Origin of the sequence: Streptomyces sp. NPDC088400, assembly GCF_044753355.1 — a bacterium.
Lineage (GTDB): Bacteria > Actinomycetota > Actinomycetes > Streptomycetales > Streptomycetaceae > Streptomyces.
Genome location: NZ_JBIVMZ010000006.1, coordinates 115,343 through 228,277, shown reverse-complemented (window position 1 = coordinate 228,277; position 112,935 = coordinate 115,343). Strand labels below are relative to the sequence as shown.

106 protein-coding genes and 7 tRNA genes (2 of these 113 only partly in view) are annotated in these 112,935 nt (G+C 70.5%); 72 read left to right on the top strand and 41 right to left on the bottom strand.

From position 1 onward, the window contains the following. Both ACIQD6_RS17510 and ACIQD6_RS17505 read left to right on the top strand, forming a co-directional pair. Window positions 1-286, top strand: partial view of a transcriptional regulator gene (locus ACIQD6_RS17510; RefSeq protein ID WP_401883389.1) — the 3' end only. The gene continues 1,055 nt to the left of window position 1, outside the view; the window shows 286 of its 1,341 coding nt (coding positions 1,056-1,341); its start codon lies beyond the left edge, outside the window; its stop codon occupies window positions 284-286. A 254-nt stretch (window positions 287-540) separates the two neighbouring features. Next, on the top strand, window positions 541-1,071 hold the full coding sequence (locus ACIQD6_RS17505) for an NUDIX hydrolase (RefSeq protein ID WP_401883386.1): 531 nt from the start codon (window positions 541-543) through the stop codon (window positions 1,069-1,071). A 224-nt stretch (window positions 1,072-1,295) separates the two neighbouring features. Here ACIQD6_RS17505 and ACIQD6_RS17500 read toward each other — a convergent pair whose 3' ends face one another. Both ACIQD6_RS17500 and ACIQD6_RS17495 read right to left on the bottom strand, forming a co-directional pair. Further along, window positions 1,296-1,553 (bottom strand): hypothetical protein, encoded by a 258-nt coding sequence (locus ACIQD6_RS17500; protein WP_401883383.1) that lies wholly within the window; start codon window positions 1,551-1,553, stop codon window positions 1,296-1,298. Between the two features lie 291 nt (window positions 1,554-1,844). Next, window positions 1,845-2,705: a 3-hydroxybutyryl-CoA dehydrogenase gene (locus tag ACIQD6_RS17495; RefSeq protein ID WP_401883793.1), complete on the bottom strand. Its 861-nt coding sequence runs from the start codon at window positions 2,703-2,705 to the stop codon at window positions 1,845-1,847. Window positions 2,706-3,073: 368 nt separating this feature from the next. On the opposite strand from ACIQD6_RS17495, the gene ACIQD6_RS17490 reads away from it, so the two are divergent. Beyond that, entirely contained in the window at window positions 3,074-4,288 is a 1,215-nt protein-coding gene (locus tag ACIQD6_RS17490; protein WP_401883792.1) for a glycoside hydrolase family 10 protein, read from the top strand. 47 nt (window positions 4,289-4,335) lie between these two features. On the opposite strand, the gene ACIQD6_RS17485 is transcribed toward ACIQD6_RS17490, so the two are convergent. Further along, a complete protein-coding gene (locus ACIQD6_RS17485; protein WP_401883380.1) occupies window positions 4,336-5,265 on the bottom strand; it encodes a DMT family transporter in 930 nt (309 codons plus the stop codon). Between ACIQD6_RS17485 and ACIQD6_RS17480 the strand changes: the two genes are divergently transcribed. Beyond that, entirely contained in the window at window positions 5,264-6,700 is a 1,437-nt protein-coding gene (locus tag ACIQD6_RS17480) for a PLP-dependent aminotransferase family protein (RefSeq protein ID WP_401883378.1), read from the top strand. The two genes, ACIQD6_RS17485 and ACIQD6_RS17480, sit on opposite strands and share 2 nt — an antisense overlap. 178 nt (window positions 6,701-6,878) lie before the next feature. Continuing rightward, window positions 6,879-7,454 carry a histidine phosphatase family protein gene (locus ACIQD6_RS17475; RefSeq protein WP_401883377.1) on the top strand — a complete coding sequence of 192 codons (576 nt, stop codon included), beginning with the start codon at window positions 6,879-6,881 and terminating at the stop codon, window positions 7,452-7,454. 63 nt (window positions 7,455-7,517) lie between these two features. Here the strand turns inward: ACIQD6_RS17475 and recQ are convergent, their stop codons facing one another. Further along, on the bottom strand, window positions 7,518-9,467 hold the full coding sequence (gene recQ / locus ACIQD6_RS17470; RefSeq protein WP_401883374.1) for a DNA helicase RecQ: 1,950 nt from the start codon (window positions 9,465-9,467) through the stop codon (window positions 7,518-7,520). 191 nt (window positions 9,468-9,658) lie between these two features. Here recQ and ACIQD6_RS17465 point away from each other — a divergent pair, with 191 nt between their 5' ends. Then, on the top strand, window positions 9,659-10,504 hold the full coding sequence (locus ACIQD6_RS17465) for a VOC family protein (RefSeq protein ID WP_401883372.1): 846 nt from the start codon (window positions 9,659-9,661) through the stop codon (window positions 10,502-10,504). A 45-nt stretch (window positions 10,505-10,549) separates the two neighbouring features. Here the strand turns inward: ACIQD6_RS17465 and ACIQD6_RS17460 are convergent, their stop codons facing one another. The 3 genes from ACIQD6_RS17460 to ACIQD6_RS17450 form a co-directional block, all read right to left on the bottom strand. Further along, window positions 10,550-10,741, bottom strand: a complete 192-nt coding sequence (locus ACIQD6_RS17460; RefSeq protein WP_401883370.1) for a DUF1059 domain-containing protein — start codon at window positions 10,739-10,741, stop codon at window positions 10,550-10,552. A gap of 137 nt (window positions 10,742-10,878) precedes the next feature. Then, on the bottom strand, window positions 10,879-12,360 hold the full coding sequence (locus ACIQD6_RS17455; RefSeq protein ID WP_401883368.1) for a hypothetical protein: 1,482 nt from the start codon (window positions 12,358-12,360) through the stop codon (window positions 10,879-10,881). Between the two features lie 109 nt (window positions 12,361-12,469). Then, window positions 12,470-14,044, bottom strand: a complete 1,575-nt coding sequence (locus tag ACIQD6_RS17450) for a TIGR03086 family metal-binding protein (protein ID WP_401883366.1) — start codon at window positions 14,042-14,044, stop codon at window positions 12,470-12,472. A gap of 139 nt (window positions 14,045-14,183) precedes the next feature. On the opposite strand from ACIQD6_RS17450, the gene ACIQD6_RS17445 reads away from it, so the two are divergent. Beyond that, window positions 14,184-14,693: a GNAT family N-acetyltransferase gene (locus ACIQD6_RS17445; RefSeq protein ID WP_401883364.1), complete on the top strand. Its 510-nt coding sequence runs from the start codon at window positions 14,184-14,186 to the stop codon at window positions 14,691-14,693. A 111-nt stretch (window positions 14,694-14,804) separates the two neighbouring features. Here the strand turns inward: ACIQD6_RS17445 and ACIQD6_RS17440 are convergent, their stop codons facing one another. After that, window positions 14,805-15,599, bottom strand: coding sequence for a GPP34 family phosphoprotein (locus tag ACIQD6_RS17440; RefSeq protein WP_401883362.1), 795 nt, complete (start codon window positions 15,597-15,599; stop codon window positions 14,805-14,807). Window positions 15,600-15,669: 70 nt separating this feature from the next. On the opposite strand from ACIQD6_RS17440, the gene ACIQD6_RS17435 reads away from it, so the two are divergent. Genes ACIQD6_RS17435 through ACIQD6_RS17420 form a run of 4 tightly spaced genes read left to right on the top strand, consistent with a single transcriptional unit; the run spans window position 15,670 to window position 19,267 of the window. Next, window positions 15,670-16,596 carry an ABC transporter ATP-binding protein gene (locus tag ACIQD6_RS17435; RefSeq protein ID WP_401883360.1) on the top strand — a complete coding sequence of 309 codons (927 nt, stop codon included), beginning with the start codon at window positions 15,670-15,672 and terminating at the stop codon, window positions 16,594-16,596. After that, entirely contained in the window at window positions 16,593-17,405 is an 813-nt protein-coding gene (locus ACIQD6_RS17430; RefSeq protein ID WP_401883359.1) for an ABC transporter permease, read from the top strand. The genes ACIQD6_RS17435 and ACIQD6_RS17430 overlap by 4 nt, the downstream gene beginning before the upstream one ends. A gap of 48 nt (window positions 17,406-17,453) precedes the next feature. Next, window positions 17,454-18,665 (top strand): sensor histidine kinase, encoded by a 1,212-nt coding sequence (locus tag ACIQD6_RS17425; RefSeq protein WP_401883357.1) that lies wholly within the window; start codon window positions 17,454-17,456, stop codon window positions 18,663-18,665. Further along, window positions 18,662-19,267 carry a DNA-binding response regulator gene (locus ACIQD6_RS17420; RefSeq protein ID WP_401883355.1) on the top strand — a complete coding sequence of 202 codons (606 nt, stop codon included), beginning with the start codon at window positions 18,662-18,664 and terminating at the stop codon, window positions 19,265-19,267. Before ACIQD6_RS17425 ends, ACIQD6_RS17420 begins: the two co-directional genes overlap by 4 nt. Window positions 19,268-19,352: 85 nt before the next feature. On the opposite strand, the gene ACIQD6_RS17415 is transcribed toward ACIQD6_RS17420, so the two are convergent. Continuing rightward, window positions 19,353-19,973, bottom strand: a complete 621-nt coding sequence (locus ACIQD6_RS17415) for a hypothetical protein (RefSeq protein ID WP_401883353.1) — start codon at window positions 19,971-19,973, stop codon at window positions 19,353-19,355. 210 nt (window positions 19,974-20,183) lie between these two features. Here ACIQD6_RS17415 and argC point away from each other — a divergent pair, with 210 nt between their 5' ends. The 5 genes from argC (at window position 20,184) to ACIQD6_RS17390 (ending at window position 25,266) form a co-directional block, all read left to right on the top strand. Continuing rightward, entirely contained in the window at window positions 20,184-21,212 is a 1,029-nt protein-coding gene (argC, locus tag ACIQD6_RS17410) for an N-acetyl-gamma-glutamyl-phosphate reductase (protein ID WP_401883351.1), read from the top strand. Window positions 21,213-21,384: 172 nt separating this feature from the next. Beyond that, the gene (gene argJ, locus ACIQD6_RS17405; RefSeq protein ID WP_401883349.1) at window positions 21,385-22,581 is read left to right on the top strand and encodes a bifunctional glutamate N-acetyltransferase/amino-acid acetyltransferase ArgJ; all 1,197 of its coding nucleotides are present in this window, start codon (window positions 21,385-21,387) and stop codon (window positions 22,579-22,581) included. Next, entirely contained in the window at window positions 22,578-23,519 is a 942-nt protein-coding gene (gene argB, locus ACIQD6_RS17400) for an acetylglutamate kinase (RefSeq protein ID WP_401883347.1), read from the top strand. Before argJ ends, argB begins: the two co-directional genes overlap by 4 nt. After that, entirely contained in the window at window positions 23,516-24,709 is a 1,194-nt protein-coding gene (locus ACIQD6_RS17395; protein WP_401883344.1) for an acetylornithine transaminase, read from the top strand. Before argB ends, ACIQD6_RS17395 begins: the two co-directional genes overlap by 4 nt. Window positions 24,710-24,723: 14 nt before the next feature. Further along, a complete protein-coding gene (locus ACIQD6_RS17390) occupies window positions 24,724-25,266 on the top strand; it encodes an arginine repressor (RefSeq protein WP_401883342.1) in 543 nt (180 codons plus the stop codon). 104 nt (window positions 25,267-25,370) lie between these two features. Here the strand turns inward: ACIQD6_RS17390 and ACIQD6_RS17385 are convergent, their stop codons facing one another. The 6 genes from ACIQD6_RS17385 to ACIQD6_RS17360 all read right to left on the bottom strand — a co-directional run bounded on the left by ACIQD6_RS17385 (window position 25,371) and on the right by ACIQD6_RS17360 (window position 31,005). Beyond that, a complete protein-coding gene (locus tag ACIQD6_RS17385; protein ID WP_401883790.1) occupies window positions 25,371-26,102 on the bottom strand; it encodes an FAD:protein FMN transferase in 732 nt (243 codons plus the stop codon). 89 nt (window positions 26,103-26,191) lie between these two features. Next, on the bottom strand, window positions 26,192-27,046 hold the full coding sequence (locus ACIQD6_RS17380; RefSeq protein WP_401883339.1) for an FMN-binding protein: 855 nt from the start codon (window positions 27,044-27,046) through the stop codon (window positions 26,192-26,194). Between the two features lie 8 nt (window positions 27,047-27,054). Beyond that, window positions 27,055-28,422: a ferric reductase-like transmembrane domain-containing protein gene (locus ACIQD6_RS17375; protein WP_401883788.1), complete on the bottom strand. Its 1,368-nt coding sequence runs from the start codon at window positions 28,420-28,422 to the stop codon at window positions 27,055-27,057. Window positions 28,423-28,515: 93 nt separating this feature from the next. Continuing rightward, the gene (locus ACIQD6_RS17370) at window positions 28,516-29,394 is read right to left on the bottom strand and encodes a L,D-transpeptidase (RefSeq protein ID WP_401883336.1); all 879 of its coding nucleotides are present in this window, start codon (window positions 29,392-29,394) and stop codon (window positions 28,516-28,518) included. A gap of 29 nt (window positions 29,395-29,423) precedes the next feature. Next, a complete protein-coding gene (locus ACIQD6_RS17365) occupies window positions 29,424-30,005 on the bottom strand; it encodes a pyridoxamine 5'-phosphate oxidase family protein (protein WP_401883333.1) in 582 nt (193 codons plus the stop codon). A gap of 91 nt (window positions 30,006-30,096) precedes the next feature. Continuing rightward, entirely contained in the window at window positions 30,097-31,005 is a 909-nt protein-coding gene (locus ACIQD6_RS17360) for a hypothetical protein (protein ID WP_401883331.1), read from the bottom strand. A gap of 207 nt (window positions 31,006-31,212) precedes the next feature. Between ACIQD6_RS17360 and ACIQD6_RS17355 the strand changes: the two genes are divergently transcribed. Further along, complete coding sequence (locus ACIQD6_RS17355) at window positions 31,213-32,406, top strand: argininosuccinate synthase (protein ID WP_401883329.1); 1,194 nt, start codon at window positions 31,213-31,215, stop codon at window positions 32,404-32,406. Window positions 32,407-32,490: 84 nt separating this feature from the next. Beyond that, window positions 32,491-33,918, top strand: coding sequence for an argininosuccinate lyase (gene argH / locus ACIQD6_RS17350; protein WP_401883326.1), 1,428 nt, complete (start codon window positions 32,491-32,493; stop codon window positions 33,916-33,918). A 135-nt stretch (window positions 33,919-34,053) separates the two neighbouring features. Here argH and ACIQD6_RS17345 read toward each other — a convergent pair whose 3' ends face one another. Further along, window positions 34,054-34,563, bottom strand: a complete 510-nt coding sequence (locus tag ACIQD6_RS17345; protein WP_401883325.1) for a hypothetical protein — start codon at window positions 34,561-34,563, stop codon at window positions 34,054-34,056. Between the two features lie 125 nt (window positions 34,564-34,688). Between ACIQD6_RS17345 and ACIQD6_RS17340 the strand changes: the two genes are divergently transcribed. Together ACIQD6_RS17340 and ACIQD6_RS17335 are read left to right on the top strand one after the other, a co-directional pair. Continuing rightward, complete coding sequence (locus tag ACIQD6_RS17340) at window positions 34,689-35,237, top strand: TetR/AcrR family transcriptional regulator (protein ID WP_401883322.1); 549 nt, start codon at window positions 34,689-34,691, stop codon at window positions 35,235-35,237. Beyond that, complete coding sequence (locus ACIQD6_RS17335; protein WP_401883320.1) at window positions 35,234-36,775, top strand: MFS transporter; 1,542 nt, start codon at window positions 35,234-35,236, stop codon at window positions 36,773-36,775. Before ACIQD6_RS17340 ends, ACIQD6_RS17335 begins: the two co-directional genes overlap by 4 nt. A gap of 101 nt (window positions 36,776-36,876) precedes the next feature. Here the strand turns inward: ACIQD6_RS17335 and ACIQD6_RS17330 are convergent, their stop codons facing one another. From ACIQD6_RS17330 to ACIQD6_RS17305, 6 genes are all read right to left on the bottom strand, one after another. Next, on the bottom strand, window positions 36,877-38,316 hold the full coding sequence (locus tag ACIQD6_RS17330; RefSeq protein WP_401883317.1) for a GntP family transporter: 1,440 nt from the start codon (window positions 38,314-38,316) through the stop codon (window positions 36,877-36,879). Next, complete coding sequence (locus ACIQD6_RS17325; RefSeq protein WP_401883315.1) at window positions 38,313-39,254, bottom strand: NAD(P)-dependent oxidoreductase; 942 nt, start codon at window positions 39,252-39,254, stop codon at window positions 38,313-38,315. The genes ACIQD6_RS17330 and ACIQD6_RS17325 overlap by 4 nt, the downstream gene beginning before the upstream one ends. Before the next feature lie 144 nt (window positions 39,255-39,398). Then, complete coding sequence (locus ACIQD6_RS17320) at window positions 39,399-40,256, bottom strand: ketose-bisphosphate aldolase (RefSeq protein WP_401883313.1); 858 nt, start codon at window positions 40,254-40,256, stop codon at window positions 39,399-39,401. Beyond that, the gene (locus ACIQD6_RS17315) at window positions 40,256-41,731 is read right to left on the bottom strand and encodes a four-carbon acid sugar kinase family protein (RefSeq protein ID WP_401883311.1); all 1,476 of its coding nucleotides are present in this window, start codon (window positions 41,729-41,731) and stop codon (window positions 40,256-40,258) included. The genes ACIQD6_RS17320 and ACIQD6_RS17315 overlap by 1 nt, the downstream gene beginning before the upstream one ends. A gap of 186 nt (window positions 41,732-41,917) precedes the next feature. Continuing rightward, window positions 41,918-42,616 (bottom strand): FadR/GntR family transcriptional regulator, encoded by a 699-nt coding sequence (locus ACIQD6_RS17310; protein WP_401883309.1) that lies wholly within the window; start codon window positions 42,614-42,616, stop codon window positions 41,918-41,920. A gap of 383 nt (window positions 42,617-42,999) precedes the next feature. Then, window positions 43,000-43,629 (bottom strand): lysophospholipid acyltransferase family protein, encoded by a 630-nt coding sequence (locus ACIQD6_RS17305; protein ID WP_401883786.1) that lies wholly within the window; start codon window positions 43,627-43,629, stop codon window positions 43,000-43,002. Window positions 43,630-44,002: 373 nt separating this feature from the next. Between ACIQD6_RS17305 and ACIQD6_RS17300 the strand changes: the two genes are divergently transcribed. The 3 genes from ACIQD6_RS17300 (at window position 44,003) to ACIQD6_RS17290 (ending at window position 46,420) form a co-directional block, all read left to right on the top strand. Further along, window positions 44,003-45,160 carry a glycerophosphodiester phosphodiesterase gene (locus ACIQD6_RS17300; protein ID WP_401883308.1) on the top strand — a complete coding sequence of 386 codons (1,158 nt, stop codon included), beginning with the start codon at window positions 44,003-44,005 and terminating at the stop codon, window positions 45,158-45,160. A 74-nt stretch (window positions 45,161-45,234) separates the two neighbouring features. Beyond that, window positions 45,235-45,879, top strand: coding sequence for a sigma-70 family RNA polymerase sigma factor (locus tag ACIQD6_RS17295; protein ID WP_401883306.1), 645 nt, complete (start codon window positions 45,235-45,237; stop codon window positions 45,877-45,879). 37 nt (window positions 45,880-45,916) lie between these two features. After that, complete coding sequence (locus ACIQD6_RS17290; protein ID WP_401883305.1) at window positions 45,917-46,420, top strand: GNAT family N-acetyltransferase; 504 nt, start codon at window positions 45,917-45,919, stop codon at window positions 46,418-46,420. 39 nt (window positions 46,421-46,459) lie between these two features. Here the strand turns inward: ACIQD6_RS17290 and ACIQD6_RS17285 are convergent, their stop codons facing one another. Together ACIQD6_RS17285 and ACIQD6_RS17280 are read right to left on the bottom strand one after the other, a co-directional pair. Beyond that, window positions 46,460-46,987 (bottom strand): hypothetical protein, encoded by a 528-nt coding sequence (locus ACIQD6_RS17285; protein WP_401883303.1) that lies wholly within the window; start codon window positions 46,985-46,987, stop codon window positions 46,460-46,462. A 2-nt stretch (window positions 46,988-46,989) separates the two neighbouring features. Beyond that, a complete protein-coding gene (locus ACIQD6_RS17280) occupies window positions 46,990-47,349 on the bottom strand; it encodes a hypothetical protein (protein WP_401883300.1) in 360 nt (119 codons plus the stop codon). 197 nt (window positions 47,350-47,546) lie between these two features. On the opposite strand from ACIQD6_RS17280, the gene ACIQD6_RS17275 reads away from it, so the two are divergent. The 9 genes from ACIQD6_RS17275 (at window position 47,547) to ACIQD6_RS17235 (ending at window position 60,457) form a co-directional block, all read left to right on the top strand. Beyond that, the gene (locus ACIQD6_RS17275; protein WP_401883297.1) at window positions 47,547-48,194 is read left to right on the top strand and encodes an HAD-IA family hydrolase; all 648 of its coding nucleotides are present in this window, start codon (window positions 47,547-47,549) and stop codon (window positions 48,192-48,194) included. 439 nt (window positions 48,195-48,633) lie between these two features. Then, window positions 48,634-49,800: a methionine ABC transporter ATP-binding protein gene (locus ACIQD6_RS17270; protein WP_401883295.1), complete on the top strand. Its 1,167-nt coding sequence runs from the start codon at window positions 48,634-48,636 to the stop codon at window positions 49,798-49,800. Further along, on the top strand, window positions 49,797-50,468 hold the full coding sequence (locus tag ACIQD6_RS17265; RefSeq protein WP_401883292.1) for a methionine ABC transporter permease: 672 nt from the start codon (window positions 49,797-49,799) through the stop codon (window positions 50,466-50,468). The genes ACIQD6_RS17270 and ACIQD6_RS17265 overlap by 4 nt, the downstream gene beginning before the upstream one ends. Before the next feature lie 85 nt (window positions 50,469-50,553). Beyond that, window positions 50,554-51,411 (top strand): MetQ/NlpA family ABC transporter substrate-binding protein, encoded by an 858-nt coding sequence (locus tag ACIQD6_RS17260; RefSeq protein ID WP_401883289.1) that lies wholly within the window; start codon window positions 50,554-50,556, stop codon window positions 51,409-51,411. A 242-nt stretch (window positions 51,412-51,653) separates the two neighbouring features. Then, window positions 51,654-52,292, top strand: coding sequence for a GNAT family N-acetyltransferase (locus ACIQD6_RS17255; RefSeq protein WP_401883286.1), 639 nt, complete (start codon window positions 51,654-51,656; stop codon window positions 52,290-52,292). A gap of 266 nt (window positions 52,293-52,558) precedes the next feature. Further along, the gene (gene cbiE, locus ACIQD6_RS17250) at window positions 52,559-53,779 is read left to right on the top strand and encodes a precorrin-6y C5,15-methyltransferase (decarboxylating) subunit CbiE (RefSeq protein WP_401883283.1); all 1,221 of its coding nucleotides are present in this window, start codon (window positions 52,559-52,561) and stop codon (window positions 53,777-53,779) included. 364 nt (window positions 53,780-54,143) lie between these two features. Next, entirely contained in the window at window positions 54,144-57,950 is a 3,807-nt protein-coding gene (cobT, locus tag ACIQD6_RS17245) for a nicotinate-nucleotide--dimethylbenzimidazole phosphoribosyltransferase (protein ID WP_401883280.1), read from the top strand. Between the two features lie 407 nt (window positions 57,951-58,357). Continuing rightward, window positions 58,358-59,581, top strand: coding sequence for a uroporphyrinogen-III C-methyltransferase (gene cobA, locus ACIQD6_RS17240; RefSeq protein ID WP_401883277.1), 1,224 nt, complete (start codon window positions 58,358-58,360; stop codon window positions 59,579-59,581). Window positions 59,582-59,638: 57 nt separating this feature from the next. Continuing rightward, window positions 59,639-60,457: a TrmH family RNA methyltransferase gene (locus ACIQD6_RS17235; protein WP_401883274.1), complete on the top strand. Its 819-nt coding sequence runs from the start codon at window positions 59,639-59,641 to the stop codon at window positions 60,455-60,457. Window positions 60,458-60,462: 5 nt separating this feature from the next. Here ACIQD6_RS17235 and ACIQD6_RS17230 read toward each other — a convergent pair whose 3' ends face one another. Further along, window positions 60,463-61,659, bottom strand: a complete 1,197-nt coding sequence (locus ACIQD6_RS17230) for a serine/threonine-protein kinase (protein WP_401883785.1) — start codon at window positions 61,657-61,659, stop codon at window positions 60,463-60,465. 206 nt (window positions 61,660-61,865) lie between these two features. Here ACIQD6_RS17230 and ACIQD6_RS17225 point away from each other — a divergent pair, with 206 nt between their 5' ends. The 4 genes from ACIQD6_RS17225 to ACIQD6_RS17210 all read left to right on the top strand — a co-directional run bounded on the left by ACIQD6_RS17225 (window position 61,866) and on the right by ACIQD6_RS17210 (window position 64,603). Further along, window positions 61,866-62,123 (top strand): hypothetical protein, encoded by a 258-nt coding sequence (locus ACIQD6_RS17225; protein WP_401883271.1) that lies wholly within the window; start codon window positions 61,866-61,868, stop codon window positions 62,121-62,123. A 188-nt stretch (window positions 62,124-62,311) separates the two neighbouring features. Continuing rightward, window positions 62,312-62,518: a hypothetical protein gene (locus ACIQD6_RS17220; protein ID WP_401883268.1), complete on the top strand. Its 207-nt coding sequence runs from the start codon at window positions 62,312-62,314 to the stop codon at window positions 62,516-62,518. A gap of 734 nt (window positions 62,519-63,252) precedes the next feature. Continuing rightward, a complete protein-coding gene (locus tag ACIQD6_RS17215; protein ID WP_401883265.1) occupies window positions 63,253-64,296 on the top strand; it encodes a phosphotransferase family protein in 1,044 nt (347 codons plus the stop codon). A gap of 7 nt (window positions 64,297-64,303) precedes the next feature. Then, a complete protein-coding gene (locus ACIQD6_RS17210; RefSeq protein WP_401883263.1) occupies window positions 64,304-64,603 on the top strand; it encodes a zf-TFIIB domain-containing protein in 300 nt (99 codons plus the stop codon). Between the two features lie 61 nt (window positions 64,604-64,664). Here the strand turns inward: ACIQD6_RS17210 and ACIQD6_RS17205 are convergent. The 5 genes from ACIQD6_RS17205 to ACIQD6_RS17185 form a co-directional block, all read right to left on the bottom strand. After that, a tRNA-Val gene (locus tag ACIQD6_RS17205) sits at window positions 64,665-64,736 on the bottom strand. Window positions 64,737-64,765: 29 nt separating this feature from the next. Then, window positions 64,766-64,837: transfer RNA gene (locus ACIQD6_RS17200), tRNA-Val, on the bottom strand. Between the two features lie 20 nt (window positions 64,838-64,857). After that, window positions 64,858-64,929 (bottom strand) — tRNA-Val (locus ACIQD6_RS17195). A gap of 1 nt (window position 64,930) precedes the next feature. Beyond that, window positions 64,931-65,004: transfer RNA gene (locus ACIQD6_RS17190), tRNA-Cys, on the bottom strand. A 36-nt stretch (window positions 65,005-65,040) separates the two neighbouring features. Beyond that, window positions 65,041-65,113: transfer RNA gene (locus ACIQD6_RS17185), tRNA-Gly, on the bottom strand. A gap of 157 nt (window positions 65,114-65,270) precedes the next feature. On the opposite strand from ACIQD6_RS17185, the gene ACIQD6_RS17180 reads away from it, so the two are divergent. From ACIQD6_RS17180 to ACIQD6_RS17170, 3 genes are all read left to right on the top strand, one after another. Beyond that, on the top strand, window positions 65,271-66,359 hold the full coding sequence (locus ACIQD6_RS17180) for a chorismate-binding protein (RefSeq protein ID WP_401883260.1): 1,089 nt from the start codon (window positions 65,271-65,273) through the stop codon (window positions 66,357-66,359). After that, the gene (locus tag ACIQD6_RS17175) at window positions 66,356-67,177 is read left to right on the top strand and encodes an aminotransferase class IV (RefSeq protein WP_401883257.1); all 822 of its coding nucleotides are present in this window, start codon (window positions 66,356-66,358) and stop codon (window positions 67,175-67,177) included. The genes ACIQD6_RS17180 and ACIQD6_RS17175 overlap by 4 nt, the downstream gene beginning before the upstream one ends. 75 nt (window positions 67,178-67,252) lie before the next feature. Then, window positions 67,253-68,092, top strand: coding sequence for a GNAT family N-acetyltransferase (locus ACIQD6_RS17170; protein ID WP_401883254.1), 840 nt, complete (start codon window positions 67,253-67,255; stop codon window positions 68,090-68,092). Window positions 68,093-68,098: 6 nt separating this feature from the next. Here ACIQD6_RS17170 and ACIQD6_RS17165 read toward each other — a convergent pair whose 3' ends face one another. Next, window positions 68,099-68,614 (bottom strand): DsbA family protein, encoded by a 516-nt coding sequence (locus ACIQD6_RS17165; protein WP_401883251.1) that lies wholly within the window; start codon window positions 68,612-68,614, stop codon window positions 68,099-68,101. A gap of 193 nt (window positions 68,615-68,807) precedes the next feature. On the opposite strand from ACIQD6_RS17165, the gene ACIQD6_RS17160 reads away from it, so the two are divergent. Both ACIQD6_RS17160 and ACIQD6_RS17155 read left to right on the top strand, forming a co-directional pair. Beyond that, entirely contained in the window at window positions 68,808-69,257 is a 450-nt protein-coding gene (locus ACIQD6_RS17160; protein ID WP_401883248.1) for a hypothetical protein, read from the top strand. Between the two features lie 160 nt (window positions 69,258-69,417). Continuing rightward, a complete protein-coding gene (locus tag ACIQD6_RS17155) occupies window positions 69,418-69,570 on the top strand; it encodes a hypothetical protein (RefSeq protein WP_401883245.1) in 153 nt (50 codons plus the stop codon). Window positions 69,571-69,573: 3 nt separating this feature from the next. On the opposite strand, the gene ACIQD6_RS17150 is transcribed toward ACIQD6_RS17155, so the two are convergent. Together ACIQD6_RS17150 and ACIQD6_RS17145 are read right to left on the bottom strand one after the other, a co-directional pair. Then, window positions 69,574-70,143 (bottom strand): CGNR zinc finger domain-containing protein, encoded by a 570-nt coding sequence (locus tag ACIQD6_RS17150; protein ID WP_401883243.1) that lies wholly within the window; start codon window positions 70,141-70,143, stop codon window positions 69,574-69,576. Window positions 70,144-70,388: 245 nt separating this feature from the next. Further along, window positions 70,389-70,802 (bottom strand): SsgA family sporulation/cell division regulator, encoded by a 414-nt coding sequence (locus ACIQD6_RS17145; protein ID WP_003959770.1) that lies wholly within the window; start codon window positions 70,800-70,802, stop codon window positions 70,389-70,391. Window positions 70,803-70,992: 190 nt separating this feature from the next. On the opposite strand from ACIQD6_RS17145, the gene ACIQD6_RS17140 reads away from it, so the two are divergent. The 3 genes from ACIQD6_RS17140 to ACIQD6_RS17130 all read left to right on the top strand — a co-directional run bounded on the left by ACIQD6_RS17140 (window position 70,993) and on the right by ACIQD6_RS17130 (window position 71,974). Next, window positions 70,993-71,472, top strand: a complete 480-nt coding sequence (locus ACIQD6_RS17140) for a TIGR02611 family protein (RefSeq protein WP_401883240.1) — start codon at window positions 70,993-70,995, stop codon at window positions 71,470-71,472. A gap of 54 nt (window positions 71,473-71,526) precedes the next feature. Next, a tRNA-Val gene (locus ACIQD6_RS17135) sits at window positions 71,527-71,598 on the top strand. Window positions 71,599-71,902: 304 nt separating this feature from the next. Then, window positions 71,903-71,974, top strand: a tRNA-Val gene (locus tag ACIQD6_RS17130). An 88-nt stretch (window positions 71,975-72,062) separates the two neighbouring features. Here the strand turns inward: ACIQD6_RS17130 and ACIQD6_RS17125 are convergent. After that, the gene (locus ACIQD6_RS17125) at window positions 72,063-72,791 is read right to left on the bottom strand and encodes a 3'-5' exonuclease (protein ID WP_401883237.1); all 729 of its coding nucleotides are present in this window, start codon (window positions 72,789-72,791) and stop codon (window positions 72,063-72,065) included. 209 nt (window positions 72,792-73,000) lie between these two features. Between ACIQD6_RS17125 and ACIQD6_RS17120 the strand changes: the two genes are divergently transcribed. The 3 genes from ACIQD6_RS17120 (at window position 73,001) to thrS (ending at window position 76,936) form a co-directional block, all read left to right on the top strand. Continuing rightward, window positions 73,001-73,567, top strand: a complete 567-nt coding sequence (locus tag ACIQD6_RS17120; protein ID WP_401883235.1) for a DUF4365 domain-containing protein — start codon at window positions 73,001-73,003, stop codon at window positions 73,565-73,567. Next, a complete protein-coding gene (locus tag ACIQD6_RS17115) occupies window positions 73,567-74,817 on the top strand; it encodes a hypothetical protein (protein WP_401883232.1) in 1,251 nt (416 codons plus the stop codon). Before ACIQD6_RS17120 ends, ACIQD6_RS17115 begins: the two co-directional genes overlap by 1 nt. A gap of 136 nt (window positions 74,818-74,953) precedes the next feature. Continuing rightward, window positions 74,954-76,936 carry a threonine--tRNA ligase gene (thrS, locus tag ACIQD6_RS17110; RefSeq protein WP_401883229.1) on the top strand — a complete coding sequence of 661 codons (1,983 nt, stop codon included), beginning with the start codon at window positions 74,954-74,956 and terminating at the stop codon, window positions 76,934-76,936. An 82-nt stretch (window positions 76,937-77,018) separates the two neighbouring features. On the opposite strand, the gene ACIQD6_RS17105 is transcribed toward thrS, so the two are convergent. Beyond that, the gene (locus ACIQD6_RS17105; protein WP_401883226.1) at window positions 77,019-77,684 is read right to left on the bottom strand and encodes a potassium channel family protein; all 666 of its coding nucleotides are present in this window, start codon (window positions 77,682-77,684) and stop codon (window positions 77,019-77,021) included. A 65-nt stretch (window positions 77,685-77,749) separates the two neighbouring features. Here ACIQD6_RS17105 and ACIQD6_RS17100 point away from each other — a divergent pair, with 65 nt between their 5' ends. Beyond that, window positions 77,750-78,313 carry an HIT family protein gene (locus ACIQD6_RS17100; RefSeq protein ID WP_401883223.1) on the top strand — a complete coding sequence of 188 codons (564 nt, stop codon included), beginning with the start codon at window positions 77,750-77,752 and terminating at the stop codon, window positions 78,311-78,313. A gap of 6 nt (window positions 78,314-78,319) precedes the next feature. Here the strand turns inward: ACIQD6_RS17100 and ACIQD6_RS17095 are convergent, their stop codons facing one another. Further along, window positions 78,320-79,975, bottom strand: coding sequence for a hypothetical protein (locus ACIQD6_RS17095; protein ID WP_401883220.1), 1,656 nt, complete (start codon window positions 79,973-79,975; stop codon window positions 78,320-78,322). A 327-nt stretch (window positions 79,976-80,302) separates the two neighbouring features. Then, entirely contained in the window at window positions 80,303-82,510 is a 2,208-nt protein-coding gene (locus ACIQD6_RS17090; protein ID WP_401883219.1) for an elongation factor G-like protein EF-G2, read from the bottom strand. A gap of 243 nt (window positions 82,511-82,753) precedes the next feature. On the opposite strand from ACIQD6_RS17090, the gene pgsA reads away from it, so the two are divergent. The 15 genes from pgsA (at window position 82,754) to ACIQD6_RS17015 (ending at window position 98,583) form a co-directional block, all read left to right on the top strand. After that, window positions 82,754-83,422 carry a phosphatidylinositol phosphate synthase gene (gene pgsA, locus ACIQD6_RS17085; protein ID WP_401883216.1) on the top strand — a complete coding sequence of 223 codons (669 nt, stop codon included), beginning with the start codon at window positions 82,754-82,756 and terminating at the stop codon, window positions 83,420-83,422. Next, on the top strand, window positions 83,419-84,342 hold the full coding sequence (locus ACIQD6_RS17080; protein ID WP_401883214.1) for a phosphatidylinositol mannoside acyltransferase: 924 nt from the start codon (window positions 83,419-83,421) through the stop codon (window positions 84,340-84,342). The genes pgsA and ACIQD6_RS17080 overlap by 4 nt, the downstream gene beginning before the upstream one ends. Next, entirely contained in the window at window positions 84,339-85,499 is a 1,161-nt protein-coding gene (locus ACIQD6_RS17075) for a glycosyltransferase family 4 protein (RefSeq protein ID WP_401883212.1), read from the top strand. The genes ACIQD6_RS17080 and ACIQD6_RS17075 overlap by 4 nt, the downstream gene beginning before the upstream one ends. Before the next feature lie 554 nt (window positions 85,500-86,053). After that, window positions 86,054-86,599, top strand: coding sequence for a hypothetical protein (locus ACIQD6_RS17070; RefSeq protein WP_401883210.1), 546 nt, complete (start codon window positions 86,054-86,056; stop codon window positions 86,597-86,599). Between the two features lie 124 nt (window positions 86,600-86,723). Next, window positions 86,724-87,647 (top strand): pyridoxal 5'-phosphate synthase lyase subunit PdxS, encoded by a 924-nt coding sequence (gene pdxS / locus ACIQD6_RS17065; protein ID WP_401883207.1) that lies wholly within the window; start codon window positions 86,724-86,726, stop codon window positions 87,645-87,647. A 6-nt stretch (window positions 87,648-87,653) separates the two neighbouring features. Beyond that, entirely contained in the window at window positions 87,654-88,244 is a 591-nt protein-coding gene (gene pdxT, locus ACIQD6_RS17060; protein ID WP_401883204.1) for a pyridoxal 5'-phosphate synthase glutaminase subunit PdxT, read from the top strand. Between the two features lie 62 nt (window positions 88,245-88,306). Then, a complete protein-coding gene (locus ACIQD6_RS17055) occupies window positions 88,307-89,059 on the top strand; it encodes a YebC/PmpR family DNA-binding transcriptional regulator (RefSeq protein ID WP_401883202.1) in 753 nt (250 codons plus the stop codon). Window positions 89,060-89,191: 132 nt separating this feature from the next. Next, on the top strand, window positions 89,192-89,749 hold the full coding sequence (gene ruvC, locus ACIQD6_RS17050) for a crossover junction endodeoxyribonuclease RuvC (protein WP_401883199.1): 558 nt from the start codon (window positions 89,192-89,194) through the stop codon (window positions 89,747-89,749). Further along, window positions 89,746-90,372 carry a Holliday junction branch migration protein RuvA gene (gene ruvA / locus ACIQD6_RS17045; RefSeq protein WP_401883196.1) on the top strand — a complete coding sequence of 209 codons (627 nt, stop codon included), beginning with the start codon at window positions 89,746-89,748 and terminating at the stop codon, window positions 90,370-90,372. The genes ruvC and ruvA overlap by 4 nt, the downstream gene beginning before the upstream one ends. A 78-nt stretch (window positions 90,373-90,450) precedes the next feature. Beyond that, window positions 90,451-91,536: a Holliday junction branch migration DNA helicase RuvB gene (gene ruvB, locus ACIQD6_RS17040; RefSeq protein WP_401883193.1), complete on the top strand. Its 1,086-nt coding sequence runs from the start codon at window positions 90,451-90,453 to the stop codon at window positions 91,534-91,536. Between the two features lie 165 nt (window positions 91,537-91,701). Further along, entirely contained in the window at window positions 91,702-92,220 is a 519-nt protein-coding gene (gene yajC, locus ACIQD6_RS17035; RefSeq protein ID WP_401883190.1) for a preprotein translocase subunit YajC, read from the top strand. 141 nt (window positions 92,221-92,361) lie between these two features. Beyond that, entirely contained in the window at window positions 92,362-94,152 is a 1,791-nt protein-coding gene (gene secD / locus ACIQD6_RS17030) for a protein translocase subunit SecD (protein ID WP_401883187.1), read from the top strand. 1 nt (window position 94,153) lies between these two features. Next, window positions 94,154-95,272, top strand: a complete 1,119-nt coding sequence (secF, locus tag ACIQD6_RS17025) for a protein translocase subunit SecF (RefSeq protein ID WP_401883184.1) — start codon at window positions 94,154-94,156, stop codon at window positions 95,270-95,272. Beyond that, window positions 95,269-95,814: an adenine phosphoribosyltransferase gene (locus tag ACIQD6_RS17020; protein WP_401883182.1), complete on the top strand. Its 546-nt coding sequence runs from the start codon at window positions 95,269-95,271 to the stop codon at window positions 95,812-95,814. The genes secF and ACIQD6_RS17020 overlap by 4 nt, the downstream gene beginning before the upstream one ends. 213 nt (window positions 95,815-96,027) lie before the next feature. Then, window positions 96,028-98,583, top strand: a complete 2,556-nt coding sequence (locus tag ACIQD6_RS17015; protein ID WP_401883179.1) for a RelA/SpoT family protein — start codon at window positions 96,028-96,030, stop codon at window positions 98,581-98,583. 69 nt (window positions 98,584-98,652) lie between these two features. Here the strand turns inward: ACIQD6_RS17015 and ACIQD6_RS17010 are convergent, their stop codons facing one another. Together ACIQD6_RS17010 and ACIQD6_RS17005 are read right to left on the bottom strand one after the other, a co-directional pair. Next, window positions 98,653-99,882 carry a DUF349 domain-containing protein gene (locus ACIQD6_RS17010; protein WP_401883176.1) on the bottom strand — a complete coding sequence of 410 codons (1,230 nt, stop codon included), beginning with the start codon at window positions 99,880-99,882 and terminating at the stop codon, window positions 98,653-98,655. A 150-nt stretch (window positions 99,883-100,032) separates the two neighbouring features. Continuing rightward, window positions 100,033-100,821 (bottom strand): peptidylprolyl isomerase, encoded by a 789-nt coding sequence (locus ACIQD6_RS17005; RefSeq protein ID WP_401883173.1) that lies wholly within the window; start codon window positions 100,819-100,821, stop codon window positions 100,033-100,035. Window positions 100,822-101,047: 226 nt separating this feature from the next. Between ACIQD6_RS17005 and ACIQD6_RS17000 the strand changes: the two genes are divergently transcribed. The 4 genes from ACIQD6_RS17000 to ACIQD6_RS16985 all read left to right on the top strand — a co-directional run bounded on the left by ACIQD6_RS17000 (window position 101,048) and on the right by ACIQD6_RS16985 (window position 105,311). Then, entirely contained in the window at window positions 101,048-101,806 is a 759-nt protein-coding gene (locus ACIQD6_RS17000) for an MBL fold metallo-hydrolase (protein ID WP_401883171.1), read from the top strand. 13 nt (window positions 101,807-101,819) lie between these two features. Continuing rightward, window positions 101,820-103,082, top strand: coding sequence for a histidine--tRNA ligase (gene hisS / locus ACIQD6_RS16995; RefSeq protein WP_401883169.1), 1,263 nt, complete (start codon window positions 101,820-101,822; stop codon window positions 103,080-103,082). 141 nt (window positions 103,083-103,223) lie between these two features. Then, a complete protein-coding gene (locus ACIQD6_RS16990; protein ID WP_401883166.1) occupies window positions 103,224-103,862 on the top strand; it encodes a vitamin K epoxide reductase family protein in 639 nt (212 codons plus the stop codon). 93 nt (window positions 103,863-103,955) lie between these two features. After that, window positions 103,956-105,311 (top strand): replication-associated recombination protein A, encoded by a 1,356-nt coding sequence (locus ACIQD6_RS16985; protein ID WP_401883163.1) that lies wholly within the window; start codon window positions 103,956-103,958, stop codon window positions 105,309-105,311. Window positions 105,312-105,454: 143 nt separating this feature from the next. Here ACIQD6_RS16985 and ACIQD6_RS16980 read toward each other — a convergent pair whose 3' ends face one another. Beyond that, complete coding sequence (locus tag ACIQD6_RS16980; RefSeq protein WP_401883161.1) at window positions 105,455-106,147, bottom strand: DUF2470 domain-containing protein; 693 nt, start codon at window positions 106,145-106,147, stop codon at window positions 105,455-105,457. Between the two features lie 177 nt (window positions 106,148-106,324). Here ACIQD6_RS16980 and rpsD point away from each other — a divergent pair, with 177 nt between their 5' ends. Then, the gene (gene rpsD / locus ACIQD6_RS16975) at window positions 106,325-106,939 is read left to right on the top strand and encodes a 30S ribosomal protein S4 (protein ID WP_401883159.1); all 615 of its coding nucleotides are present in this window, start codon (window positions 106,325-106,327) and stop codon (window positions 106,937-106,939) included. A gap of 26 nt (window positions 106,940-106,965) precedes the next feature. On the opposite strand, the gene ACIQD6_RS16970 is transcribed toward rpsD, so the two are convergent. Then, entirely contained in the window at window positions 106,966-109,167 is a 2,202-nt protein-coding gene (locus ACIQD6_RS16970) for an ATP-binding protein (protein WP_401883157.1), read from the bottom strand. A gap of 169 nt (window positions 109,168-109,336) precedes the next feature. Between ACIQD6_RS16970 and ACIQD6_RS16965 the strand changes: the two genes are divergently transcribed. The 4 genes in view from ACIQD6_RS16965 to ruvX are tightly spaced (at most 7 nt apart) and all read left to right on the top strand, a layout consistent with a single transcriptional unit that may run on beyond the window. Further along, entirely contained in the window at window positions 109,337-109,783 is a 447-nt protein-coding gene (locus tag ACIQD6_RS16965; RefSeq protein ID WP_401883154.1) for a DUF948 domain-containing protein, read from the top strand. 7 nt (window positions 109,784-109,790) lie between these two features. Next, window positions 109,791-110,150 (top strand): hypothetical protein, encoded by a 360-nt coding sequence (locus ACIQD6_RS16960; RefSeq protein ID WP_401883152.1) that lies wholly within the window; start codon window positions 109,791-109,793, stop codon window positions 110,148-110,150. Continuing rightward, window positions 110,150-112,819, top strand: coding sequence for an alanine--tRNA ligase (alaS, locus tag ACIQD6_RS16955; protein ID WP_401883151.1), 2,670 nt, complete (start codon window positions 110,150-110,152; stop codon window positions 112,817-112,819). Before ACIQD6_RS16960 ends, alaS begins: the two co-directional genes overlap by 1 nt. A gap of 6 nt (window positions 112,820-112,825) precedes the next feature. Beyond that, on the top strand, window positions 112,826-112,935 hold the 5' portion of the coding sequence (gene ruvX / locus ACIQD6_RS16950; RefSeq protein ID WP_401883150.1) for a Holliday junction resolvase RuvX. Its footprint extends 343 nt past the window's final position; 110 of the gene's 453 nt are visible here — the first part of the coding sequence; its start codon is at window positions 112,826-112,828; the stop codon falls past the right edge of the window.

The window sequence follows — 112,935 nt, the reverse complement described above, 5'->3', positions numbered from 1 at the left end:
TCTGACGGCCGCTCGGGTGCACGCGGCCGCTGCCGTGGACACACCGGCGCACGACCGCGGGCGCGTGCACCGGCTCGCGATGCTCAGCCATATCGAATTGCGGCAGGGTGAACCCGACCGCGCCGCGAGGACGGCGGCGGAGATGGCCGAACGGGCCAGGGGAATGGAGTCCCAGCGACTGCGGGACCGGCTGCGCGCGGTACGCGAACAGCTGGTCGCCAGCGGTTCCGCCGACGCGGAGGAAACGGCCGAACTGATCGACGGGGCGCTCAGTCTCCCTCTGTGACCCCGCCGTGGGGCCCGTGATCGTCCCCGGGACCGGCGCCCACCGTAGTCCCATGTAGTCCCCGCGGGGGCATCGCATAGCCCCTGCGGGGTACCCGCACAGTCTCCGTGCAGTCCCTGTGGAGACCTTTCGTAGTCCCTACGGAGGCCTCGCGGAGGCCCTGCACCGGTCCCTCCGTGAGCCCCCTACGCGTTCCCGTGGAGGTGAGCTGCTGCTGCGATATTGCCATCAACTTGTCGGAAGGTGGCAGAAACGTGCAGTGGACGAAACTAACCGAACAGACTGTGTACGAGAATCGCTGGTTCCAGGTCAACCTGGCGGACGTCAAACTCCCTGACGGCCGGCACCTGGACCACTTCCTCATCCGGCTGCGTCCGGTCGCCGTGGCGACCGTGGTCAACGAGGCGAACGAGGTGCTCATGCTCTGGAGGCACCGCTTCATCACCGACAGCTGGGGCTGGGAGCTGGCCGCAGGCGTCGTCGAGGACGGCGAGGACATCGAGACCGCGGCGGCACGGGAGATGGAGGAGGAGACCGGGTGGCGCCCCGGACCGCTCCGGCATCTCCTGACGGTCGAGCCGTCCAACGGCCTGACCGACGCCCGCCATCACCTCTACTGGGCCGAGGAGGCCACGTTCATCGGCTATCCCGAGGACGATTTCGAGTCCTCGCGCCGGGAGTGGGTGCCGCTCAAGCTGGTGCCCGACATGATCGCCAGGGGCGAGGTCCCGGCCGCCAATATGGCGGCCGGGCTGCTGATGCTCCATCACTTAAGGCTGGGCTAGATCCAGTTCGGGGTTGTTCCGCGAGCGCCCCAGCTAGTGGCTCGGCGCTGGTGAGTGTTAGTGCCGCGATCGGCAATGTTTGCCCGTCAAGGAGCGGCGGTCGGTGCGTGTGATCGCAAGGCGGCCGGAAGCCCTTGTAGCGGAGCTACTTGGGCTTTTGGCCAACGCGGCGAGCGCGCGTGCCGGGCGTCGCGACGGGGCAAACGTTGCCGGGAGGAGGGGCACTAGTGACCGATGCCCTGCCAGACCGTCACCGCGAGTGCTCCGACTGAGCAGAGAGCGGCCACGGCGGGCAGCGGCCACCTGGCGTTCTCCAGGGCCGCGACGCGCGCGGCCAGATCGTCCACATCCTTGTCGGTCTGGTCGTTGCGCTGGGCCAGCAGCGCCAGTCTGCCGTCGGTCCTTGCGAGACCGACGTCGAGGCCGCGGCGTAACTCCGCGTGGCTCTCGACGGCCACGGAATAATCGGGGTCGGTGGGCACGAGTCCGCTCCTGTTCGGGAATGTTGTACGACAGTTCTATGAGTGGGTGGAACTGAGTCAACTACGCCTGGACGGAGGGCATCAGGGTGCGTGGATGGCATATGCGAGCGCCCTTCGCACACTCCGTGCGAATCACGAGCGTGGGGGGTACTCGGAAGTACGGACGGCGGCGTTCCGGAGCAGACACGCCCGCACTCCGGAGCGCGAGCGGGAGTGCTCGGTAGTGCTCCGGAGTGCGGGCGGGGCGCGCGAAGGTACGGGCAGGGCGCGCGGAAGTACGTGTGGGCGTGCTCAGGGGTACGAGTAGAAGCCCGCGTTCGTCTTGCGGCCGAGCCGGCCCGCGTCCACCATCCGCTGAAGCAGCGGGGGAGCGGCGTACAGCGGCTCCTTGAACTCCGCGTACATCGAGTCGGCGACCGAGGCCACCGTGTCCAGGCCGATCAGGTCGGCGAGCTTGAGCGGCCCCATCGGGTGGGCGCAGCCGAGCTCCATGCCGTTGTCGATGTCCTCGCGGCTCGCTATGCCCGACTCGAACATCCGGATCGCGGAGAGCAGATACGGAATGAGGAGCGCGTTCACCACAAAGCCCGAGCGGTCCTGCGCCCGGATCGGGTGCTTGCCCAGCAGCTCCCGGACGACGGTGTCGGCCCGCTTGATCGTTTCCTCGGACGTCGTCAGCGCGGGGATCAGCTCGACCAGCTTCTGCACGGGCGCCGGGTTGAAGAAGTGGATGCCGATGACCTGGTCGGGACGGGAGGTCGCGACGGCGAGCTTGACCAGCGGTATGGAGGAGGTGTTGGAGGCCAGGATGGCGTCGGGGCGGGTCACGACCTGGTCGAGCACCTGGAAGATCTCGGTCTTGACCTGCTCGTTCTCCACGACCGCCTCGATGACGAGGTCGCGGTCGGCGAACTCCCCGAGGTCGGTGGTGAAGCTGAGCCTGCCGAGTGCGGCCTCGCTCTCCTCCTCGGTGATCTTGCCCCGTTCCGCTGCCTTCGAGAGGGAGTTCAGAAGCCGGGTGCGGCCGATTTCCAGGGCTTCCCCGGTGGTCTCGGCGACCATGACCTCCAGGCCGCTGCGGGCGGCGACCTCCGCGATGCCTGCGCCCATCTGGCCGCAGCCCACCACTCCGACGCGGGCGATATCGGTCAGGGTGTCGGTCACATCGTGCCTTTCGCTGGTCCGTGTCCCGGCAGGTCGTCCCGGTGTTTCGGCACCTGCCTCCGGACAGGACGTTACTCCGCCCGGGTGTGTGGACGACGTGCCGGGGCGGGCATGCTCAGCGGGCACGGCGGTCCGTGCGCAGGAGATGGCGGTCCGTGCGCACCGGGTCCGGCCGGTGCGGACGCCCCCGGTGGGAAGGAAGGCGCATGGAACAGAGCGACAGGGAGCGGCACATGGGGCAGGGCCAGGGGCGCGGCGGCGGGCTCGCCGGGAGACCGGGCGAGGGGCGGGGCGCCGGACGGATCGGCCGGCGGGAGCTCGGGGTGGCCGCTGCGGGGGTGGCGGCCTCGCTGCTGATGGCCGGGGACGCGGCCGCGGTGGTACGTGATCGAGGGCGCCGGGGGCATGGCGGGGGCGGGGGACACCAGGCTTCGCGCGGCGAATTGCGCGGTATGTGGATCGCGACCGTCACCAACCGTGACTGGCCCTCGAAACCGGGGCTGACGGCCGCGCGGCAGAAGGCCGAACTGATCAAGCACCTGGACACGGCGGTGGCCCGCAGGCTGAACGCCGTCGTGCTCCAGGTCCGGCCCACGGCGGACGCCCTGTGGCCCTCACCGTACGAACCCTGGGCGCAGTGCCTCACCGGCACGCAGGGCAAGGCCCCGGGCTGGGACCCGCTGGGCACGGCGGTGCGCGAGGCGCACGCGCGAGGGCTGGAGCTGCACGCCTGGTTCAATCCGTACCGCGTCGCCACCCACACCGATCCGTCACGGCTGTCCGCGAAACACCCCGCGCGTGTGCACCCGGGCTGGGTCCTGCCTTACGGCGGGAAGCTGTACTACAACCCGGGCCTGCCCGAGGTCAGGAAATTCGTCCAGGACGCGATGCTGGACGCCGTCAAGCGTTACGACGTCGACGCGGTGCACTGGGACGACTACTTTTACCCGTATCCGGTCGCCGGGCAGACCTTCAAGGACGACGCGGCGTACCAACGCTACGGGGGCGCCTTCGCGAACAAGGCGGCGTGGCGGCGGGACAACACCGACCGGCTGGTTCGGGAGATGTCGGGCCGGATCAAGAAGATCAAGAAGGACGTGCGGTTCGGGATCAGCCCGTTCGGGGTGTGGCGCAACATCGCCACCGATCCCGCCGGCTCCGACACGCGGGCGGGCGTGCAGACGTACGACGATCTGCACGCCGACACCCGCAAGTGGGTCCAGAAGGGCTGGATCGACTACATCGCCCCGCAGTTGTACTGGAACATCGGCTTCGCCGCGGCCGACTACGCGAAGCTGCTGCGCTGGTGGGACGGGGTGGTACGGGGGACGGGCGTCGATCTCTACATCGGCGAGGCCCTCTACAAGGCGGGGGACCCGGCGCAGCCGGCCGCCTGGCAGGACCCGGCCGAGCTGTCCCGGCATCTCACCCTCGCCAAGAAGTATCCCGGGGTGCACGGGCACTGCTACTTCTCGGGGAAGGAAGTCGGTACGGATCCGATCGGGGCGATGACGCGGGTGGTGAGGGACCACTACGGAAAGCGGGCGCCGCTGCTGGGCGGCGCGGGCTGAGGCGGTGCGCGACGGGTTGAGCCGGGACGGGCGGGGGCCGGTCCCCGTCAGCCGCGCGCCCGCTGGGTGACCGCGATGCAGACCAGTACCGCCACGGCCGCCACCGGCGCGGCGGGCGTGAGCTGTTCGCCGAGCAGGAACACCGACCAGACCAGGGTCAGCACCGGCTGGGCGAGCTGAAGCTGGCTCGCCCTGGCGATGCCGATCGACGCCATGCCGCGGTACCAGACGTACAGCCCGAAGAAGGTCGAGACCGCGGCCACCCAGGCGAGTCCGATCACCCCGTGGCCCGTCAGGTGCACCGGTTCGAAGGCCAGGGCCACCGCCACGCCCGTCACCGAGAGCGGCAGACACGCGATCAGCGCCCAGCCGATCACCTGCCAGCCCGGCATCACCCGGGCCAGCCTGCCGCCCTCCGTGTATCCCGCCGCGCACACCAGCAGCGCGCCGAAGAGGTAGACATCGCCGGTGGAGAGGGCCCCGCCGCTCTGCTGGACCGCGAAGGTGATCACCACGGCGGCGCCGACGAGGGCGGCGATCCAGAACGTACGGGCGGGGCGGCGGCCCGTACGGACGGCGGCGAACGCGGCCGTGGTCAGCGGCAGCAGACCGACCACCACGGCCGCGTGCGAGGTGGTGGAAGTCTCCAGCGCCAGCGTTGTCAGGAGCGGGAAGCCGACCACGACCCCGCCGGCGACCACCGCGAGCCCGCCCCAGTGCCGCCGCTCGGGGACCGGGACGCGGAGCGCCAGCAGAAAGCCTCCGGCGATGAGCGCGGCGAGTGCGCTGCGCGCGGCCACGAACGACCAGGGGCCGAAGCTCTCCAGCCCCCACACGGTGGACGGGAAGGTGAGGGAGAAGGCCACCACGCCCAGCACGGCGAGGAGCGTGCCGCTGCGGGCGGTCTCGTCCGTACCGCCCGTACCGTCGTTGACCGCTATCGTTGCGTTCGGAGTAGCGCTATCCTGTGCTGTCATGCAAGAGCGTAGCAGCGTGGCCGAACTGGCGGATTCCCTGAGGCGGGAATTGAACCGCTACTCCCCAGGTGGAAAGCTGCCGTCGAGCAGGGCGCTGGTCGACCAGTACCGGGTCTCCCCGGTGACCGTCTCCCGCGCACTCGCCCGGCTCGTGTCCGAAGGGCTGGTCGTGACCCGCCCCGGCGCCGGGGTCTTCCGCGCGCCCGCCCGGACCGGGACGCCGGCGCCCGGTGACACCTGCTGGCAGGAGGTCACCCTCAGTGCCGACGCCGCCACCGAACTCGTACCGCGTGCCGTCGACGCCTCCGGTGTCCTGATCACCCTGGACGCGCCGCCGCCCGGCGTCATCGAGTTCACCGGCGGCTATCTGCACACCTCGCTCCAGCCCGAACAGGCGATGGCCGCGGCCCTGGCGCGGGCGGGCAGGCGGCCCGGCGTCTGGAGCAGGCCGCCCGCCGACGGACTGCACGAGCTGCGGGCCTGGTTCGCCCGGTGGATCGGAGGCAGCCGCACGGAGGCGGAAGTCCTGGTCACGGGGGGCGGCCAGAGCGCGCTGACCACCGCGCTGCGGGCGCTTGCCCCGCCCGGTGCGCCCGTCCTGGTCGAGTCGCCCACGTACCCGGGGACGCTGGCGATCGCCCGCGCCGCAGGGCTGCGGCCGGTGCCGGTGCCGGTGGACCGCGACGGCGTACGGCCCGACCTCCTCGCCGCCGCCTTCCGGGCCTCCGGCGCCCGGGTCTTCGTGTGCCAGCCGCTCTTCCAGAACCCCACCGGCGCCGTGCTCTCCCCGGAGCGCAGGCCCGAAGTGCTGCGCATCGCCCGGGAGTTCGGGGCCTTCGTGATCGAGGACGACTTCGCGCGGCTGATGGTGCACACGGACGCGGGCCCGCTGCCCGAGACACTCGCCGCACACGACCCCGACGGTGTCGTCGTCCATGTCTGCTCACTCACCAAGGCGACCTCCCCGAGCCTGCGGGTGGGCGCGCTCGCGGCCCGGGGTCCGGTCCTGGAGCGGCTGCGCGCCATCCATGTGGTCGACACCTTCTTCGTCCCGCGCCCGTTCCAGGAAGCCACTCTGGAACTGGTGGGATCGGCCGCCTGGAACCGTCATCTGCGGACCGTGTCCGCCGAGTTGCAGACCCGCAGGAACACCCTGGCCGCCGCGCTGCGCACCGAACTGCCCGAACTGGACCTCCCGTACGTCCCGTCCGGCGGCTACCACCTCTGGCTCCGCCTCCCGGACGGCGCCTGCGAGCGGGAGATCGTCTCGGCCGCTCTGCGCGCGGGTGTCGCGGTGGCCCCGGGGCGCCCGTACTTCAGCGCCGAACCACCGGCCGCACACCTGCGGTTGAGCTTCGCGGCGGTGGCGGGCGCCGCCGAGATCGCCGAGGGGGTGCGGCGGCTGCGTACGGCGTGTGACGAGGTGCTCGGGTGAGCGGAGGCATCGGCTCGCCTGGTTGACGGTGCGACTGAACACCCGTCCGCAACCAGAAGAGTTCCAGAAGAGTCCAGAAGGGTTGATCCCAAGTCGCGCTCATACAAGCCGAGTTGACTCGATTGTGCCGGTCGGATTCCTCTTGACCCGCTGGGTTTTCGGATCCACGATCGCGGCCATGAGTGTTCGGGTCACGTTGATCGCCGCCGCGCGGAGCTCGGACCTGTTCGACGAGCGCTTCGACGACGACCGTCCGCTCGACCAGGTCGGCTGGCACCAGATGCAGCTCGTCGCCCATGCCCTGGTCCCGCTGGCCGCCGCCGATCTCCGGTACTGCTCGCCGACCTTGCGCAGCCGCGCCACCGGTGACGCTCTGGGCTTCGCACCCCTGGCCCAACCGGCCCTGCGCGACTGCGACATGGGCCGCTGGCGCGGATTCACCCTCGGTGAGGTGATGGCCCGCGAACCGGCGGCCGTGGACGCCTGGATCGCCGACCCGCGCTCCGCCCCGCACGGCGGCGAGCCCCTGCTGGCCTTCATCTCCCGGATAGGCGGCTGGCTGGACACTCGCCCGGCCGAGGACGTCGCCGCCATCGTCGCGGTCGCCGAACCCGCCGTCGTACGGGCGGCCCTGGTGTACGCGCTGAAGGCGCCGCCCCGGACGTACTGGTACGTGGACGTCCGCCCGCTGTCGACGATCACCCTGACGGGCGGCCCCGGCCGTTGGAACCTGTGTCTCGACGCGGGTGCCTGAGACGAGAGTGCTTGAGACGCGGGTGCCTGAACAAATTCGGATGGAGCCGGGGCGGCGGGTGGATCACGACGTACCGAGCGTCTCCAGGATCTGCTCCCCGTACTTCGCCAGCTTGTTCTCGCCGACCCCGGTCACCGTGCCGAGTTCCGACAGGCTCGACGGGCTCAGCATCGCGATCTCGCGCAGCGTCGCGTCATGGAAGACGACATACGCGGGCACGCCCTGCTCCTTCGCCGTAGCGGCCCGCCACGCCCGCAGCGTCTCGAAGACCGGCAGGGCCTCCTCCGGCAGATCGACGGGCGCGGCACGGTTCCTGGCCGACTTCTCCGTTTTCTCGCGCGCGGGCCGCGCCGCCTTCTCGGGTTCGCGCCGCAGCGAGACCGGGCGCCGCCCGCCCAGGACCTCGCCGCTCTCGTCCGTGAGGACCAGCGTCCCGTAGTCGCCCTCGACGGCGATCAGCCCCTGCGCCAGCAGCTGCCGCACCACGCTCCGCCACTCCGCCTCGCGCAGCTCCGTACCGATACCGAACACACTGAGCGCGTCATGATCGAACTGGATGACCTTGGCCGTCTTCTTGCCCAGCAGGATGTCGGTGACCTGTCCCGCGCCGAACTTCTGATTGCGCTCGCGCTTCAGCCTGACCACGGTCGACAGCAGCTTCTGCGCGGGCACCGTGCCGTCCCAGGACTCCGCCGGCGTCAGACACGTGTCGCAGTTGCCGCACGCGGTGCTCTTCTGCCCGAAGTACGCGAGCAGTTGGACCCGGCGGCACTCGACCGTCTCGCAGAGCGCGAGCATGGCGTCCACATGCTCGCTCAGCCGCCGCCGGTGCGCCTCGTCGCCCTCGGAGGTGTCGATCATCTTCCGCTGCTGGACGACATCCTGGAGGCCGTACGCCAGCCAGGCCGTGGACGGCAGCCCGTCACGCCCGGCACGCCCGGTCTCCTGGTAGTACCCCTCGACGGACTTGGGGAGGTCGAGGTGGGCGACGAAGCGTACGTCCGGCTTGTCGATGCCCATCCCGAACGCGATCGTCGCGACCATGACCAGCCCGTCCTCCCGCAGGAAGCGCGACTGATGCTCGGCGCGCACACGGGAGTCGAGACCCGCGTGGTACGGCAGCGCGGAGACGCCGTTCTTCACCAGGAATTCGGCGGTCTTCTCCACCGATGCCCGGGAGAGGCAGTAGACGATTCCCGCGTCGCCGGGGTGCTCGGCGCTCAGCAGCTGCAGCAGCTGCCGCTTGGGGTCGTTCTTCGGCGCGATGCGGTACTGGATGTTCGGCCGGTCGAAGCTCGCGACGAAGTGCCGGGCGTCCTGGAGCTGGAGCCGGGACGCGATCTCCGCGTGCGTGGCCTCGGTGGCGGTCGCGGTCAGCGCGATACGCGGCACATCGGGCCAGCGCTCGTGCAGCGCGGACAGGGCGAGGTAGTCGGGGCGGAAGTCGTGCCCCCACTGGGCCACGCAGTGCGCCTCGTCGATGGCGAACAGCGAGATCGTGCCGCGCTCCAGCAGCCGTACGGTCGCCTCGACACGCAGCCGCTCCGGCGCCAGATAGAGCAGGTCCAGCTCACCGGCCAGGAACTCGGCCTCCACGAGCCTGCGTTCGTCGAGATCCTGGGTGGAGTTCAGGAACCCGGCCCTGACTCCGAGCGCCCGCAGAGCGTCGACCTGGTCCTGCATGAGCGCGATGAGCGGCGATACGACGACGCCGACGCCTTTCCGTACCAGCGAGGGGATCTGGTAGCAGAGCGACTTTCCGCCGCCGGTCGGCATGAGGACGAGGGCGTCGCCGCCGCCGACCACATGCTCGATGATCTCCTGCTGGCTCCCGCGGAACGAGTCGTATCCGAAGACGCGGCGCAGGACACCCAGTGCCTCGCTCGCCTCGCTCGCCCCGGGAGGCGCCTCGGAAACCGCCTCGGAACCTGTCGCGGCGGCTGTCTCGGAAGGGGCCTCGGGACGGGCGTCGGGACGGGTGTCGAGGCCGGTGTCGGAATCGGGAGCGCTCATCCGGTGATTCTACGAGAATCGCGCCACGCCGAAGGTGCGGGAGGCGGACGGATACGGAAGCGGAGGGATAGAGAAGCGGACGGATATGGGAAGCCGATATAGGACAGGGCCTGACCTGCATGCGATCTAGCGTCGGACATCCAACCTCGCACCGCGGGAAATACCCGCACCGCAGGAAACAGGAGACACCGATGAGCTACGTCACCAGCAATCAGCCGGACGGTACCCCCACGTGGATCGATCTTGACGTGCCGGACCTCGATCGCGCGATGGAGTTCTACGGGGCGCTCCTCGGCTGGGACTTCAGTGTCGAGTCGGCGGGGGCGGCCGGTGGTGCGGAGACCGGGACGGGGGTCGCGGCCAGGTCCGGCGGCTACGCGATGTGTCTCCTGCGTGGCCGTGCCGTCGCGGGGCTCAGGCAGCCCGCCGGCGCCGGCGACCCCACGGCAGGAAATCCCGGCCACTGGCTCATGTACTTCGCCACCGAGGACTGCGACGCCACCGCCGAGCGTGTCACCCGCGCAGGCGGCACTGTGCTCCAGAGTCCGCACGACGTCGGGGTGGGCCGCAGGGCACTCGCGAAGGACCCCGTGGGCGCCCGCTTCGGCCTCTGGCAAGGCCGTACCCACCCCGGCTGCGAGACAGTGAACGAGCCGGGCTCCTTGATCCGCAATGACCTGACCACCCCGGATCCGGGACCGGCGCGGGCCTTCTACCCGGCGGTCTTCGGCTTCACCCTGGACGCCAACGAGGATCTTCCGGACGCGGACTTCAGCTTCCTGCGCCGCCCGGACGGTCATGAGATCGGTGGCATCATGGGCGTACCCGCGACGGATGTACCCACGACAACCTCTTCCGTCTGGCAGACGGTCTTCGAGGTCGCGGACACCGACGACACGGTCCGACGGGCCGTCGCGGCGGGCGGCACCGCGAGTGCCCCCGAGGACACCATCTATGCGCGGATGGCGGAGATCACCGATCCCTTCGGCACCACCTTCCAGGTGGGCGCCAAGCCCCGGGGCGGCCGGGAGAGCTGAGTCGCCCCGGGCGGCGCGGTCGTCCTTCAGGCACGCGTTCGTCCTTCAGGCGTGCTGCGGCATCTCGTCCTTGAGCCCGGCGCGGATCTGCTCCCGCAGCTCGGGGCCGTCCATGTGCCCGTGCACGGACGCGGCGTGCTCGCCGGCGGCGCGGACCACTTCCTCCTCCTCGCCGGATATGGCGAGGGTGCATTTCGTCTCGCTCGGGAAGTCGCGACAATCGGCTATTTTGCGCATGATGCACCTCCTCGTACCAGTATCCACCTGTGCGTTCCGCTGTGGCGCCGATGTCGTCCAAGCGTTCGGGCTCCTGCGTTCGGGCTCCCGTGTTCGGGCTCCCGTGTCGGGGCTTCCGTCCGTGACGGTGAAAGGCCCTATTCCTCGTCGTCGTCCTCCTCGTCCTCGATCAGGTCCTCCAGGTCGTCGACCCCCTTGTCGGCGACCTCCCCGAGGAACCGCGCACAGGTCCAGGCTTCCGGTCCGCTCACGCCTTCCGGCGCCGGGAACTCGTCCGGCGCGTAGAAGTGCGGCATCCCCTGCCGGAACTCCGCGTACCGCAGCCGGGGGTGCTCGTCGCTGTGGCCGCACTCCTGCGGCCGGGGGAAGCCGGCGACGGTGCGCAGTACGGGGAGGATGTCGCGGACCACGGGGAGTGCCGGGCTCGGATACGCGACGTGCATCGCCTGGTAGGCGGTGAGCAGCAGTACGGCGCGCTCGCGGTCGCCGGAGGTGTGCTCGTACCGTCGGGCCGCCCACAGCCCCAGGTCCTCGGCGTACTCCTCGTTCCAGGGCAGCTCGTCGAGCCGCTCCGTGATCTTCTCGATGTCCAGCCGCCCGTCCGGGCGCAGGTACTCCGCGTCGGCGTGGGAGGTGTCGCGTCGGCCGAAGAGCACCTCGCGGCGTTCACACAGCAGATCCAGGGACTCCCGCGCGGTGGCGGTGGTGAACGCCGGGCACAGCAGGGTCTCCAGCGGCGCGGCATCACTCCCGATCCGGCGGTCGCGTTCATAGGCGCCCCGGCCGCCGGCGGAGCTCAGTCTGATGCCGAGCTCGGCGGCCGACGGTCCGCTGTCGGGCAGCTGGGGGTGACCGTCCGGGCCGTGCGGGCACGGACCGGAGTCGTGCGTCAGAGTCTTTTCCAGCGCCTCGATCAGGTCGTCGAGGACCGACTTCTTGCGCACCATGCCGGAGACGGCGTACCAGCTCACCGCCCTGACGACCATGACCCGGCCCGCGCGTTCGTCCGGATCCGCCGCGGTGGACAGGTTCCAGCCCTGCGAGGCGATCTCGTCATCGATGTCGGTCCACGGCTTCGCGTACCCCTCAAGGAGGGCGGAGAGCGTGCTGATGGCGTCCAGCGCCTCCAGCGGCAGGCGCGCGGGGATGTCCGTGGCCGAGCCCGGCTCGATGATGTCCATGGCGATCCGCGCGAATCCGGCCGCATTGCGCGGGCAGAGCCACTCGTCCCGGGGCCGGTCCTCCTGCCACTCGTCCGTCTCGTCGGCGAGTGGCGGCAGCAGGGCGGCGAGGTGCTCGTCGTCCTCGTCGGTATGCGTCTCGTACGGGTGGGAGGCATGGTCGCAGTGCCGGGCACGCATGGCTTTGTCCGCGGCCCGAAGGGCGTCGACCGCTGCCGTGACCACCCCCTCGCCCGGCAGCCAGGTGAGATAGGGGGCTGTCAGGACCAGCCCGAACGTCCACAGATACGCCAACTCGCCGACGGGGTCGGCGGCGAGCAGGGCGGCGCAGTCGAGGACGGTCCGGTCGTTCCGGCTGTCTTCGGAAACTTGGTAGTCCTCGCGGATCCCGTCCCAGGACCGGACGAGTTCATCGAGGGGCGTGCCGTCTGTATCCATCACGATCATGACGACGCGACAACGGAGCGTCCGGGTTCCGCCCAGGGGCCCGCGTCTTGAGGGCGCCGAGGTGGCCGAGGCCGCTCCCGTTCACGCACGGACGTCGACCTCACGTGACGGTACGGCCGAGGTAGCCGGCCAGACGGTCAAGAGCGGGCGCGTCTTGAGGGGTCGGCCGGGGCGGAGCGAAGGAGCCGCCCGCGGTTCGGGGCAGGGCGCCGTATATCTCCCGTACCACCGGGAGAGCCGACTCGGCGAGGTCGGCGACGAGGTCGCGCGGGTGCCCGATCGCCTTGGCCAGGTCCCAGCAGTGGACCAGCATTTCGATGATCAGCTGCTCGACGAGCCGCCGGCCCGGTGCGGGTCCGTACCGCTGGTCGAGCATGCCGGGGCGACGGAAAGCGGTGAGTGTGCCCTGCGCGGCGGAGCGGAACGCCTCGATGTGGTCCTCGCCGAGGTGATCGGCGGTGGCGTCGAGACGAGGTACGCCGTTGGCCAGGCCGGACCAGACCAGGTTCTCCCAGACCAGGTGGTTGAGCAGGGTGCGAACGTCCCAGCCGGCACAGGGTGTCGGCCGGTCGAACAGGTCCCGATCCACGGCGGAGACAACGCCGCCCACGGCGTTCAGGGTTCGCTCGCAGGCGTCGAGCACACCCGCGGGTTCCCAGGCGTCGGTCCCGGCGTCGTACAGGTCACCCAGCTCCGCCGCGCGTGCCCCGGGTTCGGGGTTGGCGCGCAGCGCTGTCTTCAGCCAGTCCCCGGCCACTTCCATACTCGGTCGCACCGATTGGCCATTGATGACGCAGAGCAGCTGCCAGTACCGTTCGACTCCCGTGTCGGAAGCGACTTCAAGCTGCTCCAGCAGCAGACGTCTGGCCGAGGCGCTGTCGGTGCGCACCTTGTCACGGGTCTGTGCCTGGGTGGGGATCCAGGCCGCGACGACGGCTTCGACGACCGGGTCGGCCGCTGGTGAGTCCGGGGCGATCCCCTCCCGTATCGCCGTGTTCACTCGCTCTGTCCAGTCGTCGGTGACCTCCTGCGCGGCCCGGAGCGTCTCCTCGTCGTGTTCGCCGGGGGCATGCTCGGCGGCGTACCGCGCCATGCGTCGTACGCCGGAGAGCAGCGCGGGATCGGTCACCAGGTCGCTCAGTTCGAGCCACGCGTCGACCTGCTCGTCCGTGGGGTTGTCGGGAAGCTCCGGGGTGGCGGCCAGCAGTCCTCGGCGGTAGCTCGGCACATCAAGGTCTCCGATGGCCCGGGTCACGAAATCGTGGATGATCGTGCGGCGTTCAGCGGTGGACAGTCGAGCGGTTCGATTCATGAAGGCGAGTCCTTCGGCGGTGGGTTCGTGGCGGGCGACGGCGCGCAGTACCGCCTGCTGAGAGCGCAGGGTGCGGATCTGTGCCTCCAACGCGTCGAGGTGGGCCGCGGCCACCTCCGCCAAGGTCTGCTCGCGGTCGAGTACGTCACGGATCACCGGCAGGCCAAGACCGAGGTCCCGCAGTGTCCTCGCCAGCTCCAGCCGGGCCACGGCCCCGCTGTCGTAGGCGCGGTACCCGGCAGCCGTCCGCGCGGTCGGCGGTACGAGCCCCATGTCGGACCAGTGCCGGATGAGCTTCACCGATAGCCCGGTCTTCCCGGCGACCTCTCCGATGCTCCAGGGTCCCCTGTCCTCAACGTGCATGAGCCCACTCTCGGGTCTCCCGCGGTGGGAGAGTCAACTGGCCGGGTATTCCCCTGTACTTGCGGCCAACGGCACGGTAGGACGGGCCCGGTCGGCACCTCTCGTACGAACCAACCATGAAACGGATCTCCGTCCCGTCATGAGCATCAACTGGATCACGCGTGCTGAGACCAGCACCGACATCCCCGCCCTTCGCGAGATCAGCCTCGCCGCGTTTGACACTCCGTTGGAGGCCGACCTCATCGACGCGCTGCGCGCCGACTCCTCGTGGATCGACGGACTGTCGATTGTCGCCACCGACCAGGGCGGCAGGGCCATCGGTCACGCGCTGCTGACCCGCTGCCATATCGACGACCGTCCGGCCCTGTGCCTGGGCCCCGTCGCCGTCCGGCCCGAGTACCAGAGGGCCGGCGTCGGCTCCGCGGCGATCCGTGCCTCGTTGCGGGCCGCGAAGGAGCTTGGCGAGCACTTCGTCACTGTCCTCGGACACCCGGCGTACTACCCGCGGTTCGGCTTCGCTCGCGCTTCCGACCACGGCATCGGACTCAGCATCGACGTCCCGGACGAGGCCATGATGGCTCTCACCCTCGACGCCGACCACCCGCTGCCCAGCGGAACGGTCCGCTACGCCACGCCGTTCGGTATCTAGAGCCCTCCCGGCATGGGGCCCTGTCGGTCGTGGACCATGGCGGTCTCGCCCAGTTCGCCGGCCCCTGAGGCCGACCGGCGATTGGGGGGCGTTGCCCCATCGCCGGTCGGTCTAAGTGATCACGGAGACAATGGCAACGGTGCTCGCCACGCTGCTCGCCGCGGCGGTTCGAGTCACCGCGGTGTTCACGGCCGTGGCCCCCCAACTGCCGCGCTCCAGCTCCTTCGCGCGCTCGCTGACCTCGGTCGACCACTTCGGGGCCGGGTGGAACGTCGGTAGCGTCCCGCTCGCGGAGAGCACCGCGATCACCGCCGCTGTGCGAGCGTCGGGGCTCTCGCCGCGCTCCAGTACGGCGCACACCTTCCGCCGGAGTTCGCTCTCGTGCCGCATGTCGTCGGTCGGCAACTTGGTCGTGCGGAACAGGCCCAGCATCCGCTTGCTCTCGCGACGAATGAAGCCTTGCTCGACAAGCCGGTCGATCACCGGTTTCCTGAGGCCGCCTCCGATCTGGAGGAGGAGCGTCTGGACGTCACAGGGCCGCTCGGCGATCTTCTCGTAGGCGGACTGAAGCAGGGGGTCCGGGAGTGGACCATCCCCTACCGCAAGGACTTTGGAACCGTTCAGCCCTGCACGGCCCTTGTCGGTCTCGATCCTGCCGAGGAGCGCGAGTTCGACGAGGACAGCGCCGCCGAGGGTGTAGTGAAGGGTGCCCGCTCCGGCCGGGACCCCCGTCTCGTCGTCGAGCAGCATCAGCATCACGTCCTCGACGATCAGCGTTTCGCTCCGCATGTTCTCCCTTTCGTCTCCGGCCTTCTTCTCCCGTGGCCACTTCATCTCCGGTGGCCACTTCTCCACGCTCTCCTGGAGCAGGCCCCCTTGGCAGTGCGGTCTGTCATGGGTCCCCATGACAGACGTCATGCCGACCCATGACAGACCGCACTGCCATCCGCCTCGTATCGCCGGGAGTGTGGAGTGCATGAACACAGTCATCGAAACCGTCGGACTGAGGCGGAGCTACCGGGGGTTCGACGCCGTACGCGGCATCGACTTCACGGTCGCCCGCGGAGAACTGTTCGCCCTGCTGGGAACCAACGGAGCAGGCAAGACCTCGACACTCGAAATCCTGGAGGGCCAGGTCACTCCCAGCGGCGGAACGGTCCGGGTGCTGGGCCGGGACCCGTTCCGCGACCGGGCGGCGGTGCGGCCCCGGATCGGGGTGATGCTCCAGGAAGGCGGCTTCCCGCCGGAGTTGACGGTCCTGGAGACCGTACGGATGTGGGCGGGCTGCACCAGCGGTGCCCGTCCCGCCGACGAGGCCCTGGAGCTGACCAACCTGGGCGACCGGCGCACGGTGCGGGTCAAGCAGCTCTCCGGCGGTGAACGCCGCCGCCTCGATCTCGCACTCGCCCTGCTGGGACGCCCCGAGGTGCTGTTCCTCGACGAGCCGACGACCGGCCTCGACGCGCAGTCCCGGCGCGACACCTGGGAGTTGATCCGCGAGCTGAAGGCCCAGGGCACGACCGTGCTGCTCACCACCCACTACCTGGAGGAGGCGGAGCAACTGGCCGACCGGCTGGCGATCATGCACCAGGGGCTGATCGCCACCACCGGGCGGGTGGCCGACGTGGTGGCCGAACGGCCCTCCCGGATCAGCTTCGAGCTGCCCCAGGACCTCTTCCTGGGTGAACTGCCGCCGCTCGCGCAGATGGGCGTGACCCGGCACGAGACCGCGGGCCGGACCGTCCGTCTGGAGACCCGCGACCTGCAGCACACCGCCACCGCACTGCTCACCTGGGCACAGCAGACCGGGGTCGCGCTGCGCGCCCTGGACGCGCGGTCGGCATCGCTGGAAGAGGCGTTCATGGAGATCGCCAAGAACCTGGAGACGGAAGAAACACGATGACGACGACCACCCCTGCCCGACCGATGGCCACCGGCGCGCCCGTACGGTCCGGATCCGCATCCCGCATGGCAGCCCTCGGCCGCGCGGAGCTGACGCTGCTGCTGCGCAGCAGAGCATCCCTGTTCACGGCGCTCGTACTGCCCGCCACCATGGCCTTCTCGATGCGTGGCCTGGTCGAGGACCTTGATCTGGGCGGCACCGGCCTGTCGATCGCGACCGTCCTCGTGCCCGGCACCTTGGCCATGGCCCTGATCTTCTCCGTCTACACGAACCTGGTCGGCGTGTACGTCACACGCCGCGAGAGCCTGGTGCTCAAGCGGCTGCGCACGGGCGAGGTGCGCGACTGGGAGATCCTCGTCGGCGGCGCGCTACCGGCGCTGGTGCTGGCGTCGGTGCAGTGCGTGCTGCTGGCCGTCGGTCTGACGGCGGCCCTGGACGCACCCGTACCGGCAGCCCCGCACCTGGTGGTCCTCGCCCTGCTGATCGGTATGGTGCTGCTCGTGGCCGGAGCCGCGCTGACGGCCGCCATCACCCGGACGGCGGAGAGCGCGCAGTTGACGTTCCTGCCGTTCATGCTGGTGAGCCTGGCCGGATCCGGGCTCTTCATGCCGCGTAAGGTACTGCCCGGCATGGCGGCCGACATCAGCGCCTGGCTGCCGTTCTCGCCCGTCATGGATCTCCTGCAGGGCGGCTGGACCGGCGACCTCGGCGTCTTGGACCAGGGCCGTCTGCTGCTCGCCGCTCTGGCCTGGACAGGTGTGGCGGCCCTCGGCGTGCGGCAGTGGTTCCGCTGGGGCCCGCGCCATTGAGACCGGTCGGTCCGAGTTCGGCGGCCCAGGACGAGAGAGCTGAGGACCATGAGCGTGGACGACTGGGTGGAACGGCTCGGTGGCCCGGACGGCCCCGGCCGGTACCGCCGGTACGCGCTCGTCAACACCGCCTATTTCGCGCTCTTCGAGGTCGCTCTGTGGACGCTGTGGGTGGTGCGGACGGATGCCGGCGCGTCCACGCTGGCATCCGTCGCCGTACTGGGCGCGGCACACGCCGTCACCCAGGTGCCGCTCTCCCGCGCCGCCCTGCGCCACTATCTCGGCGCCGGCCCCCGGCCCGACCGGCTGGTCGCGCTGTACACGACCCTGACGGTGGCCATGGCCGCCCTGGGATGTGTGCTGCTGGGCACCGGCCGCATCGACGACGGGGACCTGGAGCCCTACCTGTTCTGGCTGTTGATGCTCTACGCCGGCCCTTCCGCCCTGGCACTGCCGCGCCGCGCGGGCGCGACGCTGGTGGCGGTGGTCTCGGTGTCCATCGCGGGAGGCAGCGTGGCGGCAGGGCTCGCCGGGACGCGGTTGGCACTCGTGGTCGGCGCCGCCGTGTTCATGGCACCGATCATGGCCGTGGCGTTCCGGGCCACCGGCTGGGGAGTTCGGCTGGTCGAGGAACTGGCCGCGGCACGGCAGACGCAGGCACGGCTCGCCGTGGCGGAGGAGCGGTTGCGCTTCGGCCGTGACCTGCACGACGTACTGGGCCGCAATCTCGCGGTAGTGGCACTCAAGAGTGAACTCGCGGCACAACTGGCGCGGCGCGGCCGGCCCGAGGCGGTGGATCAGATCCTGGAGGTGCAGGTCATCGCGCAGGAGTCGCAGCGCGAGATCCGGTCCGTGGTGCGCGGGTACCGCACCGCCGACCTGCACACCGAACTCGCCGGAGCACGCTCCGTCCTGGAGGCCGCGGGCATCGCCTGCCGCATCGAATACGGGCCGGCGGCCCGCCTGCCCGACGCTGTGCAGGCCGCCCTCGGCTGGGTGGTCCGCGAGGCGACGACGAATGTGCTCCGTCACGCACAGGACGCCTCCTGCTGCACCATGTCCCTGCGCACCGCGGGTCCGGCCGCGGCCCTGCTGGTGATGCGCAACGACGGCGCCTCCGACGCACCACCCGGCGCGGGCACCGGACTGACCGGGCTGAAAGAACGCCTGACCGCGCTGAGCGGCACGCTGACCACGGAACGGCACCCCGGCGGGATATTCCGCCTCGCCGCACACATCCCGTGGGAGGAAGGCGAATGATCACGGTCCTGCTGGCGGACGACGAGCACCTCATCCGGGGCGCGCTGGCCTCCCTCCTCACGCTGGAGGACGACATCACCGTCGTCGCGCAGGCCGGAACCGGCGACGAGGCCCTGGCCATGGCCAGGGCGCACCGCCCCGAAGTCGCCGTACTCGACCTCCAGATGCCCGGCCTCGACGGCGTGACGGTCGCGGAGCGACTGCGCGAGACCGTGCCGGAGTGCGTCTCGATGATCGTCACCAGCCACGCCCGGGCCGGGGCCCTGAAGCGCGCGCTGAGCGTCGGGGTGCGCGGTTTCGTACCCAAGACGGTGTCCGCGCACCACCTGGCACAGATCATCCGCACCGTCCATACCGGCAGCCGCTACATCGACCAGGAACTCGCGGCCGACGCCATCGCCGCGGGCGAATCGCCCCTGACGTCCCGTGAAGCGGAACTCCTGTCGTACGCCGAGGACGGGGCGCCGGTCGCGGACATCGCCTTCCGCGCCTCGCTGTCCAGCGGAACCGTCCGCAATTACCTCTCCTCCGCCGCGATGAAACTCGGCGCGGAGAACCGCCATGTCGCCGCCCGCATCGCCCGCGAACGCGGATGGCTCTGACCTTGGCTCTGACCTCGGTTCGGACGCCGGGCGGCGCCGGGCGAGCTGCCCGAAGCCAGTTTTGCCGCCCTGTCGCGTTCGCTGCTCAGCTCCGACGCGGAGGATTCCGGCCGGCCGCGGCCGTCTCCTTCCTCGTCTTCCTCGTCCGAGCTCGGTCGACGCACCAGGCGCTCAGACCCACCAGTACGGCCGCCCCGAGCCCGTACGCCGGCAGCCACAGGGTCGTCGTGGTCGACAGGCAGTCGGCAACAGCATCGTGGATCTTGATCTCCCGCGCGTGAGCCAAGGCGGCTCTGTCGCGACCGACCAGGTCCGCCAGCGCGGCCTCCGCCTGCATGCCCTCGTACCTGCCCACCTCAGGACACCCGCGTCGAGTGCCCGGCATCGGGAACAACCACGCCGAGCGCTGCAGCACGGGGGCCAGCGTGATCGCCACGCACAGGCCGACGACCAGGGAGAACGCGGCCAGATTCCGCACGTACGCGGATCCGAGTCCGGGCATCCATGCCGGCAGTCGGTAGAAGGAGAAGACCACCGCGAGAAGCGTCACCCCGATGTAACTCGCGAACCACTGCCAGGAACCCTGTGCGAACGCGGCCGTCAGCACGGCGGCGAGCGCGATGCCGATGACCCCCGGCTGACCGGGAGTGTCCGCCCCCTTGGATGTCGATTGCCGGGCTTCCTGAAAGCTGCGGTGGTCGTCCACGGTCTCTCCCGCACGGTTCGGAGGCCCTCAGCATCCGGGCACCATGCGCCTCGGCATGGCGCCATGCCGGACCCACCCGGAGGCCCCGCCCGGTTGGCGGGGAATCCAGGCCGGGCGCTGTCTCACACGCGCGGCTCGGCGTCCCCGCATACTCATTGCATAAAGCTGCAAGGGAACGTATAGTCATGCCATCACCGAGGAGGGTTTTCGATGGCTGTACGTGCGGCAGTGGCAGGAGCGAGTGGGTACGCGGGCGGTGAAGTGCTGCGTCTGCTCCTCGTCCACCCCGAGGTCGAGATCGGAGCCCTCACCGGCAACTCCAACGCCGGTCAGCGCCTCGGCGGCCTTCAGCCGCACCTGCTGCCGCTGGCCGGCCGGGTGCTGGAGGCGACCACCGCCGAGGTGCTCGCCGGGCACGACGTCGTCTTTCTCGCGCTGCCGCACGGGCAGTCCGCCGCCGTCGCCGAGCAGCTCGGCGGTGACACGCTCGTGGTCGACATGGGCGCCGACTTCCGGCTGAAAGACGCGTCCGACTGGGAGCGGTTCTACGGTTCCGGCCATGCCGGGACGTGGCCCTACGGCCTCCCCGAGCTGCCGGGGGCCCGCGCCGCGCTGGCGGGGTCCAAGCGCATCGCGGTGCCCGGCTGCTATCCCACCGCCGTCTCGCTCGCGCTCTTCCCGGCGTACGCGGCGGGGCTGGCCGAGCCCGAGGCCGTGATCACCGCCGCGTCCGGCAGTTCCGGGGCCGGCAAGACGGCCAAGCCGCATCTGCTCGGCTCCGAGGTCATGGGGTCCATGTCGCCGTACGGAGTCGGCGGCGGCCACCGGCACACCCCCGAGATGATCCAGAACCTCAGCGAGGCCGCGGGCGAGCCGGTCACCGTCTCCTTCACGCCCACCCTCGCCCCCATGCCGCGCGGCATCCTCGCCACCTGCTCCGCCAAGGCGAAGCCCGGCACCACGGCCCAGGACGTACGGGACGCGTACGAGAAGGCGTTCGCCGACGAGCCGTTCGTCCACCTCCTCCCCGAGGGGCAGTGGCCCACCACCGCGTCGGTCTACGGCTCGAACGCCGTGCAGATCCAGGTCGCGTACGACGAGTTCGCCGGCCGTGTCATCGCGATCAGCGCCATCGACAACCTCACCAAGGGCACCGCCGGCGGCGCGGTGCAGAGCATGAACATCGCCCTCGGACTCCCCGAGGACATCGGACTTTCCACGATCGGAATCGCACCGTGAGCGACCCACACGCGGCCGCCGCGCGGCGGACAACGACGAAACCCGCACCACCACCGCGTCCAGGCCCTGTCCTGGGCGGCAGTGACATCAGCTGCTGTCGCAGCGGGGCCACCAGCCGCTTCCGCAGCGGGGACATCAGCTGCTACCGCAGCGGGGCGAACGAGGAGATGCAGTGAGCGTCACGGCAGCCAAGGGATTCACAGCGGCGGGCATCGCCGCCGGAATCAAGGAGAACGGCAACCCGGACCTGGCCCTCGTGGTCAACAATGGGCCGCGCCGCGCCGCCGCGGGCGTCTTCACCTCGAACCGTGTCAAGGCCGCACCCGTCCTCTGGTCCGAGCAGGTCCTCAAGGGCGGCGCGGTCACCGCCGTCGTCCTCAACTCCGGTGGCGCCAACGCCTGTACGGGGCCGAAGGGCTTCCAGGACACCCACGCCACCGCCGAGAAGGCCGCCGAGGTCCTCGACGGGCTGAGCGGCGGCGCGCCGAGCGGCGGACACAGCGCCGGCGAGATCGCCGTCGCCTCGACCGGGCTGATCGGGCTGCTGCTCCCGATGGACCGGCTGCTGCCCGGGATCGAGAAGGCCGCCGCCGGACTCTCCGAGCACGGCGGCGAGAAGGCCGCCATCGCCATCAAGACCACCGACACCATCCATAAGACCGCTGTCGCGGGCGGCGAGAGCGCAGACGGACGGCCGTGGACCGTCGGGGGCATGGCCAAGGGCGCGGGCATGCTCGCACCCGGCCTCGCCACCATGCTCGTCGTCCTCACCACCGACGCCGACTTCGAGGCGCCGGCGCTGGACACCGCGCTGCGCGACGCCACCCGCACCACCTTCGACCGCATCGACGCCGACGGCTGCATGTCGACCAATGACACCGTGCTGCTGCTCGCCTCCGGCGCGTCCGGGGTGACGCCCGGGTACGAGGAGTTCGCCGAGGCCGTCCGTACGGTCTGCGCCGACCTGGCGCGTCAGCTCATCGGGGACGCCGAGGGCGCCTCCAAGGACGTCCGGATCGAGGTGATCAACGCCGCGACCGAGGACGACGCCGTCGAGGTGGGCCGCTCCATCGCCCGTAACAACCTCCTCAAGTGCGCCATCCACGGAGAGGACCCCAACTGGGGCCGGGTCCTCTCCGCCATCGGTACGACGAGCGCCGCGTTCGATCCGGACCGGCTCAACGTCGCCATCAACGACGTCTGGGTCTGCCGGAACGGATCGGTCGGCGAGGACCGCGACCTGGTCGACATGCGGTACCGCGAGGTGCGGATCACCGCCGACCTGTCGGCCGGTGAGGACTCCGCGGTCATCTGGGCCAACGACCTCACCGCCGAGTACGTCCACGAGAACAGCGCGTACAGCTCATGAGCGCCCGCAAGCACACCGCGCTGCCCAAGGCCCGCATCCTCATCGAGGCGCTGCCCTGGCTGACCCGTCACAACGGGAAGATCGTCGTCATCAAGTTCGGCGGCAACGCCATGGTGGACGAGGATCTCAAGGCCGCCTTCGCCCAGGACGTCGTCTTTCTGCGGCAGGCCGGCCTCAGGCCGGTCGTCGTGCACGGCGGCGGTCCGCAGATCAACGCCCAGCTCGACCGGCACGGTCTGGTCAGCGAGTTCAAGGCCGGTCTGCGGGTCACCACTCCCGAGGCGATGGACGTCGTACGGATGGTGCTGGCCGGGCAGGTCCAGCGCGAGCTGGTCGGGCTCCTCAACCAGCACGGCCCGCTCGCCGTCGGACTGACCGGCGAGGACGCCCACACCATCACCGCGACCCAGCACCGCCCGCGCATCGACGGGGAGTTGGTCGACATCGGCCGCGTCGGCGAGATCACCGCGATCGACACGGGCGCCATCGAGGCGCTCCTGGCGGACGGCCGTATCCCGGTCGTCTCCTCCATCGCGCGCAGCGCCGACGACGGGCATGTCTACAACGTCAACGCGGACACGGCCGCCGCCGCGCTCGCCGCCGCGCTGGGTGCCGAGACGCTGATGGTCCTCACCGACGTGGAGGGCCTGTACGAGGACTGGCCCAACAGCGACGACGTGATCAGCCGGCTCACCGCCACGCAGCTGGAGAAGCTGCTGCCCGAGCTGTCCAGCGGCATGGTGCCGAAGATGGAGGGCTGCCTGTTCGCCGTACGGGGCGGAGTCACCACCGCCCGCGTGATCGACGGCCGGGTCCCGCACTCGATCCTGCTGGAGATCTTCACCGACGAGGGCATCGGCACGATGGTCGTGCCGGACGGACAGGCCGAGAAACCGGACAGGCAGACCGAGGAAAAGGAAGCAGGAGGAGCGCGGTGACCGGCAACCAGGAGCTCGTCCAGCGCTGGCAAGGCGTCATGACCGACAACTACGGCACGCCGAAGCTGTCCCTCGTACGCGGCGAGGGCGCCCGTGTCTGGGACGCGGACGGCACCCCGTACACCGACTTCGTCGGTGGTATCGCGGTCAACGCCCTCGGCCACGCGCATCCCGCCGTCGTCGAGGCCGTCTCCCGTCAGATCGCCTCCCTCGGCCATGTCTCCAACCTCTTCGTCGCCGAGCCGCCCGTCGCTCTGGCCGAGCGGCTGATCCAGCTCTCCGGCCGCCCCGGCAGGGTGTTCTTCTGCAACTCCGGCGCCGAGGCGAACGAAGCCGCCTTCAAGATCGGCCGGCTGACGGGCCGTTCGCACATGGTCGCCACCGAAGGCGGCTTCCACGGCCGCACCATGGGCGCGCTCGCGCTGACCGGCCAGCCCGCGAAGCAGGAGCCGTTCCGGCCGCTGCCCGGTGATGTCACGCATGTCCCGTACGGAGACGCCGAGGCACTGCGGGCCGCGGTCACCGAGGAGACCGCGTTCGTGATCATCGAGCCGATCCAGGGTGAGAACGGCGTGGTCGTCCCGCCCAAGGGCTATCTCGAAGCGGCCCGGGAGATCACCCGCGCCACCGGCACCCTGCTCGTCCTGGACGAGGTGCAGACGGGCGTCGGCCGGACGGGGAACTGGTTCGAGCACCAGGCCCACCAAGGCGTCGAGCCCGATGTCGTCACCCTCGCCAAGGGCCTCGGCGGCGGTCTGCCGCTCGGCGCCGCGGTCGCGTTCGGCGAGGCCGCCGATCTGCTGCTGCCCGGTCAGCACGGCACGACGTTCGGCGGCAATCCCGTCGCCTGCGCCGCCGGGCTCGCCGTACTCGACACGCTGGCCGCCGACGGACACCTCGACCAGGTCAAGCGGCTCGGCGAGAAACTGCGCGACGGCATCGAGGGTCTCGGCCACCCGCTGGTCTCACATGTCCGTGGCTCGGGCCTGCTCCTGGGTATCGTGCTCACCGAGCCCCTTGCACCCCAGGTGCAACAGGCGGCTCAGGGTGCCGGTTTCCTGGTGAACGTGCCCGCTTCTGACGTCGTACGGCTCATGCCGCCGCTGATCATCGGCGACGATGAGGTGGACGCGCTCATCGAGGCGTTCCCCGGCATCCTCGACGACGCGCACGAGGACGGGCGATCCTGAGAGATGAGACGACGATGACCGAGGCCCAGGGACCGGAATCCGAGCAGGGCGGACCGTCGGTGCCGCAGACCAGAACAGCTCGCCACCGCAGGATCGTTGACATCCTCAACCGGCAGCCGGTGCGCTCCCAGAGCCAGTTGGCGAAGCTGCTCGCGTACACCGGGCTGAGCGTCACGCAGGCGACGCTCTCCCGGGACCTGGACGAACTGGGCGCGGTGAAGATCCGCAACACCGGCGGCGAGCTGATCTACGCGGTCCCCAGCGAGGGCGGCTTCCGCACCCCGCACGCCCCGCTCGGCGAGTCGGCGAAGGAGGAGCGGATGCGCAGGCTGGCCGGCGAACTGCTGATCTCCGCCGAGGCGTCGGCCAATCTCGTCGTCCTGCGCACGCCCCCGGGCGCGGCCCAGTTCCTCGCCTCCTCGATCGACCAGGCCGAACTGAGCGATGTCCTCGGCACCATCGCGGGTGACGACACCCTGATGCTGATCAGCCGCGACCCGGCGGGCGGCCAGTCCCTCGCGGACCACCTGCTGAAACTGGCTCAGAACGACCGCTGAGGTGTGATGCGGGTCCTCGTGCCCCTCCCGGCGCTCGACCCCGCTCGGCGTTCGAGGACCCGCAGCGGGACGGGCCGGCGGAGAGGCCGCGCGAGGTCCGGGCGTCAGGCGTTCAGCTTCGCCGTGTAGCGGTGGAAGCCGCTGGTCTTCCAGGTGCCGCCGTCCGTGGTGACGGCGAAGCCCTCGGCGCCCGGCAGCGCCTCCAGCCAGTCCCGCGCCCGCTCACCCATCGCGTACGCGGCAGTCGCCCGCGCGTCCGCCATGGTCAGCCCCTCCCGGCAGACGACCGTGAGCGAGGCGAGAGCGTCGACCGGGGCCCGGCCCGTATGCGGATCGAGCACATGACAGCCACGCTCGGCCGGGCCCGAGGTGGCCACACCCAGGCCTTCCCGCGTCTCGATCACCATGGCCAGCTCGCCCGGGTGCAGCGGATCGGCGATGCCCACCCGCCAGGGGCCGCCGAGCAGTTGGACGTCGCCGCCGCCGTTGAGACACACCGAGGCGGCACCGGACGAGGCGATCATCCGTACCGCCCGTTCCACCGCCCAGCCCTTCACCAGACCTGTCGGATCGAGGCCGCCGCCGTAGCCGGTGGTGAACCAGCCGTCGCTCTCCCGCTCCGCCCGCGTACACAGGTCCAGCACCTCGGGGACCTCCGTCACACAGTCGGACAGGGCCAGTTCGCCACGGCCCAGCCGCATGATCTGGCTGTCGGGACGGAAGGGCGAGAAGACCTCGTCGACGCGGTGCAGAGAGGCCACGGCAGCCCGGAGCCCGGCACGCACCCTGGCCTCGTCCTGCGCGCCACGGATGTCGAACGAGAAGACCGTGCCCATGGACTCCTCGACATGACGCAGCCGGCCCGCGTCCCCCGACACCTCGTCCCCCGACACCACGTCACCCGAAGACACCGCGTCTCCCGGCATCAGACACCCGCCTTGTCCAGCGCGCTCTGGAGGGATTCCTGGTAGCCCTTGCTGGTGTAGCTGGCTCCGGATACGGCGTCGATCTGGGCGTTCTGTGTGGTGAGGGTGGCTTGGTTGAGTTTGGGTACGGCGTCGGCGGTGATGGATTGGCTGCGTGCGTCGGAGCTGGGTGCTTGGACGGCTTCGGCTTTGGCGATCTTGCCGTTGTTGAGGGTGAGTTGGACCTGGACGGGGCCGTACTGGGTGTTCACGGCGTCCCCGAGCACGGTCTGTCCGCCCCCGGCGGCCCCGGAACCCGCCCCCGCCTCCGCCCCGGCGCCTGCCTCGGCCCCGGCGCCTGCTTCCGCCCCCGAGCCCGCGCCTGCCTCGACCCCTGAACCCGCACCCGCCCCGCCGGTCGCCGAACCGGAACCCGCCTTGTCCAGCGCGCTCTGGAGGGATTCCTGGTAGCCCTTGCTGGTGTAGCTGGCTCCGGATACGGCGTCGACTTGGGCGTTCTGTGTGGTGAGGGTGGCTTGGTTGAGTTTGGGTACGGCGTCGGCGGTGATGGATTGGCTGCGTGCGTCGGAGCTGGGTGCTTGGACGGCTTCGGCTTTGACTATCTTGCCGTCGCTGAGGGTGAGTTGGACCTGGACGGGGCCGTACTGGGTTTTCACCGCGTCCCCGAGCACGGTCTGCCCGCCCCCGGCGGCGCCCGCGGCCCCGGCGGAGGCGCCCGCCCCCGCGCCCGCCTGGGAGGACACCCCGCCGACCGGGGACCCGCCCGGCTGCTTCAGGGCGAGCAGCAGCACAACCCCCGACGCCGTCGCGGCGGCACCGATCATGATCCGCCGGAGCGGGTGCTTCCTCTTCATGGACTGCCTCACATCTCGAAGGACTCATGATGGATACGGCGGGCGGGCACGCCCGCTTCACGCAACGCTTCGTACGACTGACGAGCGAGCCCGGTGGGCCCGCAGACATAGACGTCGTGGTCGTCGATGTCCGGCAGCAGTTCCCGCAGCCGCTGCGGAGTGATCTCGGGCCGGACGCCGTCCGGCCCGTTCACCGCGTACAGCAGCCGGGCCCCGCGCGCCGACGCGATCTGCCGCAACTCGCCCCAGAGCGCCAGGTCCTCGGTCTTGCTGGCCCGGTAGAGCAGGGTCAGATGGCCGGATTCGCCGGGCAGCGTCTCGAACAGGGCCCGCATCGGGGTGATACCGGCGCCACCCGCGATCATCAGCACCTTCTCCTTGCTGCGCCGGGCCGCCGTCATGGCTCCGTACGGACCCTCCGCCCACACCCGGGTGCCCGGTTCGAGCCGGGACAGGGCCTCGCTGTGCTCGCCGTTCGCCTTGACGGTGATACGCAGCAGATCGGGCCGGGGCGGCGCCGACAGGGAGTACGGATTGGAGCTCCAGCGCAGCCCGTCGGTGAGGAACCGCCAGCGGAAGAACTGGCCGGGCTGGGCGCCGAGCCGGTGCAGCCGTCGCCCGGTGATCAGTACGGAGACCACACCGGGCGCCTCGTACACGGTCTTCTCGACCCGCATCCGGTGGCGCTGGTTGAGCCGGATCGGGGCCAGCACGCGATACCAGACCAGCAGGGCGCCGGCCGCGCCGTACAGCACGTACCAGGCGGTGCGGGCCGTCGGGTTCGCGACGAACTCGGCCCCGGTGGCGAGTTGGTGCCAGAAGGTCAGGTAGACCGCGACGTAGGTGAGCAGATGGAGGTAGTACCAGGTCTCGTAGCGCACCTTGCGACGCACGGCCCCCGCCGAGACGAAGCCGATCACCAGGAAGAGCACGGTTCCGGCGGTCGCCTCGATCATCCGGGGGAATTCGGTGACCACGCTGACGGTCTGTTCCACGAACCCGGTCCCGGACTGCACCGCGTATCCCCAGACGGTCAGTCCGACATGCGCGATCACCAGGCTGATCGCGTACCGGCCGCTCATCGCGTGCCAGCGCGCCACCCGGTCGGAGCCCACGCGCCGCTCCAGCGCGGGAACCCGGGCCATCAGCAGCACCACGATCGCGATCAGGTAGCCGCCGAGCAGCCCGGTGAGCCGACCCGCCCCGGTCAGCCACTCGGCCATGTCCATCCGTACGACCAGAGTGTTCTGCCACCACAGCGCCATGACGGCCGCCGCGCCCGCCCAGCACATCACCAACAGCGGCAGCGCGCCCGACCGCTGCGGGCGGATCGCGCGCATGGTCTGTCTTCTGGCGGCCCGACCGTTGTGCAACATCGCCACGGCACTGCTCCTCAAATCTCCTGGTGTCCGCCGATACGGATTTGAGCGGCGGCGGGTTCAACCGGGAGAGGAGAGGGAGCCGTGAATTCAATGTTTGGCTGTTCCTCCGAGCGTGGCACGGGTGTCGTCGGCGGTGACCGCCGTGACGGCGGTCCGGCCGGTGGACGTGCCGATCGCGAGGTGCGGACTCCGGTCCGGGTCGGCCCAGGCGAGGATGCGGGTCATCGCGTCGGCGGGGACCGATACGCAACCGGCGGTGGCGCCACGTCCGTTGACATGGAGGAAGATCCCGGCGCCCCGGCCGCGCACGGGACGGTCGTAGTTGAAGTCGGTGATCAGACCGTGGTCGTACTGCCCGGTGTACGTGATCATGTGCTCGGCCTCGGCGGCGCGGCAGCTGCCGGGCAGGGGTTCGACCCAGCGGTTGTAGTGGGGGGAGTTGTTGTCCTGGCACCACCAGGACTGGTCGGTGACCTGGCGGTAGGAGAATTTCGTACCGGCCGGCGCGTCCTTGATGCCGAAGGCGTACGGGAAGCCGTACAGCCCGATCGGGGTGGTGGAGGTGCCCTGGCGCCGCTCCGTCCCCTCCACGAGCCCGCCCGAGCCGAACCGGGCTTCGGCCGAGCCCGCCCGGTGCCAGCGGTCCTGCCGCAGGTCCCACCAGGTGAGGGTGCCGGTGGTGGCGGACGTGCGGGGGGCCTCGGCGGTGATCAGCTGGGTGCCGCCGCCGGTGTCGGCCATCCGTTCGGGGAGCGAGGCGCCGGCCGGCGTGGGGTCCGGGCCGGGCGCGGCGCCCAGGGTGAGCTGGGCGAGCAGGGCGGCGGCGCAGGCGACGGCGAAGCGTTTACGGAAGATCCGGGGCGTCCGGTTCGACGTCGTGACGGGCTTGGCGGGCTTGAGAGCTTCGGTGGGGCTGACGGGTCTGATCGCTGTGACAGGGGTGGTCGCTGTGGCGCCTGTGGACATGGGGCGGCCCCTTCGTACGGTCGGGTTTCTCAGACCGTACGTGCGGGCAGCGGCAGTGGCAGCGCGGGTAGGCCATCCAGGCTCACCCCGATGTGGTCCTTCTTCTCGCAGTACGCGGCGAACTCCTCGTCCGACTTCCGGCCGAAGTGCTCGGCGTGCTGGGTGCGTTCCGCCCGGTAGTCCATGAAGGGGACGGCGAATCCGCACGCGTCGCTGACGCGCCGGGCGTGGATCACGATGATCGCGCGGGCGCTCGGCCCGTCGGTCTCTTCGAAGTGCCGGATGTACGTGGCCCAGCGCGGGTCGTCGCGGAAGACGGGCTCGCCCCGGCCGTGCACCCGCAGCACCTTGGGCGGTCCGGTGAAGGCGCACCACATCAGGGTGATACGGCCGTTCTCCCGCAGATGCGCGATGGTCTCGGCGCCGCTGCCGCCGAAGTCGAGATAGGCCAGCGTCAGCTCGTCGATCACGACCAGCGTTCCGGCCCGTCCCTTGGGCGAGACATTGACATGACCGTCGTCCGCGAGCGGGGCGGTGGCGGTGAAGAAGACGGGCTGTTCCTCGATGAAGGCGCGGATTCTTCCGTCGATCCGTTCGTAGAGTTTTCCCATATCGATGATTATCGTCCGGCGGCGGGGCCGGACAAAGGAGTACGGGGCCGGGGAAGAGCGATGCCGGCGCTCTTCCCCGGCCCCGTACCGGTCAGTTGTTGAGAGTGCAGGTGGCGAGCGCGTCCAGGCCGGTGGGCTTTTCGGCGGTGCGGCCGATGGCGGTGGCCATGCGGTTGATGGTGGCGACGCGCTTGTCGGCCAGGGGGCCGAGGATGGCGTTCTGTACGAAGTTGGCGCCGCCTTGGCCGACGGTGTCGATCAGGCGTTGGTTGGCCTCGGCGATCTGGGTGTCCAGGAGGGCGAGGTTCCGGTCGATCTCGGCCTGTGCGGAGGCCGGGATCTCGGGCAGGCTGGGCGCGACATCCGGGCAGTTCACCGTACCGACGCCACTCGCGTCTCCGGCACCGGCGTCACCAGCGCCCGCGTCCCCGGCGTCTCCGGCTCCCGCGTTCCCGGCCCCGGCATCACCGGCCCCGGCGTCTCCCGCACCCGCGTCTCCCGCCCCGGCGTCACCGGCGCCCGCCGCGTCGCCACCCGCCGCGTCGCCGCCTCCCGCGTTGAGCGTGCAGGTGGCGAGCGAGTCGAGACCGGTGGGCTTTTCGGCGGTGCGGCCGATGGCGGTGGCCATGCGGTTGATGGTGGCGACGCGCTTGTCGGCCAGGGGGCCGAGGATGGCGTTCTGTACGAAGTTGGCGCCGCCTTGGCCGACGGTGTCGATCAGGCGTTGGTTGGCCTCGGCGATCTGGGTGTCCAGGAGGGCGAGGTTCCGGTCGATCTCGGCCTGTGCGGAGGCCGGGATCTCGGGCAGGCTGGGCGCGACATCCGGGCAGTTCACCGTACCGGGTGACGCCGCGGCAGCCGCGCCGCCCGCGCCCTGTCCGCTGTCGCCCTCCCCGGCCATGGCATTACTGACGATCACGGCCCCGGACAACACGACCGCGGCCGCGCCGCCCGCGATGAGGACGCGGCGCTTGTTGTACTTCGGAAGAGCCCTGGACATGCGGAAACCTCACTCGGATCAGGGTGGGGCAGGGGCCGTCCCGGTGCGCTCCCGGGCGGCTCTCCCTCGATGGTGGAACGCGGCGCCTGCGTTCGGTGGGGGATACGAGGCACGGTCGGCCCGCGTTCAAACCTCATCGAGATTGACGAATCATACGGAGGGATGCATACTTATGCCCATCAGTGAATGCACCGTAAGGAGAAACTCGTGACCGAGCGCGTCGTACTCGCCTACTCGGGCGGCCTGGACACCTCCGTCGCCATCGGCTGGATCGCCGAGGAGACGGGCGCCGAGGTCATCGCCGTTGCCGTGGATGTCGGTCAGGGCGGCGAGGACCTGGACGTCATCCGTAAGCGCGCGCTCGCCTGCGGTGCCGTCGAAGCCGAGGTCGCGGACGCCAAGGACGAGTTCGCCGAGGAGTACTGCCTCCCGGCGATCAAGGCCAACGCCCTTTACATGGACCGTTACCCGCTGGTCTCCGCCCTCTCGCGGCCGACGATCGTCAAGCACCTCGTCGCCGCCGCGAACAAGCACAACGCCGGGATCGTCGCCCACGGCTGCACCGGCAAGGGCAATGACCAGGTGCGGTTCGAGGCCGGGATCACCGCGCTCGGTCCCGACCTGAAGTGCATCGCCCCGGTTCGTGACTACGCGATGACGCGGGACAAGGCGATCGCCTTCTGCGAGGAGAAGAACCTCCCGATCGCGACCACCAAGAAGTCCCCGTACTCCATCGACCAGAACGTCTTCGGACGCGCCGTCGAGACGGGCTTCCTGGAGGACATCTGGAACGGCCCGATCGAGGACGTGTACGAGTACACCTCGAACCCGGCCACGCCGCGTGAGGCCGACGAGGTCGTCATCTCCTTCAAGGAGGGCGTCCCGGTCGCCATCGACGGCAAGCCCGTCACCGTTCTCCAGGCCATCCAGCAGCTCAACGAGCGGGCCGGCGCCCAGGGCATCGGCCGGATCGACATGGTCGAGGACCGCCTCGTCGGCATCAAGTCCCGGGAGATCTACGAGGCTCCGGGCGCCATCGCGCTGATCACCGCGCACCAGGAGCTGGAGAATGTGACGGTCGAGCGCGAGCTGGCCCGCTACAAGCGGCAGGTCGAGCAGCGCTGGGGCGAGATCGTCTACGACGGCCTGTGGTTCTCCCCGCTCAAGCGCGCCCTGGACGGCTTCATCAACGAGGCCAACCAGCACGTCACCGGTGACATCCGGATGACGCTGCACGGCGGCCGTGCCGTCGTCACCGGCCGTAAGTCGGACGAGTCGCTGTACGACTTCAACCTCGCCACCTACGACTCGGGCGACACCTTCGACCAGTCCAAGGCGCAGGGCTTCATCGAGATCTTCGGCCTCTCGTCGAAGATCGCCGCGCGGCGTGACCTCGCCTGATCAGAGTCGTTCGACAGTCCGCCTCCCCGATCCTCAGCGGCGGGGAGGCGGTCGTTCTTTCCCGATCCTCTCCAAGGAGCAGCAGTGAGCAGCAACAACGGTGACGTCCGGCTCTGGGGCGGCCGTTTCGCCGACGGCCCGTCGGACGCGCTGGCAGCCTTGTCTGCGTCGGTCCACTTCGACTGGCGGCTCGCGCCGTACGACATCGCGGGCTCCCGCGCCCACGCCCGTGCGCTCCACAAGGCCGGACTGCTCACCGATGACGAGCTGACCCGCATGCTGGCCGGTCTCGACCAGCTCGAAGCCGATGTGGCCGACGGCTCGTTCACCGGCACCGTCGCCGACGAGGACGTCCACACCGCTCTGGAACGCGGCCTGCTGGAGCGCCTCGGCGCCGACCTCGGCGGCAAGCTGCGCGCCGGACGGTCCCGTAACGACCAGGTCGCCACGCTCTTCCGGATGTACCTCCGCGACCACGCCCGGACCATCGGTGGTCTGATCGCCGACCTCCAGGACGCCCTGGTGGGCCTCGCCCAGAAGCACGCGGACGTCGCGATGCCGGGCCGTACGCACCTCCAGCACGCGCAGCCCGTCCTCTTCGCCCACCATGTGCTGGCCCATGTGCAGTCCCTGTCCCGGGACGCGGAGCGGCTGCGGCAGTGGGACAAGCGCACGGCGGTGTCCCCGTACGGCTCCGGCGCGCTGGCCGGATCCTCGCTCGGGCTCGACCCCGAGGGCGTCGCCATGGACCTCGGCTTCGAGCGGGGTTCCGCAGGGAATTCCATCGACGGCACGGCCTCGCGCGACTTCGTCGCCGAGTTCGCCTTCGTCACCGCGATGATCGGCGTCAACCTGTCGCGGATCGCGGAGGAGATCATCCTCTGGAACACGAAGGAGTTCTCCTTCGTCACCCTCCACGACGCCTTCTCCACCGGCTCGTCGATCATGCCGCAGAAGAAGAACCCGGACATCGCGGAGCTGGCGCGCGGCAAGTCGGGCCGGCTCATCGGCAATCTGACCGGGCTGCTGGCCACGCTGAAGGCCCTGCCGCTCGCGTACAACCGCGATCTCCAGGAGGACAAGGAGCCGGTCTTCGACTCCTGTGACCAACTGGAGGTCCTGCTCCCGGCCTTCACGGGAATGATGGCGACGCTGACCGTCAACCGGAAGCGGATGGAGGAGCTGGCCCCGGCCGGTTTCTCGCTCGCCACCGACATCGCCGAGTGGCTGGTCCGGCAGGGCGTGCCGTTCCGGGTGGCGCACGAGGTCGCGGGGGAGTGCGTCAAGCAGTGCGAGGCGCTGGGCATCGAGCTGGACGAGCTGACGGACGAGCAGTTCGCGAAGATCTCCGGACACCTCACTCCCGAGGTGCGGTCCGTGCTCAATGTGCCGGGCGCGCTGGCCTCCCGTAACGGCCGTGGTGGTACGGCTCCGTCCGCCGTGGCCGTCCAGCTCTCCGAGGTCAAGGCCGATCTGGTGATACAGCACGCCTGGGCCGACGCCAAGAAGTAGCGAGCGGAAGCAGCCTCCGAAGTAACCGGCAGCCCTCAGAAGTATCCGTCGGAGGCGGCCACCGGAAGTGGCCGTCGGGGGGAGCCGACAGCAGTGCCCGACGGAAGTACTGACAGCAGTACCTGACGGTAGTGCCTACAGCGCCGCCGCCCAGTCCGCGAGCGCGTCGAAGTCCGGCCGGGTCAGTCCGGTGCCGGGATCGATCCGCAGCAACAGGGCGGCGGCGTCATACTGTTGGTCCACCCACTCGTGGTCGTACGATGTGATCTCGTCGTCGACCCAGGCGAACGGCCGCCCGGCCGCGTACTCCAGGACGTACCGCGTCTTCCAGAGGGTCCCGCGCGGGGGCCTGCCCTGTATCAACGGCCAGTCGATGAACGGCAGTTCCGGCAGCCCGAGTCGTGGCCCGATCCACTCATTGGCGTCGTCCTTCCAGGTGGTGGCCCAGGCCAGCTCGAACCGATCGGCCAGCGCGAGCAGTTCCACACCGTGCCAGGGGTTGAGCAGGACGGACAGCGGCCGTGCCCGCGTCCAGACCGCCGGCCACATCGAATGCCGCGTGTAGCCCTCCGGCGGTCGTGGGCCGGCGAGGGCGGCGTACGGGTTGAGCGGGCCGTCGACGTCGATCAGCAGCAGCGGCTTCATGCGTCTCACCTGTTTCACGTGCTGTGTGCGGCGGGTCATCGCGAGTCCCTTCCTAGAGGGGTCAGTGCGGTGCGGTCATCGTAGAGAATGAGACGTTGATGTCTCGTATGGGTTACTCTCGGCTCATGGCAGTCGATCGAGATCAGGTACTGCGTACCGCCGCCACACTTCTCACCCGTAAGCCGACGGCCACCATGGACGAAGTCGCCAGGGCCGCCGGGATCGGCCGGGCGACGCTCCACCGGCACTTCGCCGGGCGGGAGGCGCTGATCAAGGCGCTGGAGGAGCTGGGAATCCGGGAGATGGAGGCAGCGCTCGACGCCGCCCGGCTCGACGAGGGTCCGGCGGGCGACGCGCTGCGCCGGCTCGTCGGGCGTATCGAGCCCGCCGCCGGACTGCTCGCCTTCCTCATCACCGAGAACCAGCTCTTCGAGGACGACACCAACACCGGCTGGGACCGGATCGACGGCCGCTTCTCCGCGCTGTTCCGGCGCGGACAGGAGCAGGGTGAGTTCCGGATCGACCTGAGTCCCGCCTGGCTGACCGAGGCGCTCTACGGACTCATAGGCGCCGGTGCCTGGGCGGTCCAGGACGGGCGGGTCGCCACCAAAGACTTCCAGTACATGATCGTCGAGCTGCTGCTCGGCGGCGCACGACGGAGTGTGAACACATGACCAGTACCCACCGGGCGGCGGCGGAAAGCGAGTTCACCCCCCGTCCCGGGCGGTGGATCGCGCTCGCGGTGCTGGTGCTGGCCGTCCTGCTGGTGGCCGTGGACGCCACTGTACTGGGTCTGGCCACCCCGTTCCTGAGCGAGGATCTGAAGCCGTCGGGCACCCAGCTGCTGTGGATCGGTGACATCTACTCGTTCGTCATCGCCGGACTGCTGGTCACGATGGGCAGCCTCGGTGACCGTATCGGCCGTAAGAAGCTGCTGCTGACGGGCGCGGTCGCGTTCGGCGGGGTCTCCGTACTCAACGCCTATGCGACCAGCCCGGAAATGATGATCGTGGCCAGGGCGCTGCTGGGTGTCGCGGGCGCGACCCTGATGCCGTCCACGCTCGCTCTGATCCGCAATATTTTCCACGACCCCAAGGAACGCAGTCTCGCCATCGGAATCTGGGGCGCGATGGCGTCCGCGGGCGCGGCAGTCGGCCCCGTCGTCGGCGGCTTTCTGCTGGAGCACTTCTGGTGGGGTTCGGTCTTCCTCATCAACCTGCCGGTGATGGCGCTGCTGGTGCTCGTGGGCATCAAGACGCTGCCCGAATCGAAGAACCCGGCGCCGGGCCCCTGGGACCCGGCCAGTGTGCTGCTGTCCCTCGTCGGCATCGTCGGCATCGTGTACGCGGTCAAGGAGCTGGCGGCACACGGGCCGAGCCCGCAGGTCGTCGTGGTGGGCCTGCTCGGCGCGGGCGCGCTGTACTGGTTCGTACGGCGTCAGCTCACGCTACCGGCCCCGCTGCTGGACATGCGGCTCTTCCACCACCGCGGTTTCTCCGGCTCGGTGCTGGCGGACCTGCTGACCATTCTCGGCCTGTCGGGGCTGGTCTTCTTCCTGTCGCAGTATCTGCAACTCGTCCAGGGGCGCTCGCCGTTGGAGGCGGGCCTGGCCGAACTGCCCGCGGCGGTCGGCGCGGTGACGGCGGGGCTCATCGCGGGGACGACCGCGCGCCGCTTCTCCGTGCGGTCCGTGGTGGCCGGTGGGCTCGGGGCGATCGGTGTGGCCCTCGCGGTCGTGACCGGAATCAGTCAGTCCACCGGATATCCGCTGCTGGGCGCGGTGTTGCTGGTCGTCGGGGTCGGCGCGGGCTTCTCCTTCACCGTCACCGCGGACGTGATCCTCTCCAGCGTCCCCAAAGAACATGCGGGCTCGGCCTCCGCCGTGTCGGAGACGGCGTACGAACTGGGTGCCGCGCTCGGTATCGCGGTGCTGGGCTCGATCGTCACCGGCGTCTACCGGGATTTCCCCACCCCGGCCGGCGTCCCGGCGGCGGCGTCGACAGCCGCGCACGAGTCCCTGGGCGGCGCGGTGGACGCGGCGGCCGGCCTCCACGACGCCTCGGGCGCGGCCCTGGTCGCCGCGGCGCAGGACGCCTTCGTGGACGGACTGCGGCTCGCGGCGGGTGTGGGGGCGGCGGTGCTGCTGGCGACTTCGGCAGCGGCGTGGTTCCTGCTGCGCGGCCAGAAGCTGGAGGACGGTGTGGAGCACTGAACCGGGCGTGCGGACGCCCGGTACGCAGTGTCCGCTCGGTCTTTGCCGGGCCGATCCGGCAAAGGACCGGCAAAGGACCGGCAAAGACCGACGAACAGTCCCTACACGACCAGCCAGAGCAGGCCCGTCAGCGCGAAACCGATCACACCCATCGCCGTCGTCAGAACCGTCCACGTCCGTAGACCGTCCCCCACCTCCAGCCCCGCCAGCTTGGTGAACATCCAGTACCCGGCATCGTTGATGTGCGACACCGCCAGCGCGCCCGCGCCCATCGCCAGGCAGACCAGGGCTAGTTGCTGCGCCGACAGATCGGTACGGTGCAGCAGCGGGGTGATCAGGCCGGCCGTCGCCACCAGCGCGACGGTCGCCGAACCCTGTACCGCCCGCAGCAGCAGCGTCATCACGAACGCCAGTGCCAGCAGCGGCAGTCCGGTGCGGTCCAGGATGTCGGCCACCGCGTCCCCGATGCCGGTCTGCACCAGCACCTTGCCGAACACGCCGCCCGCGCCCGCCACCAGGATGACCATCGCGACGCCCGGCAGCGCCGAACCCATCACGCTGGATATCTGACCGCTCGACCAGCCGCGCCGTACGCCCAGGAAGTACGCGGCCAGCCCCGCCGCGATCAGCAGGGCGACCATCGGCGCGCCCAGCACGGTCAGCACGGCGCGTGTGACCGAGCCCTCGGCGAGGGTGTTCGTACCGATGGTGCCCAGCAGGATGAGGGCGATCGGGGTGATGATCAGGCTCACGACCATGCCGAAGGACGGCGGGTTCGCGGTCCCGCCCACCTGCTGTGCTCCGGGGCCCGCTGGGACGCTTCCGTCGCTGTCGGAATCTCCGCCCGTCGCGATGGGCTCGGGAGACTCTCCGGGCTCGCCGCCCCCGTCTCCGTAGACCTTCTCGTACACATCGGCCGTCAGCGTGTACTCACGTCGGGTCATGCGCTTGGCGAGCAGATGGCCCGCGAAGATCACGACCGCCGTCAGCGGTATGCCGAGGAGCAGCACCCAGCCCTGGTCGGCGCCGATCGTGGCGGCCGCCGCCACGGCACCCGGATGCGGCGGCAGGAAGGCGTGGACGGTGAGCATCGCCGCGGCCATCGGCAGGGCGTAGATGAGCAGCGGCTTACGGGAGGCGCGGGCGACCCCGTACGCGATCGGCATCAGGATGATCAGGCCGACCTCGAAGAAGACCGGGATGCCGAGCAGGAACCCCGCCACCGTGAGCGCGAGCGGTGTGCGTTTCTCGCCGAAGCGCGCGATGAGGGAGTGCGCCAGGGAGGCCGCGCCACCCGAGAGTTCGACGATCCGGCCGATCATGGCGCCGAGCGCGATGATCGTGGCGATATGGCCGAGCGTCGAGCCCATGCCGTCCTCGATGGTCGACACGAGGTCGGCCGCGGGCACACCCGCCGCCAGCGCCACACCGATACTCACGACCATGAGGGCGACGAACGGCTGGACCTTCACCTTGATGATCAGCAGGAGCAGCAGGGCCACCCCCGCCGCGGCTATCAGGAGCAGGGAGTTGTGGCTCATCGGTCCGCACCGTCCGCTGGGGAGAGCACGGTGACGATGGAGGAGTCGTCGCGGCCGGCCAGCCCCGCCCGCTCGCCCAGCAGGTAGAGCTGTTCGGCGGCGGAGGCCAGCGGCACCGGCACATGCGCGTTCTTCGCGATACCGGTCACGATCCCCATGTCCTTGACGAAGATGTCGAGGCGCGAGCGGACCTCGACGGCCTCCGCGTCCTCCCCGTACGCCTGCGCCATGCGCGGCCCGCGGTCGGCGAACATGAACGAGCCCGCCGCGCCCTGGCTCAGACTGTCGATCACCGTCTGCGGGTCCAGGTCGAGACCGCGCGCGAGGGCCACGGCCTCGGCGGCGGCGGCGATGTGTACGCCGGCCAGAAGCTGGTTGATGGCCTTGAGCGCCTGGCCGTCGCCGGGCCTGTCGCCGATCACGGTGAGCGTCGAGGCGAGCCGGTCCAGGACCGGGCGGGACAGTTCGAGGGCGGCCGGGTCGGCGCCGACGACGATCAGCAGATCCCCGTTCCCGGCGCGGGTCGGGCCACCGCTGACCGGGGCGTCCACGAGCAGGGCGCCGTGCTCGGCGAGGGTGGCGGCGGTCGCGCGGGCCGCGTCGGGGCCGACCGTGCTGGTGAGCACGACCACGGCTCCGGTGCGTACGGTCCGTGCGACCCCGTTCTCGCCGAACAGCGCGCTGTCGACCTGGGCCTGGTCCCGTACGGCGAGGAGGACGACATCGGCGTCGCGCGCGGCCTCGGCCGGGGTGGCCGCTTCCGAGGCGCCGTCGGCGACGGCGAGCGCGCGCCGCTCGTCGGAGATGTCGAAGACCGTCACGGGCACTGCGCCCGCCAGGTGCCGCGCCATCGGCAGGCCCATGGCGCCGAGGCCGATGACGGCGGTACGCGGGGCGGAGGAGGAGGGCGTGGCGGACGCGGGAGTGGAAGAAGGCATGCGGGTTCCTTGAAGGTGGGTACGGCGGGTGCGGGGGAGAACACAGGAATGAGAAGGAGACAGGGCGGGCCAGCCGGTGAGCGGTGGTCGGGTGCCGCGAGTGCGCCCCCCCCGCTCGTCAACGGCGGCGCGCCCGCGGCCGTCTCACACCGGGGAGTCGGCCGACGCGAGGCGCTCGGTGATACGCAGCGCCGTGGCCGCCACCGCGTCGCGGCCGGCCGTCCAGGTGGCGACGGCGTCGGCGCCCGGCAGAGCTCCGGGCAGGGCGGCGGCGACGGCGTTCAGCCAGGCGCGGCGCAGTTCCGCGTTGACGTTGACCTTCGCGACGCCTCGCCGTACCGCCCCCAGCAGCTGCTCCTCGGGGAGGCCGCTGGCGCCGTGCAGCACCAGCGGTACGGGGACCAGCGCCCGGACGCGCTCCAGGCGGTCGAGGTCGAGGCGTACCGGATCGGCGGTGAAGCCATGGACATTGCCGACCGCGACGGCCAGCGCGTCCACACCGGTGGCGGCGACGAACTCGGCCGCCTGTTCCGGATCGGTCATCGACCCGCCCGCCGCCGACGCACCGGTCGACACGTCCTCGTCGCCGGCGAGGGCGCCGAGTTCGGCCTCGGCCCAGACACCCGCGTCGTGTGCGATGTCCACCGCCCGGCGGGTGAGTGCCACGTTCTGCGCGAAGGGCAGGTGCGAACCGTCGACCATGACCGAGGTGTACCCCGCCTCGATACAGGCGGTGATCTCTTCCAGGTCCCGGCTGTGGTCCAGATGTACGCCGATCCGCGCCGTCGAATCACGCGCGGCCCGCAGCGCGAGGGCCATCAGCGCCTCGCGGCCCGCGTGCTTGAACGCGCTCGACCCGGCCTGGAGCAGTACCGGACGGCCGGACTTCTCGGCCGCCGCCACGATGCCCTGAGCGGTTTCGAGGTTGTAGGCGACGAAGCCGGGTATCGCGGAGCCTTCGCGGGCCGCGTCGGCCAGGGCCTCGGTTCCGTGCAGCAGCATCAACGGCTCCGGAGCAGGTCGACCACGTCGGCCAGGGCGTCCTCGCCCCCGACGTTTCCGGCGAACACGATGTAGGGGATACCGACGCTCGGTCCCGACACCGGCTCCCACAGCGAGACGATCCCCGGCAGCAGGGTCCCGCGCGCCCAGGCGCGGCGGATCTCCAGCCCCTGGGTCGCCACATCGCTGGAGGTGATGCCGCCCTTGGCGACGACGAAGGCGGGCCGCCGTTCGGCGGTGATCGCGCGTACGGTCTCGACCACGGCGCCGGACACGGCGCGCGCGATGGCGAGCGAGTCGTCGGCGTCGGCGCCCGTGACGAGGGCGCGGGTGGTCCGTAGCACCACTTCACCGCTGCCGAGCGCCTCGGCACAGGCTTGCGCCACCTCGGCGACATGGGCGGCACGCCGGTCCTCGTCGAGCAGGGAAGGCACGTCGAGTTCGAATTCGGCGAGCCCGCCGCGCTCGCGCAGCCGGTCCAACTGCCGTGTGGTGAGCCCGACATGGGACCCGACGGCGATCAGACCGTGCGCCGCGGGCCGGGAGGCCTCGGCCTGGGAAGTCCGGGAGGCCTCGGCCTGGGACGTCGCTGTCGGCGAGGCCCCCGGGTGGGAGAAGGTCCGCAACTCCGCCGCCGTGAGCGGGGGGTGCGCCGCCTGCCCGGCCCGTGCGCGTACGAAGGACGGGCCCACGCGGTAGAGCAGCCGGGCGCCGGACCCCTCGGCCGTCGCGGAGGCCAGCGCCAGTACCCGCAGGTCGTCGTCGCAGAGCGCGTCCACCACCGCGGGGCGGCCGTCGCTCAGCGAGGTCAGCAGGCCGGCGACATGCTCGGCCCCGCGCAGCCGGATGTCCTCCAGCGTGATGCGCAGGACATCCCCGGCGGGTATCCGCCCGCCGGTCTTCTCCTCGATCCACTCCGGGAGGCCGGAGTTGGCGTAGCCGAAGGTCGCGTCCTTGGCGAACTCGCTCTCCGCGACGGGCAGCATCCCGTCCGCCGTACGCATCCAGTGCACCGAGCCGGCGGTGAGCCGGCCCGCCTCGATGTACGCGGGAACGAGGACGACGCCGTCCACCGGAACCTCCTCCGCCAGGACGTCCGTCTCCAGCGGGAAGTGCCCGCGCAGCGTGGAGTCGCCACGGCTGGCCAGCACGAAGCCGGTGCCCTCGGCGGCCGAGGCCTCCGTCAGTGCCCGTACGACCTCACGGTTGCGGGCGGCGGCTGCCTCCGGTGCCAGGCTGCGGGTGTTGGTGAGCACGAAGAACGCCGTGCTGTCCTGGCGCAGCGCCCACCGCAGGTCGTCCACGGTCCAGGTGGTGAGGACGGGTACGCCGGCGACCGTCTGGGTGCCGGTCGGGTCGTCGTCCAGGACGACCAGACGGCGGCCACCTGCGATCGCGGCGCGTACCTCGGCGGGGTCGGCCTCGCGGACCGGCGGCAGTTCGGCTGCCTCGGGGAAACGGAGGGTGTGGAGCATGAGCGGCTCTGCTTTCGTGTCGCGTTTCGTGTCGTGGGGCAGGCGAGGGGGGCATGCGTGGGGGCAGCGCGGTGCCACGGGCAAGGGGAGGAGCGGAGCATGGAGGCGGGTGGGGGAGACGGGCGATCCGGCCCGTGAGCCGGCTCCGAGCGTTCCTGGGCGGACTTGAGTCCGACGCCCGCCGGCTCAGGCCTGTTTGTCGATGACGTGGGTCCGCAGGTCGTCCGCGGTCTGCGCCATGTGGTCGTCCATGGCCAGCCGTGCCTTCTCCGGATCACCCGCGCGCAGCGCCTCCAGCACGGTCTCGTGGTGCCGGACGGCGTTCGTACGGATCTGGGGCACGGCCGAGGTCTGGCGGCGGCCCTCGACCAGCAGCCGTCCGAAGGGTTCGAAGAGCAGCGGTACGAAGGCGTTGCCGGAGGCGCGCATCACTACTTCGTGGAAGGCGATGTCGGCCTGTACGAACTGCTCGGTGTCCCCGTCCCGGGCCGCCGTCCGCATCTCGTCGAGCGTCTCTTCGAGTTCGGCGAGATCCTCGTCGGTACGCCGGGTCGCGGCGAGCCGGGCGGCGCCGATCTCGATCATCTGCCGCGCCTCGATCAGCTTCTCGGAGATCGCCCCGCCGGCGGGCGGGGCCGCCGCGGCACGGATCATCGGTTCGAGGGCGGTCCACCGGTCGGGGGCGTTGACGAACGTACCGCGACCGCGCTGGATGCGGACCACGTTCTGCGACCGCAGGACCTTGACCGCCTCGCGGACCGTCAGCCGGCTGACCGCGTGCTCGTCGGCCAGCACTCCCTCGGAGGGGAGCGCGGTTCCGGGCGGGTACTGGCCATCGATGATCGAGGACAGCACGCGTTCGGCGATCTCGTCGGACAGCGGCATTGCTGTCGACCTCCTTGCGGTGGACATCAGACATCAGACGTCTGATGTCTTCGAGTGAAACTAGGCGGGTGTTTTCACGGACGTCAAGACCTTCGGTCGGGAAATTTCGGAAAGGTGCCCAGGCGGCAGCGGCACCCGAGCTGCCCTGGTGCGGCCCGCCCCCGGGGTCCTCGCGCTGCCCCGTGCGGGATCCTCGCGCTGTCGCCGATCCGCCCGCCGACCGCCTACGGCACGTACGGTGAGGCGATGCGGGGCCTCAACGCCCCTCGTTCCAGGCCGAATTCCAGGCCGATCCGGTCCACGCGGGCTGGACCGAAAGCCGCGACGGGCGTTCCGGGACGCGACCGGAACCCGAGCCGCGTCCCGACGGACTCAGGCCGTTTTCAGGCCGCCTTCGCCTTCGTGGCGTACATGTCCACGTACTCCTGCCCCGACAGCTCCATGACCTTGGTCATCACCGAGTCCGTCACGGCCCGCAGCACATAACGGTCGCGGTCCATGCCCTCGTACCGCGAGAACTCCATCGGCTTGCCGAAGCGCACCGTCACCTTGCCGCTGCGCGGCATGCCCGCGCCGTTCGGCTGGAGCTTGTCCGTGCCGATCACCGCGAAGGGCACCACCGGCGCGCCCGTCATCAGCGTCAGCCGCGCGATGCCCGTACGGCCGCGGTAGAGACGGCCGTCGGGGGAGCGGGTGCCCTCCGGGTAGATGCCGAAGACCTGGCCGCCCTCCAGCACCCGGCGGCCGGTCATCAGCGCCGCGGCACCGCCGCGGCCGCCGTCGCGGTCCACCGGGATCATGCCGGACCCCGTGAAGAACCACGCCATCAGACGGCCCTTGAGGCCACGGCCGGTCACGTACTCGTCCTTGCCGATGAAGAAGACCTGACGGTTGCAGACCAGGGGCAGGAAAATCGAGTCGATGAAGGTCAGATGATTGCCGGCGAGGATCACAGGGCCGCTCCCGGGGATGTTCTCCGCGCCCTCCACCCGTGTACGGAACATCAGGCGCATGATCGGTCCGAGCACTGCCTTGATGAGCGCGAAGCGGGACAACGGGTCCTCCGGTGTCGTGGGCGGTCTGAAGATGTACGGCGCGGTCTGAAGATGTACGGGCGGGAGCCGTGAGCGAGGTCCGGTCCGCTGGGGACCGGGGCCGGTCCGCCTCTCCGTCTGTCTGTGGTCTATGAAGTCTATGCAGGTGAGGACGATACTCGCGGGTTGTGGCGGAACGCACGTCGGGTTCACGGGCTTGATACGCGGTGTTGACGTGAGTTTCCCCCACGTTCCCCCAGGGTCTCCCGTACGGAAGGCGCGGACGCCTACGCTCGGGCCTCGCTTGGCAGGTGCGGGACATCACAGCGGTACCTCATATCAAGGAGCCTTCATGACACAGGGTGCGCGGAACACGCCCGGACGACGGACCGTCCTCGGAGCGGCGGTGCTCGGCTCGGCCGCCATGGCACTTCCCGGAGCGGCGCAGGCGCAGGCCGCCGAGCAGGGCCGGGGCGGCCACGGACCGTCGCGGCCCGGCCTGCCGGTGCCCACGATCGTCGGCCACCGCGGAGCCAGCGGCTACCGCCCGGAGCACACCCTCGGCTCGTACCAACTCGCCCTCGACATGGGCGCGCACGTGATCGAGCAGGACCTGGTGCCCACCAAGGACGGGCACTTGGTGTGCCGTCACGAGAACGACATCACGGCGACGACGGATGTCGCCGACCACCCCGAGTTCGCGAGCCGCAAGGCCACCAAGAGCGTCGACGGCGTCAGCCTCACCGGCTGGTTCACCGAGGACTTCACGCTCGCCGAGCTGAAGACCCTGCGCGCCAAGGAGCGCATCCCCGGCAACCGCCAGCACAACACCCTCTACAACGGCCGCTGGGAGATACCCACCTTCGAAGAGGTGCTGCGCTGGGCGGACGAGCAGGGCCGTCGCCGGGGCCGTCCGGTCTGGCTGTACACCGAGACCAAGCACCCCACCTACTTCCGCGGGCTCGGCCTCGGCCTGGAGGAGCCCTTCGCGAAGCTGCTGCGCCGGTACGGGCGTGACCGCGCGAACTCCCCGATCTTCCTCCAGTCCTTCGAGCCCACCAGCATGCAGCGGATGGCGAAGCTGGTCTCCTCGCCGCGCGTCGTCCTGTTCGACGCCGCCGACACCACTCCCTGGGACCTCAAGGAGGCGGGCGACCCGCGCACGGTCGCCGATCTGGTCAAGCCCGAGGGCCTGAAGTGGATCTCGTCCTTCGCCCAGGGCATCGGCCCGTGGCTCGAACTGGTCATCCCGACGGACAAGGCCGGCAAGCTGGGCACGCCCACGACGCTGGTACGGGACGCGCACGCGCAGGACCTGATCGTCCACCCGTACACGCTGCGCGACGAGAACACCTTCCTGCCGGCCGACTTCCGGCGCGGTACGGACCCGAACGCGTACGGCGACGCCTTCGGCGCCTTCAAGGCCTACTTCGAGACGGGCATCGACGGCATCTTCACCGACAACCCGGACACGGGTCTGCTGGCGCGGGAAGACTTCGTCAGCGGCTGACCGAGGTTGCCCCGGTCGGGTGATGGCCCGGCCGGGGAGCAACCGTCCGTCGTCGCGCGGACGTCACGCCGGGCATGACGCCGGACAGCACGCCAGCCCGAGCCACCACGTCCCGCCGCGCGCCTCGGCCGCCCCGGCCCGCCGGGGCCCGCGGCGCCTCCGCGCCCGCTGCCGATTCCGATCTCGGTCCCGCGTCCGCCCCGGAGGACCTGGTCCACGCGCTGCTCCCGCTCGTGCGCGCGGAGGCCGAGGCGGAGGCGCCGGCGACCGGAGCGGAGGCGGGGGATCTCGAACAAGGCGTCTGGGTCAGGCTGCTGGAGCGGCTGGCGGCCGAGGGCCCGCCGGTGCCCGCCGGTCTCGGGCGCTGGGTACGGGACGCCGTACGGGCGGAAGCGCGCCCCGCCCGGCGCGCCGCCGCCCGCGAACACCCGTACCGGGGTGACCCCGCCGCCGGCCCCGAGTCCGATCCCGAGCGACTCGCGCTGCGAATCGACCGGAAGCGCACGCTCCACGCGGCAGTGGGCCGTACGCCCGGTCACTGCCCCCGCGTCCTGGCCGCGATGCTGTCGCCCCAGGACCTCACCTACCGGGAGATCGCAGGGGAGTTGGCTATGTCACAGGGCAGTTTGGGCCCATTGCGCTCCAGATGCCTGGGATGCCTGCGTCGAATGCTGGCGGCGGAGGTTGGGGCTCCTGAACGTGGGGGAAAGGAGCGATAGACAATCGGCGGACCAAGTGAGCGGGAGGCATGCACACATGGGCATGAGCGTGACCATCTCAGCGGCGACTGCGCAGGACGCGGAGCACATCCTCAAGCTGCAGTACTTGTGCTATCAGAGCGAGGCGGAGCTGTACGGCGACTACTCCATCGAGCCGCTCACACAGACTCTCGACGGTCTCAAGGCCGAACTGGACAGCGGCCATGGCCTGGTGGCGCGCCTCGGTGACGAGGTGGTGGCGTCGGTTCGGGGCAGTGTCGACGCGACGGGCACCGCCCGTATCGCCAAGCTCATCGTCCATCCGCGACTGCGGCACCACGGCCTCGGCGGCCGGCTGCTCGACGCCATCGAGTCACATTTCGCGGGGGAGCCGGCGGCCCAGCGCTTCCAGCTCTTCACCGGCCACCGCAGCGAGGGCAATCTGCGGCTCTACCGCAGCCGGGGCTACGCGCCCGTGTCGACGGAACAGCTCGGCCCGCGGCTGAGCCTGGTCACGCTGGAGAAGGCGGCCGCCGCGGGGGCGTACGTGGCGAGTGCCTGACGTGAGCGTGGAATCCCCCGGCGCTGGGGGATTCCCTCGTTATCGTCGCGCGTTGCGCAGCCAGAGGATGCCCGTGACCGGCAGCAGGACCGGGATGAAGAGATAGCCCATGCCGTAGTCCGACCAGACCGTGGCGTCCGGGAAGGCCGAGGGCGCGGCCAGCGTCCAGGTCCCGACGGTCAGTACGCCCACGAGTTCGGCGGCGCAGCACACCAGTGCGGCCTTGCGAGCGGTCTCCCCGCCCCTTACGAGCGTGTACGTGATGAACGCGTAGACGACGGCCGCGACGGCCGAGAGCGTGTACGCCAGCGGTGCCCGGTGGACCTCGGTGGCGATCTGGTAGACCGACCGGGAGACGGCGCCCACGGACATCACGCCGTACAGCCAGACGAGCAGCAGGCCGGGCCCCTGGACGAGCCTTTTCCCGTTCCCGTTCCCGTTCCCGTTCCCGTTCCCGCGCGCGGCGGCCCCGGCCGAAGTCCCGGCCCCGTCCTCGCTCGCGGTCCCGTTCCCGAGTGCGGTCCCTGTCTCGGCCCCGGCCTTGTCCGTCACCTTGTCCCCGTCCATCGTCAGCCTCCCCAGATGTCGTGGAGCCGTACTTCCAGCACCGCCAGGACGACGGCTCCCGCGGACACCGTCACCGAACCCCAGCGGGTCCGCTCGCCCAGCGACAGGAAGCCCGCCGCCGGCACCGCGAGTACGGCGCCGAGCAGATACGAGACGAAGAGCACCGACCCCTGGTCGGCCGTGTCGCCTCCCGCCAGCCGTATGAACCCCACCACCAGCTGGACCAGCGCCAGCACCGACACCACGGCCATACCGATGAAGTGCCAGTCCTTGGTGGGCTGGTCGCGGTACGCGGCGAAACCGCACCAGGCGGCGAGGGCGAGCGCGGTCACGGAGACCGCGACCGTCAGGGCGACAAGCATGAGCCCGAGAGTATTACGGCGCAAAAGGCCCGCCGTGCGCGCCCCCGCGCACGTCCCGCTGCCTCTGCTGTCTCTGCCCGCCCCTCTCGCTCTTCTCGTACGCCGGGTACGCCGGGTACGCCGGTACGCCGGTCATGAGGATCATCACTCCGGACCACTGCACCTGTGGCCGGGGCCCACCCGTAGGGTCGATCACCATGAGGATCCACGCCGAAGCCCTGCTGTTCGACAACGACGGAACCCTTGTCTCCTCCCTGGAGTCGGTGAACCGCTGCTGGTCCCGATGGGCGCGGGAGTTCGGTGTGACGGAGGAGGACTTCGTACGGGTCGGGCTGCACGGCCGTCCCGCCGCCGAGATCGCGGCCGACCTGTTGCCCGCGGACGTGTTGCCGCGCGCCGTGGCCCGTATCGAGGAACTCGAAGTCGAGGACGTCGTCGGCGGAGTCGTTCTGCTGCCCGGCAGCGCCGATCTGCTCGCCTCCCTGCCCGCAGAGCGCTGGGCCGTGGTCACTTCGGCCTCCCGGCGGCTCGCGGAGGCCCGCCTCGGCGAGGTCGGTGTCCGGCCCAAGGCGATGGTCACCGCCGACGACATCACGCGTGGCAAGCCCGACCCCGAACCGTTCCTGCTCGGCGCGCGGCTGCTCGGGGTGGACCCGGAGCGCTGTGTGGTCTTCGAGGACGCCCCGGCAGGACTCGCCGCGGCCCGCGCCGCGGGCATGCGGACCGTGGCCTTGACCACAACACATCAGCGTTCCGAACTGGACGCGGATGTCGTCGTCGGCGACCTCTCCGAGGTGTCGGCACAGGTCGTGGCCGGGGGAGTGGAGATCCGTACGGCCGAGTGACGGCCTCCCGGGCCGCCCCCGCCCTCCCGTACCCGAGTCGCCTGTCCGAATGGCGCGACAAAAAGGTCCGCTATACGGACGGGCCTCTTGAGGCGATGCCACCGTCTGTTTTACTTGCGCCATGACCACGACGAGCAACCGCGCCCCCGCGACCGAGGCGATCACGACGCCCGGTGCTCGTTGTCTGTGTCGAATGTGCGCCATCTGAGGGTCCCCGCCCGAGCCTCGCGCCCCGAAGCGAGGCATCGACGGCCGAGGCCGTGCCCGTATGCCATGAGGTCGTGAAAGCCACGCCCCGAAGGCCGGCCGGCCCATCACGCCCCTGCCCCGCGCTCGCTGCCTCCCGGCCACCCGCCGCATCAGCGTGCCGCGTCGGAATGACGAATGCCCCGTGCCCGGCGGACCCCTCGCCGGGCACTCGACAGTGACGGAAACCCCTGTGATCACTACTACGGGCCTGACGAAGGTGTACCGGTCCGCGCAGTCGCGCGGCCGGGAAGTCACCGCTCTCGACGGCGTCGACCTGCACGTCCGCGAGGGCGAGGTCTTCGGCGTCGTCGGACAGAGCGGCGCCGGAAAGTCCTCGCTCATCCGCTGCGTCAACCTCCTGGAGCGCCCCACCGCCGGCACCGTGACCGTCGACGGCCAGGATCTCACCGCACTCGCCGGCCGAGGCCGGCGCGCGGGCAAGGAGCTGCGCCGCGCGCGCAGCTCGATCGGCATGGTCTTCCAGCACTTCAACCTGCTGTCGTCCCGCACGGTCAAGGACAACGTCGAACTGCCGCTGGAAATCCTCGGCGTCTCCGGCCACGAGCGCACCCGCCGCGCCCTGGAACTGCTGGACCTGGTCGGTCTCGCCGACAAGGCCAATTCCTACCCGGCCCAGCTCTCCGGCGGCCAGAAGCAGCGCGTCGGCATCGCCCGCGCACTGGCCGGCGACCCCAAGGTGCTGCTCTCCGACGAGGCGACCAGCGCCCTCGACCCCGAGACCACCCGCTCGATCCTCCAGCTGCTGCGCGACCTCAATCGGCAGCTCGGTCTGACGGTCCTGCTCATCACGCACGAGATGGACGTGGTGAAGACGATCTGCGACTCGGCGGCGCTGATGCGCGGGGGCAGGATCGTCGAGTCCGGCACGGTCGATGAACTGCTGGCCACCCCCGGCTCGCAGCTGGCGCACGAGCTGTTCCCGGTGGGCGGCACGGCCTCGGGGCCCGACCGCACGGTCGTCGACGTCACCTTCCACGGCGAGGCGGCGGGCCGGCCGGTGATCTCACAGCTCTCCCGTACGTACAACATCGACATATCGATCCTGGGCGCCGCGATGGACACCGTCGGCGGACGGCAGATCGGCCGGATGCGGATCGAACTGCCCGGCGCGTACGAGGACAACGTCGTACCGGTCGGTTTCCTGCGGGAACAGGGCCTCCAGGCCGAGATCGTCGACGACAAGGCTGCCGACGTGCGCGAAAGCGCCGGATCTTCCGCCGCAACCGCCGCAACTGCCGGTCCTGACGCTCCCGCCGCAACTGCCGGTCCCGACGCTCCCGCCGTTCCGGCGGTCCCCGCCCAGAACGCCACGCTGTCGAAGGAAGATGCCAAGTGACCTGGTCGGAGATGCAGCCACTGCTGTCCCAGGGGACCCTCGACACCCTCTACATGGTGCTGTGGTCCGGGCTCGTCACCATCGGCGGCGGGCTGCCCCTCGGCATCCTGCTGGTCCTCACCGACAAGGGCGGACTGCTCCAGAACGCCCCGGTGAACAAGGCCGTGGGCGTGATCGTGAACATCGGCCGCTCGCTGCCGTTCATGATCCTGCTGATCGCGCTGATCCCGTTCACCACCCTGGTCGTCGGTACGTTCATCGGCCCCACCGCGATGATCGTCCCACTGGCGATCGGCGCGATCCCGTTCTTCGCCCGCCTGGTCGAGACCGCGATCCGCGAGGTCGACCACGGGCTGGTCGAGGCCGTCCAGTCGATGGGCGGATCGATCCCCACGATCGTCGGGAAGGTGCTGCTGCCGCAGGCCCTGCCCTCACTGATCTCCGCCGTCACCACCACCGTGATCGTGCTCATCGGCTACTCGGCCATGGCGGGAGCGGTCGGCGGCGAGGGGCTCGGCTCCAAGGCGGTCACCTACGGATTCCAGCGCTTCGAGAACGGCTTCATGATCGCCACGGTCGTCATCCTCATCGCGATCGTCACGGTGGTTCAGCTGATCGGCGACGGCGCCGTACGCCTGCTGGCGCGTCGAGGCCGTACCGCCTCCTGAGCCCCACCTCCACAACTCCCCCTCCCGTACGGCCCGCACTCCTCGTCCGGGCTTCCCACCGCATCACCGGAAAGAGGCACTCTTCGTGCGTACCACCGTCAAGTTCAGCGCGGCCGCTGCCGCCACCGCTGCCCTCGCCCTCGGCCTCAGCGCCTGCGGCACCGCCTCCGACCCGGGTTCCACGTCCGACGGCGCCACGGCGGACACCTCGAAGCCGCTCGTCGTCGCCGCCAGCCCGACGCCGCATGCCGACATCCTGAACTTCGTAGCCAAGAATCTCGCCGAAAAGGACGGACTCAAGCTGGAGGTCAAGGAGTTCACGGACTACGTCCTGCCGAACACCGCCACGCAGAGCGGTGAGGTCGGCGCCAACTTCTTCCAGCACAAGCCGTATCTCGACGACTTCAACAAGAAGAAGGGCACCGACATCGTGCCCGTCGTCAATGTCGAACTGGAACCCCTCGGTCTCTACTCCAAGAAGGTCAAGGACCTGGGAGACCTCAAGGCCGGTCAGACAGTCGCGATTCCGAACGACACCACCAATGAGGGCCGCGCGCTCAAACTGCTCGCGGACAACGGTGTGATCACGCTGAAGGACGGCGCGGGAACCGACGCCAACCTTTCCAGCATCAAGGACGCGAAGGGCCTCAAGTTCAAGGAGCTGGAGGCCGCCACGCTGCCCCGCGCCCTGAACGATGTCGACGCCGCCATCATCAACGGCAATTACGCCATCGAGGCCAAGCTCAAGCCCGCGGAGGACTCGCTGGCCCTGGAGAAGGCCAAGGACAATCCGTACAGCAATTTCCTCGCCGTCAAGCGCGGTAACGAGAAGGACCCGCGGGTGCAGAAGCTCGCGAAGCTCCTCAACTCGCCCGAGGTCAAGAAGTACATCAATGACACCTACGACGGTTCGGTCGTGCCCGCCTTCGGCGCGGTCAAGTAGAAGAGCGGTCGAGCAGGAAACCGGTCGGACAGGAAACCGGTCGGGCAGGAGATCGGCAGCGGCCGGTTCCAGTAGGCCGAACAGCCCGTCAAGTCGTCACAGCAGTAACGTTCTTGCCGGCATGGGCCCCGCACACATCCGTTGTGTGCGGGGCCCACGCATCCGTACCGCCCCGGCCATGCGCATCCCCACCCGATGCTGCATGCTGTGCATTTATGACGGACTGAGGCATGGAGCTGTGCATGACTACCACCTTTCCGGACGTTTCCATCAGCACGGAGCGGTTGGTGCTGCGCCCCTTCGAGTCGGCGGACATCCCGGCGCACATCGAGATGATGAACGACGAGATGGTCACGGCGTGGACCTCCGTTCCGCATCCGTACACCAGGAGGGACGCCGAGGAGTGGGTCCGCCGGATCGCTCCCGCCGAACGCGTCAAGGGACACGGGATCGCCTTCGCCGTCACCGAGTTCCTCACCCAGCGGCTGGTCGGTGTCGTACGGCTGCGGAACACCAACTGGCACGCCCTCGCCACCGAGGCGGCCTACGTCACCGCCCCCTGGGCCCGCGGTGAGGGATACGCCACCGAATCGATGCTCGCCCTCGCCCAATGGCTCTTCCGCGACCAGAAGTTCGAGCGCATCGAGGTGCGTACGCCCGCCGACAACACCGCCTCTCAGCAGGTCGCCCAGAAGATCGGCTGCATCAGCGAGGGCGTTCTGCGCAATGCCTGGATAGCGCGCACCCAGACCGAGGACGGCGGCTGGACGGACATCCGGACCGACCTGATCGTCTGGAGTCTGCTGCCCGAGGACCTCGAAGGCATCGCCGAACAGCTGGCCGACACCACCGGCTACGCGTCGTTCACCGACTGGAACTGACGGCCACCCCCCTACCGCCCGGCCGCCCGCGAACCCGGCCAGGTACTCTCAGCCTGCCTACCTGACCTGACCTGACCTGCCCGCGACCGCACGGTCGGCACTCGATGTGCGACGGATCCGGTCCGCTCCGCCGGTCTGTTCCGTCGGCCCACCGGTCCGCCTCGGCGGTCCGTGACCAGGAGCGACGACCACGGGCGAGGGCCGCGGGCGACGACCATGGGCGGCGATATGCCGCCCATACGCGACAACTTCGGGAGACTGACGAGATGGCCGACCGCGTCACGGTGATCGGCTGGGACGGCTCGCCCCTCACCGCCGGGGCCATGTCCGCCCTTTCGGCCGCGACCCTGGTGGCCGGAGCCGGCCACCACCTGGCGCTCCCCGAGGTGCCGGCCAACGCCGAGCGCGTCCGGCTCGGCAGCATCGACCTGGCGGCCCGCCGTATCGCGGGACACCGGGGCAGCGCGGTGGTCCTCGCCGACGGTGACCCCGGCTTCTTCGGTGTCGTACGCACCCTGCGCGCCCCCGAGCACGGCCTGGAAGTCGAAGTGGTCCCCGCCGTCTCCGCCGTGGCCGGTGCCTTCGCACGGGCCGGTATGGCCTGGGACGACGCCCAGGTCGTCGTCGCCCACCGCCGTACCCTGCGCCGCGCGGTCAACGTCTGCCGGGCGCACACCAAGGTCGCCGTCCTCACGTCCCCCGGCGCCGGGCCCGCCGAACTCGCGCTGCTCCTCGACGGCGTCCACCGCACCTTCGTCATCTGCGAGGAACTCGGCACCGACCGCGAACAGGTGACCGTCCTCACCTCCGACAAGGCCGCCGACCACGTCTGGCGCGACCCCAATGTCGTGATCGTCATCGGCGGAGTCGGCGCCGCGGCCTCGCCCGGCAGCGGCTGGCTCGCCGGCCGGGACCCCGGCTACCCGCCCGCCGTACGCGGCTGGGCCCTGCCCACCGCGGAGTACGGCATAGACCTCGGCGAAGGCGAGTCGACCTGGCTGCGCGCCGCCCAACTGGCCCGGATCGGCGCCCGTAGCGGCGACCTGATCTGGGACATCGGCTCCGGCAGCGGAGCGCTCGCGGCCGAGGCGGCCCGTTTCGGCGCGGCCGTGATCGCCGTGGACGACGAGCCGGGAGCCTGCGCCAGCACGGCCGCCGCCGCCCGCCGCGCGGGCGTTCAGCTCCAGGTGGTCGAGGGGCGGGCGCCGCATGTGCTGGAGCGGCTGCCCGAGCCCGATGTCGTACGGATCGGTGGCGGCGGCATCGATGTGGTGATCGCCTGCGCCGACCGCAGGCCCGAGCGCATCGTCACCCACGCGGCGACCCGGGACGAGGCCGAGGCGGTCGGAACTGCCTTGGCCGAGGGCGGATATGAGGTGGAGTGCGTACTCCTCCAGTCCGTCGACCTGGACACCGGCGCCTGGTCGGAGCGTGAGCGGTCCGTCGTCTTCCTCGTCTCGGGGCGGCGACCGGAAAGCGCCCCCTGACCTTGCTGACGCACGACGCGGGGTAGGCTGGCCGATCGTTGTACCGCAGCCGGGTGTTCGTCGATTCGTTCGTCAATGTCCGGAAAAGGGGCCCGTTTTGGGGCCTCATGTGGTACGGCGGAAACCGGGGGACGCGCCGACGTGGCGCAGTCCACAGCGGGTCGTGGCGGGTCCTCCGCCACGGCTGCGAAGGGCCGCGGGAAGCCGAGAGGCTCGGAGAGCCGAGCGATTTCGGGGACGCCCGCCGGTTGTTCGTGCCGCGCGGGGCCCACGCTCGTTGTTTCTGACGGGTGCCGGAAGCGCCGTGGATGGGGCGCCCCGGGTGATGGGCCGAAGGAGCACAACCAATGGGCGAGGGGTACGCATGACTGACACCGGCCAGGTCCCGGGCCAGGGACTGCCGGAGAACGCAGGCATGGTGGAGCAGCCGCCGGGCATCCCCGCTCCCGGCGAGTACACCTACCTGAACCCCTCCGAGCCCACCACCGAAGACGAAGACCTGCTGCTGATGCCGAGCGCGCAGGGCGGGTGGAACGATCCGCAGGTGGTGCCCGCGGAGGCGCCCGTCGCCTACGCCACACCCGACGGCTACGCGGTTCCCGAGGGGTACGCGCCTCCCGAGACGTACGGGGCCGGATACGCGGTACCGGCGGGGTACGCAGTCCAGGACGGGTACGCCGTGCCGGAGGGCTATGTCGCGCCGGAGGGGTATGCGGTTCCGGAGGGGTACGTCGACCCCGAGCAGCAGGCACCGGTGCAGCAGCAGGTACCGCCCATAGAACAGCCGGCGCCGATGGCGGAGCCGGTCTCACAGGTTCCGGCCCAGACGCCGGACGCGGTCCAGGCACAGCAGGAGGCCCCCGCCGAGGCCTTCGCCGAGCAGGCGGTTCACCCCGAGTTCCAGGCGCCGGCGCCGACGGGCCAGGCCGAGGTGGCCGAACCCGCGGCAGAGGTTCCGGAAGCGTCGGTCCCCGGGGCCGAGGTGCCGGTTCAGCAGGTGGCTCCCGAAGATCCGGAAGGGGCCGCCGTGCAGCCGCCGCAGGAAACCGCCGAAGAGACACAGACCCCCCACCAGCCGGGTGCGCACGAGACCGGCGGCCGGGACACCGGATCGGTGGATCTCAGCGGCGTACGAATCCCGCAGCCCGTGTCGGCACCCGCTCCGGCCCCGGCTCCGGCCCAGGCCGCCGCGCCCGCGCCCGTGCGCCGTCCGCTGCACATGGGCCCGCCGGTGCCCGACCCGACGGGCGGTGTGGTGCGCTCGCTCGCTGACCGCGGGCCCGCGGGCGCGCCGACGCAGGCGGTCCGCGTACGGCCGCAGGTGCAGGCGCAGGCCCGGGCCCAGGTGCAGGAACAGCCCCAAGCGCAGCCTCAGGAACAGGTCCAGGTCCAGGAGCAGATCCAGGAGCAGGCCCCGGTACAGGAGCAGGCCCAGGTCCAGGAGCAGCCGCCTGCCACGGGCCCGGAGTACCTGGATGTGCCGCGCGAGGAGCCGGCCGTACTGCCGGGACCGCAGCTCGGCGAGATGCCGCCGCAGGCGGGAGAGCCGTGGACGACGGAACCGCCGCAGTCGGAGGGCGCTCCCGAGGTGCCTGAGGCAGCGGTCGAGGCGCCTGCCATGCCGGAGGCCCCCGAAGCGGTCGAGGCACCTGAGGTCCCAGCAGAAACGGTCGTCCCGGAGCCGGAGCCGGAGCCGGAGCAGGAGCCGGAGCAGGCCGCTGAATCGGTCGCCGAGGCCCAGGAGGCCGAGGAGGTACCGGAGGTCCAGGAGCCCGTTGAGACCCCGGAGGTTCTCGAGGTCCAAGAGGTTCATGAGGTCCAGGAGGCGGCCGAGCCCGCTCCCGTACCGGATGTGCCCGCCGCGCCGGTCGAGCCGGAGCCGGTCGAGGCAGCCGTCGCCGAGCCGCAGCCCGATACCGAGCCCGAGCCTGTCGCCCCCGAGCCCGCAGCGGATGACGAGGTGATCCTGGCCCCCACCGTGGAGCAGCCGGCCGCCGTGGAGGAACCGATCGCCGAGGCGCCGATCGCGGAGGCACCGGAAGAAGCCGAGCCCGTGGCGGAGCCCGTAGCCGTACAGGAGTCCGCGCCGGAACCCGAGCCGGAGCCGGAATCCGTACCCCAGCCCGAGCCCGAGCTCGTGCAGGAGGCCCCCCAGGCAGCCCCGCCGGAGCCCGAGGCCGCTCCGGAGTCCGAAGCCGTGACCGTGCCCGAGGCCGTCCTGGAATCGGAACCGGTTCCTGAGCCCGTGCTTGAGGCCGAGCCCGCGACTGCCCCTGAGGCCGCCCCCGAGCCCGGGGTTGCCGCAGAGCCCGAGGCTGCCGCCCCCGAAGATGCCTCCGCCCCCGACGACCGGCCCGAGGCCGGACTCGCCACCGAGCCGGCTCCCGAGTCCGTCCCTCAGGAAGGAACGGCCCAGGAAGGGACGGCCCAGGAAGGGACGGCCGCCGAGTCCGGGTACGACGACGCCGAGCGCGAGGCCGTGCTCCGGGTGATGCGCGAGCGCCGTGACATCCGTAACGGCTTCCGTTCCGACCCCATCCCGCACGAGGTGCTGCTGCGCGTCCTGGAGGCGGCGCACACCGCGCCCAGCGTGGGTCACTCCCAGCCCTGGGACTTCGTCGTCATCCGGTCCGCCGAGACCCGGCGGTCCATGCACGAACTGGCCCAGCGCCAGCGCGACGCCTACGCCAAGTCGCTGCCCAAGGGCAGGGCCAAGCAGTTCAAGGAACTGAAGATCGAGGCCATCCTCGACACCCCGGTGAACATCGTCGTCACCGCGGACCCGACGCGCGGCGGCCGCCACACCCTCGGCCGGCACACCCAGCCGCAGATGGCGCCCTACTCCTCCGCGCTCGCCGTCGAGAACCTCTGGCTCGCCGCCCGCGCCGAAGGCCTCGGCGTCGGCTGGGTCAGCTTCTTCGACGAGCACGAGATGGTGCGGGCGCTGGGTCTGCCCGAGCACCTCGACGTCGTGGCGTATCTGTGCGTCGGATACGTGGACGAGTTCCCGCAGGACCCCGAACTGATGCAGGCGGGCTGGTCCAAGCGCCGGCCGCTGTCATGGGTCGTCCACGAGGAGACGTACGGCCGCCGGGCCCTGCCGGGCGAGGAGCCGCACGACCTGCTCCAGGAGACCATCGCCGGGATCCGCCCGCTGGACGCCAAGGCGCTGGGCGAGGCCTGGGAGCGGCAGAAGCGGATGACGAAGCCGGCCGGCGCGCTCGGCATGCTGGAGATCATCTCCGCGCAGCTCAGCGGCCTGTCCCGATTGTGCCCGCCGCCGATTCCGGAGCCCGCCGCCGTCGCGATCTTCGCCGGTGACCATGGGGTGCACGCACAGGGCGTGACTCCCTGGCCCCAAGAGGTGACCGCGCAGATGGTCGCCAACTTCCTGGGAGGCGGTGCGGTGTGCAACGCGTTCGCGAACCAGGTGGGGGCGGAGGTGTGCGTCGTGGACGTGGGCGTCGCGAGCGAACTCCCTGCGACGCCGGGCCTGTTGCCCCGCAAGGTCCGCGCCGGTACGGGTGACTTCACGACGGGTCCGGCCCTGAGCCGCGAGGACGTCCTGTCGGCGATCGAGGTCGGCATCGAGACGGCCCGCGACTTGGTGGCCGCGGGCAACAAGGCGCTGCTCACAGGTGAGATGGGCATCGCCAACACGACGGTGTCGGCCGCGCTGATCTGTGTCTACACCGGCCAGGACCCGGCCGAGGTCACCGGACGGGGCACCGGCATCAACGACGAGATGCACGCCCGCAAGGTCGACGTCGTCCGCCGGGCCCTGGATTTCCACCAGCCGGACCCGGCCGATCCGATCGGCGTGCTCGCGGCGGTCGGCGGTCTGGAACACGCGGCGCTGGTCGGGTTCCTGCTGGGCGGCGCCTCGATGCGTACGCCGGTGGTCCTGGACGGCGTGAGCGCCGGTGCGGCGGCACTGGTGGCGCGAGCGATCGCGCCGGAGGCCCTGGCGGCCTGCATCGCGGGTCACCGCAGCGCGGAGCCCGGCCATGTGGCGGCCCTCAACAAACTGGGCCTGCGCCCCCTGGTCGACCTGGACCTGCGACTCGGCGAAGGCACCGGAGCGCTGCTGGCACTGCCGGTGATCCAGAGCGCGGCACGGGCGATGCACGAGGTGGCGACGTTCGACGCGGCGGGAGTGACGGAAAAGTAGACACGGCCGCACGGCGGGGGCGGGGACCAGACAGCCCCCGCCCCGCAGGCGCCCACCGGCGGAAGGGGCCCGGACGCGGAACGTGACGCGTCCGGACGCGGAACACGACGGGCGCGCGGACCACGCGCAACCCGGCAACCGGTCCGCACGCCCACGCCGTACAGTCCGCACGCGCCGTACAACACACGGTCCGGACACGCTCCGACGGAGCCCCGCCCCCGCGCCCCACGGCTCGCACCACACCCCGCGACGGTCCCGTACACCACGAGATCGCCGGACAGCGCGCCGCGCCCGTCACATACCGGCCAAACTCCCGCCCCCGTAAGCTGGGCGCCGGGACCGTACCCCATCCCACCAGCCGCTTCACCGCCGCAGCGGACCCGCGCACCCGAGGAGCCCCTACCGACATGGCCGAGCACGCCGAGCACCCCGCCTATCCCGTCGGACTCCGCCTGTCCGGGCGCCGCGTCGTTGTCGTCGGCGGCGGCCAGGTCGCGCAGCGCAGGCTTCCGGCGCTCATCGCGGCGGGAGCCGACATCGTCCTGGTGTCGCCGTCGGCGAAGCCCTCCGTCGAGGCCATGGCCGAGGCGGGCGAGATCCGCTGGGAGCGACGGCGCTACGAAGAGGGCGACCTCACCGGCGCCTGGTACGCGCTCGTCGCGTCCAGCGACCCCGCCGCCAACCAGACCGCCTCCGCCGAGGCCGAGCGCGCCCGGATCTGGTGCGTACGCAGCGACGACGCGGAGGCGGCCACCGCCTGGACCCCCGCCACCGGCCGCAGCGAGGGCGTCACCGTCGCCGTACTCACCGGACGCGACCCGCGCCGCTCCGCCGCCGTGCGGGACGCCATCGTCGAGGGGCTGCGCGACGGCACCCTCGCCGCGCCCCACCACCGCACGCGTACCCCCGGCGTCGCCCTGGTCGGCGGCGGTCCCGGTGACCCCGATCTGATCACCGTGCGCGGCCGAAGGCTCCTCGCCGAGGCGGACGTCGTCATCGCCGACCGCCTCGGCCCCCGTGACCTGCTCGACGAACTGCCGCCGCATGTCGAGGTGATCGACGCCGCGAAGATCCCGTACGGCCGTGCCATGGCCCAGGAGGCCATCAACGACGCGCTGATCGAGCACGCCAAGGCGGGCAAGGCCGTGGTCCGCCTCAAGGGCGGCGATCCCTTCGTCTTCGGCCGCGGCATGGAAGAGGCCCACGCGCTCGCCGCAGCCGGCATCGCGTGCACCGTGGTGCCCGGTATCTCCAGCTCCATCAGCGTGCCGGGCGCCGCCGGAATCCCCGTCACCCACCGGGGAGTCGCCCACGAGTTCACGGTCGTCAGCGGTCATGTCACCCCCGACGACGACCGCTCGCTCGTGGACTGGTCCGCGCTCGCACGCCTGCGCGGCACGCTCGTCCTGCTGATGGCGGTCGACAAGATCGGCGCCATCGCCCAGGCGCTCATCGAGCACGGCAAGGCCCCCGGAACACCCGTCGCCCTCGTCCAGGAAGGCACCACCGCCGCCCAGCGACGGATCGACGCGACGCTCGCGACGGTGGGGGAGACGGCGCGCACCGAGCAGGTACGGCCCCCGGCCGTCATCGTCATCGGTGAAGTCGTCGCCCTGGGAGACGGACGGTAACACCGCACTTCGCCCCCCCCGCCCCGCACTCCACCCCGGACAAGGCAGTACCACCCTGTGGCTGAACTCCTCACCGTCGACGACCCAGACGACCCGCGCCTGCGCGACTACACCGGCCTGACCGACGTCGAACTCCGGCGCCGGCGCGAACCCGCCGAAGGCCTGTTCATCGCCGAGGGCGAGAAGGTCATCCGCCGGGCCGGCCAGGCCGGTTACGCGATGCGGTCGATGCTGCTCTCGGCCAAGTGGGTCGACACCATGCGGGATGTCATCGACGAGGCCCCGGCCCCGGTGTACGTGGTCAGCCCCGAACTCGCCGAGCGGGTCACCGGCTACCACGTGCACCGCGGCGCCCTCGCCTCCATGCAGCGCAAGCCGCTGCCCACGGTGGACGAGGTGCTCCGCACGGCCCGCCGCGTCGCCGTGATGGAGGCGGTCAACGACCACACCAACATCGGCGCGATCTTCCGCAGCGCCGCCGCCCTGGGCATGGACGCCGTCCTGCTCTCACCGGACTGCGCCGATCCGCTCTACCGCCGCTCGGTGAAGGTCTCCATGGGCGCGGTGTTCTCCGTCCCGTACGCCCGGCTCGACGGCTGGCCCACGTCGCTGGAGGCCGTACGGGAGGCAGGCTTCAGGCTGCTGGCGCTCACCCCCGACGAACAGGCGTCCACCATGGACGACGCCGCCCCGCACCGGCTGGAGCGCGTCGCGCTGATGCTCGGTGCTGAGGGCGACGGGCTGTCCGGGCGGGCGCTCGACGCCGCCGATGAGTGGGTACGTATCCCCATGGCGCACGGCGTGGACTCGCTGAATGTGGGCGCGGCCGCGGCGGTCGCCTTCTACGCGGTCACGACAGGCCGCCCGGCGATCTGACCGGCTCAGAGCTGCTGGGCCGCGGCGATCCCCAGAGCGACCACGAGGGTGACGACGACAAAAACGATCAGCCGCTGCCGCAGCAGCCGCGGGTTGGCCGGTCGGAGTCCGCCTGACGTCGGCCGCGAACGGGACCGCTGACGGCTGTCCGTACGGGAACCATTACGAGGCCGGGCCGGACGCGAACCGCCGGTACGCGCCGAGGAGCCCGTGCCGCGCGGCGGCCCCGGACGGGAAGCGGAACCACCGGAAGCGCCCGACGCACGCCCCTGAGGGGCCCGCTCGGGGCCGCGCTCCGTGTACCGCTCGGTCAGTCGGCCCGTCGACAGCTCCTGGCCGTCGCGCGCCCGTCGCACACGCGGCCGGCTGTCGGAGAGCCCCTGGGCCTCCCTGGCCGCGATCTCCTTGAGCCGCATCGACAGTTGGAGGGTGCTGGGCCGCTCCTCCGGATCCTTCGCGAGACAGGCCCGCACCAGCGGCGCGAGGGCATCGGGCACCCCGTACAGGTGCGCCTCCTCATGCACCACCCGGTAGAGCATGACCTCGGAACTGCCGTGCCCGAACGGGGAATCGGCGGTAGCGGCATACGCCAGCGTCGCCCCCAGCGAGAACACGTCCGTCGCCGGAGTCACCGCCGCGCCCCGCACCTGCTCCGGGGCGAGGAAGCCGGGCGAACCCACCGCCGTACCGACATGCGTCAGCGTGCTCGCGCCGGTCGCCCACGCGATACCGAAGTCGATGATGCGCGGGCCCTTGGGGGAGAGCAGGATGTTCGACGGCTTGAGATCACGATGGACCACCCCGGCCTCGTGCACGGCCACCAGACCCTCGGAAAGCGCGGCCCCCACCGAGGCCACCTCGGCGGCGGTGAGAGGCCCTTCCTCGTTCACCTTGTCGTGCAGCGAAGGCCCCGGCACGTACTGAGTGGCGAACCACGGCCGGTCCGCGTCCAGATCCGCGGCCACCAGCCGCGCCGTACAGCCGCCACGGATCCGCCGCGCGGCGGACACCTCACGGGCGAACCGCGACCGGAACTCCTGATCCTCGGCCAGATCCGGCCGGATCACCTTGAGCGCGACCCGCTGGCCGCGCCGGTCGGAACCCAGATAAACAACGCCCATGCCGCCCGCGCCCAGCCGCCGGTGAAGTCTGAACGAACCGACGACACGCGGGTCCTCGCGCCGGAGCCGCATCATCGCCATGTCCATCCCCGCTGCCCGGTCGTCCGTGTGACGTGGCACAGCTTACGTACCCGCGCCGCGGCGCGCTCATAGGCCGCGCCCTCCTGGACCGACCGATTGTCAGTGCGGGGTGGGAAACTTGAGGAGTGGTCAGGGGACGGGGGACCCTCAGGTCCTCCACTCCCGCGTGAGATCTCAAAGATCTGTCACAGAAGGGGGATTGGATCGTGAAAGGTGACCGTGTGGAGATAGTCGTGGATGCGGGCGACACGACACGTACGTACGAAGTGGTGGCAAGCCGGGCGGGCCGCCGGGTGGAGACGGCGGTGCGCCGGGGCGTGGTGGAAGTGAGCGAAGTCACCCGCAACGGATCGGTGGTCAGGACGGCCCGCTTCATGGCCACGCGCGTCCTCGCCTTGGTCGAGCAGCCGGTACCCAGGGAGGACTCCTCGGAGCGTCCCCTCAGGGAAGACCCCAAGGTGTAGGACCACCTCTCCACCCAGGGGAGTACGCCGCCGGTCCACGGCTCATCCTCCGGGAGGCCCGGGAATGGGTACGCGGGCATGACGCCCCGGGCCCGCCGGATCCCTAGTCTTGAGGTCAAGCGGCGGGTGCGCACTCGTCCCCCGAGGTTCAGACACTCGCCGCTGTTGAATGGACAGGGAGAGGGACCATGGCGGACACGGCATCGCGGGCAATGATCCGGACGCAGGGGCGCAAGGCATTCGCCGCGTTCGGCACACGCCAGTCCGGCACGCGTCACCCGCTGGTGGCGACGGCGATGGTCCTTCCTCTGGCGGCGCTGCTGGTGGTCGCTTTCGGCGGCTGGGACGCAGTGGTCACACAAGCGTCGTCCGTGGGCGTGATGCTGGGGCGCTGAGCGGCGCTCCAGGCCCGGGAGAGCGGCCCGGGTCGGGGACATCCGGCCAACAACCCCGTGGGGACGGGGGTGCGGCGGACGGCAGCGATCGGCCGGTCAGCTGGGGAGCTGACCGGCCGTCGCGCGTCGCCGTCCGGCGGGGGCGCGGGTGCTGTGCGGTTTGTGGTGGGCCCGGGCTCCGGAGGCGCATGTCCGGACTGCATGCTGTGCATTTCCGGGGGACACCCCCGGACCCCCGTACGCCGCGTGCGGGTTGGTTGTTCGGCTGCGGGTTCGTGAGCGGCACAAATCACGCTCTACGTCCGGACACGTCACCTCCTGCGACCCCGACCCCCTCCCGCCGGTGGCCCGCCTGCCGCCCGGTGGGGCTGAGGGGGCCACCGACCTCGGCGCGGGAGGGGTAGTTGGTGACGGGCGGTGAAGGGGGCCGCGCAGGAGTCGTGTCCGGAACGTAAAGCGTGATTTGTGGCGCACACCGGCCGTTCGTCAACGACGAGACCCGCACGCGCCGTAGGGGGTCCGGGGGTGTCCCCCGGAAAGCACAGCATGCAGTGCAGGACATGACCCCGGAGCGGCCACCGGCAACAACCCGCACCTCAAGAGCCGGCCCTAGCCAACACCGCACCCCGGACCACGGCCCCTGCCGGACGGCGCACCGCACCCCGGACCACGACCCCGCCGGACGGCGAACCCGTACGCTCGCGCCGGAACACTTCGTATCTCCGGGGGAATCAGTGACCGCATCCGTCATACGCGCGCTCGGGAACGTCGCCCGCGCTGCCGCTCACCCCGCCGGAGAACACCCACCCCGCTGCCCGGCATGCGGGCACGGCGAGGTCGTGCTCGCGGACCGGGCGGACGGGGTCGTCGTGCGGCACGGAAGGGCCGTTGCCAAGGCGCACGCCGGTGGTACGGATATCGCCGGTCACCGCGCCAGGCTCGCCGTCGCCGCGCACCCGCGGCTCGCCGGGATCCTCCTGCCACCGCTCCCGGCGGATGCGGATGCGGATGCCGAGGACGTGCACGGACGGCCCGTCACCGCCTGGCCCTACGGCACGCCGGTCGACCCTGACGACCCCGACGGCGCCCCCTGGGAGCAGGTCGGGAAGCTCGTCGCGCGGCTGCATGCCGTACCGCTCACCGTCCTGCCCGGCCCCGGCAGGCTGCCGCCCATGCGCGGGCCCGCCAAAGTGGCCCTGGCGCTCGCCCGGATGCACGCCGCCGGACCGCACCCGGCCGCAGGGCCCGTGCGGCGGGCTTCGGAGCGGCTCCCCGCCTGGGCGCGCGGTGAGGCGGGGGCACCGGGGCCGTATGCCGTCTGCCATGGGGACCTGCACCTCGGCCAGCTCGTACGTCATCCGGCGCCTGACGGGCCCTGGCTGCTCATCGACGTGGACGATCTGGGAATCGGCGACCCCGCCTGGGACTTGGCCCGGCCGGCGGCCTGGTACGCCGCCGGGCTGCTGCCCCCGGAGGTCTGGCAGCGATTCCTCGGCGCCTACCGGTCCGCGCACGGCCCCGCCGTGCCCGCCGCCGGTGATCCCTGGCCGCGGCTGGATGTCCCCGCCCGCGCGCTCACCGTCCAGACCGCCGCGCTCGCCGTCGCCAAGTCCGTGGCGGAGGACCGCGATCCGGATGAGGGCGAGCAGCTGATGATCGACGCCTGTGCCCGAATCGCGGGCCTCCCGCCCGAGTTGGGACCACCCGGTCGTCGTAGGCTGAACCGACCGTCGCCGGACGCGTGTTCCGGCGATGCCAGACGAACGGCGAGGAGCTGAGCCGACGATGCAGTGTCCGAAGTGCCATGCACCGATGCATACGTACAACCGCAATGGCGTCCAGATAGAACAGTGCAGCGGCTGCCGGGGGATCTTCCTCGACTACGGCGAGCTGGAGTCCCTGAGCCGCCTGGAGTCGCAGTGGTCGCAGCAGGCCCCGCCGCCGCCCGCGCCGCCGGCCCCGCAGGCCTACCCGGCCGCGCCCGCGCCCGCCTGGGGCGCCCCGCAGCACCACGGTGGGCATCACGGCGGTCACCATGGTGGTCACCACCGTCAGAGCTTCGGCCGGATGCTCTTCTCCTCCTGACGGAGGCGAGGCGGTAACGACGAAGCCCCCGGTCGTGGATCCGACCGGGGGCTTCTGACGGTGCGCGATACTGGGATTGAACCAGTGACCTCTTCCGTGTCAGGGAAGCGCTCTCCCGCTGAGCTAATCGCGCAGGTCACCCTGCGTTTGCTGCCTACTGCGTGCGCGATACTGGGATTGAACCAGTGACCTCTTCCGTGTCAGGGAAGCGCTCTCCCGCTGAGCTAATCGCGCGGGAATCCAGGGGGATCCAGTGGACGATACTGGGATTGAACCAGTGACCTCTTCCGTGTCAGGGAAGCGCTCTCCCGCTGAGCTAATCGTCCTTGGAGGTGGAGACGGGATTTGAACCCGTGTAGACGGCTTTGCAGGCCGTTGCCTCGCCTCTCGGCCACTCCACCAGGAGTGCGGGGGTTCGCAAGAGACCCCCACATTCGAGCGGACGACCAGGTTCGAACTGGCGACCTCAACCTTGGCAAGGTTGCGCTCTACCAACTGAGCTACGTCCGCGTGCCGTTTCCCGGTCCGTCTTCACGCCCCGGCGACGTGTTGAACTCTAGCGGATTCCGGGGCCAGTACAAAAACGCGTTTCCGCAGCGTGCTGCGGTGCGTTTGCCGCACGTTCAGTCCCGAGTGGCCCGACGGAGGCTGTTCTAGACTCGCAACCGTGCACGACCTCGCTCCTATGGCCCGCTTCGGTGGCCTCGTCGCCTCCGGTCTGCGGGATGTCACCCATGATCCGGAGGCGCTCGACTCCGCCGGTTTCTGGGCCGTGGCCGCGGACTTCGAAGGGCATCTCACCTGCGCCCGTTTCGACGACGTACGGACCGAACCGGTGCCCGTACCTACGCCGGGACGGTGGCGCGGACCCGACGCCGGTGACTGGACGTCGTCGCTCGACCGCACCGCGTACGTCACGGGTGTGCGCCGCATTCGTGAGCGGATCGCGGCGGGCGATGTCTATCAGGTCAACCTCTGCCGCGTACTTTCCGCGCCGCTGCCCGATCCGGCCGCGGCCGACGTCGATGCGCTGACGGCCCTGCTGGCCCGTGACAACCCGGCCCCGTACGCCGGGACCTTCCGGCTTCCGGGGCGCGGCGTGGAGATCGCCACCGCCTCGCCCGAGCTCTATCTGCGACGAACCGGCCGCACCGTCGAGTCCGGCCCGATCAAGGGCACCGGCCGCACCGCCGCCGACCTGCTGGAGAAGGACCACGCCGAGAACGTCATGATCGTGGACCTGGTCCGCAACGACCTGGGCCGCGTCTGTGCCACCGGCTCCGTGACGGTCCCGGCGCTCTGCGCGGTCGAACCGCACCCCGGGCTCGTCCATCTCGTCTCGACCGTACGGGGTGAACTCGCGGGGAAGGCGGGCTGGCCCGAGCTGCTGCCCGCCACATTCCCGCCCGGCTCGGTCACCGGCGCCCCCAAGTCCAGCGCGCTGAAGATCATCGAGGAGCTGGAGACGGCCCCGCGCGGTCCCTACTGCGGCGGCGTCGGCTGGGTCGACGCCGACCGGGGCACGGCGGCACTCGCCGTCGGGATACGGACCTTCTGGATCGACCGGACCGCCGAGCGGGGCCCGGTGCTGCGCTTCGGCGCCGGCGCCGGGATCACCTGGGGATCCGATCCCGAAAGGGAGTGGGCGGAGACCGAGCTGAAGGCGTCCCGGCTCCTCGCGATAGCGTCGGGAGTGTATGAATCCGGAGTGCGTGAATCCGGGGCCTACGAGGCGAGCGGAAGGACGGGCAGATGAAGATCTGGGTCAACGACGGACTGCTGGCGGCCGAAGGCGCCCGGGTGTCCGTGTTCGATCACGGACTGACCGTGGGCGACGGCATCTTCGAGACGGTCAAGGCCGTTCAGGGGAAGCCCTTCGCCCTCACCCGGCATCTGGACCGGCTGACGCGTTCGGCCAAGGGTCTCGGGCTGCCCGAGCCCGACCACGACCGGATTCGCCGCGCCTGTGCGGCCGTCCTGGACGACAACCCCGTGGCGCTGGGCCGCCTGCGGATCACGTACACCGGCGGACTCTCCCCCCTCAGCTCCGCACGCGGAACAGAGGCCCCCACCCTTGTCGTCGCCGCCGGTGAGATCACGCGCCGCTCCGACACCACCGCCGCCGTCACCGTCCCCTGGACCCGCAACGAACGCGGTGCGGTGGCCGGCCTCAAGACCACGTCGTACGCCGAGAATGTCGTCGCGCTGGCCCGCGCGAGCGAGCGGGGCGCTTCCGAGGCGCTGCTCGCCAACACGGTCGGGCGGCTCTGCGAGGGCACGGGCACCAATGTCTTCGTCGTCATCGACGGCGAACTCCACACCCCGCCCCTCGCCTCCGGCTGCCTCGCCGGCATCACCCGCGCCCTGGTCACCGAATGGTGCGGCGCCCGCGAGACCGATCTTCCGCTGGACGTGCTGGAGCACGCGGACGAGATCTTCCTGACCTCGTCGACACGCGATGTGCAGGCCGTCCACCGCATCGACAACCGTGAACTGCCGGACGCCCCCGGGCCGGTGACCAGCAAGGCGATGCGGGTCTTCGAGGAACGGGCCGGCGCGGACCTGGATCCGTAGCCGGACCGGAGCGGCCGCGGTGCCGGATCCGCGCATCGGATGACTCGGTGCCGCGCTGTGGGTACAACTCCGGTGATGACCACCACTCTGCGGCCGACCGGGCCGCTCCAACTGGCCGACAACGGCGAGAAGTCACGCACCTACGAGGTCCGCGTCAACAGCCGTCCCGTCGGGACGATCGAGCTGGCCACGGGCCCCGGCTCAGGTCACCCCTCCGGGATCGTGCGCTCGCTGCGCATCGACGAATCCGACCGTCGCCGCGGCCGGGCCACCGTCGCCGCGCTCGCCGCCGAAGAGGTGCTGCGCGGCTGGGGATGCGGTCAAGTGCAGGTCTCCGCACCGGCCGACGCCGTCCCCGCGCTGCGGCTGCTGGAATCCCTCGGCTACACCGAGCGCGGCCGCACCATGCTCAAGGAACTGCCGCCCGGACCACCGGTTCTCCCGGCGGACGTCGAGGGCCGTGCCATGACCGAGGCGGAGTACGCGGACTGGGGGGCCCAGACCTTCGACAGGTACGTACGGAGCTGGACCGACCACGGCATGCCGCCGGAGGAGGCCCGCGCCAGAGTCGAGGCCGGCCACCGGGACATCCTGCCCGACGGTCTCGCCACCCCGGGCATCTCGATCAGTGTCCTGGTCCACGGGGGAGACGCCGTCGGCCATCTCTGGGTCGCGCCGCGCGAGGTCCGCCCCGGCGGGAGGGTGCCGTACGTGTACGACGTGACCGTCGCCGAGGGCCGACGCGGCAACGGCTACGGTCGCGCGCTGATGCTGCTCGCCGAGCGGGTCGCCCTGGAGGCCGGGGACACGCGCTTGGGGCTGCACGTCTTCGCGGACAACATCCCGGCGGTCCGGCTGTACGAATCGCTCGGGTACGGGACGACGTTCCGCGATCACGTCAAGCAGCTGCTCTGACGGGCCCTACGCCGTGTCCGGCGAGAGCCGTTCGACGATCTCCTCGATCCGCTCGCGCAGCCCCGCCTGGCTCTTGCCGCCGTCGAGACGCTCACCGTCGATGACGTACGTGGGCGTGCCGGTGACCCCGATCGCCTTGCCCTCGGCCTGGTCGGCGTCGACGATCAGCAGATGACGGCCGTCGATCAGAGCGGTGTCGAACTCCTCGGCGTCCAGTCCCAGCTCGCGCGCGACGTCCAGGAGGACGGGTTCGCCCTTGGCCGCCAGGTCCGCCGTGCGGGCCAGCAGCGCTTCCGCGTACGGCCAGCCCTGCCCCTGCTCGGCGGCCTCCTCCGCGGCCTGCGCGGCGGCGTAGGCGTGCTTGTGCTTCTCCAGGGGGTAATGACGCAGCCGAGGCTCCAGCCGGCTTCCGTAGCGGGCGCGCAGGGCCCGCAGATCCTCCAGGGCGCTGTGGCAGTCGGGGCACTGGAGGTCGTACCAGACGTCGAGGACGACGGGACGGGCCTTCGTGGAGTCGCTCATGGGGGCCAGTCTTCCAGTACGCGGACAGTGCGCGGACCGCCGCCCCGACCGGGACCTGGGGATGACGACGTCCCCGATATCTCCCCGAGATCTGCCCGGGTGCCGTCCCGCACCGTGGCCCCGACCTGCCTGCCAGGTGCAGGATGGAGGGAAGGACTGTTCGGCCGGTGAAACGCTCTGCCTGGAGGACCCGATGATTGCCGAGACCATTTGCGCGGCGGTGTCAGCGGCGGGCCTGGGCATCGCCGCGATCACGGCGTACCGCAAGCGATTCCTCGCGGCGGTCCGTATCGCCGCCTATGCGCTGGTGCCGGCCGGTCTGGTGATGACGGGCCTCGTGAAATGGGTCGCCAACACGGCCTTCAGCCCGACGGCGTGGGCGGGCTTCGCCGTCCTCGCGGTGGCCTGGCTGCTCTTCATGACGACCCGCGCGGTGGAGCGGCGTACCGGCGGGACCCGCAAGGAGCGTCGCGCGGCGGCCAGGGCGGCGCGGCAGGGCGGGGCGGTCGAGCCCGCCGCGTCAGCGCCCTCACTGGGCGCCGGAGAGAAGCCCGTCACCCGGCCGAAGCCCAAGCAGCCCGCCGCACAGTCCGGTGACGACTTCAGCGATATCGAGGCCATCCTCAAGAAGCACGGCATCTGACCTGACCAGGCCCTGTCCGGGCGGCCGGATACCGCGCACCACACGTGTGCCGATTCCGTAGGGGATTCCCGGTCACAATCCACGGAATATGATGAACTCCCGGCCTGGTGACACGTGTTGGTCAACGAGGGGCCCCGGGTTGCGTCATGATCGCCCCGAGATGCTCGATACCTCCCGGGGCCAGCCCCCCGCACCCACCGATGAGCAGCGCGGTTGCCTTTTCGCGCTCTCCCAGCCGCCGTTGATGATCTTTCTGGCGGTGATCGGCTCGCTGTTGCTGATGGCAGCGGTGCACGATCTGTTCCTGCTGTGAAGGTCAGCCGGCCGCTTCCTTGCGGCGTGCCCGGTAGGCGGCCACATGCAGCCTGTTGCCGCAGGTGCGGCTGTCGCAGTAACGGCGCGAGCGGTTGCGCGACAGGTCGACGAACGCGTGCCCGCAGTCCGGGGCCTCACAGCGCCGCAGCCGTTCCTGCTCGCCGGCCACGACCATGAAGGACAGGGCCATGCCGCAGTCGGCGGCGAGATGATCGGCGACCGAGGCGCCCGGCGCGAAGTAGTGGACATGCCAGTCGTAGCCGTCGTGGTCGGTCAGCTGCGGAGTGGTCCCCGCGGCGGCCACCAGTTGATTGATCAGGTCGGCCGCGGTGCGCGGATCCGGGGCGGCGAGGACCTCCGCGAAGCGTGTCCGTACGGCCCGTACGGCCCGCAGGTCCCGTTCGTCGAGGTCGCCCACGCCGCTGATGTTCTGGTTGCGTGCGAACTCGTACAGCGCGTCGAGGTCGGCGAGCCGGTCGGCCGCCGAGTCGCCCGTACCGTCCTGCGGCGCGGTGTTCACCAGATCGACGACGGTGTCCAGTGCGCTCCGGGTGTCGTGTGGAATCAGCACGATCCGCTCCCTGGCCTGCCGCGGGCCGGTGCCCGCCGATCCCGCCGACTGTAGTCGCTGCCCACAGCGGCTGTGGCGGTGCGCGGGCCCCCGTGGCCGCCGGTGGGGCGCGGGCCCGCCGGGAACGCGCCGACGCCGTCGCAGCGGTGGTTTCCGTGGCGACGGCGCCGGTGTCCTCCGTATGCGGTTTTCCGCACGGCGCCGTCTCCCCGAGTCGGACGGCGCCGAGCAGCTCTCGGCCTGGCTCAGCTCTCGGCCAGGATGTGAGAGAGCTCCGTATCGAGATCGAAGTGACGATGCTCGGTGCCGGGTGGCACTGCGGCGTCGGTCCGTTTGAGGAACGACTCCAGGGCCCGCGCAGGGGCCTCGAGCAGGGCTTCGCCCTCCGGGGAGCTCAGAGCGATGCAGACGACGCCTTGACCGTGACTGCGGGACGGCCAGACACGGACGTCGCCGGTACCGGTGGGCCGGTGCAGCCCCTCGGCGAGAAGGTCGCGGGCGAACACCCACTCGACCGTCTCTTCGGCTCCGGTGTGGAAGGTGGCGTGCACGGCGTAAGGATCGGCCGTGTCATACCGCAGGCCCGCCGGTACAGGCAGTGAGGACTCGCTGGATACAACGAGGCGCAGGTGCAGCTCGCAGCTGACCGTGGTGTTCATAAGCGCCAGGGCCTTTCGCTCAGTGTGCGCTCGGGGATTCGCACGTCGGCGAAATCGACATGCCACCTACGGTGCCGTTGTAAACCCCTCTGTCTGTTTTGTGATCCTTCGGGTAGCTCGTACGGCGGTGTGTGAGTTCGGGCCATACCGCCATTCCAGTGACGCGCGGGATTCCGGTAGGTTGGGCGCCATGCATGCGGAGAGTGACGAGCGGGGGAAAGGCGTCGTGCCGACGGCCACGCGGCCCGCGGCGGGTGACGTGCCGGGCGACGCGCCGGAGGCGCCTGAGCGGGGGCAGCGGGAGCTGGGCTCGCGGGCGCCGGGATTCATCAAGGCGTCACGGACGCTCCACCTGAGCTGGCAGGTCGGCGTTTTCGTCGTCGGCCTCGCGGTGGTGGTCGCGGGTGTCTGCATGCTCGTGCTGCCGGGCCCAGGCTGGCTGGTGATCTTCGGCGGTATGGCGATCTGGGCGACCGAGTTCGTCTGGGCGCAGCTCGTGCTCCGCTGGACCAGGCGCAAGGTCACCGAAGCGGCCCAGAAGGCCCTCGATCCCAAGGTTCGGCGCCGGAACATCATCCTCACCACCATCGGCCTGGTGATCATCGCCGTGCTGGTCGGGATCTACCTCTGGAAGTTCGGAATCGTCATGCCCTGGAAGATCGAGCAGTGAGCCGGCGGGCGTCCTGGAGCGCCGCTGACATGGGGTAATGTGTGCGGTGCACCCGGGCGATTAGCTCAGTGGGAGAGCGCTTCGTTCACACCGAAGAGGTCACTGGTTCGAACCCAGTATCGCCCACGTCCGGAACCGCAGGCCCCGAAGACCGCACAGGTCTCCGGGGCCTCGGTCGTTCCCGGCCCGGACGCCGTCTCCGGTGTCCCGGTCCCGCGCCTGGCAACTGACCTCTGTTGTGCGTCGATTCGGACCGGTTCCGGTCGGTGATCGCCCGCGCATGACCGTGTGACGGAAGTTCCCGCATGGTCGCGGGGTGCTGCGTGTCACGTGAGGCACGATCGGTCCCTCAGGCCCGGATGCCGGGGCGGGCACGCCTCGTTCGGTTTGAACGAAGCCCGCGCGGGCCTGTATGGTTCAGTGCGTTCCCGGGCGATTAGCTCAGTGGGAGAGCGCTTCGTTCACACCGAAGAGGTCACTGGTTCGAACCCAGTATCGCCCACCGGGAAAGGCCGGTCCGTCAGCGACGGACCGGCCTTCGCGCGTTCCGGCCTCCAGTCGCCGTCGTCACGAGGCCGGGCGACGGTGGATCAGGCAGCGGCGGCGGGCAGTTCGGGCCGCAGCGGCCACGCGGTGTCCACCGTCTCCTCCGCGCCGTTGCGCGCGAACCACGTCTGCAGGCTCCGCGCCTGCGCCGCGTGCCACACGGCCTGGAGCGTGTGCAGCTCGGCGGCGCTCAGCCGCTCCATCCGCGACGCGAAACGGCGGCCGACCGCCCGTACCACCTCCAGTGCCGCGAGCGCGTCGACGGCCGCGTCGTGTGCCCCCTCCAACTCCACCTCGTAATGGGCGCAGAGATCGGCGAGCGTGCGGCGGCCCTTGCGGTAGCGGTCCAGATGCCGGTCGAGGACCTTCGGGTCCAGCACGCACAGCGGTACGCCCTCCAGACGGCGGTCCAGGGACGAGGCCCGGTGGCGCCGTAATTCACGGTCGAGAATCGTCAGATCGAACGGTGCGTTCATCACCACGAGCGGCCGGCCCGCGGCGCACTGCCCGGCCACCGCGTCGGCCAACTCGTCCACCGCCGGGGCCGGCCAGCGGCCGTTGCGGTGCAGGAAATCGTCGGTGAGGCCGTGTATCGCGGTGGCCGCCTCCGGCACCGGCACCCCCGGATCTATCAGCCAGCGGGTCACCCTCGGCCGCGCCCCCGCCATGTCCTGGACGACCAGAGCGGCGGACACGATCCGGTCCCCCTCGACGTCCACCCCTGTCGTCTCGGTGTCGAATGCGGCCAGTGGCCCCTCGTACCAATACATCATCCCCGAACTCCTCGCGCATACACGGCAGATGGTGTTCATTCCACCGCCCGAATCGGTGATACCCGGACAGGTGGTGCGGTACGCGCCGTTTACGGAGGGCTCCGGAGGGTGACAACACAGGTGGCGGGCAAGGAAGATGACAGCCCGTCGTACTGAGGGGTCCGCGAGGACCCCTAACTGACCGGTACGGCCCGGAAGGCACCAGAGCCATGGCTCTCGCGAAGCCCGACCCGGGCGGGCTGTTGCCCGAGCGGTTAGCGCCGCTGCGCGGAGCGCTCGCCACCACCGCCTGCATGGAGACCCTCCAGGTGGGCTACCTCCACGCGGTCGCGGCCGCCGCGGGCTGCTCCCTCAGCCAGCCCTTTCCCGACAACGGCATCGACTGGCACGTGAGTCACAGCAGCCCCGGACACCTCGCGGACGACGAAGCGACCATCAAGGTGCAGCTCAAGAGCACGTATCAGCTCGCGGCCCACCCGCAGGGGCACGCCTTCTCCTTCGCCCTCGACAACGCGCATCTGGTGAAGCTCGCCCGTACCCCCGTCTCGGTGCACAAGATCCTGGTCGTGATGATCGTGCCCAGAACCCAGGACGAATGGCTGCGGGCCGGCCACGACCGGCTCGACCTCAGGCACTGCTGCTACTGGATCAATCTGGCGGGCCATCCGGTGACCGGCCGGTACCGCACCACCGTGCGTGTCCCCACCGCACGGATCTTCGACGACCGGGCGCTCTGCGAGATCATGACCCGGGTCGGGTCGGGAGGGAGACCGTGATGAACCCGCCGTCCGACGAGCCGGTCAGCGAGGCGATACCGTCGGGTGACCGCGCCCGCCCGGCACCCGTGATTCCCGGGGCCTGGACCGGGGGAGCGGCTCAGGACCCCGACCCCACCGGGACCGACCCCGCCGTCCTCGGCGCGCTGCTCGCCCGGCACGGCTGGCGGCGGCGGGGTGGAGCACCCGGGCGCTATGCCCGCTGGACGCCACCGGGCCCCGGCAGCGGGACGAGCCTGCTCGTCCCGGAGAGCCGCGCCTTCCCGGACTGCGAGGACCTGCTCTCCGAAGCCCTCACCGCGCTCGCGCGCAGCGCGGCCCCGTCCGCGCGCCAGGTGCTCGTCGGGCTCGCCGTGCCCAGCGACGAGATCCGCTGGTGGCGCGACGTACCGCCGGGGCCGCTGGGCGCGGTGGCCTGGACCGTGCAGGAACAGTTGCGTACGGCGGCCCGGCAGTTGCTGCTGGCCGGGGCGCTCGCGGTACGGGCCAGGGCGGGTTATTACGGAGCGCGCCACCGCAGGCAGGCCCAGGCCACTCTCGAAGGGGTGCTGACGGGCCCCTCGCCGGGCGGCCGCGAGCTGACGGCCTTCCTGCCCGTGACGGCCGGGCGGAACCTCGCCGTACAGCTTCATCACGCGCTGTACGCGGCCCGCGAGGCCACCGACTACCAGCGGGCCACCGGCGCCATGGACGCGTTCGACGCTGCCGTGGCGGCCGGTGTGAGCCGGGAGCTCACGGAGGCGCTCGTGGCGCTCGTGCGCGGTACGGAAGGCGCCAGGATCGCCCTGGCCTGGGCGCCGGGCGCGGGCGTGCCGGAAGGGTGCGCGGCCCGTCCCGAGCCCGTCGAGTTCTCGCCCGGAGATCTGCCGGCCCTGCGCGAGGCGAGCAGGCGCTATCTGCGGGACGAGCCGTCCGTGCCGGTTCGGATCACCGGCGCGGTGGTCCGGATGCGCCGGTCCGGGGCCGCCGGCGACGGTTCCGTACGGCTGCGTGTGCTGGCCGGGGCGGAGATCCCGCACATACGGGTGGCGCTCGACGAGGAGTCGTACCGCGTCGCCGGGCACGCGCATCTGGTCGGGCTGCCCATCCGGGTGGTGGGCCGGCTGGAGAGCCGGGGCGGGTTCCGCAGGCTCACCGACGCGAGCGGTGTGGTGCCTGTCCAGGTGGACGAGACGGAGCGGGACCGGCTGCTGAAGTCCCTCCAGGAGGACGCGGATTTCTTCGAGGAGGCGTCCGGCGGGGACGACTGAGGGCGGCTGCCGGGGAGGCGTGGTGACGGGCCTCGGCGGCCGTCACGGTAAACCGTTTCGCGAGCGGTCCTCCGGGCTCGGTACGATTCACAGCGCGCAGTGTTCGCTGTCGCGCCCCGTGAGTCAGGAGAGACCGGTGTCAGACGTCCGTGTGATCATCCAACGCGATTCCGAGCGGGAAGAGCGCGTGGTGACGACGGGCACTACGGCTGCCGAGCTCTTCCCCGGCGAGCGCACCGTCGTCGCCGCGCGCGTGGGCGGTGAGCTGAAGGACCTCGCCTACGAGATCGGTGAGGGCGAGGTCGTCGAGCCCGTCGAGATCTCCTCCGAGGACGGCCTCGCCATCCTGCGCCACTCCACCGCGCATGTGATGGCGCAGGCCGTGCAGGAACTGCACCCCGAGGCCAAGCTGGGCATCGGCCCGCCGGTCAAGGACGGCTTCTACTACGACTTCGATGTCGAGACCCCCTTCACCCCCGATGACCTCAAGGCCATCGAGAAGAAGATGCAGGAGATCCAGAAGCGCGGGCAGCGGTTCTCGCGCCGGGTCACCAGTGACGAGGCCGCGCGCGAGGAGCTGGCCGGCGAGCCGTACAAGCTGGAGCTCATCGGCCTCAAGGGCAACGCCGCGCAGGCCGCCGACGGTGCCGACGCCGAGGTCGGCGCCGGCGAGCTGACCATCTACGACAACCTCGACGCCAAGACCGGCGAGCTGTGCTGGAAGGACCTCTGCCGGGGTCCGCACCTGCCCACCACCCGGAATATCCCGGCGTTCAAGCTCATGCGCTCGGCCGCCGCCTACTGGCGCGGCAGCGAGAAGAACCCGCAGCTCCAGCGCATCTACGGCACCGCGTGGCCGACCAAGGACGAGCTCAAGGCGTACCTGGAGTTCCTGGCCGAGGCCGAGAAGCGTGACCACCGCAAGCTCGGCACCGAGCTCGACCTGTTCTCCTTCCCGGACGAGCTGGGCCCGGGTCTCGCGGTCTTCCACCCCAGGGGTGGCGTGATCCGCAAGGAGATGGAGAACTACTCGCGCAAGAGGCACGAGGACTCCGGCTACGAGTTCGTGAACACCCCGCACATCTCGAAGGAGCATCTCTTCGAGATCTCGGGGCACCTGCCGAACTACTCGGAGAGCATGTTCCCGCCCATCGAGTTCGACGGCCAGAACTACCGCCTCAAGGCCATGAACTGCCCGATGCACAACCTGATCTTCAAGGGACGCGGGCGTTCCTACCGTGAACTGCCGCTGCGGCTCTTCGAGTTCGGGACCGTGTACCGGTACGAGAAGTCCGGCGTCGTGCACGGCCTGACCCGCTCGCGCGGCTTCACGCAGGACGACTCGCACATCTACTGCACCAAGGAGCAGATGGGCGGGGAGCTCGACTCGCTCCTCACCTTCGTGCTGGACCTGCTGCGGGACTACGGCCTGGCCGAGTTCGAGCTGGAACTGTCCACCCGCGACCCCGAGTCCGACAAGTTCATCGGCGAGGACGCGGAGTGGGAGGAGGCCACCGAGGCGCTGCGCGTGGCAGCGGAGAAGCAGGGGCTTCCGCTCGTGCCCGACCCGGGTGGCGCGGCCTACTACGGGCCGAAGATCTCCGTCCAGGCGAAGGACGCGATCGGCCGGTCCTGGCAGATGTCGACCATCCAGGTCGACTTCCAGCAGCCCAAGCGGTTCGGCCTGGAGTACACGTCGGCGGACGGCTCGCGCCAGCAGCCGGTCATGATCCACCGCGCGCTGTTCGGCTCGATCGAGCGGTTCTTCGCGGTGCTGCTGGAGCACTACGCGGGCGCGTTCCCGGCGTGGCTTGCGCCGGTGCAGGCGGTGGGCATCCCGATCGGCGACGCGCATGTGCCGTATCTCCAGGAGTTCGCCGACGCGGCGAAGCGCAAGGGCCTCCGGGTCGAGGTGGACTCCTCCTCGGACCGGATGCAGAAGAAGATCAGGAACCATCAGAAGCTGAAGGTTCCGTTCATGATCATCGCGGGTGATGAGGACATGGCCAACGGTGCCGTCTCGTTCCGCTACCGCGACGGTTCGCAGGAGAACGGCATCCCGGTCGACGAGGCCATCGCGAAGATCGCGAAGGTCGTCGAGGAGCGCGTGCAGGTCTGACGTACCGGCGGCCGGCAGGACGATCTGCGGAAGCCGACAGGACGATCCGGCGGAAGCCGGCAGGAGGGGCCCCGGGGAAGCATCAGTCTCCCCGGGGCCTCCCCTTGTCCTCCCGGTCGAAAACCTGGACCAGCCACGACGAGAACGAACCGGTCACCGCCCCCAGCAGCGCCACACCGCAGGCCATCAGGAACACCGCGAACAGCCTGCCGAGCGGTGTCACGGGCGTCACATCGCCGTAGCCGACGGTGGTGATCGCCGAGCAGGCCCACCACACCGAGTCGCCGAAGGTACGGATGGTGGCGCCCGGCGCGCCGCGCTCCTGCTGGTAGACGGCGAGCGCGGCCGCGAAGCTCAGTAGCCCGGAGGTGAGTCCCGCGTACGCCATCACCCGCCCGTACAGACTGAGCCGGGGGCGGTCCCGCCGACGTTGCACGGCCACATACGTGTTCACGATCCGCAGGGGGCGCAGCAGGGGCAGTACGAGGACGACGGTGTCGAGCCAGTGCAACCGTACGAACCGCAGCCCCTGACCGCTGAGGACCAGCCGTACCCCGAAGTCCAGTGCGAAGACCGCCCAGATCAGAAGGGCCAGGGACAGCGCGAGGTCGCGCCAGAACGGGTCGGGGCTCTGGTTCAGGACGCGTACCGCGTAGCAGGCGAGGAAGACCGGCGAGGCCAGGAGAAGGGGCAGATCCATGCGCCGGTCCCAGCGACGCAGCCGGTCCGGTTCATTCTGGACATACATCGCCCCAGCATCCCGGGGGCCGCGGGGAACGGGCCCGGCGACACGCTTCGCGGTCCCGAAGTCATATGCTGCACAACATGACGAGTGAGCCGGAGCAGCAGATCGGAGTGGGGACCCAGGACGCGTTTCGGCGCCTGTGGACGCCCCATCGGATGGCCTACATCCAGGGCGAGAACAAGCCCACCGGGCCGGGCGCCGAGGACGGCTGTCCCTTCTGTTCCATCCCGTCCAAGTCCGACGAGGACGGCCTGATCATCGCCCGTGGTGAGCGGGTGTACGCGGTGCTGAACCTGTACCCGTACAACGGCGGGCATCTGATGGTCGTGCCCTTCCGGCATGTCGCCGACTACACCGAACTGGACGAGGCGGAGACCGCCGAGCTGGGCCTGTTCACCAAGCGTGCGATGACCGCGCTCCGCACGGCGTCCGGGGCGCACGGCTTCAACATCGGGATGAACCAGGGCGCTTCGGCCGGCGCCGGCATCGCCGCCCACCTGCACCAGCATGTGGTGCCGCGCTGGGGAGGCGACACCAACTTCATGCCCGTCGTCGGCCATACGAAGGTGCTGCCCCAGCTGTTGGCCGACACCCGCGCGATGCTCGCGGATGCCTGGCCCGTACAGCCGTGAGCGGTCCTACGCGTCGTAGGCGTCGGCCTTCTTCGGTGACAGGTCCTGCACCGCGCCGCTGAGGGAGGACGACCGGCTGCTGAAGCGGTCGGTGTCCACGCCGTGCTCCTGGAGCACCTTCAGCGCCGCGTTGTGCGCCACCCGCAGCACCGGCGTCGCGGCGCGCATCGCGTCGTCGGCCATGAAGCGGTGACGCCAGGGCTGGTCGGCCCAGGCGTGCCGCAGGCCGAAGGGCTCGGGCAGCGACAGCTTGCCGCCGAGGAAGTCGAGGATCGGCGGGTACCAGGTGAAGGGTGCGCGCACCGCGAGCCGGACCGCTTCGCGCGGCGTGACCAGCGGCAGCGTGTGCGAGGTGGTCTCCCAGAACCGGACCGTCTTGGCGCGTGTGACGGTCTTCGGCGAGGACTTCGTCGTGAACAGGGAGTGGACCGGGCCCAGGGCGTGCCCCGTCACCTCGATCCGCAGCGTCTCGTGAAGGACGGTGACCGTGATCATCATGGTGATCACCAACTGGCCGTCCCAGAGGACGAACTGCACACCCAGATAGTGGCGGTTGCCACTGCCGAACTGCTGGTGGTTGCAGATCCGCTGGATCTCGTGGCTCTTGACCTGGTACGCCTCCACGTCCTGGCCGTCGGGCCGGGACACGGAACCGGCGCCCTCGCCGACCGGCGACACGATCCAGTGCGTGACCGAAGGCTTGGGGAAACCACCGGAGTTGAGCGGGCCGCGCTCCAGCAGCTTCATCTGGTCGTGGATCGCCCGTATCACGTCATAGCTGCGGAACTGGTGGATGTCCTTGCCCGGCTCCTTGGAGACCAGCTCCTCCGCGAGCTGCCAGCTGCCCCAGCGGGTGCCCATGCCGAGTATCCCCTTGGGTCCGGCGTAGAAGACCACGTTCGAGTGCTGCTCGGCGGTGAGCTGGTGCAGCCCCTGGCGCAGCGCCTCCCTGGCCGAGTCTCCCGGGTTGCCCGGGACGGCGTCGGGGATCTTGGCGCCGAGGCCGCCGCCGGAGAGGAGGTTGTCCCAGCGCAGGCGCAGATCCTTCGCGGTGGCCTCGCAGATCCGCTTGGCGAGCACCCAGCCGATGACGGGGGCGACGATCATGCCGCGCAGATACCAGCCCAGGACGCCGGTGAACGGCAGCTTGATCAGGAAGAGCGCGGCCAGGACCGCCACGGCCGTCAGCAGGACGCCGCCCAGCAGGCCGGCCCGCTTGTCCTTCGATCCCGCCATGGTGCGGCGCAGTTGGAACACGGCCAGCCAGACCAGCAGACCGGGCAGGAAGAGCACCCCGAACAGGGCGGTCACCGCGGTCAGTTTCTTGTCCCGCTCCTTACGGATGTGCGTCGCGGCCAGGGCGTGCTCGACCACGGTCTGCGGCTCCATGCCGAAGGACTGGATCAGCGCGCCGCGGCCGCCACCGAGTGTCCGCATCTGCACGGCCCGGGAGAACGCCTCGCCCAGATTTGGCTCGAAGAGCGAGAACTTGCCCTTCGACACACCGGACTTGTGCCACTCGTTGTCGGCCTTGAGGATCTCCTCGACCGGGCTGTCCCGGTACGCCGCCGAGGCGAGGGCGTGCGTCGCCGCGGTCTGCCCGGCCGCGCCCGTGAGCGGGACCTGTGCCCCCGGGCTGAAGTCGAATACGTTGTCCGCCACTGCCGCCCCCTCGCCGCAAGCATCCGTTCGCCGGGGCCTGTTCCCGGCCCACGTGCCCCGCACACCTGCTGGAGCTGGGCACCACAGCGTAACCGGGCGGGACCGTTCGCGTCATGGGTCCTGGCTCTCTTCAGCCACCGGTTCAGCCACCGGTTCGGCCACCGGTCGGCCTCCGGCCGCGCGCAGGGGCGGGACCTCCACCGGGCCTCCGCGCCGGCGGCACCGCCCCGTCACGTGATCCGCACCAGGTCACCACCCGGTACGCGACGTACGCGACGTTCCCAGGAGCCGCCCGCCGCACGGCGATACGGCGGGCGGCCACACCAACTACGCGTTGCTCGCTTCCCGTTCGTGGAACGTGTCGGCCAGGGCCGGTGGCATGGCCGCGTGGTGGCTGTACGAGCGGTTGAACCGGCCGGTGCCGTGCGAGACCGACCGCAGGTCCACGGCGTACCGCCCGATCTCCAGCTCCGGCACCTCGGCCTTGACCAAGGTCCTTCCCGGGCCCGCCTGTTCGGTGCCGACGACCCGGCCACGCCGTCCCGACAGGTCGCTCATCACCGGCCCCACGTACTCGTCGGGGACCATGACCCGTACCTCGGCGACCGGCTCCAGCAGATGGATGGCGGCCTCACCGGCCGCCTCCCGCAGCGCGAGGGCGCCCGCCGTCTGGAACGCGGCGTCGGAGGAGTCCACCGAGTGGGCCTTCCCGTCGAGCAGCGTGACCCGGATGTCGACCAGCGGATGGCCCGCCGCGACGCCGCGCGCCGCCTGGATCCGGATGCCCTTCTCGACGGAGGGGATGAACTGCCGGGGCACCGCCCCGCCCACCACCTTGTCGACGAACTCGACACCGGACCCCGGAGGCAGCGGATCGACCTCGATCTCGCAGATCGCGAACTGGCCGTGGCCGCCGGACTGCTTCACGTGCCGGCCGCGCCCCGCCGACTTCTCGCCGAAGGTCTCGCGCAGCGCGACCCGGTACGGTACGGCGTCCACCTGGACCCCGTACCGGCTGCGCAGCCGGTCCAGCGCCACATCCATGTGCGCCTCGCCCAGGCACCAGAGCACCACCTGACGCGTGTCCGGATTCTGCTCCAGGCGCATCGTCGGGTCCTCGGCCACCAGCCGGGCGAGCCCCTGGGACAGCTTGTCCTCGTCCGCCTTGCTGTGGGCCTGGACGGCGAGCGGCAGCAACGGGTCGGGCATGGTCCACGACTCCATCAGCAGCGGATCGTCCTTGGCGGACAGAGTGTCCCCGGTCTCGGCGCGGGACAGCTTCCCGACGCAGGCGAGATCTCCGGCGACGCAGTGGGCCAGCACGCGCTGCTGCTTGCCGAAGGGGGACGAGAGCGCGCCGATCCGCTCGTCGACGTCGTGATCCTCGTGGCCGCGGTCGGCGAGGCCGTGGCCCGAGACATGCACCAGTTCGTCCGGCCGCAGCGTGCCGGAGAAGACCCGTACGAGGGAGATCCTTCCGACGTACGGGTCGGAGGCGGTCTTGACCACCTCGGCGACGAGCGGGCCCCGAGGATCGCAGGTGATACCCGGCCGCGGGGTGCCGTCCGGGGTGGTGACCTCGGGGGCCGGGCGCTCCAGCGGAGTGGGGAAACCGCCGGTGATCAGGTCGAGCAGCTCGACGGTTCCCAGCCCCTGCCGGGCACCGGCCGGCGCGGGAGCCGCCGCGAGCACCGGATGGAAGATGCCGCGCGCCACCGCCTTCTCCAGGTCCGCGATCAGCGTCTTGACGTCGACCGAGCCACCGCCGAGGTAGTGGTCCATGAGGGTCTCGTCCTCGCTCTCCGCGATGATCCCCTCGATCAGCCGGCCGCGAGCCTCCTCGATCAGCGGCAGCTGCCCCGGGTCGGGCGGAGTCTCCCGGCGCTCCCCGGACGAGTAGTCGAAGATCTTCTGGGTGAGCAGCCCGGTCAGCCCGGTGACCGGGGCGTGCCCGTCGGGCCCCTCCGCGCCGTGCACCGGCAGATACAGCGGCAGTACGGCGTCGGGATCGTCCCCGCCGAAGATCCGCGCGCAGATCCGGGTCATCTCGTCGAAGCCGGTGCGCGCCGTGTCCAGATGCGTGACGACGATCGCGCGCGGCATCCCGACCGCCGCGCACTCCTCCCAGACCGTACGGGTCGCACCCGCCACGGCCTCCGCCTCCTGCGCGGCCGACACAACGAAAAGGGCCGCGTCCGCTGCCCGCAGACCGGCCCTGAGTTCCCCGACGAAATCGGCGTAGCCGGGGGTGTCCAGCACATTGACCTTGTACCCGCCCCATTCCAGGGGGACGAGCGAGAGCTGTACGGAACGCTGCTGGCGGTGCTCGATCTCGTCGTAGTCGGAGACCGTCGCGCCGTCCTCGACCCGGCCCGCCCGGTTGACCGCCCCCGCGGTGAGCGCGAGGGCCTCGACGAGGGTGGTCTTTCCCGAGCCGCTGTGGCCGACCAGCACCACGTTCCGTACGGACGAGGGACGGTCGGCCGTCGCCGCCCTGCCGGCGGCCCCGGGGTGTGTATGCGCCTTGTCGCCCATGATTCCTGCCTCCCGATCGTTTTCACGGTGAGGGGATGGAGAGCGCGGGCCGCCGGAGCCGCGCGGCAGCTCCGGCGATGCCCGCGGTGGTCCTTCGAGCTTCGCACTCCCGCCATGGTGCGTCCATACGTCGTACCCGCAGGCCTGATGCGGGTGCCCACCGGTACGGTGTGGCGGTCCTGGCTACGATGGGTCAGCCGGTGGCCGTAGGGGCCGCTCGGCCCACCGAACCTCGGGAAGGCCATGCTGAACAAGTACGCGCGTGCATTCTTCACGCGTGTCCTCACACCGTTCGCCGCATTTCTTCTCCGTCGTGGAGTCAGTCCGGATGCGGTCACGCTCATCGGTACGGCCGGAGTGATGGTGGGTGCGCTGGTCTTCTTCCCTCGCGGGGAGTTCTTCTGGGGCACCATCGTCATCACGATTTTCGTCTTCTCCGACCTCCTCGACGGCAATATGGCCCGGCAGGCGGGGATTTCCAGCCGCTGGGGCGCCTTCCTGGACTCGACCCTGGACCGGGTCGCCGACGGCGCCGTATTCGGCGGCTTCGCGCTCTGGTACGCGGGCACCGGCGACAGCAACGCGCTGTGCGCCGTCGCGATCTTCTGCCTGGCCAGCGGCCAGGTCGTCTCGTACACCAAGGCACGCGGCGAGTCCATCGGGCTGCCGGTGGCCGTCAACGGGCTGGTGGAACGCGCCGAACGGCTGGTCATCTCCCTCGTCGCGGCCGGTCTCGCCGGGCTGCACACCTTCGGTGTCCCCGGCGTCGACATCCTGCTGCCGATCGCACTGTGGATCGTCGCCGCGGGCAGCCTGGTGACACTCGGCCAGCGCGTCGTCACCGTACGGCGCGAAGCGGCGGAGGCCGACGCGGAGTCCGGGACCCCACGGGGAAGCGGGGCCGCGTCATGAGCCCCGCGAAGGACCGGATGACGGACGCGCTGTACGGACTCGGCTGGGGCGTGGTCCAGAAGCTCCCCGAGCCGGTCGCCGGCGCCCTCGGCCGCAACATCGCCGACCTGGTGTGGAAGCGGCGCGGCAAGAGCGTGCTGCGCCTGGAGTCCAACCTGGCCCGGGTGGTCCCCGATGCCGGGCCCGAGCGGCTCGCCGAACTGTCGAAGGCCGGCATGCGGTCGTACATGCGCTACTGGATGGAGTCGTTCCGGCTGCCCTCCTGGAGCAAGCAGCGGGTGAGCGAAGGCGTCGAGATCAAGGACATAGCCTTCATGACCGACGCCCTCGCCGCCGGGCGGGGCGTCGTCCTGGCACTGCCCCACATGGCCAACTGGGACCTCGCCGGAGCCTGGCTCACCCGGCAGGGTGTGCCCTTCACGACGGTCGCCGAACGGCTCGAACCGGCAACGCTGTACGACCGGTTCGTCGCCTACCGCGAGGGCCTCGGCATGGAAGTACTGCCGCACACCGGCGGCTCCGCCTTCGGCACGCTCGCACGGCGGCTGCGGGACGGCGGCCTGGTCTGTCTGGTCGCCGACCGCGATCTGTCGGAGTCCGGCGTCGAGGTCGACTTCTTCGGCGACACGGCCCGGATGCCGGCCGGCCCCGCGCTGCTGGCCCAGCAGACCGGGGCGCTGCTGATGCCGGTGGCCCTGTGGTTCGACGATTCACAGGTGATGCGCGGACGGGTGTACCCGCCGGTCGACGTGCCCGAGACGGGGACCCGCGCCGAGAAGACGTCGGTGATGACGCAGGCGATGGCCGACGCCTTCGCCACCGGAATCGCCGAACACCCGGAGGACTGGCACATGTTGCAGCGATTGTGGCTCGCGGATCTCGAACCCCGCGCGGACGAGCCGGCCGGGGGGCCACAGTGAAGATCGGCATCGTCTGCCCGTACTCCTGGGATGTGCCGGGCGGCGTCCAGTTCCACATCCGGGACCTGGCGGAACACCTGATCCGGCTGGGCCACGAGGTGTCCGTCCTGGCCCCCGCGGACGACGAGACCCCGCTGCCGCCGTACGTCGTCTCGGCCGGCCGCGCCGTGCCCGTGCCGTACAACGGCTCCGTCGCCCGGCTGAACTTCGGCTTCCTCTCGGCCGCGCGCGTGCGGCGCTGGCTGCACGACGGCACGTTCGACGTGATCCACATCCACGAACCGGCCTCCCCGTCGCTCGGCCTGCTCTCCTGCTGGGCCGCGCAGGGCCCGATCGTCGCCACCTTCCACACGTCCAACCCGCGCTCCCGGGCGATGATCGCCGCGTACCCGATCCTCCAGCCCGCCCTGGAGAAGATCAGCGCGCGGATCGCCGTGAGCGAGTACGCGCGGCGGACACTGGTGGAGCACCTGGGCGGTGACGCCGTGGTCATCCCGAACGGCGTCGACGTCGACTTCTTCGCCAAGGCCGAGATCAACCCGGCGTGGCAGGGGCGCACGATCGGCTTCATCGGGCGGATCGACGAGCCGCGCAAGGGGCTCCCGGTGCTGATGAAGGCGCTGCCGAAGATCCTCGCGGCCTACCCGGAGACACGGCTGCTGGTGGCGGGGCGCGGCGACGAGAAGGAAGCGGTGGAATCGCTGCCCGAGGAGATGCGGGCGCGGGTCGAGTTCCTCGGGATGGTCAGCGACGAGGACAAGGCGCGGCTGCTGCGCAGCGTCGACCTGTACATCGCGCCCAACACGGGCGGCGAGAGCTTCGGCATCATCCTCGTCGAGGCACTGTCGGCGGGCGCGGCGGTACTGGCGAGCGACCTGGACGCGTTCGCGCAGGTCCTGGACCAGGGCGCGGCGGGCGAACTCTTCACGAACGAGGACGCGGACGCGCTGGCGGGCGCGACGGTACGACTGCTGGGGGACGCGGAGCGGCGCGCGGAGCTGCGGGAACGGGGGAGCGCGCATGTGCGGCGCTTCGACTGGTCGACGGTGGGGGCGGACATTCTGTCGGTGTACGAGACGGTGACGGACGGCGCGGCGTCGGTGGCGACGGACGAACGAACGGGCCTGAGGGCGAGGTTCGGGCTGGCGCGGGACTGAGCTTCGCCGTCCGGCGGGGCGTGGTCGTGCGGTGCGTTGTGGTGTCCGTGAGTGGTTCGGGTGCGGGTTGTTGCCGGGTGCCGCTCCGGGGTCATGTCCTGCACTGCATGATTTACGGCGCGTGCGGGTTTGTTTGTTGGGTGCGGGCTGGTGTGCGCCACAAATCACGCTTTACGTTCCGGACACGACCCCTGCGCGGCCCCCTTCACCGCCCGTCACCAACTACCCCTCCCGCGCCGGGGCGGCACACCCCTCCACCTCACCGAGCCGACCGGGCGACCACCGGCAGCCCCCACCGGGCAGGCGGGCGGAGGGGGATGCCCCACCGGGCCGCAGACGGGGATCCGGCGGGAGGGGGTCGGGGTCGTAGGAGGTGACGTGTCCGGACGTAGAGCGTGATTTGTGGCGCTACTCGGCCCGCACCCGCAAACAAGCCCGCACGCGCCGTAAATCATGCAGTCCGGACATGCGCCTCCGGAGGCCCCGGCCCCCGCACCACCCACACACCGCACCGCACCCCGTCCCCCCGCCGGAAGGCGATACCGTTGGCGTCCGTGATCGAAACCCTTGTCTGGATCGTCGTGGCCGTCGTCGCGATCGGCCTCTACCTCAGCTGGACCGCCGGCCGTCTCGACCGCCTGCACACCCGCATCGACGCCGCCCGCGCCGCCCTCGACGCCCAGTTGCTCAGGCGCGCCTCGGTCACCCAGGAGTTGGCCACCTCGAACGTGCTCGATCCCGCCGCGTCCCTCCTCCTGTACGAGGCCGCGCACGCCGCGCGCCAGGCCGAGGAGGACCAGCGGGAGGTCGCGGAGAGCGAGCTGAGCCAGGCGCTGCGGGCCGTGTTCGGGGAAGCCGCGCAGGTCGAGGTCGTACAGGCGGCTCCCGGTGGCGAGGCGGCGGCGGGTGAACTCGCCGCCGCGGTACGGCGCGTACCGATGGCCCGGCGGTTCCACAACGACGCCGTGCGGGCTGCCCGTGCCCTGCGCCGGCACCGTAAGGTCCGCTGGTTCCGGCTCGCCGGACACGCGCCGTTTCCGCTCGCCTTCGAGATGGACGACGAGCCGCCCGTCGCGCTGGCCGACCGGCCGGGGACCTGACCCGGCAGGGGTCCGGGCGGGGAGAACGATCCACCGGCCTGCCATTGGCCCTTGCTGGGGGCCGGTCCTGAGGCGTTCTCTGGTGGGGCAGTTCTCCATCGTTTTCAGCCTGTGAGGTCGCTTCGTGTCCAGCCCGCTCCCCACCACCCCCCAGTCCGTGGAAAACGCCGCGACCGGCACCGCACGCGTCAAGCGCGGTATGGCCGAGCAGCTCAAGGGCGGCGTGATCATGGACGTCGTCACGCCCGAGCAGGCGAAGATCGCCGAGGACGCGGGCGCGGTCGCCGTGATGGCGCTGGAGCGGGTTCCCGCCGACATCCGTAAGGACGGAGGCGTCGCCCGGATGTCCGACCCGGACATGATCGAGGGCATCATCGAGGCCGTCTCGATCCCGGTCATGGCCAAGTCCCGGATCGGCCACTTCGTCGAGGCGCAGGTGCTTCAGTCCCTCGGCGTGGACTACATCGACGAGTCCGAGGTGCTGACCCCGGCCGACGAGGTCAACCACTCCGACAAGTGGGCGTTCACCACGCCCTTCGTCTGTGGCGCCACCAATCTGGGCGAGGCCCTGCGCCGGATCGCCGAGGGCGCGGCCATGATCCGTTCCAAGGGCGAGGCCGGAACGGGCAATGTCGTCGAGGCGGTGCGGCACCTGCGTCAGATCAAGAACGAGATCGCCCGGCTGTGCGGCTACGACAACAACGAGCTGTACGCCGCCGCGAAGGAGCTGCGCGCGCCGTACGAGATCGTCAAGGAGGTCGCCGAGCTCGGCAAGCTGCCGGTCGTGCTGTTCTCCGCCGGTGGTGTCGCCACTCCCGCGGACGCCGCGCTGATGCGCCAGCTCGGTGCCGAGGGCGTCTTCGTCGGCTCCGGCATCTTCAAGTCCGGCGACCCCGCCAAGCGCGCCGCCGCGATCGTGCGGGCCACCACCTTCTTCGACGACCCGAAGACCATCGCGGAGGCGTCCCGGGATCTGGGCGAGGCCATGGTCGGCATCAACTGCGACACGTTCCCCGAGACCGAGCGCTACGCGAACCGTGGCTGGTAAGCACCGATGAGCACACCGGTGATCGGAGTCCTGGCTCTCCAGGGCGACGTGCGGGAGCATCTGGCCGCCCTGGCCGCGGCGGGCGCCGTGGCCAGGACCGTGCGGCGTCCTGAGGAGCTGGACGGGGTCGAGGGGCTGGTGATCCCGGGTGGCGAGTCCACGACGATGTCCAAGCTGGCCGTGCTGTTCGGGATGCTGGAGCCGCTGCGTATACGGGTACGGGCCGGGATGCCGGTGTACGGCACCTGCGCCGGGATGATCATGATCGCCGAGAAGATCCTTGATCCCCGCTCGGGCCAGGAGACGGTCGGCGGCATCGACATGATCGTCCGGCGGAACGCCTTCGGACGGCAGAACGAGTCCTTCGAGGCGGCCGTGGAGGTCGCCGGTATCGACGGCGGTCCGGTCGAGGGTGTCTTCATCCGGGCGCCCTGGGTCGAGTCGGTGGGCGCCGAGGTCCAGGTGCTCGCCGAGTACGGGGGCCATGTGGTCGCCGTACGGCAGGGCAACGCCCTCGCGACGTCGTTCCACCCGGAACTGACGGGAGACCACCGGCTGCACCGGTACTTCAGTGACATGGTGCGCTCCGCACGGTGACCGGATCCCGGTAGGATCTCTGCCGAACGGAGCAGAACCGGTTACGCGAAGGAGACAGGCAGATGTCCGGCCACTCTAAATGGGCTACGACGAAGCACAAGAAGGCCGTGATCGATGCCAAGCGCGGCAAGCTCTTCGCGAAGCTGATCAAGAACATCGAAGTCGCGGCGCGTACCGGCGGCGCCGACGTGGACGGTAACCCGACTCTCTTCGACGCCATCCAGAAGGCGAAGAAGAGCTCGGTACCGAACAAGAACATCGAATCGGCCGTCAAGCGCGGCGCCGGCCTGGAGGCCGGTGGCGCCGACTACGAGACGATCATGTACGAGGGCTACGGCCCGAACGGTGTCGCGGTGCTCATCGAGTGCCTGACCGACAACCGCAACCGCGCGGCCTCCGACGTGCGGGTCGCGATGACCCGCAACGGCGGCTCGATGGCCGACCCGGGCTCCGTCTCGTACCTCTTCAACCGCAAGGGCGTCGTGATCGTCCCCAAGGGCGAGCTGGGCGAGGACGATGTCCTGGGCGCCGTGCTGGACGCGGGTGCCGAGGAGGTCAACGACCTCGGTGAGTCCTTCGAGGTGCTCAGCGAGGCCACCGACCTGGTCGCGGTCCGTACCGGTCTCCAGGAGGCCGGTATCGACTACGACTCCGCCGACGCCAACTTCGTCCCGACCATGCAGGTCGAACTGGACGAGGAGGGCGCCCGCAAGATCTTCAAGCTGATCGACGCCCTTGAGGACAGCGACGACGTGCAGAACGTCTTCGCCAACTTCGATGTCTCGGACGAAGTGATGGAGAAGGTCGACGCCTGACAGGGCCTCACCTGACGGCCGACGGGGACATGCCCACCCGTCGGCCCGTCGCGTTGTCAGTGGCGACGGATACTGTGCCGATCAGGTGTTCTGCCCGAGGGTGGAACGGGTGATCGAACGGAGTGGGGCGCTATGCGGGTTCTGGGTGTTGACCCCGGACTGACCCGGTGCGGAGTGGGCGTCGTCGAGGGCACGGCGGGCCGGCCGCTGACGATGCTCGGTGTCGGCGTGGTCCGTACGACCGCGGACGCGGAGATCGGGTCCCGGCTGGTCGCTATCGAGCAGGGGATAGAGGCCTGGATCGACGAGCACCGGCCCGAACTCGTCGCGGTGGAGCGGGTGTTCGCCCAGCACAATGTGCGTACGGTCATGGGCACCGCCCAGGCCAGTGCGGTCGCCATGCTCTGTGCGTCGAGGCGTGGCATCCCCGTCGCCCTGCACACCCCCAGCGAGGTCAAGGCCGCTGTCACCGGCAGCGGGCGCGCGGACAAGGCGCAGGTCGGCGCCATGGTGACCCGGCTGCTGCGGCTCGACGCCCCGCCGAAGCCGGCCGACGCCGCGGACGCCCTCGCGCTCGCCATCTGTCATATCTGGCGTGCCCCCGCCATGAACCGCCTCCAGCAGGCACAGGCGGCGGCCCGTTCCTCCCGTATCCCCACCACCGCATCCGTACGGAAGGTCACGCGATGATCGCCTTCGTCAGCGGCCCGGTCGCCGCCCTCGCCCCGACCACCGCCGTGATCGAGGTCGGCGGCATCGGCATGGCCGTCCAGTGCACCCCGGGCACCCTCGCCGACCTGCGTATCGGTCAGGACGCCAAGCTCGCCACCTCCCTGGTCGTACGGGAGGACTCGCTGACCCTGTACGGCTTCGCCGACGACGACGAGCGTCAGGTGTTCGAGCTGTTGCAGACCGCCAGCGGGGTCGGACCCCGGCTGGCGCAGGCGATGCTCGCCGTACACGCTCCGGACGCGCTGCGCCGCGCCGTCGCCACCGGCGACGAGAAGGCGCTGACCGCCGTCTCCGGCATCGGCAAGAAAGGCGCGCAGAAGCTTCTTCTGGAGCTCAAGGACCGGCTCGGCGAGCCGGTCGGCGCCACCGTCGGCCGCCAGGGCATCGGCACCGCCGTCTCCGTCTCCTGGAGCGACCAGCTGCACGCGGCCCTGATCGGTCTCGGCTACGCCACCCGCGAGGCCGACGAGGCGGTGACCCTGGTCTCCCCCCAGGCCGAGGCCGCTGTGGCCGAGGGGACCCAGCCTCCCGTACCGCAACTGCTGCGTGCCGCGCTCCAGAGCCTGAACAGGACGCGCTGAGCCCGGCGCCGGCTCACCGACCGTGCCGTACTCCATGGGACCGTCCCACGACGGGCCCGCTCTCCGAGGTGAAACTGAGTGAACTGGGACGACACCAGCAGCGAGACGCAGATGTCGGCCGACGCGGCCGAGCGGCTCGTCGGCGCGTCCGCCGATGGCGAGGACCAGGCGGTCGAGGCGGCGCTGCGGCCCAAGTCGCTGGACGAGTTCGTGGGCCAGGAGCGGGTGCGTGAACAGCTCGACCTGGTGCTCAAGGCGGCGCGGGCCCGCGGCGCCACCGCCGACCACGTCCTGCTATCCGGTGCGCCGGGGCTCGGCAAGACCACCCTCTCCATGATCATCGCGTCCGAGATGAACGCGCCGATCCGGATCACCTCGGGCCCCGCCATCCAGCACGCCGGCGACCTCGCCGCGATCCTCTCCTCCCTCCAGGAGGGTGAGGTCCTCTTCCTGGACGAGATCCACCGGATGTCCCGGCCCGCCGAGGAGATGCTGTACATGGCGATGGAGGACTTCCGGGTCGATGTCATCGTCGGCAAGGGGCCGGGCGCCACCGCCATCCCCCTGGAGCTGCCGCCGTTCACCCTGGTCGGCGCCACCACCCGGGCCGGACTGCTGCCGCCGCCGCTGCGTGACCGCTTCGGTTTCACCGGTCATATGGAGTTCTACGAGAGCACCGAGCTGGAGCGCGTCATCCACCGCTCCGCCCAGCTCCTCGATCTGGAGATCGACACCGAGGGCGCGGCGGAGATCGCCGGCCGCTCTCGGGGCACGCCCCGTATCGCCAACCGTCTGCTGCGCCGCGTCCGCGACTACGCACAGGTCAAGGTGGACGGAAACATCACCCGTGAGGTGGCTTCCGCGGCCCTTCAGGTGTACGAGGTTGACGAGCGTGGCCTCGATCGGCTGGACCGGGCGGTGCTCCAGGCGCTGCTCAAACTCTTCGGCGGCGGGCCCGTGGGCCTGTCGACGCTGGCGGTGGCCGTGGGAGAGGAACGCGAGACGGTGGAGGAGGTCGCCGAGCCCTTTCTGGTACGGGAGGGCCTGCTGGCGCGTACTCCGCGTGGCCGGGTCGCCACGCCCGCCGCCTGGGCGCACCTCGGGCTCGTACCCCCGCGGCAGGCCGCCGGCTCCGGTGGGCAACCCGGCCTGTTCGGGGCGTGACGGGAAGCGGCGCCGTCCGGTCAGGAACCCCGGGGCCTCGCCGGGCGTTGTTCCAACGATGCGGACTCGCTTAGACTCCGCCGATGCCGCCCTTCCAGGTCGGCGTGCCCACCCCCGTATATCAGGCCGCTCGACAGCGCGGTCGTGCGAAGGAAGTTCCCTCCCGTGAGTCTCGTGACCCTCCTCCCCTTCATTGTGCTCATCGGGGCCATGTTCCTGATGACCCGGTCCGCCAAGAAGAAGCAGCAGGCGGCTGCGCAGATGCGCGACGAAATGCAGCCCGGCACCGGTATCCGCACCATCGGGGGCATGTACGCCACCGTCAAGGAGGTGCACGACGACATGGTCCTTCTGGAGGTCGCTCCCGGAGTCCACGCCGTCTACGCCAAGAACGCGATCGGTGCGGTCCTGGACGACGACGAGTACAACCGCATCGTGCACGGCGACGACCACACCGAGGCCGACGCCCCGGTCGTTCCGGACGACGCTTCCTCGCTGACCGGCCCTGACGCGGACAACGCCAAGATCGACCTGGTCAAGGAGCCCGAGGCCGACGACGCCGAGCCCAAGAAGGACGCCGAGGCCAAGGACAGCGAGGCCGAAGACGCCGCGCCCAAGGCCGACGCCGACTCCAAGGCCGAGGCCAAGGACGGCAAGGCCGACGGCGAGGCCGGCGCGAAGTAGTCACGTCCGTGACGGTGGGCCGTTCAGCGGCCCACCGCGGCTCACGAGCGCGCTGATTTCTGCGGGGGCAGGTCCCCAACACTTCGTGGCCGCTCCGGCGCACACCCGGCGTGGGGCGGTTGGACAGGGAGAAACGAGAAGGTGGCAGCACCTAATAAGGGCCGAAGGCAGACAGGGTCCCCAGGCAGGCCAGGGCGCACCCTGGTCCTGTTCCTGATTGCCATGGTCGCCCTCACGGGCGGGATGTTCTGGTCCGGTCATGTCACGCCACGACTGGGTATCGACCTCGCGGGCGGCACGAGCATCACGCTCGAGGCGAAGAACACGCCGGGCAAGCCGAACGCCATCAACAAGACCAACATGGACACCGCGGTCAGCATCATCGAGCGGCGCGTCAACGGTCTTGGTGTCTCGGAGGCCGAGGTTCAGACCCAGGGCGACAAGAACATCATCGTCAACATCCCCCGGGGCACGAACGAGAAGCAGGCCCGGGATCAGGTCGGTACCACGGCCCAGCTGTACTTCCGGCCCGTACTGACCGTCGCGGCCGGCAGCCAGACCGCCCCGCAGCCCTCCGGCAGCGGCTCCCCGAGCGGCTCTCCCAGTTCGTCGTCGAGCGCTTCGTCGGGCAAGGACTCCGTCGACAAGCCGGACTCGGAGGCGACGCCCTCGTCGAGCGCCACCACCCAGGGCCGGGCCGTGACGGACGCCCTCAAGAAGGACGAGACTCCTTCCCCGGATTCCTCCTCGGGCACGTCCGACTCCTCGGACAAGTCCGGCTCCTCGCCGAAGCCCGATCCGTCGGCCACGCCGCCGCCCGACCCGGCCACCGCCGCGCTGCAGAAGAAGTTCACGGAGCTGGACTGCAAGAACAAGTCCGCGCGGACCAAGGCCAATCTCGGAGCCACGCCCAAGGACACGATCGTGGCCTGCGGCACCAACTCCGGCGGGCAGTGGGAGAAGTACGTCCTCGGCCCCGCCGAGCTCGAAGGCACGGACGTCGATGACGCCAAGGCCGTTCTGGACCCCCAGCAGGGGCTCTGGAAGGTCACCATGGACTTCACCGGTGCCGGCACCAAGAAGTTCTCGGCGATCACCGGAAAGCTCGCGCAGCAGCAGTCGCCGATGAACCAGTTCGGCATCGTGCTCGACGGCGATGTCGTCTCGGCTCCCTCGGTGAGGCAGGCACTCGGCGCCAACGCGGAGATCTCCGGCAACTTCACCCAGCAGTCCGCGCAGGACCTGGCCAACATCCTGTCGTACGGTGCGCTGCCCCTCAGCTTCCAGGAGCAGAGCGTCACCTCGGTCACCGCCGCACTCGGCGGTGAGCAGCTCGACGCGGGTCTGATCGCCGGCGCGATCGGCCTCGGCCTGGTCATCATCTACCTGGTGGCGTACTACCGCGGCCTCGCGGGGATCGCGATCCTCAGCCTCGCAGCCTCGGGCGTCATGACGTACACGATCATGGCGCTGCTCGGGCCGGGTATCGGCTTCGCGCTGAACCTCCCCGCGGTCTGTGGCGCGATCGTCGCCATCGGTATCACCGCGGACTCGTTCATCGTGTACTTCGAACGCATCCGAGACGAGATCCGCGAGGGCCGTACGCTCCGCCCGGCCGTCGAACGCGCGTGGCCGCGCGCCCGGCGCACGATCCTCGTCTCCGACTTCGTGTCGTTCCTCGCCGCCGCGGTGCTGTTCCTCGTCACCGTCGGCAAGGTCCAGGGCTTCGCGTTCACCCTCGGTCTGACCACGCTCCTCGACGTGGTCGTGGTGTTCTTCTTCACCAAGCCCGTGATGACGCTGCTGGCCCGCACGAAGTTCTTCTCCGGGGGCCACCCCTGGTCCGGGCTCGACCCGCAGCGCCTCGGTGCCAAGCCGCCGCTGCGCCGCGCCCGCCGTGTCAGCGCTCCCACCGACCCGAAGGAGGCGTGAGATGTCGCGACTCGGCGATCTCGGCGCCCGGCTCTACCGCGGTGAGGTCGGCTACGACTTCATCGGGAAGCGCAAGTTCTGGTACGCGCTCTCCATCCTGATCACCATCACGGCCATCGTCGGCCTGGCGGTGCGCGGCCTCAACATGGGCATCGAGTTCAAGGGCGGCGCGGTCTTCACCACCCCGAGCACGAGCGCATCCGTGTCGCAGGCCCAGTCGTACGCCTCGTCGGCGTCCGGACACGACGCGATCGTCCAGAAGCTCGGCAACGGCGGACTGCGGATCCAGATCACCGAACTGGACACCAAGCAGTCGGACGCCGTGAAGACCGAGCTCGCCAAGGACCTGAAGGTCGACGAGGCGAAGGTCAACGCCGACCTCGTGGGCCCGAGTTGGGGCGCGACCATCGCCAACAAGGCGTGGATGGGCCTCGGGATCTTCATGATCCTGGTGGTGATCTATCTGGCGATCGCCTTCGAATGGCGCATGGCGGTCGCGGCGCTGATCGCCCTGATCCACGACCTCACCATCACGGTCGGTGTGTACTCGCTGGTCGGCTTCGAGGTCACCCCGGGTACGGTGATCGGTCTGCTCACCATCCTCGGTTACTCCCTCTACGACACCGTCGTCGTCTTCGACAGTCTCAAGGAGGGGTCGAAGGACATCACCAAGCAGACCCGCTGGACCTACAGCGAGATCGCCAACCGCTCCATCAACAGCACGCTGGTTCGTTCCATCAACACCACCGTGGTGGCGCTGCTGCCGGTCGCCGGTCTGCTCTTCATCGGCGGTGGCTTCCTCGGCGCCGGCATGCTGAACGACATCTCGCTCTCGCTCTTCGTCGGCCTCGCCGCCGGTGCGTACTCCTCGATCTTCATCGCCACGCCGCTCGTCGCCGACCTGAAGGAACGCGACCCGCAGATCAAGGCGCTGAAGAAGCGGGTGCTCGCCAAGCGGGCCGCCGCTGCCGCCAAGGGGGAGGCGGCCGACGAGTCCGCGGACCCCGACGCGGGGGACGGCTCGGAGGACGGGCTCGTCGGCGAGGCGGCGCCCGCCGGTGCGGGGGCGGGCCCGCGCAACCGCGGTGGCCGCGGTCGTACTTCAGGGAGGCGTCGATGACCGACACCAGCACACGGGAGCTGTTGCTCAGCCGCATCCGTGATGTCGCCGACTATCCCAAGCCGGGCGTGGTGTTCAAGGACATCACCCCGCTGCTGGCCGACCCGAAGGCCTTCACCGCACTGACCGAGGCGCTCGCCGAGCTGTGCGTGCGGTACGGCGCGACGAAGATCGTCGGCCTGGAGGCACGCGGCTTCATCCTGGCCGCGCCCGTGGCGATCCGCGCGGGCGTCGGGTTCATCCCCGTACGCAAGGCGGGCAAGCTCCCCGGCGCGACGCTCTCGCAGTCGTACGACCTGGAGTACGGCTCGGCCGAGATCGAGGTCCACGCCGAGGACCTGGAGCAGGGTGACCGGGTCTTCGTCATCGACGACGTCCTCGCCACCGGCGGTACGGCCGAGGCGTCACTGGAGCTGGTCCGGCGGGCCGGAGCCGAGGTCGTGGGCGTCGCGGTCCTGATGGAGCTCGGCTTCCTGGGTGGCCGGGAGCGGCTGGAGCCCGCGCTGGGCGGCGCTCCGCTGGATGCCTTGATCACGCTCTGACACGGCTTTCGACAGCCACGACGTGGGCGCCGCGGGATCTCCCGCGGCGCCCACGTCGTTTTCGGGCGCCTCCGGGATCGGGCAACGGCCGCCCGGGTGAGCGCTCCGTGAGGGGCGTAGGGACCGGGCTCCCGAGCACGTGTCACGGTGGGGCCGATACCATGGGCAACCCGGGCCTGCTCGAGAGGCCGGGGCCCCGCAGAAGGAGCGCTCTTGCCGGACGAGGTCCAGCCACTGGCCGCCGCAACGCCCGATCACCCCGCAGACCAGGCCGCGGCGGCGTCAGCCGTGCCGCAGAACAAGGCCCCGGTCGCCGCCGAGGAGAAGGCCGCACGGCCGCCCGCGGCGGCCTCGGACGCGCGGCCCGCGGACCCACGGCCCGCGGAGGCGCCCGCGTCCCCGGAGGGCCCCGCCACGCCTGTCAGCGCCCCCAAGCCCGGCCCCGCGGCAGTGCCCCGCTCCGGCGGCGGCTCCTCCAACCGCGTACGGGCCCGGCTCGCCCGGCTCGGCGTACAGCGCTCGTCGCCGTACAACCCGGTCCTGGAGCCGCTGCTGCGGACCGTGCGCGGCAACGACCCGAAGATCGAGACCGCGACGCTCCGCCAGATCGAGCGCGCCTACCAGGTCGCCGAGCGCTGGCACCGCGGTCAGAAGCGCAAGAGCGGCGACCCGTACATCACCCACCCCCTCGCGGTGACGACGATCCTCGCCGAGCTGGGCATGGACCCGGCCACGCTGATGGCGGGACTGCTGCACGACACCGTCGAGGACACCGAGTACGGCCTGGACACCCTGCGCCGCGACTTCGGCGACCAGGTCGCGCTCCTGGTCGACGGCGTGACCAAGCTGGACAAGGTCAAGTTCGGCGAGGCCGCGCAGGCCGAGACCGTACGCAAGATGGTCGTCGCCATGGCCAAGGACCCGCGCGTCCTGGTCATCAAGCTCGCCGACCGGCTGCACAACATGCGCACCATGCGCTATCTCAAGCGGGAGAAGCAGGAGAAGAAGGCCCGCGAGACGCTGGAGATCTACGCGCCCCTGGCCCACCGGCTGGGCATGAACACCATCAAGTGGGAGCTGGAGGACCTCGCCTTCGCGATCCTCTACCCCAAGATGTACGACGAGATCGTCCGCCTGGTCGCCGAGCGGGCCCCCAAGCGGGACGAATACCTGGCGATAGTGACCGACGAGGTCCAGTCCGACCTGCGCGCGGCCCGGATCAAGGCCACCGTCACCGGTCGGCCCAAGCACTACTACAGCGTCTACCAGAAGATGATCGTCCGCGGCCGGGACTTCGCGGAGATCTACGACCTGGTGGGCATCCGCGTCCTGGTCGACACCGTCCGCGACTGCTACGCGGCGCTCGGCACCGTCCACGCACGGTGGAATCCGGTCCCCGGCCGGTTCAAGGACTACATCGCGATGCCCAAGTTCAATATGTACCAGTCGCTGCACACGACGGTCATCGGGCCCAACGGCAAGCCGGTCGAACTCCAGATCCGTACGTTCGACATGCACCGCCGCGCCGAGTACGGCATCGCCGCGCACTGGAAGTACAAGCAGGAGGCCGTAGCCGGCGCCTCCAAGGTGCGTACGGACGTGCCCAGGAACGCGGGCAAGGGCGCCGGCCAGGACACCGTCAACGACATGGCGTGGCTGCGCCAGCTGCTGGACTGGCAGAAGGAGACCGAGGACCCCAGCGAATTCCTGGAGTCGCTCCGCTTCGACCTGTCCCGCAACGAGGTCTTCGTCTTCACACCCAAGGGCGACGTCATAGCGCTGCCCGCCGGCGCGACCCCTGTCGACTTCGCGTACGCGGTGCACACGGAGGTCGGCCACCGGACCATAGGAGCGCGCGTCAACGGGCGGCTCGTGCCCCTCGAATCGACGCTCGACAACGGTGACCTGGTGGAGGTCTTCACCTCCAAGGCATCCGGGGCCGGTCCCTCGCGCGACTGGCTCGGCTTCGTCAAGTCACCGCGGGCCAGGAACAAGATCCGGGCGTGGTTCTCCAAGGAGCGCCGCGACGAGGCGATCGAGCAGGGCAAGGACGCCATAGCGCGGGCCATGCGCAAGCAGAACCTGCCGATCCAGCGCATCCTCACCGGAGACTCGCTGGTCACGCTCGCGCACGAGATGCGCTACCCCGACATCTCGTCGCTGTACGCGGCGATCGGCGAGGGCCATGTGGCCGCGCAGGGCGTCGTACAGAAACTGGTGCAGGCCCTCGGCGGCGAGGAGGCCGCGAACGAGGACATCGCCGAGAGCGCCCCGCCCTCGCACGGCCGAAGCAAGCGCCGCGCCAACGCCGACCCCGGTGTGGTCGTCAAGGGCGTCGAGGACGTCTGGGTGAAGCTCGCCCGCTGCTGTACGCCGGTCCCGGGCGATCCGATCATCGGCTTCGTCACCCGTGGCAGCGGCGTCTCGGTGCACCGCGCCGACTGCGTCAACGTGGACTCGCTGTCCCAGCAGCCCGAACGGATCCTCGAAGTCGAGTGGGCCCCGACCCAGTCCTCGGTCTTCCTGGTCGCCATCCAGGTCGAGGCGCTCGACCGGTCCCGGCTGCTCTCGGACGTCACACGCGTCCTGTCCGACCAGCATGTGAACATCCTGTCCGCGGCCGTCCAGACCTCCCGCGACCGGGTCGCCACCTCGCGCTTCACCTTCGAGATGGGCGACCCGAAGCACCTCGGACACGTACTGAAGGCGGTACGAGGTGTCGAGGGCGTCTACGACGTCTACCGAGTCACCTCCGCACGCAGGCCGTAATAGGACACACGAAGAGGGGCTCCCCGTACGTGATGTACGGGGAGCCCCTCTTCGCGTACCGCTACGGTCTCAGCCGCCGAACTCGTGGAGCCCCTTGAGCGCCTGGTCCAGCAGCGCCTGGCGTCCCTCCAGCTCCCTGGCGAGTTTGTCCGCCTTGGAGTTGTTGCCCGCCGCGCGCGCCGTGTCGATCTGCGTGCGCAGCTTGTCGACGGCCGCCTGGAGCTGCCCCGTCAGACCCTCGGCACGCGCACGCGCCTCCGGGTTCGTCCGGCGCCACTCGTTCTCCTCGGAGTCCTGAAGCGCCCGCTCCACCGCGTGCATCCGGCCCTCGACCTTGGGCCGGGCGTCGCGCGGAACATGGCCGATGGCCTCCCAGCGCTCGTTCAGGGACCGGAACGCGGCCCTGGCCGCCTTGAGGTCCTTGACCGGCACCAGCCGCTCGGCCTCGACCGCGAGCTCCTCCTTGAGCTTGAGGTTCTCGGTCTGCTCGGCGTCCCGCTCGGCGAAGACCTCGCCGCGGGCGGCGAAGAAGACGTCCTGGGCACCGCGGAAGCGGTTCCACAGATCGTCCTCGGCCTCGCGCTGGGCGCGGCCCGCCGCCTTCCAGTCCGTCATCAGCTCGCGATAGCGGGCCGCCGTCCCGCCCCAGTCCGTGGAGCCGGACAGCGACTCGGCCTCAGCGACCAGCTTCTCCTTGGCCTTACGGGCGTCCTCGCGCTGCGCGTCCAGCGCGGCGAAATGGGCCTTACGGCGCTTGGAGAACGCCGAGCGGGCATGCGAGAAGCGGTGCCACAACTCGTCGTCGGACTTCCGGTCCAGCCTCGGCAGGCCCTTCCAGGTGTCCACCAGCGCGCGCAGCCGCTCGCCGGCCGACCGCCACTGGTCGCTCTGCGCCAGCTCCTCCGCCTCGGTGACCAGAGCCTCCTTGGCGTGGCGCGCCTCGTCGGTCTGCTTCGCCCGCTGCGCCTTACGCTCCTCGCGGCGCGAGTCGACCGTCGCCACCAGCGCGTCGAGCCGCTTGCGCAGCGCGTCGAGATCGCCCACGGCGTGGTGCTCGTCGACCTGGCCCCGAAGATGCTCGATGGCGATCGTCGCATCCTTCGCGGACAGATCGGTGGTCTTCACCCGCCGTTCGAGGAGGCCGATCTCGACAACCAGGCCCTCGTACTTGCGCTCGAAATAGGCCAGTGCCTCCTCCGGGGAGCCAGCCTGCCACGATCCGACGACCTGCTCGCCCTCGGCCGTCCGCACGTACACGGTGCCTGTCTCATCGACACGGCCCCACGGGTCGCTGCTCACAGCGCCTCCTCCACCTGATGCCCGTCGGGGGTGTGGCCCCCGGGCATCGTCCACAGTTTCCTGGGGCGGGCCGCGCCCGCCCTGCACAACGCCAATCTAGGCGACCGGCCGCCCGGCTGTCCGCACTCAGCGCGGCCGAAATTCAGAGGGTCACGCCTTGTCGACCGTGCCCTTCTTCACGGTGACCGTCTTCTTCGGCGCACCGTCGCCCTGACCGCCCGCCACTCCGGCCTCCGCCACGGCCTTCACCGCCTTCAGTCCGTCGGCGTCCATCGTCCCGAACGGGGTGTAGCTGGGCGGGAGTTTGGTGTCCTTGTAAACCAGGAAGAACTGGCTGCCGCCGGTGTGCGGCTGGCCGGTATTCGCCATCGCCACCGTCCCGGCCGGGTACGTGACGGAGCCGTCCGCACCGGCCTTGCCGAGAGCGGTCAGATTCTCGTCCGCGATCGTGTAGCCGGGGCCGCCGGTCCCGTCACCCTTCGGGTCGCCGCACTGGAGCACGTAGATGCCCTGCGTGACCAGTCGGTGACATTTCGTGCGGTCGAAGTAGCCCTTGTCCGTGAGCGACTTGAAGGAGTTCACCGTGTGCGGCGTCTTCTTCGCGTCCATCGCGATCGAGATGTCGCCCTGGCTCGTGGCGAGCGACATCGTGTACTTCGCCGACTTGTCGATCGTCATCTTCGGCTCGGGCGCGCTGCTCTCACTCGCCGACGGCGAGGGCGAGGGGCTCGACTCCGCGTCGGCGGCGTCGCTCTTGCCGGAGTCGGACATGTTGATCGAGACGTACGCCGCGGCGCCCGCGACCAGCACCACGGCCAGCGTGGACGCGATGATGGCATTGCGGCGCTTCGCCTTCCTGCGGGCCTCGGTCCGGCGCTGCTGCTGCCGCTCGAACTTCTCCCGGGCGAGCTGCCGCCGCCGCTGATCGCTGTTGACCACCGGGTCTTCTCCTCATGGGTGTGATCCTGTCCGGCCTGACCAGGGTCTGTCCGGCCACGATCCGACGGGCAGGCCCCCAGGGGCGCACTGAAGATCCGTGCCGTTCCCGACTGGATCTTCAGCCCACTCCTAGCCCCGTACGGTATATGGGTTCGCTGTGGATTGAGGAGCGCCGGTAGGCTCTGATCTGCTGCATTCTCCCGACCCACGACATATAAGGACGATCGTGCTCATTGCCGGTTTCCCCGCCGGGGCCTGGGGGACCAATTGCTATCTGGTCGCCCCCGCCGCCGGTGAGGAGTGCGTGATCATCGACCCCGGCCATCAGGCCGCCCAGGGCGTCGAGGACGCGGTGAAGAAGCATCGGCTCAAGCCGGTCGCGGTCATCCTCACGCACGGCCACATCGACCATGTCGCCTCGGTCGTCCCGGTGTGCGGAGCCCATGACGTACCGGCGTGGATCCACCCCGCGGACCGGTTCATGATGAGCGACCCGGAGAAGGCCCTCGGCCGTTCGATCGGGATGCCGCTCATGGGCGAGCTCACCGTGGGGGAGCCGGACGACGTCCAGGAGCTGACCGACGGAGCCGAACTGGCGCTGGCGGGCCTGGAGTTCGCGGTCGCGCACGCGCCCGGCCATACCAAGGGGTCGGTGACCTTCAGAATGCCCGAGGCGACGGGCGGGGACATCCCGCAGGTCCTCTTCTCGGGCGATCTGCTGTTCGCCGGCTCCGTCGGACGCACCGACCTGCCCGGCGGCGACCAGGCCGAGATGCTCGAGTCGCTGGGCCGTGTGTGCCTGCCGCTCGACGACTCGACCGTGGTGCTGTCCGGCCACGGCCCCCAGACGACCATCGGCCACGAGCGCGCCACCAACCCCTATCTCAGGGCTGTGCTTCCCGGGGGAACCCGACCGGGAAGCACCGGACCCGGCGCCGGTGGCCAGGGAAGCGGCCCGAGTGCCGCTCCACGACGAGGAATGTGACGCAGCGATCCCCATGAGCACCTTTCAGGCCCCCAAGGGCACCTACGACCTGATTCCGCCGGTCTCGGCGACCTTCCTCGCGGTACGCGAGGCGATCTCCGCGCCGCTGCGCAACTCCGGCTACGGCTATGTCGAGACGCCCGGTTTCGAGAACGTCGAGCTGTTCGCGCGCGGTGTCGGGGAGTCCACCGACATCGTCTCCAAGGAGATGTACGCCTTCGAGACCAAGGGCGGCGACAAGCTGGCGCTGCGCCCCGAGGGCACCGCCTCCGTGCTGCGCGCCGCGCTGGAGGCCAACCTGCACAAGGCCGGCAACCTGCCCGTCAAGCTCTGGTATTCGGGTTCGTACTACCGCTACGAGCGTCCGCAGAAGGGCCGGTACCGGCACTTCTCGCAGGTCGGTGCCGAGGCGATCGGTGCCGAGGACCCCGCGCTGGACGCCGAGTTGATCATCCTGGCCGACCAGGCGTACCGCTCGCTGGGCCTGCGCAACTTCCGTATCCTGCTCAACTCGCTGGGCGACAAGGAGTGCCGCCCCGTCTACCGCGAGGCGCTCCAGGGCTTTCTGCGCGCGCTCGACCTGGACGAGGAGACCCGCCGCCGTATCGAGATCAACCCGCTGCGGGTCCTCGACGACAAGCGCGCGGACGTACAGAAACAACTCGTCGGCGCCCCGCTGTTGCGGGACTACCTGTGCGACGCGTGCAAGGGCTACCACGAAGAGGTACGTGAGCTGCTGACCGCGGCGGGCGTGGTGTTCGAGGACGACGAGAAGCTCGTACGCGGCCTCGACTACTACACGCGCACCACGTTCGAGTTCGTCCACGACGGCCTCGGCGCCCAGTCCGCGGTCGGCGGCGGCGGCCGCTACGACGGGCTGTCCGAGATGATCGGCGGCCCTGAACTCCCGTCCGTCGGCTGGGCGCTCGGCGTGGACCGTACGGTCCTGGCGCTGGAGGCGGAGGGCATCGAGCTCGACATCCCGCCCGCCACCAGCGTGTACGCGGTACCGCTCGGCGAGGAGGCGAGGAAGCGGCTGTTCGCCGTCGTCACCGAACTGCGCAAGGCGGGTGTCGCCACGGACTTCGCCTTCGGTGGCCGGGGCCTCAAGGGCGCGATGAAGTCCGCCAACAGGTCGGGCGCGCGTTACACGATCGTCGCCGGTGAGCGGGACCTCGCCGACGGCGCGGTGCAGCTCAAGGACATGGAGACCGGCGAGCAGGAGGCGGTCGCGCTGGACGCGATCGTCGGGAAACTGCGGTCACTGCTCGGCTGAGCCCGGCGTACGGAGGGGGCCCGGACGGTGATCGTCCGGGCCCTTCTCCGTACGTACTTATCTCCGGCGAACGGTGGGCGCGGGGCTCGGTGCGGCAGAATGACCGTGCCCCTGCAGGCCTCAGAGTGATGGAACGGCGATATGAAGAGTGCGGCGGTTGACGACGACATCTCCTCCGGCCGGAAGGAGACGCGCGATGTGGGCGCGGTCGGCGGCGGGCGGGCGTTCGCGCTGCTGCTGGTGGTCACGGGTGCGGCCGGGCTGCTGGCCGCGTGGGTGATCACTCTTGACAAGTTCAAGCTGCTGGAGGATCCGGGTTTCACTCCGGGGTGCAGTCTGAATCCGGTGGTGTCCTGCGGGAACATCATGAAGAGCGAGCAGGCGTCGGTGTTCGGTTTCCCGAATCCGATGCTGGGACTGGCGGCGTACGCGGTGGTCGTCGGTGTCGGTATGGGCCTGCTGGCGGGGGCGGGTTACCGGCGGTGGTTCTGGCTGGGGCTGAACGCGGGCATGTTGTTCGGTGTCGGGTTCTGCGCCTGGCTCCAGTACCAGTCGCTGTACAGCATCAACTCGCTGTGTCTGTGGTGCTGTCTGGCCTGGGTCGGCACGATCCTGATGTTCTGGTACGTCACCTCGCACAACGTCCGCCAGGGCATGCTGCCCGCGCCGGGTTGGCTGCGCGGTTTCCTGGACGAGTTCACCTGGGTGCTTCCGGTGCTGCACATCGGGATCATCGGGATGCTGATCCTGACCCGCTGGTGGGACTTCTGGACCAGCTGAGCCGGCCGTTGCACCGGGGGACCTGGCGGGCCCTCCCTGGCAGCTCCCACCGGCGGGGACGGCGTTGTCAGTGCCCTGGCATAGGCTTCACACGTGGAGCCCGACCTCTTTACCGCAGCGGCGGAAGACCGCCAGGAGAAGGACCCGTCCAGCAGCCCCCTGGCGGTCCGGATGCGCCCGCGTGTCCTCGACGAAGTGGTCGGACAGGGGCATCTGCTGAAGCCCGGGTCGCCGCTGCGCCGACTGGTGGGAGAGGGAAGCGGCGGCCCCGCGGGCCCCTCGTCCGTGATCCTCTGGGGCCCGCCCGGCACCGGCAAGACGACCCTCGCCTATGTCGTCTCCAAGGCGACCAACAAGCGCTTCGTCGAGCTCTCCGCGATCACCGCGGGGGTCAAGGAAGTACGGGCCGTGATCGACGGAGCCCGTCGGGCCTCCGGCGGCTTCGGCAAGGAGACCGTCCTCTTCCTCGACGAGATCCACCGCTTCAGCAAGGCCCAGCAGGACTCCCTGCTGCCCGCGGTGGAGAACCGCTGGGTCACGCTCATCGCGGCCACCACCGAGAATCCGTACTTCTCGGTGATCTCCCCGTTGCTCTCCCGCTCCCTGCTGCTCACGCTGGAGCCGCTCACCGACGGCGATCTGAGCGATCTGCTGAGCCGGGCGCTCACGGAGGAGCGCGGGCTCGGCGGTGCGGTCACCCTCCCCGAGGACTCCGCGGCGCATCTGCTGCGGATCGCGGGCGGTGACGCCCGGCGCGCGCTGACCGCGCTGGAGGCAGCGGCCGGCGCCGCGATCGACAAGAGCGAGAAGGAGATCTCTCTCCAGACGGTGGAGGAGACGGTCGACCGGGCGGCGGTGGCGTACGACCGGGACGGCGACCAGCACTACGACGTGGCGAGCGCGCTCATCAAGTCGATCCGCGGGTCCGATGTGGACGCCGCGCTGCACTATCTGGCCCGGATGATCGACGCGGGGGAGGACCCCCGGTTCATCGCCCGGCGGCTGATGATCTCGGCGAGCGAGGACATCGGTCTGGCCGACCCGACGGCCCTGCCGATCGCGGTCGCCGCCGCCCAGGCCGTGGCCATGATCGGCTTTCCCGAGGCCGCTCTCACGCTCAGCCACGCGACGATCGCGCTGGCCCTCGCGCCCAAGTCGAACGCGGCGACGACGGCGATCTCGGCGGCTCTGGAGGATGTGAAGAAGGGCCTGGCGGGATCCGTTCCCACTCATCTGCGCGACGGCCACTACAAGGGCGCGGCCAAACTCGGTCATGCCCAGGGCTATATCTATCCGCATGATGTGCCGGGCGGAATCGCCGCTCAGCAGTACGCCCCCGACGAGGTGCGCGGCAGGCGGTACTACGAGCCCACGCGGTACGGCGCGGAAGCCCGCTATGCCGATGTCGTCGACAAGGTGCGCGAGCGGCTGCGCGGGGACGGCGCCTGAACCGGTTGTCAGGTCGTGTCCGCAAAGCAGCGCCGGGGTCTTCCCCGCGCGTCGCTCGGCCTCCGTGACTGTTGCTGCGTGCTGCGTGCTGCGTGCTGCGTGCTGCGTGCTGTGGGCGACGGGGCGTCAGTGGCCCCGGCGCTTCAGCGAGCGGCCGCGTCGAAGAGGGCGTGCATGGCCCGGCGCAGCTCGTTCACGTCCTTCACCGGCTCGGGGAAGTCGAAGCGGGCGTCGAAGCACTGGACGCCGGTGAAACGCACCCGCAGTCCGAAGCGGTCGAGTGCGACGGGCACGGCCGCGGTCGCGGCTCCGGAGATCCCGTCGGCCCGTTCTCCGAGCAGCCCGCGCAGCGTCTGGACCTCGGCGCTGTGCGCGGAGTGCAAATGCTGGAGCAGCTCCGCCTCGTGTTCCACCAGCGGGTCCGGCGAGGCCGAGGCGAACTCCTCGGGCTCCACGGACTCGGCGCCCCACAGGTCGTCCACGCAGGCCTCGCCGATCTCCAGGCGCAGCACCGTGCGGCCGGGTTCGGCCCGCCCCTGTTCGAGGGTGAGCCAGCCGGAGAGCCAGGCACGGCCCCTGATCCGGTGAGGTACGGAGACCGGTGCGACGTCCGTCACCTCCAGCACCGCGTTCAGTTCGTCGTCCTGCGCGTGGGTGGCGGCCCGTACAGCCGGGGAGTCGGGGGGAAAGACGAGGAACACCTCGCCGTCGGGCCCGATATGCCGTGAATCGGGCATCGGCTGGTACGGCAGTGCCCCGTCCAGGCCCGGAATGATCAGGACGGATGAGCATGTACTCTGTACGAGAGTTCGTGTGCGCTCGGCTGCTGACGGCATCCGATCGATTTCAAGCCCGCTGGGACGCGGCTGACCATGAGCTGATCGGACCTCCGTCGAGTCGGCGCCCTGTGCGTCGAGACTGTCTGTGATGCGTGTGGTGTTCCCAGGGCGAGACATGCGATCTCCTTTGAGTAAGGTGAGCCTAACCTAACCTACAACGGAGGTCTGGAGAACGTGCCTAACCAGTCGCGTCCCAAGGTCAAGAAGTCCCGTGCGCTCGGTATCGCGCTGACGCCGAAGGCCGTCAAGTACTTCGAGGCCCGTCCGTACCCGCCGGGCGAGCACGGTCGTGGACGCAAGCAGAACAGTGACTACAAGGTTCGTCTGCTCGAGAAGCAGCGCCTGCGTGCCCAGTACGACATCAGCGAGCGCCAGATGGCCCGCGCCTACGACCGCGCCCGCAAGGCCGAGGGCAAGACGGGCGAGGCCCTGGTCGTCGAGCTCGAGCGCCGCCTCGACGCCCTGGTCCTGCGGTCGGGCATCGCCCGCACCATCTACCAGGCCCGCCAGATGGTCGTTCACGGCCACATCGAGGTCAACGGTGGCAAGGTCGACAAGCCGTCCTTCCGCGTCCGTCCCGACGACGTCGTGATGGTCCGCGAGCGCAGCCGTGCGAAGGTTCCCTTCCAGGTCGCGCGTGAGGGTGGCTACGACACCGACGGTGAGACCCCGCGCTACCTCCAGGTCAACCTGAAGGCCCTGGCGTTCCGCCTGGACCGTGACCCGCAGCGCAAGGAGATCCCGGTCATCTGCGACGAGCAGCTGGTCGTCGAGTACTACGCCCGCTGACGCAGGCGAAGTCGCTCAACAGCGCTTCAGCCCGCCGCCTCCCCGCCGTTTCCGGTGGGGGAGCCGGCGGGCTTCCGCGTTCTCCGGGGGAGCCGGCCCGTGCCGGACGGCCGGCGCGGCGGGGCGACGGACGGCCCGCGTCCGGCGAGTGCCCGCGCCACGGCCGCGTCCGTCGAGAGCCCGCGCCCCTCGCTCTCGTACGCCTCGTACCTTTCCGTACCGAGCAGCTCGGTCGCCTGCCGCTCGCACCGCGCGCGCGGCGCGCTGAAGAACACGGACCCGAACCGCGGTGGTCCGACCGATGCCCGCAGCCGGGACGCGGCCCCCTGGAGGACCGCCGCCTCCGCCGGATCGCCCTGGCTCGCCGTCACCAGCGCCATCAGCTCGACGGCCGTCACCAGCCCCACCAGATCGTTGAACCCGTGGTGGATGGCGAGGGACTCCGCGGCCAGCGCGCGTGCCTCGGCGTACGCGTCCCGGGCCCAGGCCGCGTACGCCAGCACATACAGCGCGTACGCCCTGGCCCAGCGCTCGCCGCTGTCCTCGCAGATCCGGCGCACCTCCGCGCACAGCGCGACGGCCGCGTCCAGATCGTTCTGGAGGACCAGGCACGTGGCCAGCTCGGTCTGGCACATCAGCACATTGCTGTTGAGTTCGCCCAGTTCCTGGTACGAGGCGAGTGCCGCGCGCAGCAGGCGTTCGGCGCGGGGCTGGTCGTCCGAGAGCAGCGCCTGACAGCCCAGCCGGTGCACGGCGTACGCGCGCGCCGGCTCGTTGTCCGTACGCGCCGCCTCCTCCCGGCACTCGTGCAGGGCGCCCACCGCCGCCATGTTGTCGCCCTGGAGGACCGCCACGTACCCCAGCACCCACAGGGCCTTCAGCCGCGACTCGTCGTAAGGGGAGTCCAGGGCGAGCACCCGGTCCAGCCAGCGCCGGCCCTCGGTCAGCCGGCCGCAGCCGGCCCAGTAGAACCAGAGCGTGCCCGCCAGATGCTGGCCCAGATGGGCCTCGTCGGGCGTCTCCAGGCACAGCTCCAGCGCGGCGCGCAGATTGGGCAGCGCGCTCTCCGTACCGGCCGCGACCTCGGCCTGGCGCGGGCCGAACCAGTCCAGCTCGTACCAGGTCGCGAGCCCCATGTACCAGTCGCGGTGCCGCCTGCGCAGCCGGCCGGTGTCCTCCAGTGCGTCCAGCCACTCGGCGCCGTACGCCCGGACCGTGTCCAGCATCCGGTAGCGCACCCCCGCCGGTGTCTCCTCGCGGACGGCCAGGGACTGGGCGATCAGCTCGGCGAGCACGTCCAGGACATCCTCCGGCGGCAGTTCGGGCCCGCCGCACACGTACTCCGCCGCTTCCAGGTCGAACGGCCCGGCGAAGACCGACAGCCGCGCCCACAGCAGGCGTTCCGGCGGGGTGCACAGCTCATGACTCCAGCCGATCGCGGTCCTGAGCGTCCGATGGCGGGCCGGCCCGCCCCGCCTGCCGTCGGTGAGAACCCGGAAGCGGTCGTCGATCCGGTCGAGCAGCTGCTGGACCGAGAGGGCGTGCAGCCGTCCGGCCGCCAGTTCCAGCGCGAGCGGGATCCCGTCGAGGCGGTGGCACAACGTCCGTACGGCGTCGTCCTGCGCGAGGGGCGGCACGAGGGACGGCGCGAGGTCCGGGCAGCCGGCGGCGGCCCGGTCGGTGAAGAGCCGGACCGCGTCGGTCTCCGTCATCGGCCCGAGCATGTACGTCAGTTCGCCCTCCACCCGCAGCGGACGCCGGCCCACGGCGAGGACCCGCAGTCGCGGTGCCCGCCGCAGCAACTCCCGTACCAGCTCCGCGCACACGTCCACGATGTGCTCGAATCCGTCGAGCACCAGCAGCGGTCCGCGCGTCGCGAGATGCTCGATGAGCACCTCGCGCGGGGACCTGCTGGTGTGGTCCGTCAGGCCGAGGGCTTCGGCGAGCGCGTGTTCCAGCAGCTCCGGGGCGCGCAGGGCGGAGAGTTCGGCCAGCCGGACACCGTCGCAGTAGCGTTTCCTCAGAACATCGGCGGCACGCAGGGCCAGCCGGGACTTGCCCACTCCGCCGACCCCCACCACCGTGACCAGCCGGGACGCGTCGAGGTGTCGCGTGAGGGCGGACAGTTCGTCGTCACGCCCCACGAAGTGGTTCAGCTCGGCGGGGAGATCGCCCGGAACCCGCGGGGACTCGTCGGGAGAGGGGCCGGAGCGGAAGGACCGTCGCATGGGACACGCAGAGTACTCACGTGGCAGCACTCCGTACAGTCCTTCCCGCTAACTGCCGCACCGGGCAACCGTAATGCGGTACGGGACGTGACCGTCGGCGCGATAGGGTCGGGAGACGACTTTCCAGTCGCTTTCCAGATGACCGTCGATGATCAGGGAGCGGTGCGGCGTGACCGGTGGAGAGGTTGCCGGGATCCTGGTGGCCGTGTTCTGGGCCATTCTGGTCTCCTTCCTGGCCGTGGTGCTGGTGAGGCTGGCCCAGACGCTCAAGGCGACCACCAGACTCGTGGCGGACGTGACCGAACAGGCCGTCCCTCTGCTCTCCGACGCGTCGGCGACGGTCCGCTCCGCGCAGACCCAGCTCGACCGGGTCGACGCCATCGCGACGGACGTCCAGGAAGTCACCTCGAACGCCTCGGCGCTCTCCACGACGGTCGCCTCGACCTTCGGCGGCCCGCTGGTCAAGGTCGCGGCCTTCGGCTACGGCGTACGCCAGGCCATGGGACGCAGGGGAGCGCTGGCCGAGGGGAACGAGGCAGCCGGACCGGCGCCCCGTCGCACCGTGGTCGTCGGCCGCACGCTGCCGTCCGCGCGACGCAGGAAGAAGAAGGGCTGACGCAGCGATGTTCCGCCGTACGTTCTGGTTCACCGCGGGCGCGGCCGCGGGCGTCTGGGCCACCACCAAGGTCAACCGCAAGCTCAGGCAGCTGACCCCGGAGAGCCTCGCGGCGCAGGCCGCGAACAAGGCACTCGACACCGGGCACAAGGTCGGGCACAAGGTCCGGGAATTCGCTGTTGACGTCAGGACCGGGATGGTCCGGCGCGAGGCGGAACTGGGCGAGGCACTCGGCCTGGACGCACCGGCCGACCCCGCGCTTCCCGGACCGCGCCGGCTCGCCGCCATCGAGCAGCGGACCGAACACCCCCGGTCCGCCCGGACCACGCACTCCTACAACCCGCACAACCGGAATGAGGACCACTGATGGAGTCGGCTGAAATTCGCCGCCGCTGGCTGAGCTTCTTCGAGGAGCGCGGGCACACCGTCGTGCCTTCGGCGTCGCTCATCGCGGACGACCCGACTCTGCTGCTGGTCCCGGCGGGCATGGTGCCCTTCAAGCCGTACTTCCTCGGCGAGGTCAAGCCGCCCGCCCCGCGCGCCACCAGCGTGCAGAAGTGCGTCCGTACACCGGACATCGAAGAGGTCGGCAAGACCACCCGGCACGGCACGTTCTTCCAGATGTGCGGCAACTTCTCGTTCGGCGACTACTTCAAGGAAGGCGCCATCGCCTACGCCTGGGAGCTGCTCACCAGCTCCGTGGCGGACGGCGGCTACGGCCTGGAGCCGGAGAAGCTCTGGATCACCGTCTACCTCGACGACGACGAGGCCGAGCAGATCTGGCGCGAGAAGATCGGCGTACCGGCCGAGCGCATCCAGCGGCTGGGCAAGAAGGACAACTTCTGGTCCATGGGGGTCCCCGGCCCCTGCGGTCCGTGCTCCGAGATCAACTACGACCGCGGCCCCGAATTCGGTGTCGAGGGCGGCCCCGCCGTCAACGACGAGCGGTACGTGGAGATCTGGAACCTGGTCTTCATGCAGTTCGAGCGCGGCCCCGGCGAGGACAAGGAGAACTTCCCGATCCTCGGTGACCTGCCGTCGAAGAACATCGACACCGGTCTCGGCCTCGAACGCCTCGCCATGATCCTCCAGGGCGTGCGGAACCTGTACGAGATCGACACCTCGATGGCCGTCATCGACAAGGCCACCGAACTGACCGGGGTCCGGTACGGCACCGACGCCGGCTCGGACGTCTCCCTCCGGGTCGTCACGGACCACATGCGTACGTCCGTCATGCTCATCGGCGACGGTGTCAGCCCCGGCAACGAGGGCCGTGGCTATGTGCTGCGCCGCATCATGCGCCGCGCCATCCGCAACATGCGCCTCCTCGGCGCCACCGAGCCGGTCGTCGCCGAGCTGGTCGACGTGGTCATCGAGACCATGGGCGAGCAGTACCCGGAGCTGCGGACCGACCGCAAGCGCATCGAGACCGTGGCCCTCGCCGAGGAGGCCGCCTTCCTCAAGGCCCTCAAGGGCGGCACGAACATCCTCGACACCGCCGTCACCGAGACCAAGGCCTCCGGCGGCCAGGTCCTCTCCGGTGACAAGGCCTTCCTGCTCCACGACACCTGGGGCTTCCCGATCGACCTCACCCTGGAGATGGCCGCCGAACAGGGCCTGTCCGTGGACGAGGACGGCTTCCGCCGTCTGATGAAGGAACAGCGGGAGCGGGCCAAGGCCGACGCCAAGGCCAAGAAGTCCGGCCACGCCGACCTCTCCGCCTACCGTGCGGTCGCCGACGACAGCGGCTCCACCGAGTTCACCGGCTACACCTCCACCGAGGGCGAGTCGACCGTCGTCGGCCTGCTCGTCGACGGAGTGACCTCACCCGCCGCCACCGAGGGCGACGAGGTCGAGATCGTGCTCGACCGCACCCCCTTCTACGCCGAGGGCGGCGGCCAGCTCGCCGACCAGGGCCGGATCCGCCTCGACACCGGTGCCGTCGTCCAGGTCCGCGATGTCCAGCAGCCGGTCCCCGGTGTCTCCGTGCACAAGGGGACCGTGCAGGTCGGCGAGGTGACCGTGGGCTCCTCCGCCTACGCCTCCATCGACCTCACCCGCCGCCGCGCCATCGCCCGCGCCCACAGCGCCACGCACCTCACGCACCAGGCGCTGCGCGACGCCCTCGGCCCGACGGCCGCCCAGGCCGGTTCGGAGAACTCGCCGGGCCGCTTCCGCTTCGACTTCGGCTCGCCCGCCGCCGTACCCGGCACGGTCCTCACCGACGTCGAGCAGAAGATCAACGAAGTGCTCGCCCGTGAACTGGACGTCCAGGCCGAGGTCATGTCCATCGACGAGGCCAAGAAGCAGGGCGCCATCGCCGAGTTCGGCGAGAAGTACGGCGAGCGGGTCCGTGTGGTCACCATCGGCGACTTCTCCAAGGAGCTGTGCGGCGGTACCCATGTCCACAACACCGCCCAGCTGGGCCTGGTGAAGCTGCTCGGTGAGTCGTCCATCGGCTCCGGTGTACGACGCATCGAGGCCCTGGTAGGCGTCGACGCCTACAACTTCCTGGCCAAGGAGCACACCGTCGTCGCCCAGCTCCAGGAGCTGGTCAAGGGCCGCTCGGAGGAGCTGCCCGAGAAGATCTCCGGCATGCTCGCCAAGCTGAAGGACGCCGAGAAGGAGATCGAGAAGTTCCGCGCGGAGAAGGTCCTCGCCGCCGCCGCCGGACTCGCCGACAGCGCCAAGGACGTACGGGGTACGGCCCTGGTCACCGGCCAGGTCCCGGACGGCACCTCGGCCGACGACCTGCGCAGGCTGGTCCTCGACGTCCGCGGCCGCATTCCCGGTGACCGGCCGGCCGTCGTGGCCCTGTTCACCACGGCGGGCGGCCGTCCGCTGACGGTCATCGCCACCAACGAGGCCGCCCGTGGACGCGGACTCAAGGCCGGTGACCTGGTCCGTACCGCCGCCAAGACCCTCGGCGGCGGCGGTGGCGGCAAGCCGGACGTCGCCCAGGGCGGCGGCCAGAACCCGGACGCCATCGGGGACGCCGTCGCCGCGGTCGAGCGCCTCGTCGCCGAGACGGCCTGATCCCGCATGCGGCGAGGACGTCGTCTCGCGATCGATGTCGGGGACGCCCGTATCGGGGTCGCCTCGTGCGACCCCGACGGGATCCTCGCCACGCCGGTGGAGACCGTGCCGGGACG

Coding starts and splice junctions, on each gene's coding strand:
- alaS (WP_401883151.1), top strand. CDS start 110,150: ATGGAGTCGGCTGAAATTCGCCGCCGCTGGCTGAGCTTCTTCGAGGAG.
- ACIQD6_RS17465 (WP_401883372.1), top strand. CDS start 9,659: ATGAGCTACGTCACCAGCAATCAGCCGGACGGTACCCCCACGTGGATC.
- argC (WP_401883351.1), top strand. CDS start 20,184: ATGGCTGTACGTGCGGCAGTGGCAGGAGCGAGTGGGTACGCGGGCGGT.
- ACIQD6_RS17380 (WP_401883339.1), bottom strand. CDS start 27,046: ATGAAGAGGAAGCACCCGCTCCGGCGGATCATGATCGGTGCCGCCGCG.
- ACIQD6_RS17345 (WP_401883325.1), bottom strand. CDS start 34,563: ATGAAGCCGCTGCTGCTGATCGACGTCGACGGCCCGCTCAACCCGTAC.
- ACIQD6_RS17390 (WP_401883342.1), top strand. CDS start 24,724: ATGACCGAGGCCCAGGGACCGGAATCCGAGCAGGGCGGACCGTCGGTG.
- ACIQD6_RS17460 (WP_401883370.1), bottom strand. CDS start 10,741: ATGCGCAAAATAGCCGATTGTCGCGACTTCCCGAGCGAGACGAAATGC.
- ACIQD6_RS17335 (WP_401883320.1), top strand. CDS start 35,234: ATGACCAGTACCCACCGGGCGGCGGCGGAAAGCGAGTTCACCCCCCGT.
- ACIQD6_RS17360 (WP_401883331.1), bottom strand. CDS start 31,005: ATGTCCAGGGCTCTTCCGAAGTACAACAAGCGCCGCGTCCTCATCGCG.
- ACIQD6_RS17155 (WP_401883245.1), top strand. CDS start 69,418: ATGCTCGATACCTCCCGGGGCCAGCCCCCCGCACCCACCGATGAGCAG.
- ACIQD6_RS17475 (WP_401883377.1), top strand. CDS start 6,879: ATGAGTGTTCGGGTCACGTTGATCGCCGCCGCGCGGAGCTCGGACCTG.
- ACIQD6_RS17375 (WP_401883788.1), bottom strand. CDS start 28,422: ATGTTGCACAACGGTCGGGCCGCCAGAAGACAGACCATGCGCGCGATC.
- ACIQD6_RS17425 (WP_401883357.1), top strand. CDS start 17,454: ATGAGCGTGGACGACTGGGTGGAACGGCTCGGTGGCCCGGACGGCCCC.
- ACIQD6_RS17255 (WP_401883286.1), top strand. CDS start 51,654: ATGACTACCACCTTTCCGGACGTTTCCATCAGCACGGAGCGGTTGGTG.
- ACIQD6_RS17140 (WP_401883240.1), top strand. CDS start 70,993: ATGCATGCGGAGAGTGACGAGCGGGGGAAAGGCGTCGTGCCGACGGCC.
- ACIQD6_RS17420 (WP_401883355.1), top strand. CDS start 18,662: ATGATCACGGTCCTGCTGGCGGACGACGAGCACCTCATCCGGGGCGCG.
- ACIQD6_RS17295 (WP_401883306.1), top strand. CDS start 45,235: ATGACGCCGGACAGCACGCCAGCCCGAGCCACCACGTCCCGCCGCGCG.
- ACIQD6_RS17385 (WP_401883790.1), bottom strand. CDS start 26,102: ATGGGCACGGTCTTCTCGTTCGACATCCGTGGCGCGCAGGACGAGGCC.
- ACIQD6_RS17170 (WP_401883254.1), top strand. CDS start 67,253: ATGACCACCACTCTGCGGCCGACCGGGCCGCTCCAACTGGCCGACAAC.
- ACIQD6_RS17175 (WP_401883257.1), top strand. CDS start 66,356: ATGAAGATCTGGGTCAACGACGGACTGCTGGCGGCCGAAGGCGCCCGG.
- ACIQD6_RS17125 (WP_401883237.1), bottom strand. CDS start 72,791: ATGATGTATTGGTACGAGGGGCCACTGGCCGCATTCGACACCGAGACG.
- ruvC (WP_401883199.1), top strand. CDS start 89,192: ATGCGGGTTCTGGGTGTTGACCCCGGACTGACCCGGTGCGGAGTGGGC.
- ACIQD6_RS17275 (WP_401883297.1), top strand. CDS start 47,547: ATGAGGATCCACGCCGAAGCCCTGCTGTTCGACAACGACGGAACCCTT.
- ACIQD6_RS17105 (WP_401883226.1), bottom strand. CDS start 77,684: ATGTATGTCCAGAATGAACCGGACCGGCTGCGTCGCTGGGACCGGCGC.
- ACIQD6_RS17145 (WP_003959770.1), bottom strand. CDS start 70,802: ATGAACACCACGGTCAGCTGCGAGCTGCACCTGCGCCTCGTTGTATCC.
- ACIQD6_RS17300 (WP_401883308.1), top strand. CDS start 44,003: ATGACACAGGGTGCGCGGAACACGCCCGGACGACGGACCGTCCTCGGA.
- ACIQD6_RS17210 (WP_401883263.1), top strand. CDS start 64,304: ATGCAGTGTCCGAAGTGCCATGCACCGATGCATACGTACAACCGCAAT.
- ACIQD6_RS17165 (WP_401883251.1), bottom strand. CDS start 68,614: ATGAGCGACTCCACGAAGGCCCGTCCCGTCGTCCTCGACGTCTGGTAC.
- ACIQD6_RS17280 (WP_401883300.1), bottom strand. CDS start 47,349: ATGCTTGTCGCCCTGACGGTCGCGGTCTCCGTGACCGCGCTCGCCCTC.
- ACIQD6_RS17220 (WP_401883268.1), top strand. CDS start 62,312: ATGGCGGACACGGCATCGCGGGCAATGATCCGGACGCAGGGGCGCAAG.
- ACIQD6_RS17490 (WP_401883792.1), top strand. CDS start 3,074: ATGGCCGGGGACGCGGCCGCGGTGGTACGTGATCGAGGGCGCCGGGGG.
- ACIQD6_RS17370 (WP_401883336.1), bottom strand. CDS start 29,394: ATGTCCACAGGCGCCACAGCGACCACCCCTGTCACAGCGATCAGACCC.
- ACIQD6_RS17455 (WP_401883368.1), bottom strand. CDS start 12,360: ATGGATACAGACGGCACGCCCCTCGATGAACTCGTCCGGTCCTGGGAC.
- ACIQD6_RS17315 (WP_401883311.1), bottom strand. CDS start 41,731: ATGCTCCACACCCTCCGTTTCCCCGAGGCAGCCGAACTGCCGCCGGTC.
- ACIQD6_RS17340 (WP_401883322.1), top strand. CDS start 34,689: ATGGCAGTCGATCGAGATCAGGTACTGCGTACCGCCGCCACACTTCTC.
- ACIQD6_RS17160 (WP_401883248.1), top strand. CDS start 68,808: ATGATTGCCGAGACCATTTGCGCGGCGGTGTCAGCGGCGGGCCTGGGC.
- ACIQD6_RS16980 (WP_401883161.1), bottom strand. CDS start 106,147: ATGCCGTCAGCAGCCGAGCGCACACGAACTCTCGTACAGAGTACATGC.
- pdxT (WP_401883204.1), top strand. CDS start 87,654: ATGAGCACACCGGTGATCGGAGTCCTGGCTCTCCAGGGCGACGTGCGG.
- ACIQD6_RS16960 (WP_401883152.1), top strand. CDS start 109,791: ATGTTCCGCCGTACGTTCTGGTTCACCGCGGGCGCGGCCGCGGGCGTC.
- ACIQD6_RS16990 (WP_401883166.1), top strand. CDS start 103,224: ATGAAGAGTGCGGCGGTTGACGACGACATCTCCTCCGGCCGGAAGGAG.
- cobA (WP_401883277.1), top strand. CDS start 58,358: ATGGCCGAGCACGCCGAGCACCCCGCCTATCCCGTCGGACTCCGCCTG.
- ACIQD6_RS17290 (WP_401883305.1), top strand. CDS start 45,917: ATGGGCATGAGCGTGACCATCTCAGCGGCGACTGCGCAGGACGCGGAG.
- ACIQD6_RS17480 (WP_401883378.1), top strand. CDS start 5,264: ATGCAAGAGCGTAGCAGCGTGGCCGAACTGGCGGATTCCCTGAGGCGG.
- ACIQD6_RS17115 (WP_401883232.1), top strand. CDS start 73,567: ATGAACCCGCCGTCCGACGAGCCGGTCAGCGAGGCGATACCGTCGGGT.
- ACIQD6_RS17090 (WP_401883219.1), bottom strand. CDS start 82,510: ATGGGCGACAAGGCGCATACACACCCCGGGGCCGCCGGCAGGGCGGCG.
- ACIQD6_RS17320 (WP_401883313.1), bottom strand. CDS start 40,256: ATGCTGCTGCACGGAACCGAGGCCCTGGCCGACGCGGCCCGCGAAGGC.
- secF (WP_401883184.1), top strand. CDS start 94,154: ATGTCGCGACTCGGCGATCTCGGCGCCCGGCTCTACCGCGGTGAGGTC.
- ACIQD6_RS16970 (WP_401883157.1), bottom strand. CDS start 109,167: ATGCGACGGTCCTTCCGCTCCGGCCCCTCTCCCGACGAGTCCCCGCGG.
- hisS (WP_401883169.1), top strand. CDS start 101,820: ATGAGCACCTTTCAGGCCCCCAAGGGCACCTACGACCTGATTCCGCCG.
- ACIQD6_RS17485 (WP_401883380.1), bottom strand. CDS start 5,265: ATGACAGCACAGGATAGCGCTACTCCGAACGCAACGATAGCGGTCAAC.
- recQ (WP_401883374.1), bottom strand. CDS start 9,467: ATGAGCGCTCCCGATTCCGACACCGGCCTCGACACCCGTCCCGACGCC.
- ACIQD6_RS17330 (WP_401883317.1), bottom strand. CDS start 38,316: ATGAGCCACAACTCCCTGCTCCTGATAGCCGCGGCGGGGGTGGCCCTG.
- cbiE (WP_401883283.1), top strand. CDS start 52,559: ATGGCCGACCGCGTCACGGTGATCGGCTGGGACGGCTCGCCCCTCACC.
- ACIQD6_RS17080 (WP_401883214.1), top strand. CDS start 83,419: ATGAGCCCCGCGAAGGACCGGATGACGGACGCGCTGTACGGACTCGGC.
- ACIQD6_RS17440 (WP_401883362.1), bottom strand. CDS start 15,599: ATGGGGACCCATGACAGACCGCACTGCCAAGGGGGCCTGCTCCAGGAG.
- ACIQD6_RS17310 (WP_401883309.1), bottom strand. CDS start 42,616: ATGCCGCTGTCCGACGAGATCGCCGAACGCGTGCTGTCCTCGATCATC.
- ACIQD6_RS17100 (WP_401883223.1), top strand. CDS start 77,750: ATGCTGCACAACATGACGAGTGAGCCGGAGCAGCAGATCGGAGTGGGG.
- ACIQD6_RS17305 (WP_401883786.1), bottom strand. CDS start 43,629: ATGCGCCTGATGTTCCGTACACGGGTGGAGGGCGCGGAGAACATCCCC.
- ACIQD6_RS17285 (WP_401883303.1), bottom strand. CDS start 46,987: ATGGACGGGGACAAGGTGACGGACAAGGCCGGGGCCGAGACAGGGACC.
- ACIQD6_RS17055 (WP_401883202.1), top strand. CDS start 88,307: ATGTCCGGCCACTCTAAATGGGCTACGACGAAGCACAAGAAGGCCGTG.
- ACIQD6_RS17450 (WP_401883366.1), bottom strand. CDS start 14,044: ATGCACGTTGAGGACAGGGGACCCTGGAGCATCGGAGAGGTCGCCGGG.
- ACIQD6_RS17445 (WP_401883364.1), top strand. CDS start 14,184: ATGAGCATCAACTGGATCACGCGTGCTGAGACCAGCACCGACATCCCC.
- ACIQD6_RS17120 (WP_401883235.1), top strand. CDS start 73,001: ATGGCTCTCGCGAAGCCCGACCCGGGCGGGCTGTTGCCCGAGCGGTTA.
- ACIQD6_RS17230 (WP_401883785.1), bottom strand. CDS start 61,659: ATGGCGATGATGCGGCTCCGGCGCGAGGACCCGCGTGTCGTCGGTTCG.
- ACIQD6_RS17365 (WP_401883333.1), bottom strand. CDS start 30,005: ATGGGAAAACTCTACGAACGGATCGACGGAAGAATCCGCGCCTTCATC.
- ACIQD6_RS17435 (WP_401883360.1), top strand. CDS start 15,670: ATGAACACAGTCATCGAAACCGTCGGACTGAGGCGGAGCTACCGGGGG.
- pgsA (WP_401883216.1), top strand. CDS start 82,754: ATGCTGAACAAGTACGCGCGTGCATTCTTCACGCGTGTCCTCACACCG.
- cobT (WP_401883280.1), top strand. CDS start 54,144: ATGACTGACACCGGCCAGGTCCCGGGCCAGGGACTGCCGGAGAACGCA.
- ACIQD6_RS17020 (WP_401883182.1), top strand. CDS start 95,269: ATGACCGACACCAGCACACGGGAGCTGTTGCTCAGCCGCATCCGTGAT.
- argB (WP_401883347.1), top strand. CDS start 22,578: ATGAGCGCCCGCAAGCACACCGCGCTGCCCAAGGCCCGCATCCTCATC.
- ruvA (WP_401883196.1), top strand. CDS start 89,746: ATGATCGCCTTCGTCAGCGGCCCGGTCGCCGCCCTCGCCCCGACCACC.
- ACIQD6_RS17430 (WP_401883359.1), top strand. CDS start 16,593: ATGACGACGACCACCCCTGCCCGACCGATGGCCACCGGCGCGCCCGTA.
- ACIQD6_RS17325 (WP_401883315.1), bottom strand. CDS start 39,254: ATGCCTTCTTCCACTCCCGCGTCCGCCACGCCCTCCTCCTCCGCCCCG.